The 115,343-nt window shown below is 41.3% G+C and carries 112 protein-coding genes and 5 tRNA genes (1 of these 117 running past the window's edge); 70 read left to right on the top strand and 47 right to left on the bottom strand.

All coding sequences use genetic code 11. The annotated features are described in order from the left end of the window. Positions 1-2,050, bottom strand: partial view of a transglycosylase domain-containing protein gene (locus tag WC080_04230; protein MFA7244464.1) — the 5' portion only. It extends 731 nt beyond the left edge of the window; 2,050 of the gene's 2,781 nt are visible here — the first part of the coding sequence; it begins with the start codon at positions 2,048-2,050; its stop codon lies off the left edge, out of view. Between the two features lie 254 nt (positions 2,051-2,304). On the opposite strand from WC080_04230, the gene tyrS reads away from it, so the two are divergent. Together tyrS and argS are read left to right on the top strand one after the other, a co-directional pair. Beyond that, a complete protein-coding gene (gene tyrS, locus WC080_04225; protein MFA7244463.1) occupies positions 2,305-3,474 on the top strand; it encodes a tyrosine--tRNA ligase in 1,170 nt (389 codons plus the stop codon). A gap of 134 nt (positions 3,475-3,608) precedes the next feature. Further along, positions 3,609-5,264: an arginine--tRNA ligase gene (gene argS, locus WC080_04220; GenBank protein ID MFA7244462.1), complete on the top strand. Its 1,656-nt coding sequence runs from the start codon at positions 3,609-3,611 to the stop codon at positions 5,262-5,264. A 58-nt stretch (positions 5,265-5,322) separates the two neighbouring features. Here the strand turns inward: argS and WC080_04215 are convergent, their stop codons facing one another. From WC080_04215 to WC080_04200, 4 genes are all read right to left on the bottom strand, one after another. Further along, the gene (locus WC080_04215; GenBank protein MFA7244461.1) at positions 5,323-7,494 is read right to left on the bottom strand and encodes a hypothetical protein; all 2,172 of its coding nucleotides are present in this window, start codon (positions 7,492-7,494) and stop codon (positions 5,323-5,325) included. 66 nt (positions 7,495-7,560) lie between these two features. Further along, entirely contained in the window at positions 7,561-7,920 is a 360-nt protein-coding gene (locus WC080_04210; GenBank protein ID MFA7244460.1) for an ASCH domain-containing protein, read from the bottom strand. Between the two features lie 4 nt (positions 7,921-7,924). Then, positions 7,925-8,000: transfer RNA gene (locus tag WC080_04205), tRNA-Pro, on the bottom strand. Between the two features lie 217 nt (positions 8,001-8,217). Beyond that, positions 8,218-8,865, bottom strand: coding sequence for a site-2 protease family protein (locus WC080_04200; GenBank protein ID MFA7244459.1), 648 nt, complete (start codon positions 8,863-8,865; stop codon positions 8,218-8,220). 208 nt (positions 8,866-9,073) lie between these two features. Here WC080_04200 and rpmB point away from each other — a divergent pair, with 208 nt between their 5' ends. Then, the gene (gene rpmB, locus WC080_04195) at positions 9,074-9,256 is read left to right on the top strand and encodes a 50S ribosomal protein L28 (protein ID MFA7244458.1); all 183 of its coding nucleotides are present in this window, start codon (positions 9,074-9,076) and stop codon (positions 9,254-9,256) included. Positions 9,257-9,509: 253 nt separating this feature from the next. On the opposite strand, the gene WC080_04190 is transcribed toward rpmB, so the two are convergent. Beyond that, the gene (locus WC080_04190; protein ID MFA7244457.1) at positions 9,510-9,851 is read right to left on the bottom strand and encodes a zinc-ribbon domain-containing protein; all 342 of its coding nucleotides are present in this window, start codon (positions 9,849-9,851) and stop codon (positions 9,510-9,512) included. 192 nt (positions 9,852-10,043) lie between these two features. Here WC080_04190 and WC080_04185 point away from each other — a divergent pair, with 192 nt between their 5' ends. The 38 genes from WC080_04185 to WC080_04000 all read left to right on the top strand — a co-directional run bounded on the left by WC080_04185 (position 10,044) and on the right by WC080_04000 (position 40,403). After that, positions 10,044-10,760 (top strand): hypothetical protein, encoded by a 717-nt coding sequence (locus WC080_04185; protein MFA7244456.1) that lies wholly within the window; start codon positions 10,044-10,046, stop codon positions 10,758-10,760. Position 10,761: 1 nt separating this feature from the next. Beyond that, on the top strand, positions 10,762-11,571 hold the full coding sequence (ricT, locus tag WC080_04180; GenBank protein MFA7244455.1) for a regulatory iron-sulfur-containing complex subunit RicT: 810 nt from the start codon (positions 10,762-10,764) through the stop codon (positions 11,569-11,571). 2 nt (positions 11,572-11,573) lie between these two features. Further along, positions 11,574-12,317, top strand: a complete 744-nt coding sequence (locus WC080_04175) for a tetratricopeptide repeat protein (GenBank protein ID MFA7244454.1) — start codon at positions 11,574-11,576, stop codon at positions 12,315-12,317. A 121-nt stretch (positions 12,318-12,438) separates the two neighbouring features. After that, positions 12,439-12,514: transfer RNA gene (locus WC080_04170), tRNA-Thr, on the top strand. Between the two features lie 237 nt (positions 12,515-12,751). After that, a tRNA-Tyr gene (locus WC080_04165) sits at positions 12,752-12,838 on the top strand. Between the two features lies 1 nt (position 12,839). Continuing rightward, positions 12,840-12,914: transfer RNA gene (locus WC080_04160), tRNA-Thr, on the top strand. Between the two features lie 108 nt (positions 12,915-13,022). Beyond that, positions 13,023-13,193 carry a 50S ribosomal protein L33 gene (gene rpmG / locus WC080_04155; protein MFA7244453.1) on the top strand — a complete coding sequence of 57 codons (171 nt, stop codon included), beginning with the start codon at positions 13,023-13,025 and terminating at the stop codon, positions 13,191-13,193. 84 nt (positions 13,194-13,277) lie between these two features. Continuing rightward, positions 13,278-13,351, top strand: a tRNA-Trp gene (locus tag WC080_04150). 269 nt (positions 13,352-13,620) lie between these two features. Continuing rightward, on the top strand, positions 13,621-14,259 hold the full coding sequence (locus WC080_04145; protein ID MFA7244452.1) for a hypothetical protein: 639 nt from the start codon (positions 13,621-13,623) through the stop codon (positions 14,257-14,259). A gap of 147 nt (positions 14,260-14,406) precedes the next feature. Further along, on the top strand, positions 14,407-14,943 hold the full coding sequence (locus WC080_04140) for an NUDIX hydrolase (protein ID MFA7244451.1): 537 nt from the start codon (positions 14,407-14,409) through the stop codon (positions 14,941-14,943). A gap of 205 nt (positions 14,944-15,148) precedes the next feature. Next, positions 15,149-15,823, top strand: a complete 675-nt coding sequence (locus WC080_04135; protein ID MFA7244450.1) for a hypothetical protein — start codon at positions 15,149-15,151, stop codon at positions 15,821-15,823. A gap of 217 nt (positions 15,824-16,040) precedes the next feature. Beyond that, entirely contained in the window at positions 16,041-16,658 is a 618-nt protein-coding gene (locus WC080_04130) for a non-canonical purine NTP pyrophosphatase (GenBank protein ID MFA7244449.1), read from the top strand. Between the two features lie 335 nt (positions 16,659-16,993). After that, entirely contained in the window at positions 16,994-17,548 is a 555-nt protein-coding gene (locus tag WC080_04125) for a hypothetical protein (protein MFA7244448.1), read from the top strand. Positions 17,549-17,662: 114 nt separating this feature from the next. Then, positions 17,663-18,343, top strand: a complete 681-nt coding sequence (locus tag WC080_04120; GenBank protein MFA7244447.1) for a glycosyltransferase — start codon at positions 17,663-17,665, stop codon at positions 18,341-18,343. A gap of 67 nt (positions 18,344-18,410) precedes the next feature. After that, on the top strand, positions 18,411-20,963 hold the full coding sequence (locus tag WC080_04115; protein ID MFA7244446.1) for a hypothetical protein: 2,553 nt from the start codon (positions 18,411-18,413) through the stop codon (positions 20,961-20,963). A gap of 14 nt (positions 20,964-20,977) precedes the next feature. Then, positions 20,978-22,114 (top strand): hypothetical protein, encoded by a 1,137-nt coding sequence (locus WC080_04110; protein ID MFA7244445.1) that lies wholly within the window; start codon positions 20,978-20,980, stop codon positions 22,112-22,114. Between the two features lie 103 nt (positions 22,115-22,217). After that, positions 22,218-22,985, top strand: a complete 768-nt coding sequence (locus WC080_04105; protein ID MFA7244444.1) for a PilN domain-containing protein — start codon at positions 22,218-22,220, stop codon at positions 22,983-22,985. Positions 22,986-22,998: 13 nt separating this feature from the next. Continuing rightward, positions 22,999-23,571 (top strand): type 4a pilus biogenesis protein PilO, encoded by a 573-nt coding sequence (pilO, locus tag WC080_04100; GenBank protein ID MFA7244443.1) that lies wholly within the window; start codon positions 22,999-23,001, stop codon positions 23,569-23,571. Next, complete coding sequence (locus tag WC080_04095) at positions 23,568-23,822, top strand: hypothetical protein (protein MFA7244442.1); 255 nt, start codon at positions 23,568-23,570, stop codon at positions 23,820-23,822. The genes pilO and WC080_04095 overlap by 4 nt, the downstream gene beginning before the upstream one ends. A 5-nt stretch (positions 23,823-23,827) precedes the next feature. Further along, positions 23,828-26,347 carry a type II/IV secretion system protein gene (locus WC080_04090; protein ID MFA7244441.1) on the top strand — a complete coding sequence of 840 codons (2,520 nt, stop codon included), beginning with the start codon at positions 23,828-23,830 and terminating at the stop codon, positions 26,345-26,347. A gap of 97 nt (positions 26,348-26,444) precedes the next feature. After that, positions 26,445-27,515 carry a type IV pilus twitching motility protein PilT gene (locus WC080_04085; GenBank protein MFA7244440.1) on the top strand — a complete coding sequence of 357 codons (1,071 nt, stop codon included), beginning with the start codon at positions 26,445-26,447 and terminating at the stop codon, positions 27,513-27,515. Positions 27,516-27,597: 82 nt separating this feature from the next. After that, positions 27,598-28,800 (top strand): type II secretion system F family protein, encoded by a 1,203-nt coding sequence (locus tag WC080_04080; protein ID MFA7244439.1) that lies wholly within the window; start codon positions 27,598-27,600, stop codon positions 28,798-28,800. Positions 28,801-28,870: 70 nt separating this feature from the next. Further along, positions 28,871-29,293 carry a prepilin-type N-terminal cleavage/methylation domain-containing protein gene (locus WC080_04075; GenBank protein MFA7244438.1) on the top strand — a complete coding sequence of 141 codons (423 nt, stop codon included), beginning with the start codon at positions 28,871-28,873 and terminating at the stop codon, positions 29,291-29,293. 30 nt (positions 29,294-29,323) lie between these two features. Continuing rightward, complete coding sequence (locus WC080_04070) at positions 29,324-29,836, top strand: prepilin-type N-terminal cleavage/methylation domain-containing protein (GenBank protein ID MFA7244437.1); 513 nt, start codon at positions 29,324-29,326, stop codon at positions 29,834-29,836. Positions 29,837-29,905: 69 nt separating this feature from the next. After that, positions 29,906-30,664 (top strand): prepilin peptidase, encoded by a 759-nt coding sequence (locus WC080_04065; GenBank protein MFA7244436.1) that lies wholly within the window; start codon positions 29,906-29,908, stop codon positions 30,662-30,664. 8 nt (positions 30,665-30,672) lie between these two features. Next, complete coding sequence (locus tag WC080_04060; protein MFA7244435.1) at positions 30,673-31,239, top strand: prepilin-type N-terminal cleavage/methylation domain-containing protein; 567 nt, start codon at positions 30,673-30,675, stop codon at positions 31,237-31,239. Continuing rightward, positions 31,236-31,883: a prepilin-type N-terminal cleavage/methylation domain-containing protein gene (locus WC080_04055; GenBank protein MFA7244434.1), complete on the top strand. Its 648-nt coding sequence runs from the start codon at positions 31,236-31,238 to the stop codon at positions 31,881-31,883. Before WC080_04060 ends, WC080_04055 begins: the two co-directional genes overlap by 4 nt. Positions 31,884-31,907: 24 nt before the next feature. After that, entirely contained in the window at positions 31,908-32,435 is a 528-nt protein-coding gene (locus WC080_04050; GenBank protein MFA7244433.1) for a prepilin-type N-terminal cleavage/methylation domain-containing protein, read from the top strand. Beyond that, a complete protein-coding gene (locus WC080_04045) occupies positions 32,432-33,028 on the top strand; it encodes a hypothetical protein (GenBank protein MFA7244432.1) in 597 nt (198 codons plus the stop codon). The genes WC080_04050 and WC080_04045 overlap by 4 nt, the downstream gene beginning before the upstream one ends. A gap of 3 nt (positions 33,029-33,031) precedes the next feature. After that, positions 33,032-33,760, top strand: a complete 729-nt coding sequence (locus tag WC080_04040; protein ID MFA7244431.1) for a prepilin-type N-terminal cleavage/methylation domain-containing protein — start codon at positions 33,032-33,034, stop codon at positions 33,758-33,760. Between the two features lie 72 nt (positions 33,761-33,832). Further along, positions 33,833-34,813, top strand: a complete 981-nt coding sequence (gene trpS, locus WC080_04035; protein MFA7244430.1) for a tryptophan--tRNA ligase — start codon at positions 33,833-33,835, stop codon at positions 34,811-34,813. After that, on the top strand, positions 34,813-35,250 hold the full coding sequence (locus WC080_04030) for a ribonuclease HI family protein (protein MFA7244429.1): 438 nt from the start codon (positions 34,813-34,815) through the stop codon (positions 35,248-35,250). Before trpS ends, WC080_04030 begins: the two co-directional genes overlap by 1 nt. Further along, positions 35,231-35,473 (top strand): DUF167 domain-containing protein, encoded by a 243-nt coding sequence (locus WC080_04025; GenBank protein ID MFA7244428.1) that lies wholly within the window; start codon positions 35,231-35,233, stop codon positions 35,471-35,473. Before WC080_04030 ends, WC080_04025 begins: the two co-directional genes overlap by 20 nt. A gap of 6 nt (positions 35,474-35,479) precedes the next feature. After that, positions 35,480-36,598: a rod shape-determining protein RodA gene (gene rodA, locus WC080_04020; GenBank protein ID MFA7244427.1), complete on the top strand. Its 1,119-nt coding sequence runs from the start codon at positions 35,480-35,482 to the stop codon at positions 36,596-36,598. A 92-nt stretch (positions 36,599-36,690) separates the two neighbouring features. Beyond that, positions 36,691-37,008, top strand: coding sequence for a 50S ribosomal protein L21 (gene rplU / locus WC080_04015; protein MFA7244426.1), 318 nt, complete (start codon positions 36,691-36,693; stop codon positions 37,006-37,008). Positions 37,009-37,212: 204 nt separating this feature from the next. After that, positions 37,213-37,890: a transcription termination/antitermination protein NusG gene (gene nusG, locus WC080_04010; protein ID MFA7244425.1), complete on the top strand. Its 678-nt coding sequence runs from the start codon at positions 37,213-37,215 to the stop codon at positions 37,888-37,890. A 41-nt stretch (positions 37,891-37,931) separates the two neighbouring features. Further along, the gene (gene rplK, locus WC080_04005; protein MFA7244424.1) at positions 37,932-38,360 is read left to right on the top strand and encodes a 50S ribosomal protein L11; all 429 of its coding nucleotides are present in this window, start codon (positions 37,932-37,934) and stop codon (positions 38,358-38,360) included. A gap of 228 nt (positions 38,361-38,588) precedes the next feature. Then, the gene (locus WC080_04000) at positions 38,589-40,403 is read left to right on the top strand and encodes a DEAD/DEAH box helicase (GenBank protein ID MFA7244423.1); all 1,815 of its coding nucleotides are present in this window, start codon (positions 38,589-38,591) and stop codon (positions 40,401-40,403) included. A 5-nt stretch (positions 40,404-40,408) separates the two neighbouring features. On the opposite strand, the gene WC080_03995 is transcribed toward WC080_04000, so the two are convergent. Beyond that, positions 40,409-40,759, bottom strand: coding sequence for a hypothetical protein (locus WC080_03995; protein ID MFA7244422.1), 351 nt, complete (start codon positions 40,757-40,759; stop codon positions 40,409-40,411). Between the two features lie 52 nt (positions 40,760-40,811). Between WC080_03995 and dprA the strand changes: the two genes are divergently transcribed. From dprA to pth, 15 genes are all read left to right on the top strand, one after another. After that, on the top strand, positions 40,812-41,888 hold the full coding sequence (dprA, locus tag WC080_03990) for a DNA-processing protein DprA (GenBank protein MFA7244421.1): 1,077 nt from the start codon (positions 40,812-40,814) through the stop codon (positions 41,886-41,888). A gap of 53 nt (positions 41,889-41,941) precedes the next feature. Further along, positions 41,942-44,098 carry a type I DNA topoisomerase gene (gene topA / locus WC080_03985; protein MFA7244420.1) on the top strand — a complete coding sequence of 719 codons (2,157 nt, stop codon included), beginning with the start codon at positions 41,942-41,944 and terminating at the stop codon, positions 44,096-44,098. Positions 44,099-44,171: 73 nt separating this feature from the next. Continuing rightward, positions 44,172-44,774: a recombination mediator RecR gene (recR, locus tag WC080_03980; protein MFA7244419.1), complete on the top strand. Its 603-nt coding sequence runs from the start codon at positions 44,172-44,174 to the stop codon at positions 44,772-44,774. Between the two features lie 111 nt (positions 44,775-44,885). After that, positions 44,886-45,107 (top strand): hypothetical protein, encoded by a 222-nt coding sequence (locus tag WC080_03975; protein ID MFA7244418.1) that lies wholly within the window; start codon positions 44,886-44,888, stop codon positions 45,105-45,107. Positions 45,108-45,203: 96 nt separating this feature from the next. After that, complete coding sequence (gene cysS, locus WC080_03970; protein ID MFA7244417.1) at positions 45,204-46,586, top strand: cysteine--tRNA ligase; 1,383 nt, start codon at positions 45,204-45,206, stop codon at positions 46,584-46,586. A 1-nt stretch (position 46,587) separates the two neighbouring features. Continuing rightward, positions 46,588-47,595 carry a tRNA-dihydrouridine synthase family protein gene (locus tag WC080_03965; GenBank protein MFA7244416.1) on the top strand — a complete coding sequence of 336 codons (1,008 nt, stop codon included), beginning with the start codon at positions 46,588-46,590 and terminating at the stop codon, positions 47,593-47,595. Next, a complete protein-coding gene (locus tag WC080_03960; GenBank protein MFA7244415.1) occupies positions 47,588-48,373 on the top strand; it encodes a glucose-6-phosphate isomerase family protein in 786 nt (261 codons plus the stop codon). Before WC080_03965 ends, WC080_03960 begins: the two co-directional genes overlap by 8 nt. Before the next feature lie 575 nt (positions 48,374-48,948). Then, positions 48,949-50,241, top strand: a complete 1,293-nt coding sequence (locus WC080_03955; GenBank protein MFA7244414.1) for a hypothetical protein — start codon at positions 48,949-48,951, stop codon at positions 50,239-50,241. Beyond that, complete coding sequence (locus tag WC080_03950; protein ID MFA7244413.1) at positions 50,231-50,896, top strand: hypothetical protein; 666 nt, start codon at positions 50,231-50,233, stop codon at positions 50,894-50,896. Before WC080_03955 ends, WC080_03950 begins: the two co-directional genes overlap by 11 nt. Positions 50,897-51,081: 185 nt before the next feature. After that, complete coding sequence (locus WC080_03945) at positions 51,082-52,605, top strand: DUF11 domain-containing protein (protein MFA7244412.1); 1,524 nt, start codon at positions 51,082-51,084, stop codon at positions 52,603-52,605. 54 nt (positions 52,606-52,659) lie between these two features. Continuing rightward, positions 52,660-54,681: a hypothetical protein gene (locus WC080_03940; GenBank protein MFA7244411.1), complete on the top strand. Its 2,022-nt coding sequence runs from the start codon at positions 52,660-52,662 to the stop codon at positions 54,679-54,681. A 78-nt stretch (positions 54,682-54,759) separates the two neighbouring features. Continuing rightward, on the top strand, positions 54,760-55,797 hold the full coding sequence (gene prfB, locus WC080_03935) for a peptide chain release factor 2 (protein MFA7244410.1): 1,038 nt from the start codon (positions 54,760-54,762) through the stop codon (positions 55,795-55,797). A gap of 73 nt (positions 55,798-55,870) precedes the next feature. Beyond that, entirely contained in the window at positions 55,871-56,488 is a 618-nt protein-coding gene (locus WC080_03930; GenBank protein MFA7244409.1) for a M50 family metallopeptidase, read from the top strand. Between the two features lie 46 nt (positions 56,489-56,534). Then, positions 56,535-56,840 carry a YbaB/EbfC family nucleoid-associated protein gene (locus tag WC080_03925; protein ID MFA7244408.1) on the top strand — a complete coding sequence of 102 codons (306 nt, stop codon included), beginning with the start codon at positions 56,535-56,537 and terminating at the stop codon, positions 56,838-56,840. Positions 56,841-56,853: 13 nt separating this feature from the next. Further along, the gene (gene pth / locus WC080_03920; GenBank protein ID MFA7244407.1) at positions 56,854-57,477 is read left to right on the top strand and encodes an aminoacyl-tRNA hydrolase; all 624 of its coding nucleotides are present in this window, start codon (positions 56,854-56,856) and stop codon (positions 57,475-57,477) included. A 74-nt stretch (positions 57,478-57,551) separates the two neighbouring features. Here the strand turns inward: pth and WC080_03915 are convergent, their stop codons facing one another. Then, positions 57,552-57,803 (bottom strand): hypothetical protein, encoded by a 252-nt coding sequence (locus tag WC080_03915; GenBank protein MFA7244406.1) that lies wholly within the window; start codon positions 57,801-57,803, stop codon positions 57,552-57,554. 174 nt (positions 57,804-57,977) lie between these two features. On the opposite strand from WC080_03915, the gene WC080_03910 reads away from it, so the two are divergent. The 4 genes from WC080_03910 (at position 57,978) to WC080_03895 (ending at position 61,370) form a co-directional block, all read left to right on the top strand. Next, positions 57,978-58,769: a 50S ribosomal protein L1 gene (locus WC080_03910; protein MFA7244405.1), complete on the top strand. Its 792-nt coding sequence runs from the start codon at positions 57,978-57,980 to the stop codon at positions 58,767-58,769. A 166-nt stretch (positions 58,770-58,935) separates the two neighbouring features. Beyond that, on the top strand, positions 58,936-59,457 hold the full coding sequence (rplJ, locus tag WC080_03905) for a 50S ribosomal protein L10 (GenBank protein MFA7244404.1): 522 nt from the start codon (positions 58,936-58,938) through the stop codon (positions 59,455-59,457). 231 nt (positions 59,458-59,688) lie between these two features. After that, positions 59,689-60,054, top strand: a complete 366-nt coding sequence (rplL, locus tag WC080_03900; protein MFA7244403.1) for a 50S ribosomal protein L7/L12 — start codon at positions 59,689-59,691, stop codon at positions 60,052-60,054. Positions 60,055-60,188: 134 nt separating this feature from the next. Continuing rightward, entirely contained in the window at positions 60,189-61,370 is a 1,182-nt protein-coding gene (locus WC080_03895) for a tRNA guanosine(34) transglycosylase Tgt (protein MFA7244402.1), read from the top strand. A 2-nt stretch (positions 61,371-61,372) separates the two neighbouring features. Here WC080_03895 and WC080_03890 read toward each other — a convergent pair whose 3' ends face one another. Together WC080_03890 and WC080_03885 are read right to left on the bottom strand one after the other, a co-directional pair. Beyond that, a complete protein-coding gene (locus tag WC080_03890; GenBank protein MFA7244401.1) occupies positions 61,373-61,663 on the bottom strand; it encodes a hypothetical protein in 291 nt (96 codons plus the stop codon). A 20-nt stretch (positions 61,664-61,683) separates the two neighbouring features. Next, complete coding sequence (locus WC080_03885; GenBank protein ID MFA7244400.1) at positions 61,684-63,147, bottom strand: hypothetical protein; 1,464 nt, start codon at positions 63,145-63,147, stop codon at positions 61,684-61,686. Positions 63,148-63,788: 641 nt separating this feature from the next. On the opposite strand from WC080_03885, the gene WC080_03880 reads away from it, so the two are divergent. The 8 genes from WC080_03880 (at position 63,789) to WC080_03845 (ending at position 76,842) form a co-directional block, all read left to right on the top strand. Further along, a complete protein-coding gene (locus tag WC080_03880; GenBank protein ID MFA7244399.1) occupies positions 63,789-64,631 on the top strand; it encodes a hypothetical protein in 843 nt (280 codons plus the stop codon). A 196-nt stretch (positions 64,632-64,827) separates the two neighbouring features. Beyond that, positions 64,828-67,296 carry a hypothetical protein gene (locus WC080_03875; protein ID MFA7244398.1) on the top strand — a complete coding sequence of 823 codons (2,469 nt, stop codon included), beginning with the start codon at positions 64,828-64,830 and terminating at the stop codon, positions 67,294-67,296. An 18-nt stretch (positions 67,297-67,314) separates the two neighbouring features. Beyond that, entirely contained in the window at positions 67,315-67,719 is a 405-nt protein-coding gene (locus WC080_03870) for a hypothetical protein (GenBank protein MFA7244397.1), read from the top strand. Next, complete coding sequence (locus tag WC080_03865; GenBank protein ID MFA7244396.1) at positions 67,709-69,304, top strand: hypothetical protein; 1,596 nt, start codon at positions 67,709-67,711, stop codon at positions 69,302-69,304. Before WC080_03870 ends, WC080_03865 begins: the two co-directional genes overlap by 11 nt. An 85-nt stretch (positions 69,305-69,389) precedes the next feature. Then, positions 69,390-71,933 (top strand): hypothetical protein, encoded by a 2,544-nt coding sequence (locus WC080_03860; GenBank protein MFA7244395.1) that lies wholly within the window; start codon positions 69,390-69,392, stop codon positions 71,931-71,933. Between the two features lie 125 nt (positions 71,934-72,058). Further along, a complete protein-coding gene (locus WC080_03855) occupies positions 72,059-72,601 on the top strand; it encodes a hypothetical protein (protein MFA7244394.1) in 543 nt (180 codons plus the stop codon). Positions 72,602-72,612: 11 nt separating this feature from the next. Continuing rightward, positions 72,613-73,635, top strand: a complete 1,023-nt coding sequence (locus tag WC080_03850; GenBank protein ID MFA7244393.1) for an HTH domain-containing protein — start codon at positions 72,613-72,615, stop codon at positions 73,633-73,635. A 45-nt stretch (positions 73,636-73,680) separates the two neighbouring features. Beyond that, the gene (locus tag WC080_03845) at positions 73,681-76,842 is read left to right on the top strand and encodes a DUF87 domain-containing protein (protein MFA7244392.1); all 3,162 of its coding nucleotides are present in this window, start codon (positions 73,681-73,683) and stop codon (positions 76,840-76,842) included. A 438-nt stretch (positions 76,843-77,280) separates the two neighbouring features. On the opposite strand, the gene WC080_03840 is transcribed toward WC080_03845, so the two are convergent. The 19 genes from WC080_03840 to WC080_03750 all read right to left on the bottom strand — a co-directional run bounded on the left by WC080_03840 (position 77,281) and on the right by WC080_03750 (position 93,926). Next, positions 77,281-77,640: a small basic family protein gene (locus WC080_03840; GenBank protein MFA7244391.1), complete on the bottom strand. Its 360-nt coding sequence runs from the start codon at positions 77,638-77,640 to the stop codon at positions 77,281-77,283. 145 nt (positions 77,641-77,785) lie between these two features. After that, complete coding sequence (gene secF / locus WC080_03835) at positions 77,786-78,679, bottom strand: protein translocase subunit SecF (protein MFA7244390.1); 894 nt, start codon at positions 78,677-78,679, stop codon at positions 77,786-77,788. Beyond that, the gene (secD, locus tag WC080_03830) at positions 78,672-79,967 is read right to left on the bottom strand and encodes a protein translocase subunit SecD (GenBank protein ID MFA7244389.1); all 1,296 of its coding nucleotides are present in this window, start codon (positions 79,965-79,967) and stop codon (positions 78,672-78,674) included. The genes secF and secD overlap by 8 nt, the downstream gene beginning before the upstream one ends. 52 nt (positions 79,968-80,019) lie before the next feature. After that, positions 80,020-80,652, bottom strand: a complete 633-nt coding sequence (locus WC080_03825; GenBank protein ID MFA7244388.1) for a hypothetical protein — start codon at positions 80,650-80,652, stop codon at positions 80,020-80,022. An 81-nt stretch (positions 80,653-80,733) separates the two neighbouring features. Continuing rightward, positions 80,734-81,696 carry an RluA family pseudouridine synthase gene (locus WC080_03820; GenBank protein MFA7244387.1) on the bottom strand — a complete coding sequence of 321 codons (963 nt, stop codon included), beginning with the start codon at positions 81,694-81,696 and terminating at the stop codon, positions 80,734-80,736. Then, complete coding sequence (locus tag WC080_03815) at positions 81,686-82,831, bottom strand: DNA recombination protein RmuC (GenBank protein ID MFA7244386.1); 1,146 nt, start codon at positions 82,829-82,831, stop codon at positions 81,686-81,688. The genes WC080_03820 and WC080_03815 overlap by 11 nt, the downstream gene beginning before the upstream one ends. A gap of 121 nt (positions 82,832-82,952) precedes the next feature. After that, the gene (locus tag WC080_03810) at positions 82,953-85,895 is read right to left on the bottom strand and encodes an ATP-dependent DNA helicase (GenBank protein ID MFA7244385.1); all 2,943 of its coding nucleotides are present in this window, start codon (positions 85,893-85,895) and stop codon (positions 82,953-82,955) included. 485 nt (positions 85,896-86,380) lie between these two features. Further along, on the bottom strand, positions 86,381-86,905 hold the full coding sequence (locus WC080_03805; protein MFA7244384.1) for a hypothetical protein: 525 nt from the start codon (positions 86,903-86,905) through the stop codon (positions 86,381-86,383). 273 nt (positions 86,906-87,178) lie between these two features. Beyond that, on the bottom strand, positions 87,179-87,514 hold the full coding sequence (trxA, locus tag WC080_03800) for a thioredoxin (GenBank protein ID MFA7244383.1): 336 nt from the start codon (positions 87,512-87,514) through the stop codon (positions 87,179-87,181). Positions 87,515-87,523: 9 nt separating this feature from the next. After that, complete coding sequence (gene nrdR / locus WC080_03795; protein MFA7244382.1) at positions 87,524-87,973, bottom strand: transcriptional regulator NrdR; 450 nt, start codon at positions 87,971-87,973, stop codon at positions 87,524-87,526. 191 nt (positions 87,974-88,164) lie between these two features. After that, a complete protein-coding gene (gene ftsZ / locus WC080_03790) occupies positions 88,165-89,316 on the bottom strand; it encodes a cell division protein FtsZ (GenBank protein ID MFA7244381.1) in 1,152 nt (383 codons plus the stop codon). Between the two features lie 31 nt (positions 89,317-89,347). Then, the gene (ftsA, locus tag WC080_03785) at positions 89,348-90,577 is read right to left on the bottom strand and encodes a cell division protein FtsA (protein MFA7244380.1); all 1,230 of its coding nucleotides are present in this window, start codon (positions 90,575-90,577) and stop codon (positions 89,348-89,350) included. A gap of 98 nt (positions 90,578-90,675) precedes the next feature. Continuing rightward, a complete protein-coding gene (locus WC080_03780; protein ID MFA7244379.1) occupies positions 90,676-91,050 on the bottom strand; it encodes a diacylglycerol kinase family protein in 375 nt (124 codons plus the stop codon). After that, positions 91,047-91,424, bottom strand: a complete 378-nt coding sequence (gene ybeY / locus WC080_03775; protein ID MFA7244378.1) for an rRNA maturation RNase YbeY — start codon at positions 91,422-91,424, stop codon at positions 91,047-91,049. Before ybeY ends, WC080_03780 begins: the two co-directional genes overlap by 4 nt. Further along, on the bottom strand, positions 91,421-92,341 hold the full coding sequence (locus tag WC080_03770) for an HDIG domain-containing metalloprotein (protein ID MFA7244377.1): 921 nt from the start codon (positions 92,339-92,341) through the stop codon (positions 91,421-91,423). Before WC080_03770 ends, ybeY begins: the two co-directional genes overlap by 4 nt. Then, positions 92,342-92,770, bottom strand: a complete 429-nt coding sequence (locus tag WC080_03765) for a GatB/YqeY domain-containing protein (protein ID MFA7244376.1) — start codon at positions 92,768-92,770, stop codon at positions 92,342-92,344. Between the two features lie 16 nt (positions 92,771-92,786). Then, positions 92,787-92,981 carry a 30S ribosomal protein S21 gene (rpsU, locus tag WC080_03760; protein MFA7244375.1) on the bottom strand — a complete coding sequence of 65 codons (195 nt, stop codon included), beginning with the start codon at positions 92,979-92,981 and terminating at the stop codon, positions 92,787-92,789. 128 nt (positions 92,982-93,109) lie between these two features. Further along, entirely contained in the window at positions 93,110-93,454 is a 345-nt protein-coding gene (locus WC080_03755) for a histidine triad nucleotide-binding protein (protein ID MFA7244374.1), read from the bottom strand. A gap of 37 nt (positions 93,455-93,491) precedes the next feature. Beyond that, a complete protein-coding gene (locus WC080_03750) occupies positions 93,492-93,926 on the bottom strand; it encodes a hypothetical protein (protein ID MFA7244373.1) in 435 nt (144 codons plus the stop codon). A gap of 92 nt (positions 93,927-94,018) precedes the next feature. On the opposite strand from WC080_03750, the gene WC080_03745 reads away from it, so the two are divergent. Then, positions 94,019-94,252 carry a hypothetical protein gene (locus WC080_03745; protein MFA7244372.1) on the top strand — a complete coding sequence of 78 codons (234 nt, stop codon included), beginning with the start codon at positions 94,019-94,021 and terminating at the stop codon, positions 94,250-94,252. 285 nt (positions 94,253-94,537) lie between these two features. Beyond that, positions 94,538-95,194 (top strand): lytic transglycosylase domain-containing protein, encoded by a 657-nt coding sequence (locus tag WC080_03740; protein MFA7244371.1) that lies wholly within the window; start codon positions 94,538-94,540, stop codon positions 95,192-95,194. Positions 95,195-95,248: 54 nt separating this feature from the next. On the opposite strand, the gene eno is transcribed toward WC080_03740, so the two are convergent. The 18 genes from eno to nusA form a co-directional block, all read right to left on the bottom strand. Beyond that, complete coding sequence (eno, locus tag WC080_03735) at positions 95,249-96,562, bottom strand: phosphopyruvate hydratase (GenBank protein ID MFA7244370.1); 1,314 nt, start codon at positions 96,560-96,562, stop codon at positions 95,249-95,251. A gap of 102 nt (positions 96,563-96,664) precedes the next feature. Further along, positions 96,665-97,834 (bottom strand): DUF3048 domain-containing protein, encoded by a 1,170-nt coding sequence (locus WC080_03730; GenBank protein ID MFA7244369.1) that lies wholly within the window; start codon positions 97,832-97,834, stop codon positions 96,665-96,667. Between the two features lie 115 nt (positions 97,835-97,949). After that, positions 97,950-99,197, bottom strand: coding sequence for a replication-associated recombination protein A (locus WC080_03725; GenBank protein MFA7244368.1), 1,248 nt, complete (start codon positions 99,195-99,197; stop codon positions 97,950-97,952). Positions 99,198-99,278: 81 nt separating this feature from the next. Continuing rightward, a complete protein-coding gene (locus WC080_03720) occupies positions 99,279-100,154 on the bottom strand; it encodes a polysaccharide deacetylase family protein (GenBank protein MFA7244367.1) in 876 nt (291 codons plus the stop codon). Further along, entirely contained in the window at positions 100,129-101,022 is an 894-nt protein-coding gene (locus WC080_03715; GenBank protein ID MFA7244366.1) for an FAD-dependent oxidoreductase, read from the bottom strand. The genes WC080_03720 and WC080_03715 overlap by 26 nt, the downstream gene beginning before the upstream one ends. 21 nt (positions 101,023-101,043) lie before the next feature. Then, positions 101,044-101,481 carry a PPC domain-containing DNA-binding protein gene (locus WC080_03710; GenBank protein MFA7244365.1) on the bottom strand — a complete coding sequence of 146 codons (438 nt, stop codon included), beginning with the start codon at positions 101,479-101,481 and terminating at the stop codon, positions 101,044-101,046. A gap of 45 nt (positions 101,482-101,526) precedes the next feature. Continuing rightward, complete coding sequence (locus WC080_03705; protein MFA7244364.1) at positions 101,527-101,793, bottom strand: hypothetical protein; 267 nt, start codon at positions 101,791-101,793, stop codon at positions 101,527-101,529. A gap of 137 nt (positions 101,794-101,930) precedes the next feature. Next, positions 101,931-102,788, bottom strand: coding sequence for a LytR C-terminal domain-containing protein (locus WC080_03700; GenBank protein MFA7244363.1), 858 nt, complete (start codon positions 102,786-102,788; stop codon positions 101,931-101,933). 33 nt (positions 102,789-102,821) lie between these two features. Then, on the bottom strand, positions 102,822-103,736 hold the full coding sequence (locus WC080_03695) for a DUF362 domain-containing protein (GenBank protein MFA7244362.1): 915 nt from the start codon (positions 103,734-103,736) through the stop codon (positions 102,822-102,824). Between the two features lie 6 nt (positions 103,737-103,742). Then, on the bottom strand, positions 103,743-104,303 hold the full coding sequence (locus WC080_03690; GenBank protein MFA7244361.1) for a DNA-3-methyladenine glycosylase: 561 nt from the start codon (positions 104,301-104,303) through the stop codon (positions 103,743-103,745). 169 nt (positions 104,304-104,472) lie between these two features. After that, complete coding sequence (locus WC080_03685) at positions 104,473-104,688, bottom strand: AbrB/MazE/SpoVT family DNA-binding domain-containing protein (GenBank protein MFA7244360.1); 216 nt, start codon at positions 104,686-104,688, stop codon at positions 104,473-104,475. A 349-nt stretch (positions 104,689-105,037) separates the two neighbouring features. Then, complete coding sequence (gene lexA, locus WC080_03680) at positions 105,038-105,643, bottom strand: transcriptional repressor LexA (protein ID MFA7244359.1); 606 nt, start codon at positions 105,641-105,643, stop codon at positions 105,038-105,040. A gap of 280 nt (positions 105,644-105,923) precedes the next feature. Next, positions 105,924-107,261, bottom strand: a complete 1,338-nt coding sequence (rlmD, locus tag WC080_03675) for a 23S rRNA (uracil(1939)-C(5))-methyltransferase RlmD (protein MFA7244358.1) — start codon at positions 107,259-107,261, stop codon at positions 105,924-105,926. Continuing rightward, positions 107,258-107,773 (bottom strand): RNA methyltransferase, encoded by a 516-nt coding sequence (locus WC080_03670; GenBank protein ID MFA7244357.1) that lies wholly within the window; start codon positions 107,771-107,773, stop codon positions 107,258-107,260. Before WC080_03670 ends, rlmD begins: the two co-directional genes overlap by 4 nt. Further along, the gene (hisS, locus tag WC080_03665) at positions 107,760-109,058 is read right to left on the bottom strand and encodes a histidine--tRNA ligase (GenBank protein MFA7244356.1); all 1,299 of its coding nucleotides are present in this window, start codon (positions 109,056-109,058) and stop codon (positions 107,760-107,762) included. The genes WC080_03670 and hisS overlap by 14 nt, the downstream gene beginning before the upstream one ends. Positions 109,059-109,461: 403 nt before the next feature. After that, a complete protein-coding gene (locus WC080_03660) occupies positions 109,462-111,348 on the bottom strand; it encodes a RelA/SpoT family protein (protein MFA7244355.1) in 1,887 nt (628 codons plus the stop codon). 59 nt (positions 111,349-111,407) lie between these two features. After that, on the bottom strand, positions 111,408-113,939 hold the full coding sequence (locus WC080_03655; protein ID MFA7244354.1) for an ATP-dependent Clp protease ATP-binding subunit: 2,532 nt from the start codon (positions 113,937-113,939) through the stop codon (positions 111,408-111,410). A 34-nt stretch (positions 113,940-113,973) separates the two neighbouring features. Beyond that, positions 113,974-115,140: a transcription termination factor NusA gene (gene nusA, locus WC080_03650; GenBank protein ID MFA7244353.1), complete on the bottom strand. Its 1,167-nt coding sequence runs from the start codon at positions 115,138-115,140 to the stop codon at positions 113,974-113,976. Positions 115,141-115,343: the final 203 nt, after the last annotated feature.

Here is a 115,343-nt window from a genome sequence, read left to right as displayed (position 1 = left end):
CGTCTTTTTCTGTGGGAACTTGCCATGATGCAAAAATGTCAGTAATGGTCTCGGTTGTTTGATCGGTCGGTAATTTCATTGAAAAACGATCAACAGTAACAGTTTGAATTCCTTCTGGCTTATCAAATGGCTCATCGGCTGTAACCACCTTGTCCATGTATGTATGAAAAATCGGGGCAGCGACCACAACACCATCTGCTCCGCTGCTCATCTTTGTATTATTGTTGTTACCCACCCAAACAGCAGTGGCAATGGATTTTGAAAAACCAACCGTCCATGCATCTTTGAAATCTGAAGTGGTGCCGGTTTTGGCACCGATTGTTTTTCCGGAGAATGCCAATGGAGAGCGTGTGCCGAACACTAGTGATCGCGCCTGATTATCGGAAAGTATATTGCTCATCTCATAAGCAATTTGTGGGTCAAGCGCCTGGTTTCCTTTGTCTTTTTCCTGTTTATATTCATATAGTAACTTTCCATGTGAATCGGTTACTTTTAATATACTTTTTACGTCATGATGTATGCCATTTGTAGCAAATGTTGCGAATGCTCCCGCCATCTCGACCGGCCGGATCTCCGCAGTTCCGAGGGCGAATGATAAACCATATTTATCTCGATCATTTAAGGAAGTAACCCCCATGCTTTTTGCTGTTTCAATCACATTATCAATGCCTGCGAGAGAAAGCGTTTTGACTGCTGGAATGTTAAGTGAATTATCAAGAGCTTGGCGAAGGGTCACTGGCCCGCGCGTGGATCCGTCATAATCATGGGGAACATATCCTCCGCCAAAATCTGTCGTTAAATCAAATAGCGTTCGAGCAGGAGAAAACTCTTTCGATTTAAGAGCTGTCGCGTAGACATAGGGCTTAAAGGATGATCCTGGCTGGCGTAGTGAATCAGTAACATTAACATTACCGTCAATTGAAGTATCATAATAATCCTTTGATCCTACCATTGTGAGAATTTGTCCGGTTTTGGTGTCCACAGAGACCAAAGCGCCGTTTGATCCTCCATATTTTTCAACTTTTGGCATGCCAGCTGTTATTGCGTCCTCGGCGATTTTTTGCTTGTCATAATCAAGGGTGGTGGTAATGCTTAATCCTTCATTTTGAATAGCCTGTTCACCATATTCATCAACAGCTTCTTGCAAAACATACATTGCAAAGTGAGGTGCGATCAAATTGTCTTTTCGCGGTTTGATTATCGTTCCAACGGTGGTCGTGTCTTGGGCTTTGGCGGCATCCGCTTGCTCCTTGGTGATTACCTTAGTATCAACCATTCGGTCGAGAACATAATTTTTGCGATTGATTAGAGAATTAGTATGCGTGCCATAAGGGGAATAATAAGTTGGTGCTTGGGGAATTGCGGCGATAGTGGCTGCCTGTGACAAGTCCAGATCTTTGGCCGGAATTCCATAGTACATTGCCGACGCAGCTTCGGCGCCTGCGGTTGAATTGCCATAGGGAATTTCATTTAAATACATTGTCAAAATTTCATCTTTGTTGTACATAAATTCAAGTTCGATCGACAGGATTAGTTCTTTTACTTTTCTTGAAAAAGATCGATCAGATGTTAGGAGTGCATTTTTGACATATTGTTGGGTAATGGTTGATCCTCCGCGCATTACCACTGTTTTTCCAGAAACCTTTTGCCACACTGCGGACATGATACCGCGGATCGAAAATCCGTGATTTGAATAAAAATCCGAATCCTCGACTGCGACAGTTGCTTTTTTCAAGTTATCGGAAAATTGATCACTTTTTACAATTGTTCGTTTTTCATTACCGGTTTCGTACAGCAAGGTGTTGCCGGTTCGATCGTACAATTTTGTGGATTGAGACATGGTTTGGCTTGCAATCTTCGATGGGGTGGGAAGATCTTTAGCATACCAAACAAAGAGAATGATAATAAAAACAACAAATGCGCCCAATGCGTAAAGTGCGTATTTCCCTAATGTTTTCCACGTAAACTTTTTTTTGCGATGTGGGGTTAAGAGTTTTTTGATATTGAGCGGATTTCTCAGTTTTCCAAAAAGATCATGCTTTTTTGACATTTAAACCTTTCTTCGATTACCCTTCTTCTCGAAGTTCTATGCTTTACATTATAGAATCAGATTGATATTCTGTAAACAGAATATACGAGTCAATTTTTAGTCGAAAAAATTTACATTAACTTGAAACGACACAATTATACGGAGATGAGGTTGAAGTGTCAAGAATGATGGAAAGATTCTTAACACTACTAAATTTCCAGGCACTTTTCCCCAGTCGAAATTTAGTAAGTATAGAAGCATAAAAAGAGGAAAACATGAAAAATAATTTGTGGAAATCTGGAGTTGAAGAAATTATCAGCAGTGATTCGCTTCAAAAAAGATTGAAAACAGGCAAAAAACTTCGCATTAAATACGGGGTAGATCCGACAAGGCCAGACATCCATCTGGGCCATGCGGTGGCGATGTGGAAGCTTAAAGAATTACAGGAAATGGGACACACTGTTATTTTTCTGATAGGCGACTACACTACCAAAATTGGCGATCCATCGGGCAGAAATACAACACGCCCTGTTCTCTCTGATGAAGAAATTAAGTGTAATGCCAAGACATATTTTGATCAGGTTTCAAAAATTTTGGACCTTAAAAAAACTGAAGTCAGATACAATTCTGAGTGGTTCAAAAACATGACTTTTAGTGACATACTTTCTCTTGCTGGAAAGTTTACTGTAGCCTCAATCATTGAACGTGATGATTTTTCGAAACGGATCAAAGATCGTGTAGAGGTTGGCTTACACGAGCTGCTTTATCCCCTAATGCAAGCGTATGATTCAGTCGCATTAAACGCAGATATTGAATTTGGCGGCTCAGATCAGAAGTTCAATATTTTAGCTGGAAGAGAATTGCAGAAAAAAATTGGCCAAATTCCACAAGAAATTGTTCTTTTTAAGCTCTTGGTTGGCACTGATGGTAAGAAAAAAATGAGCAAGAGCGAAGGCAATTATATTGGGATTACTGAGCCTGCGCCAATAATGTTTGGAAAAATTATGTCGATTCCTGATTCGCTGATTTTGACCTATTTTGAACTTTGTGCTTTGTATGATGAAAAAAACATAAAAAAAATTGATGACGAGTTGAAATCTGGTAAAAATCCTCGCGATATAAAAGAAAAGTTAGCGCTTGAAATTGTAAAGCTCTATCACGGAGAGGAAGAATCCAAAAAGGCTGCCGCGTCATTTTCTGCCCAATTTCGTGAGAAAAAAATGCCAGACAAAATGCCTGAAATTAAACTCACGGGCAATTATGAACTTCCGCTTTTAATCGTAGAAATCGGAGCAGCAAATTCCAATTCAGAGGCTCGCAGATTGATTCAACAAGGTGCAATCAGGGTTGACGGGGCAAAGATTTCTGATCCCAAGTCAACAATTTCAGCTTATAAGGGTATGGTTATCCAGGTCGGAAAATTAAAATATTGGCGCATAAAATAATTGGAGAATATTACACAGTCTGTTACGCATATTTACATAAATCAGTTATTGCGAGTAATGCGAGGACGAAGCAATTTCTATAATAAAGATTGTCGCGCCCCTTTGGGGTTCGCAATGATGGGAAAGATATTTTTATGATTGTTGAAAAGCTTAAATCAAAAATTTTTGAGGCTGTGGAAGCTGCGGGTTATAAAGAGCTAATTTCTTTTGATATTACTGAACCACCGCCAGCGACCAACGCTGATTATGCCAGTAATGTTGCAATGATTATTGCCAACCAGAGAAAGATAAATCCACGGGAGGTTGCACAGGAAATCGCTGATCGTATTAAACCCGATGATTTAATTTTGGATGCCTTAGTTGCTGGCCCTGGATTTATAAATATCAATTTAAGTAAAGAGTTTTATCTTTCAGAATTTAAGGCAATACTTAACAAGGGAAGTGGGTATGGCAAGAGCACAAAGGGCAGCGGCAAATCTGTAAATGTAGAATATATTTCCGCAAATCCGACTGGTCCTCTACATGTTGGGAATGCAAGATCTGGTCCTATTGGCGAAATGATTGCTAATATTTTTGAGAATTTTGGTTACAAAGTTGAGCGTGAATTTTATGTAAACGATATTGGTGGCCAAGTGAACCGCCTCGCGGAGACGATATATTATTGGTATGAAAAAGCGAATGGATTTCCTGCAGATTTTCCAGAAAAAGGGTATCCAGGTGCATATCTCGAAGAAATTTCTAAAAATATTTTTGAAGAGCGAAAAGAAAAATTAGCTAAAATGCAAAACAGGGAAGAATTTGTTGAATTTTTCAAGAAAGAGGGTTTGAAAAAAATTATTGAAATGATTCAGGCTGATATCGAGCTACTCGGCATCAAATTTGATCACTGGTTTTATCAGAGTGAAATTGAAAAAAATGGAGAATCAGACAAAATAATCGAAGAACTAAATGAAAAAGGTTTTACGGCCAAAAAAGAGGGAGCTCTTTGGTTTAAAAATCCTGCTGATCCCGATCTTTCTGACAGGGAATCGGTTTTGAAAAAGAGTGATGAAGCTGGGACATTGACATATTTTGCTGATGATATTGCCTATCACAAGGAAAAGATTGAACGGGGGAACGGGCTTGTAGTTGATGTCTGGGGGTCGAACCATCATGGACATATCCCGCGCCTTTTGGCTGCGATGGCTGCGATTGGAATTGACGAGGATAAAATAAAAGTAATTTTATACCAATATGTCAGGCTTAAAAACGGAGACGAGATTGTAAAAATGGGAAAGCGATTCGGTAATTTTGTTACTTTGCGGCAAGTGATTGAAGCTGGAGTTTCTGCTGATGCATTTAAATATTTCGTTGTTTCACAGAATTCAAATACCCCCATCGATTTTGATATTGAGCTTGCGAAAGAGCGTTCAGAAAAAAACCCAGTATTTTATATTGAATATGCACATGCCAGAACTGCCAGCATTTTAAGAAAGGCAGAGGAAGAGGGGATCGGTGATGGAGACTTTGATTTTTCCTTATTAAAAGACGAAAGTGAAATCCAACTCATAAAAGAGCTTGTAAAATATCCGGACATTCTTTCAAATATCATATCTGATTTTCAAATTCAGTTGCTCCCCCACTATGCCTATAAAATTGCAGGGCTATTTCATGAATTTTATACCAATTGCCAGGTTCTGTCCGATGATAAAAAATTAACCCTTGCCCGGCTCTCACTTGTACGTGCAGCAAGAACAATCATCGCTAATTCCCTTAGAATCTGTGACATTGAAGCACCGGAGAAAATGTGATGTAAAAAGCACCTTGCGGTGCCTTGTTAACTAAAAAATAATTTCGAATAACTAAAAACTATTGAACATTTATCTCATAAACACTATTGCCTGAGAAAACCCACATTTTTTGGATTCGTGGATTTATAAAAAACTGATCTATTGTTGCACCATCGAAGAAATATTGATTTACAAAAGTGCCTGTTTTATCAAATCGGATAATCCTGTTTTGTCCTTTGTCTAGAACATAGATGTAGTTAGTATCTGAATCAGTAAAAATACCTGCGGGTTTTTCAATCTTATCAAAAGGCGAGGGCAAAGCTTTTACTGAAAAAGAGCTGTCATATGAACCTTTAACAAATTTTGCAATGCTTGAATCAGATTTTAGGATATAAATGTTACCATCAATTGTGATATCGATTGCCCCCTTGAGGTCAATATCTTTGGTTGGGGCGTAAGAAGAGCCTTTTCCAAAAGCATTGTTGCTTTCGATATGCTTCCATATTGTGCCACTCTCTGCATCCAACAAATAAAGATTTGAAACATATGCACCGATTGCCGCCGATGTTTCCCAGGAGGCGCCTGAAGCAAGAGATGGAGAGCCAATGGTATTATTATCGATGTCCAAGGAAAGAATTTTGTCCTTATCCGTTAAAAAGAAAAGTATATTCTGGGAATCAGCAAAGGTACTAGAAATTATATTTCCCGCATCTGATGGAACAGAAGCCACTAATTTTGGTGATTGGTCTTTGGTATCTGTCGCATAAATTCGGCCAGTGTCGGTAATGGAATATATGGTTGTACCGACTAAAGCGCTATGGGCAACATTGCCATTGACTGAAAATAGGGGACTTAAATTTCTAAATCGGGTAGCAGAGATAAGCCCATCGAGTTTATCGGTAATTTCGTTTGCAAGAACGATCGCCTCGTTTTTCGTGGCTTCGCTTCCTTGGGCCTTGATTGCTAAATCAAGTGCCGATGCGAACTCATCTTTGGCATTGGGTTTGCCAAGCGAAAGATCATCTTTTGCTTGATTGAATAAATCAACAGCTTGGGTATAACTCTCGGTAATTTCTCTTTCTGTATTTAATGCCACACGGTTTGCATTATTTGCCCGAATTTTCATATAGCCGATAAGTACAAGGATGATTGCGAGACCAACGTATAAATATCGGCGGTTTTTCTTTTCAGAGATCATATAAATTGCACTCAAGACAGAACCCATAATTCTAGATAATGTTCCCTTGGGCCGTTTGGAATAAGGCCTTACTTTAACGCCCATATATTTAACTTGTTGATTGTCTCTTATTCTGCTTGAAATTTTTGCAATTCCGGCACCGGCGCTATTCTTGCCTTTTGCAAATATTTCCTTAGTTTTGGGCCCATAACTCTCCTTCCATTTTTTGTGGGCGCCTGCCGCAGCCTTTTTTGAAAAGTGAAAAAATTTAACCAATCCCTTTTTGGCTGAGTTTGCTCCAGATTTGGCGACCGGAGAAGCCTTTTTCATGAATTTTGAGAACCCGGTATCGGAAGATTGGTCTAGAAAAAACATTTCAGGCAGCTCTTTTTCTTTGTCTGTTTCTTTAAATTCGGCTTCGACACAATCTAAAATAATACAACTAGTTTTATCGATCTTGGAGCGGCGAAGGGTGCGATGTATTTCAAACATCGCCTCTTTTGCGCTAGTTTCGCATGTCAGTTTTTTGAGGCGATCAATTGAAAGTACATCAAAAAAATTAATATTGCCGATGATTACTCTGTCATTCTCTCCCATTGCTCCGGATGTTATGTTCACAAAGGTTTTCAAAGGGTGATCTTCTTCTGCGGATAAACCCTCTGTCACAGACGATATTTTTCCTTTTCGCAGGAGATAACCTAGAATGTTTCCGCAAACAGAAATGTGAAGATTACCTGCTTCCACGAGACCGACAATTGAGTTTAAGTTTCCGATCCAGTCATTGTCTCCATCTTGTGAAAGGGCGCCGAGTTTTTCATTGACCACTTTTAGGGTTTCTTCAAAATCTTCAAGTGTGTACGCATCTTTTCGAGAATACTCGTTAGCCAAAGCTTTCGTGATGACTTCTTCAACTTTCGTAGATGGATGCCAGGGGGACAGAATCTCTATCAAATAGAACATAAAAACGGAAGGTTGCCCTTCTTTAGCGATTTTTCCAACGTAAACAAACCTATCCTCAAGTTTTTCTCTTGTGGCCAAAAATGCCGGCCTAATCCAAACAGGATTCTTAGACATAAAGATTCACTTTTAAATTGTATGGCTACATTTTAGCAAATATCAGAAAAAAAAGACAAATTGATCTTAATTTAACAATTTAAATTCAAACACAATGAATTTATCATCGTCGCGTATCGGTCTGTCTAAATATTTATAATACCCATTGAATATCTGTCTCTGATGTTCTTTGTTTTGATAAGGTTCATGGCCAGGAATATCAATCGGTAGGTCTTTAAAGTCTTGATAAAATTTATCTATGATTATTGCATTTGTGATGAGCTCATTTGATTGTGAATTCGTAATTTTAACCCTATCTCCAACCTTCAGATGATCATACTTGTGGCCAAATCTATACGTTTTGATTTTTTCGCCTGACAAAATAAGGTCTACTAACTCAGGAGACATCGGGATTACATTTCTGGTTTTATTGAAATTCTCGTTCATTTTTTGGTCGGGGTAGCCGGACTCGAACCGGCGACCTCAGGACCCCCAGCCCTGCGCGCTACCAACTACGCTATACCCCGAAAATTAATAAAGTTCTGTCGATACTTATAAATTGGTTGGAATGAGTATGTGGATGATCTCACGCTTCGGCCACGGCCGAATCAAATTTTGATCTTACTCCGCGAAAGCAGAGTAATCCCGACTGATCGGGATTCCAATGTGTAAATTGTTAGCCAATTTTAAGATTCGACAGAACCAATCTGATTCTACCAGATGCTAGGGGTATTGTTAAGTTCATTATAAAAATATTGAGTATGTGCCAATCACAAGTGATGAGAGAACCCGAATAATCGGCTCCATAACAGCTGTGATGATTGAAAAGCTAGATACCCTATCAAGAATCAAAAGAAACAGAAGAATAAACGGCCCGTATTGCTGAAATTTCACTCTGCTGTAATTATCAAGAAAATATTCGACAAAATGAGAGCCATCGAGTGGAAAAATCGGCAAAATGTTAAATGCGGCCAGAATCAAATTGATTTGCACTAAAATACTTAAAAACGAGAGAACAATATTTGAGTCGATCGAGTGTCCGGCAAGAAGGGCTATGCGGATGGGGATTCCTAATATAAACGCTAGAATAATATTGGCTGCAATTCCTGCGATTGCAACCTTGAGCTCATCTGATTTGTGGTGAAAAAAAGTCGGATTGATTGGGACCGGTTTACCCCAGCCAAATCCAACAAGAAAAAGAAACAAAGTACCAAGTGGGTCCAGGTGGGCAAATGGATTTAATGTTAAGCGGCCATTCATTTGGGCAGTTGGATCGCCGTTTCTGTAGGCAATCCATGCGTGAGCGTATTCATGGACCGTAATTGCAAAAATTAGCCCGACGATGAAGGCTATAAAAGCAAAGGGGTTCTGTAGAAGATTTATGATGAGCATATTTTTAAATAACTAATAACCCCGAAGGGGCCCCGTTGGGGCTAATATCTAATAACTAATAACCAATTGAAATTTTCCTTTAGATTTTTCGTTCAAAGCTTTTAGTTATTAGTTTCATAATCTTGAAATGCTTTCAAGATTATGCTAATATCTAGTAGTTAAAATTATAGCGAACAAAATATGTTCGTTCAAGATAAGAGGATTTCAAATGGCTAAGTGTTCAATTTGCGGCAAAGGCGCTGTCTCTGGCTCCAATGTCTCACACTCACAAGTTCATACCAAAAGAAAATTCAAGCCAAACTTGCAAAAAGTCAATGGCGTGGTTCTGTGCACCTCCTGTTTGCGAACAATGGATAAACCGGAGAAATCGAAAGGTAAAAAGCAGGATTAGCAGGTTTATTTTAAGACAAGTGAGAATTTATATAAAAAAATCACCATGAAATTCAAGGTGATTTTTTTGCTATTTTTTTAAATTTGAAATTATATTTTAATATTTTTTTCAAATGAAATTGTAACACTTTATTCGCGGTCGCGGTAAAATTGTTACGTTTTGATTGATAATAAGAATGAAAAAAACGAGAAATAATTTTTTGGATTATCTCTCATTAAATATTATAAATTTAATTGTATAATTAATTTTGCTTTTATTCTGGAATTTGCTCACCAAGAGCGGTTATGGCTTCGTTGCGCTTCTCTATTTCTTTTTCAAAGCATTTTTCACACAATACATCTTCAGTTTGAGGTTCGAAAGGAACCTCGGATTTTTTCCGGCAATCTTTGCACTGAATCCAGAACATCGGTTTCTTTTCCCGAAGTTTCGCTTTGTATAACGCAGTGCATGGTTTACAGCGCTTTGGTATGTTCTGCAAGCCCTTATCAAGAAAAAATTTCTGCTCGCCAGCAGTCCAAATAAATTTATCTCCGCAATCTTTACACATCAGTGTGCGATCGGAAAGATCTGATTCTTTCACTTTTGAGCCAGACATATTCTCCTTCTGAGAAAAATCCTAAATTCTAAACTCATCATCCTGAATTATTTTCGAACATCAATGATCAATTTCCCAAAAATTTTAGAATTTGAAAATTTGAAATTCGTAATTTATGTTATCTCGATATTATCAAGATAACGATCTCTTGTCCATTGCGAAACCTGCCTTAATTTGCTAGTGTAAAAATTAATGGAAGGTGTAAATTTTATTGAAAAAATTGCTGCGGGGATCGGTAAGCCCAAAAAAGCGTCTTCCTATCTATTTTATGTTACATCGCAAGGCCAAATTGAAGATATATTGAAATATTTTTCAGATACTCTTAGGCCGGGAATTTCTGATATTCTACTTATCCGGCCAGAAGAGTCACTTGGTAAAAAAAATATTATTTCGATCAAACAGGTTAGAGAATTAATTCATTTTTTGAATCTTTCACCTGAGGGCAAGGCAAAAATTGCGGCGGTTATTTGCGCTGAAACTTTCAACAAAGAATCAGCAAATGCGTTTTTAAAAACGCTTGAAGAGCCGCCGAAAGACGCTGTAATAATATTATTTGCCTTCTTGCGAGCTTTGCTCCCGACAATCGTCTCTCGCTGCATGGTTAAAAACTTTCAAGTTTCCGGGGGCGGCAGTTCAAGCTATGATGGCGAGTTGGCCCAAAAACTGAAAGGGAATTTCAAAGATGTTTCGGATACAATTGAATTATATATCAAGGATGAAAAAATTGATGAATTGATATATACTTTAGAATACTTTGCAAGAGAGAAACTTCTGTCTTTAAAAACTGCTGATGCTGCCAGATTATTGAAAGAAACAGAGAAGGTGAAAAGTCAGATAAAAAGCAATGCTAATCCGAAATTGGCAATCGAAACATTGGTTTTAAAAAACCGCAAATTGATAAGGAAATAAAATGGCAAAATATTCGGTTAAGCTTAAAAGCGACGGGCAGTTCTATCAAGTAGATGCCGGAGCACATAAACTAAAAATTGGCGACAATATATTGGTCGAGTCTGACCAGTGCACGGAACTAGGATTTATTATTCCTTCGGAAATTAGTTTGGAAAACGAGTCCGGGGATGAGACCGGGACAAAAAAGGATAATCTGGGCGAGCTGATCTTTATACGGAAATTAAGCGATGCTGATAGAGAGAAAATTACTGCACTTTCCAAGGAAGCAAAATCATATATTGTTGAATGCCAAGACAAAATTGACAAATTCAAATTGCCAATGGTTCTTTTGGATGCTGACCTTTCGTATGACGAGAAAAAGCTTACCTTTTATTTTTCTGCACCAAGCCGAGTAGATTTTCGAATGCTAGTTTCTGATCTTGCGCATACTTTCAAAAAAATCATTCGCCTTCAGCAGGTGGGTGCCAGGGATGAAGCGAGGCATATTGGCGGAGTTGGCAGATGTGGCCAACAGCTTTGCTGTAAACGTTTTCTTAAAGGCAATTTGGAAAGTGTGACACTAGACATGGCTTACGAACAGAGTTTGGCACAAATGGGATCAAATAGAGTAACTGGAAATTGTGGTAAGCTAATGTGTTGCCTTAAATATGAACTACCAGAATACAAAAAAATAAAAGCGAAGATGCCGGCTATCGGCGATGAATTAAAAACATCAAAGGGTAAAGGGAAGGTGATTAGCCAAAATATTTTCAAAAATTGTGTTTCAGTTAAACTTGATGAGGATGGGGGAATTGTGGAGGTAAGTTGTTAGAGTTGGGCATAATAATTTGCGTTACCATAGTATTAATTCTTGTTCTTAGAAATTATTCAAAAACAGGAAATGAATCTATTTATATTGCCAAAGATAACTCGACAAAAGGAATTAATATGAATTTTTTAAAAAAAATCTTGTCAAAAAGGCGCGAGAAGGCTGAAAAAGGTATTGAAGAAGCAATTATTTCTGGCCAGCGTGATATCATCTCACCAAAAGAAATCGAGGATGCGCAAGCCACGTATTTTGTGGAAGACCCTGAGGTTGCGCAAATGCTCCATGAATCAGATGATGCCTTTAGGGCAGGCGACCTTAAATTAGCCGAAGAAAAGGCGATCGATGCGATCGGCAAAGATAAAAAATGTGACCAAGCATATGTTTTTGTGGGCAAGGTTGCATTATTAAAACAAAATTATGAAGAGGCAAAAGAAGCTGCCACAACCGCGCTTAAATGCAATGCCGATAACGGATTTGCTTACGCGATCTTGGGCGAAATTTATTATAAAGATGAAAAATATACTGATGCAATAGAAAATTTTCAAAAAGCGGTCAATTACGATCGTAATAATGCCGAATGGCAAGCTGGCCTTGGCAAGGCCTATATGGAAGTGAGGCAATTTGCGAAAGCAGCAAAAGCGCTGAAGCGTGCTGCGTCGCTTGACATTGACAATTTAGAGTATAAAAAACTTGCCATGGAGGCGGAGGAAAAGCAGAGAGCTCACTCTCAGGCGTACAGGGGAGTGTAAGGTTGCCAAAGAGAGGATTTTGCGGTATAATTTCAATGTTATTTTTGTATTTATTGTGCCGTTGTGGCTCAGCCCCAAAGGGGACCCTTAGGGTTTGGTAGATTTACCCCGGCCGATGTATGCCGATATAGCTCAGTTGGTAGAGCGCATCCATGGTAAGGATGAGGTCTCGGGTCCGATTCCCGATGTCGGCTCCATCGGTGGGGGCAACTCTCCGCCAGAGGCGGACAGGCATGGTAAGGAGTAGGTCGAGGGAATAAGTCCGCTCAACGGCTCCATTCGACCCGTCATTCCTTTCCTCGCTCATGGTAAACCATTCAATAAAGCGACATGCTCACAGTAAAACATATGAGTCGAATGACTCCGAGACCCGAGCCGAAGGAGCCAATGGCTACCCGTTGGGTCTTGTCGAGGAGCCTACAAATTAATATCTTGCTGAGATAGCGAAGCGGTCAAACGCAACAGACTGTAAATCTGTCGGCCTCCGGCCTTCGCAGGTTCGAATCCTGCTCTCAGCACCATGCCACCTTAGCTCAGTGGTAGAGCAACTGTTTTGTAAACAGTAGGTCGTCGGTCCAAATCCGACAGGTGGCTCCATTCGACTCACAACAAAGCTGTTCGCTCATGGTAAACCAGATGAGTCGAATGACTCCGAGCCTGTCGAGGAGCCTCAATAATAAAATCAATCGAAATATTCGAAAGGAAATTATGGCAAAAGATGCAAGAACAATTGTAACGCTTGAATGTGAAGTCTGCAAAGAGCGCGGCCATCACACTGAAAAAAGGCTAAAAGGCCAAGATGTGATCAAAAGGATCGAGCTTAAAAAATATTGCAAAAAGTGCAAAAAATCAACGTTACATAAAGAAACAAAGTAGTCAAAAGTCTGTAAAGTTTTTAAAGTCCATAAAGTTGTTGAATTACTTTATAGACTCTCAACTTTATGGGCTTACGACTCATTTAGGGGCTTAGTTAAACGGTATAATAGGGGTCTCCAAAACCCTAGTCAGAGGTTCGACTCCTCTAGCCCCTGCCATCCCACGTCGCCAATCAAAGATTGACTATGCGGGATGGCTTTTGGTTTTTAGAGGAGTCGAACAAAGTGGGGTCGGGAGAACATTTGGTCTCCCGATGTCGGAAGGAGCCGGAAACCGAGGGTATCCAGGGAGGCGAATAGCCGACGTGAGATCCTCCTCTAGCCCATGCCAAAAGATTGCTAGTCTGGGACTAGTGATTTTTTGTATATGGCACTCGGGAATATAACCCAATTGATAGAAGAAAATAAAAAAGTGCTAAACTAGAAGAATGAAATTGACTACAAATCAAGTGAAAGAAAGAATAATTTGCGAAAAACCACAAATAGTTGTCCTGTGTGGCAAAACCTGTACGGGCAAATCAACATTTGCCAGGGAGCTAGAAAGTCTAAACTATAAGCATATTGAATTTGATCTGATCGTTCGGGAAAGCGTGAGGAATAAATTTGGGGCAAAAGACAAAGAAGCTTTTACTGTTTATGGCGGGATTGCCCCAAAGGAATGGCAAGAATCTTTTGAAACTACAGCCAAAGGGTTTATTGATAATATGCTAGCCGTTTCAAACATCGCTTTAGATTCGGCCATTGCCGATCCTACGGTTTTGCAACGAATTCTTGGCAAGCATGCCGATGAAATCTGCCTAGTTTATTTTCATCCATTTGACAGGGGATTTTATTATCAGAGTATTTCTAAGCGATTTTCCGATGATGTTATCAATAAGAAAGTAAGTTTCCCAATTTGGGATCATATAACAGAGGTGCAATTATCGGATTATAAAGTGAATGGCATTAAGGGCAATGAGATATCGAAAAAAATTAAGCAGTACGCCGACGAAAGTATCGAAAAATCCAAAGAGCGTTTGGAGCTGTTTAAAACAGCATTTCCATCAATTATTATCACGGGGCACTAATTTACAAGTTCTAACTTCTTTCGCTGTTCTTCGCCAAAAAATATCCACTCTATGAGTGGTTATTTTTGTATAGGTAATACATTGTTAGAACAATTGGCGTGAATTTGCTAGAGTGATATTGGTAAATGATAAAAAGGAGAAAGAATAATGAGTATAAGGTGGAAAAAAATAAAAGAGGAAGAGCCGATTAAGGTTGGTTTTAGAAAAATTATCAAAAAAACTTTTCGCATGCCTGATGGAGAAGTTGAGAATTATCATATAAAGAAAGAGGGCCCTGTTGCTGCAGTGCTGGCGATTACTGAAGATAAAAAAATAATTCTAGCGAGACAATTTAGACCTGGGTGCGAGAAAATATTGCTTGAGCTACCTGGTGGAGGCATCGATAATAATGAATATCCGGTTGATGGGATAAAAAGAGAGTTACTGGAAGAAACTGGTTATACAGGAGAATTTTACCTTGTTAATAAGGCTTATAAGTGTGCTTATTCGGATACCGAACTTCATAATTTTATAGCACTAAATTGCAAACAAGTGAAAGAACCAGAAAATGAAAAAACTGAGTTTGTCGAAGTAGTATTACTAAGTTTAAATGAATTTGAGAAACACTTGCTTTCCGGAGAGCTGACAGACATGGCAACGGGTCTCGTTGGTTTAAGATATTTAAAAGAAAAGAAACTAATATAGAACATTTGCACTCAAATAAAAGTTTCTGATTTCAGTTGCTATATCCTGCCAATAAATAATCAGTTTAGTGCTGGTTATTTTTTGTTGAGTTCTATATTTATATAACTTCAATGAAGTTAATAATTGACATATTTGTAATATTGTGTTATTGTGTTTAAGCTCTGAAACACAAATCTAGACCGATATCCAGGAAGGGACGATCAAGATGCGAAAGATCGCTGTCGTGTTGTTGGTTCTGTTGGTAGGTGTGTCAGTTGTAGGCTGCTCCAAGGGGCTGACTCCCGCGGACAAGTCTTGGCTGAAAGTCAGGCTCGACACGCCCGACTACTTCTGGGAACGAAGCTTTAACCCACGGATAGGTAACTTCGAACTCTATGACTCTGCCATCAAGCGGGCCAGAGAGAAGTCTGCCAGAGATACTGGATGGGTGAAGTGGAACATTGGGCAGTTGGAGAGATACCATCTGCTCGGGCCCCATCCACTGGTCTTCAACCCGCTGGTGAGCAAAGGCCAGAAGTCTGACCTCAGTGGAAGCCTAAGCGGGGGAGGCAATTTCCTCGGAGGCTACGTCGAGGGCAGCGTCGAGGGAAAGTCTCGGCCAGGAGTCAGCTATGTCTTCTGCTGGTCGCTTCCCCAAAACCAAAGCGGGGGAGATGTGCCAACCTTCGTTAGCTCTCTTCCGATGGAGAGGGTGAAGGTCCTGACCAGCGAGCAAGGCCCCCCTGTGGTTCGCTTCAAGTACTACGTGGACAACTTGCTCTGGCTGCCGTCCTGGAACTTCGAGAATCCCGGAAGCCTGATCGACGAGAACCGGGTGCTGTACGCCACCATCACCATCTCTCACGAGCAACTGAAGCAAGGCTACCTCAGCCTTCGCTAGTGAGTCGCGCCGGAGCGTTTCCGGTGTATTATCAGACGGTCGCCTCTTCGGGGGCGGCCGTTTTGATTATGCGGCATTATAACAAGTTCTAACTTTGCATATTTACATTGCCAAAGATATCCACCTACAGATTGGATATTTTGTCATTAAAAAATGGCTGGAATTGAACTTGTGTTTCTGATACTATATTAGCCAACAATATCCTAAATAATAATTTATGAAAAAAACAATTTTAATCGCCACTGCGAATCAAGGTAAGGCAAGGGAAATTCGGGAGATTTTTAAGAACTCAAATTATGACTTGAAATTCCTTTATGATTATAAAGACAAGATTGCTGATCTTAAGGTTCAGGAAAATGCAGAAAGTTTTGAAGGAAATGCGCTAATTAAAGCAATTGTAATTGGCGACAATTTGCAAATGACTACGCTTGCTGATGATAGTGGAATTTGCATTGATGCTCTTGGTGGAGAACCGGGAATATGCTCGTCCCGTTATTCGGAAGAAGGAACAGACGAGGCAAATAACAGAAAAGTTCTGTCAAAGATGAATGAGATTCCGATGAGTATGCGGGGTTGTCATTATAACTGCAATGTTGCTATATATGATCCTTCAACCAAATTTGTTAAGACAACCGAAGGAAGGTGGGATGGTCGCATCGCACTCGAGCCAAAAGGAACAAAAAGTTTTGGATACGCACCCATATTTTTATCAAAAAATGCTAATTATAAAAAAACAAATGCTGAGTTCGACCCAAATGATTTAATAGAAATAAATCATAGGGGAAAAGCTTTTAGGTCAGCGATCAAGGAACTTGACAAGTACTTTAGTCTTTAAAGTACCGTATTGTCGTTAAAAATGTTTTACCGCTAGACAATCTCCAGTATCTTCCAATGTTTTCTGCAAAAAATAATCAGTTTAGAGCTGATTATTTTTATTAGGATAAAGTAGCTTTAAAAACAACTTCACAATGCTTATCCATTGTGTTTCGGATATACAAAGGTATGCAAGTCTGACAAAAAATTTCCAGCCAGATGGTTGGAAATTTTTTGATTGGCTTGGCTGAAGAATTTTTTGTGGCCGGTAGCATAACGGCAGAAAATAATTATCTATTATTGACAAATTGCTGAATATATGCTAGTTTGATGGCGCTGTAATACGTATGCCGCCACATGGTGTACGAACTCCTGGAACAGGTGATGAACATGCGCAAATGGATGTTGTTGGTCGGACTGGTCGCCATGTTGGTGGCGATCCTCATCTCGACTGGTTGTGGTGGTGGCGGAGGCGGAAGCGTGGACCCGGCCTTCCCGACGGCGGGTGTGAAGTGGGCCACAGACGGCTTGGGCAACATCGCTCGCCTCGACAGCGGCGATGGCATCACGTACTTGACCATGTCCCGCGACGGGACCGGCAACGGCCAGATCAAGGTCTACAACACTGCCGATGTCGAGGTCGGGTCGGTCCCTATCCGGCCTAGCCAGGAGATCCTGTCTCTGGCTCTTCGGAGTCTGGACCTGGGCCAGGGCACCCAGCCCTATCTTCTGATGCAGTACGAGGAGGGCTCCTGGTGGATGGAGGTGGTCGCCATGGACGGCAACCACATCTCGGTAGACGGCGCGGCGGCGTGCCTCGCCGCCAACTTCGCCGCGGAGGGTGACATCGTCACTACGAACAACGGGACGACCATTGCTGGCCATCTCACTCCCCCCAGCTACGCGCCGTAATGTTCCCTCCGGGGAACGGCAGATCTCCAACTCCCGCAGCCAGTCTGTGGGAGTTGCTGCGTTTATACGACAAAAACTGATTTTTATTTTATAGTTTGGTATAATTAGTCTGCGATGAAATTTGAACAAAAAATTTCACTGATTATCTGTGCATACAACGAAGCAAAAAATATTCGCAAAGTTCTCGACGTAGTCGCTCCGCTTGATTTTATTGATGAAAAAATTGTTGTGGATGATTGCTCAAAGGATAAAACATGCGAAATTGTTAAAAAATATTCAAATGTACGCCTTCTTAAAAACAAACAAAATGGCGGCAAGGGAATGGCTTTATATAATGGCATTAAACATTCGCACCATCCGCTTTTGTTGTTTTTGGATGCCGACTTGATTGGTTTAACAGAGGGGCATATTTTGGAGCTTTTGGGACCGGTGGCATTTATGAAAACGGCTGATCTTTCGCTTGGTGTATTCAATATTGATAAGCTTACAACCACAAAAATCGCCAATAGGGCATTTCCTGCAATCTCCGGCCAACGTGTGATTTGGCGGAAGAATTTGCCTCCACTTGCAAAAATTAAACATTCCAGATTCGGCGTTGATGCATTGATTACGGCGGCTGTTCCAAAGGAGCGGCGTGAGATTGTGGTTTTGCACGGTTTAACCCAGGTAATTAAGGAAGAAAAGAATGATGATATCTGGGCCGGGATAAAAAGCCGATATAAAATGTATGAGGACATCGTCAAGGCAATAATTCAAATAGAACAGGCAAAGAAGAAATTAAAAAGAGTTGTATAGTTTTTCCGTAGTGTTTATAATATCGTTGTAATCAAAATTTCATAAGATATATTTATTGCGAGGGGATATGAGAGAGATCTCGATAATTGATCGTATAAATCGCAGGCGAATTTTCACGTATGTGGCGCTTATTTTGCTTGTGATATTTTCTGGGCTTGCCATTGTGACCAATATGATGAACGGCGCGAGCAAGACGCGGGCAGCGATAGTGCAAACCGGTAATGACGTTACAATTCAAACTGGTTCGTACCTATTGAAAACTGACGGACATATTTATACATACCAATCTCCTTTTTTGCCGGCAATGAATGATGCTCAGCTCGACCAGCGATTTTTAAGCACATTCTACAATGTTGATACCGGTTTTGCAGTGGATTCAAACACAAACCTTACGGTAGGCAGTACATCTGGACTCGCAACATTGATGGCAGAGGGATCGGTAAATTTAAATAACTTGACAGTTACAAATAATGGTACATTAACCCAAGCATATGCAGATAGAACGGGGCATTTGAATCGCCCCACATATTCATCTGATTATTGGGGAGTGGTTTGGACAGGTTTCATAAAATTAACAGGTACAAATCTTATATTTCCTCAAGCGGCCGGAGGAAAACTTGATGATGCGATGGCAATCGAAGTCGGAACCGACGCTTCGTGTAGCGCACCCGCTACAACAGTTGATACTACTTACTGGCATACTATTTATAGTGACTCATTATCGGCTAGTTGGCCAATATATGGCGATAATGCTGGCAATGGATCACCAGCGAATCGATACTATGGCCTTGATGCGTGCACAAGAACCTTAATGACCGGAACTGGGTCCACTACTTATGTGCCGGTTAAAATTTATTTTGGTGAAGTCAGTGGATCATCACAACTCTGGTTGAATTATATCGAGCTCAATCCCTCGTCCCCATATGGCGTTGCTGTGGCTGCTGTAGCTATGCCTCTGAGTAATTTCTATGGCTCCAATGAAGATGGAACTGTAAATACATCTTTGGTGAGAAGAATGGATTTCGACTATTATATTTCTGCCTATACCGAAAAGACTATTCCACAATATGACCTTAATATGGGATCTGGCTTTTCTAATGCGGTTCTGGCTGGACACAAGCGTAACATGAATTTAAGGCAAGATTTAAGAATGCTCGATAGTCCTGTTGGTTCCAATGGAGGAACCGGCGAGTCTTATGGCAAATGGGATGCATACCACAACGATGATACCTTCAAATTTGAGTGGCAAGGATGGGGGCAAAACTCTACCCCAGTAGCCGATCCACTTGGTACTTGGGATGACAAAGGTGGCGCGATTCCAAGCTACAATATTTTAGGCTCGCATTATGATGGGGGAACTATTAATTGGAATGCGTTGGATCAAGCATATGCGGATAATTATAATAACAATCCAGCGGGCCTACATCTCAATGTGGCCAACACAATTTTAATACGAAGCGGTGGAAAAATTGATGCAACCGGATCTGGGTATGCGGGTGCTTGGGGTGTTGGGACTCAACCGAATTATGGTTCAACTCGCCTTAGGGGAGGTAGCGTTTCGTTTGATGGAGCGCCAGGCGGAGGTATTTCAATGAATGGTGGGTGTACCGCAATTGCTAGTGCTGGGTCGCATGCAGGAGAAGGTGGGGCCGGTGATAGTGGGTTAAATTGTGGAGGTAATACGTGGCGCAAACCGCCAGATTGGCCAAATAACACATACGGGGGACCAGCTGATAATCCAAGTAGTCTTGGTTCTGGGGGCGGATATACTGGAAGCTGGAATGGTGGTGGTGACGGTGGTGGTTTATTAGAAATAAATTCATCAGTTTTAGCCATTCAATCTTCAAGAGCAATTTTTGCTGAGGGAAGATGGACCAGTTCTATGCAGCAGCCTTATGACAATGACTCTGGTTATGCCGGAGGAGCTGGGGGAAGTATTAATATTAGGGTCTCAACTTTGAATGTGGGCGTTGGTTTGTCCGGAGTATTTTCAGCATCTGCCCAAGAGATTCCAATCACTGGCAACCGTAATTTGATTTCTGTGCCTTTGTATAACATTGATGGATCGTCTGGGGGAGGCGGGGGTTACATATTTATTCAATATACAAACTCCAATCTTGATTCAAGTGCTATTAGAACAGCTTCGAGAGTGAGTGGAGCCAGGGGCAGCAAGAATGGGGCTTGGTCAATCAATAATAGCGATGGGGATAAAGTTTATGATGGGCAAGATGGCAGATTAATAGTTGTAACAGGTGGGCCGCAATTTAATATTCGCAAAAAACTGGTTCCGATAAATAGGCAGGGGTCTGGGGCTGCTTTTAATCCCTATGCGCTGCAGCTAGGGGATGTAATTCAAGTGTCCATTGAAATTGGCGATATGACGGGCGTTGCAACGGTAGATGATGAACTTTTGCGAATTCCAAGTGATACCTACCGATACAGATGCGAGCCGTCGGATATAACAGGGAGCAGTAGCCTTGGGTTTGATGCTTATTTAAATGGCGGAACATTTGTTGCAAGCGCCGACCCAAATTCTGGAGATTTTGTAGAATGGGCGAATAATGGCCAGAACCCACTTACTTCCCCAATCACATATTATTGCCAGGTTCGAACATACTAATTAACAGAGCGATCATGACCAGATTAGTTAGAATATATTTGTTTCTATCGTTATTAGTGGTATTTGCGCTTATACCGGCAAATGCTTTTGCTGAATCATATCAGCTTCCGCAAGTTTTGGTTGGAAATTTAACAGTCACAAAAGATAGTGGCCAAGTTTATTATTCCGGAATGAACGGCAACGAAGCAGTAATTAATTTTGACCAGAATTATCTACTCGGGTTTAATCAATCGATGTTAGTCTCTCCGGGCGCGGCATATTGTTGGGATAAAATCACGACCAACCCATATTGCTATCGCCTTGATCCTGCAAATTCATCGATTCGGAATATGGTTAGTCGCACAAAAATTGGAGGTTCAACGGGGCTTGAAATTTCGACGCTTTTTTATCCAGTGTTATCTGTCCAGGGAGATATCTATAGTAGTGCAGATGTTCTGAATAATTTTCAAGTGTATGGTAAAAATTTGAATTTAAACTCAAACAGAAACGCCAGTTGGAATATCCGAAATTACACGCTAAATTCTGAGGCGCAAGCATCCTATGCTGAAAGCCAGAGATCTTCATATACAAATCGGATAAATGATCTTGCGGGAGAAGCAGAAGTGATAAATGCTCCGGCAGATTTGGCCGGGGGTCTGCGTTGGCATCTGCAGGCGGATGATTACAGCTCTTTTTACACCGGGGGAGTAGGCGGAAATAACACTGAAAAATATCCCGAAGGGAAAATATGGGTTGTAAACGGCAATGTTAACCTTGGTCAATCGATTACATATAGCGGGCGTGGAACAATCATTATTAATGGCACTTTGACTATCCAAGATGGAGTGAATATTAGTCCTGAGGATTCTCAGAATCCGTCAAATTCGCTCGGAATCATTGTTAATGGCACTGGAAATGTTCGCCTTTATAGCAACAGCAAAATAACGGCTGCGATGTTTGCCCTGGGAGCTATCAGAATTCAAAACACCACTGGTTTTACTCAAAATGTAACGATGAACGGTTCGTATGTTGCGAGAGACTTTATTGTTTTGGATTCATCAGGCCGAGGTATTAATATTGTAAATATCAGATTTGCATATGATTATAATCTTTCGGGCAATTGGCCGCCCGGATTCAGGTATTTCAATATGCCGGTTGCGTCCGAAAGATAACTTTTAGGTATTGCATTGAGATTTTATGTGATATAAAATTTGTATAGACAGAAAGTTGTGTTACAATTATCTTTGATGATATAACATTGCCCTCGGAGGGGAGATGCCGGAAGAAAAACCGGGTGTACACGATAACCAAAGTGGTAAAGAAATAGTCGAATTTGCCGACAGAAAAGAAACGGATTTTTCGTCTCTGATTGTCTGGTTATCTTTTGTTGTAGCGGTTTTATTTTTGGGTTTTATCTGGTTTTCGGACGCATCGCTTAAGACTACAATTTCCGAAAAGCAAAGCGAAAAAAAATCCGCGGATGCAACCCTAGCTTTAGTGGAAAATCAAAAAGTTATCAATGACGTTACTGGACTTAAAAATGTAATTTCAATCCTATCTCAAGTTTCCACTCAGCAGGAAAGCAAGAAAAAGGTTCTAGATAACTTGTATTTGCATTTTACGAAGGATGTTCATATTTCAACGATCGCTCTCACTTCCGATGGAACAGCTAGCCTAGATGGCGCTACCGCATCATATCGCACCGTTGCAGATTTTATGCTTGCGCTTAAATCATACGACAAAGTTTCTGATCTTCAGCTAAAGAGCGTTTCCATGTCGACGGCAGAGGATGCGCCGCCAAACGAAAAAGTAACATTTTCTGTTTCCTTCAAGCTAGATACGACAAAGGAAGTCACAACCGAGAGCAGCACATCTTCTTCTACTACTACGTCATCAAATGCTGAAACTGAAACCAGCGAATCAACACCTGCTTCAACATCAAGCAGTGTCACAACGGATAGTTCCGGGACTGATAGCAGCTCAACCTATGGTTACGGAGATAGTGTGAACACAGAAAACATAACTCCGGAAGTAGCGCCATAAAATTGGATTTATCATGAAACAAACAAACAGCAAAATGGCTTCAAATTCAATCGCAGTAATTCTTACAATTATTGTTTTCTTGATATCGTGGAAGATTATTCTTCCATCGTATTCTAACAACAAGGCTGAAGCAGAGAAATTATCGGCAGAAGTCTCGGATGCAAAAAATGAAATTGCTTCGATCGAAGAGGCAAAGAGCAGCTTATCTTCTATATCGGATACCATTAATGAGCTTTTGATCGCGGTTCCATCCGACAATGATGAGCCGAATTTAATTTCTGAAATTGAGGCAATGGCTACAAAAAATTCATTGGCTGTTCCATCCATAGACATTGCTCCTGCAATCTCCACCACAGAGGGCGAGGGGGCGGAAACTGTAACAGCAGGAAATCTATTGAATGTAAGTTTTTCAGTTTCCGGTTCTTTTGAAAACATAAGCGCATTTACCGACACGATCGAAAAAAGCATTAAATTTATGCGCATAAAGGCGCTATCAATGACTTCTCCGGAAGAAAATATCATATCGGCATCTTATACCCTGGAGGTTTATACCAGAGGAAGTGTTAGTGCGGGGGAGACACAATGAAGAAAAGAACATTCAATTTAATTTTAAGCCTAATATTTCTCACGATCGCTATCGTTGGTTTTTACATGATCTGGAAAAATAATTCAAGCATCTCGGTACAAAATACGGCATCTTATATTACTCTTGACATCTCCGGGGTTAAGGATGAAGCTGAGACGCTTGTTCAGGGTCGTGAGAACAATGCCGGAATACCGCTTCCTGACCCAACTACAAAAATGGGCAAAGCAAACCCATTTGCTAATCCGGAATAAGAGAAATGAATACAATGTCACAAACAGTTTCAAAAAACTCTTATTTTTTGAATGGATTGGATTATAATTCTATTACCCAGTCTGTTTTGGATGTGTTTGTAATGCAGGGATTACTAACCGCACCTGACGCAACCAAACTCAAGAAAAAATACCGAACCAATAGAGATGTGGAAAATTTTCTTTTGAAAAATCGTATTGTCAGTTCGGACACCATAAACAAAGCGTATAGTATTCTTTTGAAAATCCCATATGTCAGCCTAAAGAATTTTGAAATTCCACACGATGTTTTTGGTATTATACCGAAATCAGTTGCAGAAAAATTTTCTGTGATCCCATTTGGGCTTAAGGAGGGATCATTGCAGCTTGCTGTTGCCAATCCCACGGAATTGTCTCTAAATTTCAACAAGGGCCTTCAAAAAATTATCGAAGATAGGCATTTGAATTTAGATTTATATATAACCGCAAAATCAGATTTTTTGGAGGCGTTAAAACAATACGACCAAAAGGGAAAGTTTGAGGATTTATTGTCTACCGGAAGTTATCCGACGGTCTTTTTGCGAAATCAGGACATAAGGTCGGAATATCTGGGCAAGCTTCCGCTTTCATTTATTGAGCAGTATCGGGTAGTTGTTTTTTACAAAAAAACGGATAATTCATTCGCTCTGGCAGCAGAGAACCCAGATGATACTGCTTTGCACAAGGCCATCAAATCTTTGGAGAATGCTAACAAAATTAATTTTCAAATTTTTGCCACTTCTCGCGAAGATATCGACTATGCGATCGAGGCATACAAGAAAAAGCTTGAGAATAAAAAAGAAAATTCTGTCAAAGTAGAGGTGGAAGAAGAAAAAACCAAAGAAAAAGTTATTGAAAAAAAGCAATCATCTGGTGATGAAATTATTACACTTTCGAGCTTGTTTGGCTCTTTTCTTGGAAAAAAGGAGCCCGTTTCTCAGGTAACGCCAGTAATTAGAATTGACAGCGAAGAGAGTGGGGATGAAAAAGAGACAATCGTTGCCCCATTTGGGGCTCAGCCAGGCGGAGAAACAGCTGCGGTTGGCAATATTACTGCCCCGGAAGATATAAAATCACCCACAAAGACTGAATCAAAAACTGGCGATGGCGTTGAAGATAAGACTGCAGGGCAAAATGGTGAGCAGCCAAGTGATAATCCTGATCTCGAATCAAAGACTGATATCAGCGAAATTGCAACGGAAGAGCTTGAAAAAAATCCAAAAACTGATGAAAGCGTGGAAGAAAGCGAAAAAAACATCGGGGCCTATCTTAAAGGAGATATTGTTGATGTCGAGGGCCTAAAAAGCAATATCAAGAATTCTTCGGCACCCAAGATAGTTGCTGCTTTAATAAATTTCGCTTTGTTTGAGCGCGCATCTGACATTCATATTGAACCAGAACAAAAGGATCTGCGCGTCAGATATAGAATTGATGGAATTTTGAGAGATATTATCAGATTGCCGTTGTCTTTGCATCCTCCGATTACGAGCCGTGTGAAGATTTTGTCAAAACTGAAAATTGATGAAACAAGAGTTCCGCAGGATGGAAGGTTTGACGTTACATTTAAGAATCGAGAGGTGGATGTTCGAGTTTCTTCACTGCCTACGGTGCATGGCGAAAAGATTGTGATGAGAATCCTAGACAAAGATCAGGGCATTCTTTCCCTTGAAGACCTGGGGATGATCGGCCGTGGTTTTGATTTAACTATTGAGGCGATCGGAAAACCATTCGGAATTATTCTGTCCACAGGCCCCACTGGTTCTGGAAAATCCACAACTTTATACGCAATTATTAATCGAATCAGTAAACCATCGGTGAATATTGTTACCCTCGAAGATCCTGTTGAATATGAAATTAATGGAGTTAACCAGTGCCAGGTAAAACCAGGTATCGGATTTTCCTTTGCAGAAGGATTGCGCAGTGTACTGCGCCAAGACCCAAATGTGGTGATGGTTGGTGAAATTAGGGATGGGGAAACTGCTGAGATGGCAACTCACGCCGCGCTTACTGGCCACCTCGTACTTTCTACTCTTCACACGAATGATGCTTCGGGCGCTTTGCCCAGATTTACAAATATGGGAATTGAACCGTTTTTGATCACCTCTTCAATCAACATCATTATTGCACAGAGACTAGTCCGTAGAATCTGCCCAAAGTGCAAAGAGGAAATGAAAGTTCCGCAAGCGTTTATCGAAGAGGTTAAAAAAGAATTATCCGCCATATCAGCCCAAAACGAACAAGACAAAAAAAGAATTCCATCAGAATTTAAATTCTACCATGGCGTGGGATGCAGTAATTGTTCACAAGGTTATGTGGGAAGAATCGGCATATTTGAAGTTTTGCGCATGACAGATGAAATTGAGGCCCTTACTGTTGAGAAAAGGCCGGCGAACGAAATCAGAGAAGCGGCCTTAAAAGACGGGATGATTACGATGAAACAAGATGGAATACTTAAAGCACTTGAGGGTTTGACCACTATTGATGAAGTATTCCGTGCAACAAGCAGCTAATAAAGCGTTAACCTCAAAATCTTAAAAGCAGTTGACTACAATTAAGCGTATATTTATAATGGTTATAGGTGCTCTTTAGTACTATTTTGGAGGGTATATGACGGAGGGGAAATTAAGTCCGGAAATGAGCAAATATCTTGAATATGCGATATCCAAGAATGCTTCTGATATTCACATTAGCGTGGGTGTTCCGGTCACATTACGCGTAGATGGTAAATTGTTCTCGATTCCAGAAGTGCCAGCAGTCACTCAGGCAAAAGCCAAAGAGTTGATTTCGGGTATCGTATCTGAAGATGTTCTTCTTCTTTTGAAACAGAAAAAGGAGATTGATTTCTCTTTTGGTTACAAAGAAATGCGTTTTCGTGTCAATATTTACTACCAAAAGGGCTACGAAGCTGCTTCGCTTCGTTTAATTCCGAGCAAAATTAGGGGATTTGAAGAGCTGGGCATGCCGCCGATTTTAGAGAAATTTACCGAGCCAAGCCAGGGTTTTGTAATTATTACCGGACCGACTGGTTCAGGAAAATCTACCACATTGGCTGCAATGATAGACCGGATAAATTCCGAAAAACGCAATCATATCATTACGATTGAAGACCCAATTGAATATGTTTTTGAACACAAAAAATCACTCATTTCACAAAGAGAGGTCGGGCAGGATACCAATACTTTTGCTCGTGCACTGCGATCAGCCCTTCGTGAAGACCCGGATGTTGTTCTGGTGGGTGAAATGCGAGATCTGGAGACCATAGATGCGGCTCTTACGATGGCTGAGACTGGCCACTTAGTGTTTACCACACTTCATACAAATTCCGCTGCTCAAACCGCGGATCGTATTGTTTCTGTTTTTCCGCCACACCAGCAACAACAGGTAAGATCGCAATTAGCCTCAGTGCTTCTTGGGGTGGTGTCACAAAGATTGATTCCAAAAGTCAATGGTGGTCGCGTCATGGCCGCAGAGATTATGATTGCGAACTCTGCAATTCGCAGCTTGATTCGTGAAGGTAAAATTCATCAAATTCCAAATGTGATTCAGACTTCTGCGTCTGAAGGCATGATCAGCCTTGATAAAGTGTTGGCTGAATTGGTATCAAGGGGCGAAATTACGCTCGAGGATGCGCTTTCATGGTCGCTTGATCCGAAGAGCTTTAAGATGATGGTTTATTAAGCTAGTTAATAACTTAAATATAAAAACTAAAAGCCAGTTGAAATTAACTAAAAACTACGGACCAATAACAACAAACTGATATATGGCGAAATTTCTATTTAAAGCAAAAAACGACAAAGGGGCAAATGTAACCGGCTCGGTAGAAGCGGCGAATGAATTTGCGGCTGAAAAAATGCTCCTTTCAAACAAGTTGTTTCCTAGTGAAATTATCGCAGAAAGGAAACAACTAAATTTTAATAATCTGTTTGTTTCCAAAGCAACCCTAAAAGACAAAGCTGTTTTTGCCCGCCAACTCGCCACAATGATTGGTGCTGGGCTTACATTGTCAAAAGCATTGAGTATCGTCGCGAAGCAAGCGCGGAATGAACAATTAAAGGCTGCTTATTATGAAATCTTCAAGGATATCGAAGAAGGTTACGCTTTTTCAACAGCACTGGCAAAACATCCGAACGTTTTTGACCGAATCTTCGTGTCTGTTGCACGATCAGGAGAAACAACGGGTAATCTCGAGGTGGTATTATCGCAACTGGCTGATAAATATGAAAATGATAACAATTTTGTGGGCAAGATCAAAAGCGCACTTTATTATCCGATATTTATACTTGTTGCCCTGCTTGGTATTGGTGTATATATGCTTGTTGCGGTTATTCCAAAATTAGATGTAATTTTTAAGGCGAATGGTGTTACATTGCCGGTGGCCACGCGGGTTTTGATAGCCCTTTCAGGATTTTTCACAAATATGTGGTGGCTAGCTTTGATAATCTTGATCTTGTTGGTTTTGGGAATTCGTTTTTGGCTCGTTTCTGACGTGGGAGCCAGAACACTAAACATATGGCAATTGAAAATTCCCGGTATTAAAGGATTATCCGAAGGGATTTACATGAGCAGATTTTCGCGTACGCTCGAAATGCTAATTTCGTCTGGCGTGCCAATACTTGATTCATTAAAAATTGCTGGTGCCACAATGAATAATCAAATTTACGAAGAAAGTATCGCGCAGATGGCTTTAGAAGTAGAAAAAGGTGTTCCGCTTTCCGTTCCACTCTCCAAGGACGTTTCTTTTCCCGGACTTATGGGGCAGATGGTAGCTGTTGGTGAGCAGACTGGCAAACTGGATAAGGTGCTGGATAAGGTTGCAACATATTATGAATCTGAAACATCCGAAAAAATTAAGGGCATTTCCACTCTGGTTGAACCAGCCGTGCTTTTGGTTATTGGCTTTGGCGTGGCATTTCTCATTTTTGCAATCTTGGTGCCGATTTATAATATTGCGCAAATTCAGTAGTTTTAATATAAAAAACTGTCTTGTCCTAGGAGGGGTCGATCAAGACTGTAATAAGCGTTAAAGGAGGAATATGAAAAAAAGAGGTTTTACACTTATCGAGCTTTTGGTGGTTATCGCAATCATTGGCATTTTGGCGACGATCATTATTATTGCATTATCTAATGCAAGGCCGGCCGCCAAAAAAGCTGCAGCAGTTTCAAATCTTAACCAGGCCCTAAAGACGATTTCTATTTGTGTGGTAGATGGTGGAAATCTTGGTGCAGCTCACGCAAATACAACCCCCTCTGGTAATATCTGCAGCAATATCCCCGCAGGCGTATCATCAGATGCGGCAAATGTTGTTTGGCCAACATTAACAGCTGCCAGTGACGGTTACTCCTACACGGTAACCAATGCTTTAAATGGAACGACGTTAACAGCAATGGCTGTAACTCCTGCTACGGGGTATCCATCTATTACTTGTACTGTTGGCTCAACATCAAACTGCGATTAGTACAATACTAATAAATCATTAGGAGTTTTTATGAAAAAAAGAGGTTTTACATTAATTGAGCTTCTTGTAGTTATCGCCATCATTGGCATTTTGGCAGCTATGGTGCTTGTAGCGCTTAATGGTGCCAGAGCCAAGGCTCGCGATGCGAGAAGAAAAAATGATCTTCGTACGATCAAGTCCGCTCTCGCCCAATATAACACGGACAAGGATCAATTCCCGGCTGCTACCGCTGATGATACTTTTGAATCTTTGGCAGCTTCTGGAAACACGGTTACAGCCGCTCTTATTGCGGGAGGGCTTTATCTTAAGACAATGCCTGCAGATCCACAGGGAACAAATCCGTATATGTATTTATCCCACAATGGCACTGCTGGCACCCCGGCTGATTTTGCTCTAGCCGCAGAGCTTGAAAATACAGCAGATTCGGATAAAGGTGAGGCTACTCCGGGAGCCACTGAGGGCACATATCAAATAGTGAATGCAACAGCACCAACCTCAACAGTTGGGTTGCCCGCAAACTACAATTATGCGCTAACAGATTAGTTTCTACAAAGGTCCCCTTAGGGGGACCCTGTGGGTATTAATTTAAAAATTGAATAAGGAGTATTTTTAATGTATATTTATCCAATCATAGCGATTCTTGTGGGACTGGCGATTGGCAGTTTTTTGAATGTTATAATTTTCCGTATTGATGATTTGAAAAGCGTTCTTTATACTAGGTCACATTGTCCACATTGCAAAGAGGTGCTGAGATGGTATGATCTTATCCCATTTTTAAGCTATGTTATTTTGCGCGGAAAATGCAGATATTGCAAAAAAACAATATCAATCCAATATCCAATCGTTGAGGTGGGGATAGCCCTATTATTTTTAGTTTTATATTATATTTTTGGGCTGGGGTGGCAATTTGCTTTTTATGCGATTTTGTTTTCTATACTCACCGTCGTTTTTGTATATGATTTTAAAACCGAACTGATTCCGGAAGAATTTGTCTGGACAGGGCTTGTAATCGCCCTTTTGGGATCATGGTATTTTGGAAATTTTGGATTATCTAATATGCTCATTGGTTCATTAATCTGTGGAGCGATCCCGCTTATACTCGTGCTTGTATCTAGGGAAAAATGGATGGGGGCAGGCGATATCAAACTTGGTTTTCTGGTTGGTGCCATGGTTGGCTATCCGCGAGCGATGTTTCTGATTTTCGCTGCCTTTGTTCTCGGTTCAATAGTGGGTGTAATATATTTAGCTACTAAAAAGAAACAAATGAAAGATAGTTTGCCATTTGCCCCGTTTTTGATTGCCTCGGCGCTGATTGCCCTTATTTGGGGACAATATTTTATTGATTGGTATTTTGGATATTTTAGGATTTAGGAGGGGATATGGACAGAAAAAGAGGTTTCACATTAATTGAGTTATTGGTTGTTATTGCAATAATCGGAATTTTGGCAACAATAATTATCATTTCTTATAATAATGCACAAGCCAAAGCCAGAGATAATAAAAGAAAGGTCGATCTCGAGTCCATCGCCAGTGCGTTGGAAATGAGATATGCCGATAAGCATAGGTATTCCAACACAGATCATGATACCTTCGCCTCATATGTCAACGATTCTGCAGACCCTCGCTATTGGCCCAAGTTGGGCAATTGGCTTTCGGGCTATCTTAGTTCTCTACCGCAAGATCCAAAGGTTGCACTCAGCTCATACAATGGACTTGAATCGTGGAATCAAAGTGAGATTTATTCTTACGGGGTTATATTGTGGCCAAATCAGTATTGTTTGACTACCCGTCTTGAGACTTCTTCCGGAAACACCGCTTTTTACCCTGTGGGCGGGATTTGCGGGGGATATGGTCCCGCAACCACTGATCCGCCAAATTTTTCTTACAACCAACAAGATCATGACAATAACAAGGCCTATTTTATAGATAAACACACAAATAGATGAGACGGCATTTAGCAAAATCAAGGGCATTTACATTAATTGAGCTGCTTGTCGTAGTTGCAATTATTGGGATTCTTGCAACAATTATTATCATTTCATATACCAATGCCCAGGCAAAAGCGCGGGACAACAAGAGAAAGGCTGATATTCAGGCAATTGCTGCGGCAATTGAAGCATTTCATGCCGATAGAAGGGTATATCCATATGATGCAGTAAATGTTCCAGCCGGCCAAAATTGGTATCGGGTAAGAAGCTGTAATTCATTGTCAAACCCGGATGGTGGACCCAATACTAATCGCTGGTCTAGCGGTCTCAATGGGCTTCTCAACGGATATATTCCCCTTCCTATGGCGGAAGATCCTAAACAAAAAGATAATACCCAAAACCATGTAACTTGGCATGCGGATCCGAATGAATATTTTTACACCTATCTTACATCGAAATATTCTTATGTATTAGCCGCTCACCTTGAAATCGCAAATGATGGGAATGGTAGGAAATTTTTCAGCCAAACACTCCGCGATACACAAGGGCAAGCGATGGCACTGTCCGCATCTGAATCGCTCAAAGATTTTTCCAGCGCCTATACATCACCGGAATATCCAGAAATATTTTTCGTCGGTTCAAATCTTGTTAGTGCGCCATGACAATATTGTTAATTTTGGTTAAAAATGAGTTTTAAAAAAAGAGCCTTTACATTAATTGAAATATTGATAGTGATTGCGATTATTTTGTTAATGGCTGCGGCAGCTATTCCGGCATATCAAAATTTTGGGGCCAGGCAGGAAGTCGTATTAAAGGCAGACGAGGTGAAAGCGCTGCTGGATCGCGCCTATGCATATTCACAAAATCCCCAACAAAACCAAAATTGTGCCAGGATTATATTTACTCAAAACCCCGATGGAACAAGTATGAATATTCAGTACGGGCAGATCAATAGCACAAAAGAGGATTGTGATCTTGCGCCTACTTCTATAACTGACTCCAAAGACATTGTAGACTTTACTGGAATGAATGTAGTTTTCGGTACCGGATCGGATTTGGGTTTTACATACTCTTATTACCCCGGAAATTTTAAAATCAATAATAATTTACCAAGTACAAGCATTACTATAGGTTCAAACAGAACAACGCGCGAACAACGGGTCGTAGTCACCGCAGAGCCTTATTCGGCAAAAAATAATACCATTATGCAATGAAAAAAATGCTCGTCACAAAAACTAAAGGCTTTGGTTTGCTAGAAGTATTACTGGCTGGAGTTATTATTATCACCATGCTTGGTGCTCTTGTTGTGCTTGGCAAGACGGTTCTAAACAACTTGAGTTTGACTAAGCAAAGAGCTCAAGCCACATTTTTAGCACAACAGGGGATTGAAATGTTAAGGCAGATTCGCGATACCAATTACATTGACAATGACCCCTCTACAAAATGGAATTCCTTCGTATTGGAAAATATTGCTGACAATAAGCCAAAACTAAATACCGAATATGTTTTTGACTTTAAGGCCGCGAGTTCTACTCCGGCTCCCAATTATCCAAATCGTTCAAAATTAGTTGAAAAAGATGGATCCGGAATCACTGGAGAAGTACCGCTAGATGGAAACAAATTTACGCGAACCATTATTTTCAAGGCTGCAGAGGATATCGACAATGTTACAGATGGTTTAGGAAATAATATCACCGTCGATAATAACAATGCCATAATTGCAACTTGCACGATAACCTGGGGCGATAATAATAGCAAGTCTGTTTTGATTGACGAGCTTATTACTAATTCACATCCTAATTTTTAGCATATGACAAATTCACACAAAAAAGGTTTTACACTCATAGAAATACTGATTGCATCGACAATTTTTGCCATTATTATGATCATGGCAACAGCTGTTTTTTCTATGACTTCCTCATATAATGCAAAAATTAGGGAAACCAGAAATTCTCTGTCCGAGGCTAGGGGTACTATGATGAAAATTTCAGATGACGTGAGGCTTTCAAACGGCAGCGTAAAAATCACGGCGGGTACTACCGCAGATGTGCTTGTTAGGGATGTGTTTTTGGTCCAAACCGATCAGTCTGGCAGTTTTTCCACGACTTCTGGAAATATTGTTAGGCCAGGCGGAACAAACCCAGATGAGACAATCAACTACAATTCAAATAACTATTATTCTCTTGGAGTACTTAAAAAAACTGATAGTAAAATAATACTCTACAGAACGCTGGTGACTGCAAGTGGCGATCATGACCTTTATCGTCGCGAATATACGATTTCTGATGAAGTTTCTAGTAATGAATGGAAAGGCACGATAAATTTGAACACAAACCAAAATTTTAGAGAGGAAATAGTAAATAATGAAGTAAGCCTCAATGCCAGATTTTGGGGGTTTATGGCTTCGTCTGGAATTCAGCAGCCATTTGTAAGGATAGGGATCTTTGCACAATCAAAAGATTATGACAATTTACTGCCCAATTATCGTGCTCAGGCTGAAATCAAAACGAGTGTTGAGAGCCGAGACTATAACCCATAGTTTGAATTTTCATACGAACTTGTATAGTATAAAGTTAAATTCTATTTTTTTAACATTAATTTTAGGATCAAAATGAAGATCTTTTCTGGTATACAGCCAACAGGGCAAATACACATCGGAAATTATTTGGGTGCAATTAAACAATGGATTGATCTTCAAAATGATGCCGAGCAATCTATTTTTTGTATTGTTGATCTTCATGCCATAACTGTACCAAAAGACCCCGAGGAGCTTCAGAAAAATATCATATCTTTGGCTGCGCTTTATTTGGCAGCAGGAATTGATCCTAAAAAATCATCTCTATTTGTCCAGTCTCAAAGACCGGAACATTCCGAACTTGCCTGGATCTTGAATTGTTTTACAAATATTGGCGAACTTAAACGAATGACCCAATTTAAAGATAAAGGAGGCGATTCTGACTCGGTTTCTGCCGGTTTGTTCGATTACCCCGTCCTTATGGCGGCCGATATTCTTCTTTATGGGACAACCCATGTGCCTGTTGGTGATGATCAAAAACAGCATGTTGAGCTAACCCGTGACATTGCCATTCGATTCAATAGCAAATTTGGCCAAATATTTACTATACCTGAGCCACTAATTAAAAAAACATCCGCCCGAATTATGGGTCTTGATAACCCGGAAAAGAAAATGAGTAAATCATCTTCAACCCCAAACAACTATATCTCAATGTTTGACACAGCGGACATTGTCAAGCAAAAAATAATGCGCGCGGTTACCGATTCTGGATCGGAAGTTAAATCTGGAACAGAAAGGCCTGCGATCACCAATTTATTGAACATTTATCACGAGGTCACCGGAAAAGAAATTAGCTCAATCGAAGGGGAGTTTGTCGGCAAAGGGTACAAGGAATTCAAGGAATCTTTGACTGAAGTCATTATTGAATATTTGCGCCCAATACAGGAAAAATACAACAAAATAATATCAAGTGAATCTGAAATCAAGGAATTATTGAACGAAGGAGCCAATAAAGTTTGGCCTATTGCCACAGAAACCCTTGGAAGGGTGCATAAGGCTGTTGGATTGGGAATTTGATGCCGAAGATCTATATAAATACCGACGGCGGGGCAAGAGGAAATCCGGGTCCGGCAGGCATCGGAGTGGTTTTTTATGATGAAAATGAAGTTGAAATCCATTCTTATAAAGAATTTATCGGCAATACTACCAATAATCAGGCTGAATATCGTGCGATTCTCAAAGCACTTCTAATTCTCGAGAAAAGCAAGTGGCTAAAAAACAACAACAATCCTGATTCAGAAGTTGTTTGCCGGCTAGATAGCCAGCTGGTAGTTGAACAAATCAACGGAAATTACAAGGTAAAAAATGAGGGCATAAGTATTCTTTTGGATTCGTTGAATAAGATCAAGTGCAAGTTTCACATAAAATTAATTTTTACATACGTGCCACGCGAACAAAACAAGAGGGCTGATAGGCTAGTAAATGAAGCACTCGATGAAAAATGTAAAAAATAACACTAAAATAATTTCAGTTAAAGTAATTACTAATTCAAAAAAACCGAAGATTCTCGAGAATGACGGCATTTTTAAAATTTGGATCAACGAAAAACCAGTTGAAGGCAAAGCGAATAAGGCGGTGATTAGATCGATTGCTGAATATTTCAACACTAATCCGTCCGCTATAAGGATCGTTAAAGGCGAGAAAACAGCCCAAAAGTTAATTGAAATAATGATTTAGGCCAACATGTTAACAAAGCTCAAAAATTTTGATCTGGGTTTGTTTATCGGGCCAATCATTCTGTGTGCGATTGGCGTATCGGTAATTTATAGTTTAGTATATGCTGGCGGAGATGCCACCTTGGCATTTAAACAGGGTCTATGTGCTTTACTTGGTCTTGGGGCGATGTTCGTGCTTGCTTTTTCGGATTATAGAAGCTTCAAGAATGTGTGGTGGATTTTTTATTTCGTGGCGCTTTTGCTTCTTATTATTGTAGACATGATGGGTGCAACGGCAAAGGGGGCTACCAGGTGGATTGATCTTGGCTTCTTTCGGCTTCAGCCCTCTGAAGTTGCCAAGATTTCTTTGATATTCGCTCTTTCCTCCTTTTTTTATAAACGCGTGGGAAAACTCAATATAAAAGATTATTTATGGTCACTTGTTCTAATGGTTCCACCTCTACTTCTGATTTTAAAAGAGCCCGATCTTGGCACTGCGCTTGTTGTAGCATTTATTTATACAATTTTGTTGGTTATTTCAAAACCGACTGTCAAGCAGTATGCCGTAATATTTATAATTCTAGCCTTATTTTTAGGATCCTTTATTTTATCCGTAAATAATGTTGCTCCCTTCGGAAAACTACTTAAAACTTATCAGCGGAATAGGGTGATGACTTTCATTAATCCCCAGAACGATCCGTACGGGAATGGATACAATGTAAAACAAGCAGAAATTTCCATTGGCTCAGGTGGCCTTCTGGGGCAAGGATTGGGCCAAGGATCGCAAAGCCAACTTAAATTTTTACCAGAGCCACATACTGATTTTATTTTTGCTGGTACTTCAGAGGCCCTGGGTTTTTTGGGTTCAGTTTTGATAGTGGCAATATTTTTGTTTATGATAATTAGGATTTTTTCGATCGCCTCATATTCAAAAGATTATTACGGACTTTTTTTGGCATGTGGGATTGGTGCAATGTTTCTTTTTCAAACAGCAGTTAATATCGGAATGAATTTGGGCCTTTTACCAGTTACAGGAATACCTTTGCCATTTATGAGTTACGGGGGAACATCTCTAGTTATTAGTTTTAGTGCACTTGGTTTAATACAGAGTATATATCAGAAAGAAAAACAAAAATTCTTCAAATAGGGGTATGGGTGTTAATTCACTTGACTTTTATTAGGGCCTTATGATACACTTTTACCAAGTGGACCGCAGGTCTTTTTTAATTTGGAGTACCGATGTTTGCAATAATTTCTTACAAAAACAATCAGTACAAGGTGTCCGAAGGGACAACTATCAATCTACCGATGTCTGATTACGATGACAAGAACAAGAAAATCATTTTTGATTCGGTTTTGCTTGTTTCTGATGATAAAAAAACGGAAATCGGTAAACCGGAGATAAAAAATGCCAAAGTCGAAGGAGAAATTCTAGAAACTGGCAGAACGGACAAAGTTCGCATCTTGAAGTTCCGAGCAAAGAAGAGATACAAGCGAACTGCCGGGTCAAGAAGTTCGTATTTAAAGGTTCAAATTAATAAAATAGAGTCCAAATGACATTTATAAATAGGATCCCGAAATATTTTTCAGAAGTATGGAAGGAGCTTAATAAGGTTACTTGGCCTAGCCGTAAGGATGTAATTAATCATACTTTGATTGTCATTGTTTCCTCGATAGTTGCGGTGCTGATAGTTACGGCGATAGATCAGGGATTGTCAAGTTTAATTTCATATATAATTTCCTTAAAACAATAGGGGATTTATGGCAGAAGAAAAAATTGAAAAAATTGAAGAGCCTGTTTCTGTCGATAAGGTTTCGGGCGAGAGTGAAACCGAAGAGATGATTCTCAAGGAAGAAGAGCCATCACCACAAGCCGACGAAGAAAAGAAAAGCTTTCTAACCTTAAAGCAGTCTGGCGAGCGTAACTGGTATGTAATTCACACTTATTCTGGATACGAGGAACAAGTTGCTGATTCCCTTAAACAGAGAATCGAATCTCTTGGCATGGCTGATAAAATTTTTGATGTCATTGTTCCAAAAGAAAAGCAAATCGAAATCAGAAATGGTAAAAGACGAACCGTTGAAAAAAGAATTTTCCCAGGATATGTCCTTGTTGACATGATTGTAACTGATGATTCTTGGTATGTTGTTCGAAACACTCCGAATGTTACCGGATTTATTGGATTCGGCGTTCGCCCAACCCCGATGTCGAAGGATGAAATTGGCAGAATCAAGAAACGAATGGGTGTTGAAGAACCAAAGTATAAAGTCGATTTCAAAGAAGGCGAATTGGTTCGTATTACCGATGGGGCACTCAAGGGATTTGAAGGTAAGGTTGAAGAAATTAACCAAGACAAAGGTTCTGTCAAAGTGCTTGTTAATATGTTTGGTCGTGAAACACCTGTAAACTTAGACTTCTTGCAAGTTAAAAAAGTGTAATATTAACTAATAACTTAAAACTAATATCTTAGGTAAATGTTATGGCAAAAAAAGTAAAAACAATTGTAAAACTGCAATGCCCTGCCGGAAAAGCAAATCCTGCCCCCCCGGTTGGACCAGCCCTTGGCCAACATGGTGTAAACATCATGGAATTTTGCCAAGCTTTTAATGAGCAAACTCGAGAAAAAGGTGACACTATTATTCCGGTTGAAATTACGATTTACGAAGATCGAACCTTTACCTTTATTTTGAAAACCCCCCCAGCGGCAATCCTCCTTAAAAAAGCTTGTAATATTCAGAGTGGGGCTGCGAACTCGAAAAAGGACAAAGTCGCGAAAATCTCACAAGAAAAATTGAAGCAGATTGCTGAAGAAAAAATGGCTGATCTAAATGCAAATGATGTTTCTGCTGCAATGAAAGTTATTGCTGGCACTGCTAGAAGTATGGGAATCGAAGTCGAGAAGAAGTAACGAACACAGAATTTTGTAATACAGAATAGCACAAAGGAAAATCGAATAAATAAAAATCTCGTAATTGATACGAGATTTTTATTAACATGCTTAGTGCTATCTACGAGTCCGCCCAAGACCGTAGGTCTTAAGGTAGACTAGCCAAAGGAGGGGCAAAGGCTTATAATCGCAGATAGCACTAAGAAGATTATGCATATACATTATCAGATTACATAAGTTATTTCAAATATGGAAGAGATTAGTTTTGGTAAAAAATACAAATTGTATGATTTAATCATACAATTAGAAGAATCCGGTTATCAGAAAGCGGAGAAGGTTGCGGAACCGGGCGAATACAAATTGATTGGAGATCTTCTTACAATTTATCCGACCAATAGTTTAGGTGTCTGTAAAATCAGTTTTTTTGGTGATCAGGTTGAGTCGATTACATCAACGGTAAATGAAAAAACAACACAAGTTTCATCAATAATTATTGATGAAAACATTTTACGATTCCCAAATGGCACAAAAGTTAAACCGGATGATTATGTTGTACATATTGATCATGGTGTTGGAATTTTTCGGAGAATCGGCCTAAAAAAGATCGGTGAAGTTTTTAAACCATATATATTTATTGCTTATCTCAATGATGATTATCTTTATGTTCCGCTCCGTGAAATCGATCGGGTCAGCCCTTATGTCGGGGTTGGAAGGCGAAAGCCGAAATTAAATAAATTAGGAAGTATTACTTGGCAAAGAACCAAACAAAGAATATATGAAAGCGCTCTTAAGTTGGCAAAAGAACTTCTTGCCATTTATGCCAAAAGGGAGTTGATTAAAAAACCTGCGTATAACATTGACAAAATCATCGAGAAAGAGGCTTTAAAAACATTTCCATATACCGAGACGCCCGACCAGAAAAAAGCTCTCAATGACATTTATTTGGACCTTAGTTCGATGAAACCGATGGATCGACTGATCTGCGGGGATGTTGGCTATGGCAAGACCGAAGTCGCATTGCGAGCGGCTTTGCAGGCTGTTGCCAATGGTTATCAAGTCGCATATCTTTGCCCAACGACAATTCTTACTGAACAGCATTTTGCGACATTTACCAAACGCTTGGAACATACCGGCGTGAACATTGCAAAATTGAGCCGATTTCTTTCGAAGGAGGACATGGAGAATACAGTTAAATCAATTTCAAGTGGTTCTACTGATATTGCGATTGGTACGCATCGGCTCTTATCTTCTGATGTCAGGTTTAAATCTCTAGACCTTGTCATTATTGACGAGGAACAGAGATTCGGCGTTAAACAAAAAGAGAAATTCAAAAAATTATCAGAAAAATTAAATGTTTTGATCTTGTCTGCTACTCCGATTCCACGCACGCTTTATTTTTCGCTTTCCGGCATACGCGATATTTCAGAAATCAATACTCCGCCTAGAGGTCGGAAAAGCATCGAGACCAAAATTGCGAAATTTAATGATTCTGACATTGTCGAATTTGCTGATCGAGAGCTTAAGCGTGGCGGGCAAATTTATTATCTTCACAACAGGGTGGAAACAATCATTCCTACACGAGAAAAATTGCAGCGGATGTTGCCCAAAGCCAAAATCCAAATCGCTCATGGCCAGATGTCTGAAGAAGATTTGGCAAATACCATGGCAGAGTTTGCAAAAGGAGATGTCGATATTCTGGTTTGCTCGACTATTATTGAGAACGGCTTGGATTTACCGAACGTGAACACGCTAATCATTGAAGAGGCCGACAGGTTTGGTTTGTCACAACTTTACCAAATCCGAGGCCGTATTGGCCGTTCCGATCGGCAAGCTTATTCTCTTTTTACATACAAGAAAGAATTATCAGTAAATGCATTTAAAAGGCTACAATCACTCGCGGAGAACACAGAGCTCGGTTCAGGTTTCAATATTGCAATGTCCGATCTTGAAATCCGCGGTGGTGGGAATATTCTTGGTCGCGAACAACACGGCAACATGGAAGCTGTTGGATTAGTACTATATTCAAAACTTTTGAAGCAAGCAGTTTTGAAAATTGAAAGTTAATACTACTAGAGAAACCTTCGTCTTTGATATTGGTCGTATTGATCTGTCCCTGGCCAGCCAATGCTGTCATACAGCTTGCGATCTTTGTCGCTAAGTTTAGCTATTTGGTCCTCTGTAAGTGGTTTTGATTTTTCATCATCTTCCGAATATCGTGGAATTGAAATTGATTCGCCTGGTACATCCGGGGAATCAGGTTCGAGCCCGGGCAGAGGAATATCATTGGAATGATCTACTGATTGAGGTTTATCAGTTTCTGCTAACGGTTCATCGGGTTGAATATCTTTCCAATCTTTGTCTTCGGAAAAGAGATGACCCCTTGGATAATTGGGATCAAAAGGTTGTCTTGTTTCTCCCATAAATACTCCTGGATAATTAATGTCTGTTCAATTATACTTATAACATACTTAAATGTCTAAATATTTATTAGCTCTAAATTCACATCCTAAAATTGGTTCGCAGACTATTAAAAAAATGCTTGCTGCTTTTTGCGATGATGCCGAAAAACTATGGAAATCTGATGGCAGGGAGTTAAAAAAAATATATGGTGAAAAGTTTCAGGATATGTTTATGGAGGCGAAAAATCAATTTGATCCCGACGAGGAAGTAAAAAAATTGAGAAAACTTGGAATCGGTTATCTTACTTTTTTTGACAAGAGGTACCCCGATATTTTAAGAGAGATTTATGACGCACCAATAATTTTGTATATAAAAGGTGATATCAATGCTTTTAATGTTCCGGCAATTTCAATAGTGGGCAGCCGTAAATTTTCCTCATACGGCCAAAACGTTGCATACAGGCTTAGTAAAGAGTGTGCGGAAAATGGGCTTGGCATTATTTCTGGTCTTGCCTTAGGAATCGATGCCGTCGCGCATAAAGGCGCGCTCGATGCTGATGGAATTACAATTGGTGTATTGGGATGTGGTCTTGATAGAATTTATCCAGTCGCAAACCAAGGGCTGGCTTATGAAATTATTAAAAAGGGCGGGGCAATTGTCTCTGAGTATCCTCCGGGAACCGAAGCATTTAAACAAAATTTTCCAGCACGCAATCGCATAATTGCGGGGCTGTCAAAAGGAATTCTGGTGGTGGAGGCGGCGGAAATTTCGGGTGCCCTGATCACAGCTGAAGCTGGTCTTGAATATGATCGGGAGATTTTTGCAGTTCCGGGGCCGATTACATCGGAAACATCAAGAGGGTGCAATCTTTTGATTCAAAAAGGGGCTAAGTTAGTCCAGTCTATCGACGATATTTTGGGTGAACTAAATATTGAAAAAATAAAATTTGTAGATAAAATCAAAGAGATTTCTCCTGCAAATGACAAAGAGTTGTCAATTCTGGAAATTATCGGTAGCGAAGATATGCCAGCTGACTTAATTCTTGTGTCAAGCAAAATAAATGTCATCGAGCTAAATTCTCTTTTGACAATAATGGAAATGAAAGGTTTAATTGAGAATGTGGGTGGAAGATACAGGAAGAAAATCTAATAAAATAACCCCAAAGGGGTCCCCTTAGGGGCTAAAAACCAAAGGAACGTACAATGAACCTTGTGATCGTTGAGTCTCCAGCAAAAGTCAAAACAATTGGAAAATATTTGGGCAAGGATTATAAAATCCTGGCATCTTTTGGCCATGTCAGAGATTTGCCTGTAAGCGAACTTGGTGTGAATACAAAATTAAACTACGAACCCAAATATGTTATTCCTCCAAAATCTAAAAAAATTATTTCTGAAATTAAAACCTCTGAAGCAAAGGCGAAAGAAATCTATCTTGCAACCGACTTGGACCGAGAAGGCGAGGCGATTTCTTGGCATATACTAGAAGCCCTTAAAATAAAAGGCGATGACCCGAAAGTTAAAAGAATTACATTCGCAGAAATAACCAAATCGGCGATCGAGAAAGCAATCAAAAACCCTCGAAAACTTGATATGAACCTGGTGGATTCCCAGCAGGGCAGGCGAATTCTTGATCGTTTAGTCGGATACAAACTTTCTCCGCTTTTGTGGAAAAAGGTTAAATCCGGCTTGTCTGCTGGCCGCGTTCAATCGGTTGCGGTTCGACTTGTGGTAGAGCGAGAACGCGAGATCAAAAATTTCAAGCCGGAGGAATTTTGGGTTATTGCTGTTTTGCTGTCAAAAAAGGGCGATGAATTAAAATTCAAAGCAACTCTTATTGAAGATGGCGGCAAGCCAGTGAAAAAAATGGATATCAAGACGAAAAAAGAAGCCGACAACATTAAGAAAAAATTGCATGAAGCAAATTATCAAGTTTTGGATGTAACCGAAAGTGAGTCATTGCGCAATCCATCTGCACCATTTACAACCTCGACCTTGCAAATGGAAGCATCGAGAAAGCTTGGGTTTTCAGCTAAACAAACGATGGCCGTAGCCCAGAAATTGTATGAAGAAGGCCATATCACTTATATGCGAACAGATTCGACGAATTTGTCTGCAGATGCACTCTCTGCGATTAGAAGCACAATTTTAAAAGAATACGGCGAAAAATATTTGCCGGAAGGTGTCAGGGCATATCAAACCAAATCAAAACATGCACAGGAAGCGCATGAGGCGATTCGTCCGACTGATTTTGCCAAGCGTGAGGCTTCTTATGATGCCCGAGAGCAGCGCCTCTATGACCTTATTTGGAAGAGAACGGTTGCTTCGCAAATGCGGGAAGCGGTTATTAAGATAATCGAGGCAAAAATCGAAGCCAATATTTCAAGTAAGCCGGTTTTTCTGGCCCGCGGAGAAAGCATAAAATTTGACGGCTTTATTAAAGTATATACTGAGGGCAAGGATGACGAATCTGAGGAAGAAGCAATTACGATTCCGGAGCTAAAAAAGGAAGAAAATCTGGATTTTCATGAGCTTTTGGCCGATCAGAAATTTACTGAACCCCCAAAGAGGTATACGGAAGCGACATTGGTCAAGAAATTGGAAAGTTTAGGGATTGGCCGTCCGTCAACATATGCACCAACAATGTCAACGATTGTCGATCGTGGTTATGCAAGGCTTGATGAGCGAAGGTTCAAGCCTGAAGAAATTGGTGAAATTGTCAACGATCTTTTAGTAGAACATTTTCCGGAAGTAGTGGATTATAAATTTACAGCTAAAATGGAAGACGAGCTTGATGATGTTGCAGAAGGAAAAATTAAGTGGCAATTAGTAATTGACGAATTCTATAAACCATTCGAGGCCGAACTTGAAATAAAAGGTAAAGAGCTTGAAAAACAAGATTTTGTAAAAATTGAAGAGCTTAAGGAGAAATGTCCCGAATGTGGAAAAATCCTGCTTATTAGGCCTGGCAGATATGGCAAATTTGTTGCATGCAGTGGTTATCCGGAATGTAAATATTCCCGCCCATTGGAAACCAAGGCAGATAAAAAATCTGAAGTTATAACCGAAAACGGCGAGACTGAAAAATTGTCTGAGGCAGAAGGTGAAAAATGCGAAAAATGTGGTGGAAAAATGCTGTTGAAAGAGGGTAGATTTGGAAAATTTCTTGCCTGCGAAAATTATCCAAAGTGTAAAAATACCAAGACAATCATCACCCCAACCGGAATAAAATGCCCGGAATGTGGTGAGGGAGACGTAATCGAGCGCCGAACCAAAAAAGGCAGAAGATTTTGGGGATGTTCGCGTTATCCTTCATGTAAATATGCTACCTGGGATGAACCGGTAAAAGAAGCCAAAAGTTAGAACTTAAAAGTCAAAATTAAATTGAAAAATAATAAAATCCTAAATATTTATTAATTATTAATTTGTTCGTTCAATGCTTCCTAAATCAATTCAGAATCTAATAGATCAATTTTCAAAGCTACCAGGTGTTGGGCCAAAAACGGCTGCAAGGCTTACTTTTTATCTTTTGACTAAGCCCGAAACAGATATTAAATCACTTGGTGATGCTGTGCTAGGCATTTCTGATGGTATGAAAAAGTGTGAAAAATGTTTCAATTTTTCGGAAGAAAATATATGCAAAATATGCATTGATGATAAAAGAAACAAATCGGTCTTGGCTGTCGTAGAAGAACCGCTTGATGTAATTGCTCTCGAAAAGTCCGGTGGATTTAATGGCATCTATCATGTTCTTGGTGGATCCATCTCCCCGATTGATGGAATTGGCCCGGAAGAACTAAGAATTTCTGAACTTTTGAAAAGATTGGACAATGAGAAATTTGACGAAATAATTCTTGCAACTAATCCGGACCTGGAGGGAGAAGCCACCGCTGCGTATATTAAAGACAAGGTAAAAACTAAAAACAGCAGTATAGAAATTACCCGGATTGCTAGAGGTTTGCCAGTTGGCGGTGATCTTGAGTATGCCGATGAAGTTACGCTGAAGCGTTCACTGGAAGGCAGAAAAGATTACATGTAGCTGTTGATAACTCATAAATTCTGCTGCCAGAGAGGATAATTGTTGTTCATTGACATTGGAAATTCTGACATATAAAATCTGAAAAGTATAAAATTAAAACAAAGAGGGAAGATGCCAAATGAATGGGTCTGCGAAGAATGCGGACACTCTACACTAGATGATCCGGGTGAAGAGAAATGCCCCTGTGGCGGTAGTATGGTCAATATCGGCGACACTGATGATGATACCCGAAAAGAGAATGATTATCCTGGTGAAGAATTTGAGCCGATGGATCTTGCAGAAGAAGAAATACCGCTTGAAAGGATGCAAGGCGCAGCTGACGATGAATTTTAGCCTGGAAATAAAATCCCGAGAGAAATCGAGGGATTTTTTAGTTTAGTCAATTGAAAAAGGATAGCTGATCTTGTATTGTCTTATTAGGATAAAAATATGAAATTATTTAACACTCTATCACGGAAAATTGAAGAGTTTGAGCCAATTAACGATAAAAAGGTCGGGCTATATACTTGCGGGCCGACAGTTTATGATTATGCACACATTGGAAATTTGCGTACTTATATTTTTGAGGATGTTTTAAAAAGAGTTCTGTCTTTTGTCGACTATGAAGTAAATCATATAATGAATATCACTGATGTTGACGATAAAACTATAAAAAACAGCGGTGGCAAGAAGGATGAGCTTAAAAAACTCGGGCGCAAATATGAAGAATTATTTTTTTACGATCTTTCTAAACTAAATATTGAAAAGCCCGACACGGTTACTCGTGCCACCGAATATATCCCGCAAATGGTTAAGTTTATTTCGGAGCTTTTGGAAAAAGGGTTTGCCTACAAGGCCGATGATGGATCGATCTATTTTTCAATTTCAAAATTTACAGATTATGGAAAACTTTCACATCTTGACAAGGAAGGCCTAAGGGCCGGTGCCCGCGTCAAACAAGATGAGTACGATAAAGAAAACCCAGCTGATTTTGTGCTTTGGAAAGCCTGGGACAAAGCGGATGGAGAGATATTTTGGGACCCTTCGACATGGCTCGGGGCAGGAACAGAACTTGGCAAGGGGCGCCCGGGCTGGCATATTGAGTGTTCTGCTATGTCGCAAGATAGACTTGGGGATACCCTCGATATCCATGCGGGTGCCGTCGATTTAATCTTCCCCCATCACGAAAATGAGATTGCTCAATCAGAAGCCAGAACAGGAAAACCGTTTGCCAATTTCTGGGTTCACGGAGAGCATCTTTTAGTTGATGGCAAAAAGATGAGCAAGAGCCTGAACAATTTTTACAAGCTTGCCGATATTGAAGAGCGCGGTTTTGACCCATTAGATTTTCGCTATCTTTGCCTCTCTGCGCATTACCGAAGCAAGATAAATTTCACATGGGAAGCGCTGGCCGCGGCTAAAAATTCTAGGGAGCGTTTACTTAATATCATCCGCGGAATTTCCAATTTCCAATTTCCAATTTCCAATCAAATCCAAAATTCTAAATATTTAAACGGGTTCAAAGAGAAAATTGCTAATGATTTGAATATGCCGGAGGCATTGGCAGTAGTTTGGGAAATGATTCGCAATGTAAGCCTTGAGGCCGGTGAAAAATATTTAACGTTACTTGAGATGGACAAAATTCTTGGTCTTAATCTAGGGGAAAAGGCCGAGATAGATATTCCCGAAGAGGTCAAAAATCTAGTCAGAGAGAGGGAAAAAGCACGAGCGGAAAAGGACTGGGCCAAATCCGACGATTTGCGCGATGAAATTGACAAGCTTGGTTACAAAGTTGAAGATACGGCTGGCGGTAGTAAGGTAACTAAGAAATAAAATGAATAATATTTGGACTCGAAAAAATCCCCATAATCCGCTTTTGGTATTGTCTCCCATGGCCGGATATACCGACTCAGCATTTAGAATTCTGTGCAAAGGATATGGTGCCGATGTCGTGATGACAGAATTGGTTTCTGCAGATGCGATTGCCTACGGCAAGTTCAAAGTCCATAAAGTCGGTAAAGTCCATAAAGTCGAAGGCAAGAATCATTCTACAGCCGAATTACTTTCGTTCTACGACGACGAGAGGCCGATAGTAGTTCAGCTTTTTGGAAAATATCCCGAAAAATTTGCTTATGCCGCCAAATGGGTGGTGGAAAATTTGAAGCCGGACGGAATTGATATCAATATGGGCTGCCCGGCGCGCAAAGTTATCGGATCGGATCACGGCGCAGCGCTTCTTAAGAATCCTGATTTGGCTTGCGAAATCGTCCGCGCAGTTAGGGCGGAAATATCAATTCCTCTTTCGGTAAAAACTCGTCTTGGCTGGGAAAATGACAATGAAATATTGGATTTTGCTCCTAGATTAGCTGAAGCCGGAGCCGATGCAATCATAATTCACGGCCGAACCTATAAAGATGGCTTTAAGAACATAGCCAGGTGGGAAAATATTTATCAAATCAAAGATCAAATATCAAAGATCAAAAATAAGGAAGTTTCGATTATAGGCAATGGTGATATTTCAAATTACGATGAAGCCATCAAAAGGAGTGAATCAGGGGGCATTAAGCTTGATGGGGTAGCGATAGGTCGAGCCACTTTTGGCAAGCCATGGATCTTTTCTGCAGAGCTTGCAGTTAACAGCTTGAAACCCACAGCTTTAATATTGAAACATGCAAAACTTGTTTACGAAACAAAAGGGGATCATGGTATAATTGAATTTAGAAAACATCTTTTGGCTTATCTTAGAGGATTCCAAAATGCAAAAGAGATGAGAAAGCAAGCAGCTTCGATCAAATCGATTCGAGATATTGAAAAAATAATTAACATGATTAAAAATGACTAATCTTACGGACAAAATCGGCTTTTCTGCTCTGCTTGAAGAAAACGGCAGGCTGTCTTTTGGTGCCGCTGTCGACGTGGAAAAAGTCAGTGAGAGAAAATTTTCCGACCTTCGCCCAGTTGCTGCCAATCAGGACGTTCCACTCTCTGACAATTCTTCATATTTAATGTACCGAGGCGTAAAAAAAATGGCTGATGCCGAGAAAATTTCAAATTCCAATTTGAGATTTGATCTTACCGTTGTGCCGCCAGCCAAAATTGGAGATGAATATATAAAAACCATAGGGCATTATCACCCAAACAAGCAGGGTACAAATTTTCAATATCCGGAATTATATTATGTAGCGTCTGGCGTCGCAACATGTCTTGTGCAAAATTTAGAGAACGGCATTGTGACCGATGTGATTATCTGCCAAGTTGAAGAGGGAAACTCAATCGTTATACCCCCAGGATATGGACACGCCACAATCAACGCCGGAAATCGCACTCTTGTAATGGCAAACTGGGTTTGTAATGGTTTCGATTCTGATTATTCTGAATTTGAAAATAAACAGGGAGCTGCATATTATATTTTAGATAAATTTGGTGAAAAGAAAATTGTCAAAAATCCAAGATACGGAGAACTCCTGCCGGTTAAAAATCTGAAATCAGCCCCCAAAATTATTGGGCCTTATCTTGATAATCCGGCATATGATTATGTTACCGATCTGTCTCGGGTTGATTTTTTGAGAAATCCAGAGAAATATTTATCCGATCTGTCTGTAGCTAATTTGTTCGAATAATGCGAAATAGTAGAGTCAGATATTGACAAGATTCGATAATTGTGCTAAAGTAATTCTCGTGAAAGTGAGGGATGGAAAGAGATTTCCATTCCGTTTTTTATTCCAAGGGAATTGAGAAATTGTTTACATCGACTGAAGCGGAGATTTATCTCGACCGAAGTTGAGAGATTGTTTTTACGGGTCTGGCTGGGAATAAGGGGCCTTATGGGCGGCAAGCTCTATAGCTGACATTGATGGTTCCTTAAAAAATGCGAACCTGGTCTGGCTAATACCTTGATCGTTTCTCGCCTTATTCCTGGCTGGATCTGTGAAGATAATTCGAAAATCACCCGTCTCGTCCGATGGTCGAGCCGAGGTTGGAAAGGTCAAAAATAATTGAAGAACTTTTTTGGCAGAAGGCGTGATGACTTTTAAATCATTCGCCTCTTGCCAAGACTACGGTTTTGGCGGAGATTGACCTCGTTCACTGTGCCACCTGCGCAGCGAGCGAGGTGGCACTTTGATATAGATGAATACAAAATCCCCCTGCGGGGACACTAACCCCGCTAAGGGGACTCACAAGGAGGCGCATAACCATGCGCACTAGATTCGTCGTACTGCTGGTTCTGGCTGCCATTCTGGCGGTCTGTCTCGCGCCGGCTTCGGCCGACGAGACCACGATCTTCGGTGGGTTTGGTATCCCTTTGATCACGGTCAAGGGAACCACGGTCATCAGTTCGCCCACCGCAATTGTCACTTTCAGCAACAAGGAAGGTGGCACGGTGAACGGCTGGGCTCTGGGCCAGACCTTCACGGCTCCGGTCTCCGAGGACTGTTCGGAGGGGTATCCTAGGCCATACAAGATCACCGAAGAGACCTGCTGCATGTCGGTGGACCTGAGGGTATTCGGGATTGAGGACTGCCACCTGAAGGGAACCCGGGTCGAAGTTGAGGGACTGGACGGGCTGTGTGTTTCTGCGGAGGATAACCGGCTCTGGGTTGATCTCAATCGGCTCGGTCCTGGCCGCTACTTCCTCGTGTCAGAGGTTCGCCACGATCAGTCCCGAAGGGACTACAGGTTCTTCTTCATCAGGCACGCTGACCATGTCATGAGGACCGACCAGTCGGCCATAGCGTTCAACGTACAGAACGTAAACGCCGACATCGTCTCTTTCCTCAACGGGCAGTGCGGCGTGCAGTGCGAAAAGGACCTTCCCAAGGCCCTGTGGCCGGTCTACCGGTCGCGTGTCTACAGTATGTTCTCCTCTAGTATAATGCTGGCCTGCAAGCCAGCTGACTACCAGGAGATCTCGACTGCTACAGCGCGCGCTGCACAGGGGTTCGCACCTCCGTTCATGCCTCGGCAGAACGGGCCTGATCCGGCAGTTGCCGCGGCGCAAGCCGAGGCCGCAGCCGCTAAGGCCCAGGCTCAGGCAGAGCGTGAGCGGGCGGAAGCGGCGGAAGCGGTGCTACGGAAGATGCAGGAGCAGCAGCAAGCTTCTCCTGTGGATCCGCCCCCTGCTTCCGTTCAGCCTTCCACTACGACCACGCCTGTCACTACCTCGGCACCGCCGGTAAAGTCTCAGGCCGAGCGCCTCCGCGAGGCGCATACCGACTCCACCTTCGTCGTGGCGCTGGACGAGCAGTCCGGCGAGACATCGGCGACACTCTTCCTGTGGGTTCAGCAAGATGGCCGCTGGATCGCTCCCAACGCACCGTTTACGGTCGCGGCGAGAGACAAGGGAGAGTCCTGGTTCACGTGTGAGGCAGCGCGTGGCTATACGCATTTCGCGCTGTCCACATCTCCGGACACTCGCACCTGGACGTACCCGCTCGACGGGAAAGTCAAAGTGCTGATTCTCACAGGAGGTGAGATCCATGAGGGGTAAGCTGACGCTGATCCTCACCCTTCTCTTGATGGTCATGGTCGGGGCAGCGTTTGCCTCGGGCATCAACCTCTCGGAGAAGATCACGAACACGTACCCGATCGGGCGGCACTGCCCGGCGATCAACGGCCAGGAGGCCTACCGGCTCAATCAGTATGTCGACGCCGAGGTCTGGTTTGAGTCCGAAGGTCGCTTCGTTCCCGGGTACCTGATCCCCACAGAAACTGTCTACGCAGTACCTGCAGAGATGGGCTGCAAGGACGGGGTACAGGGGCGCTGGTACACGATTACCCGTATGGTGCGGTGCGGTAACCTAGCTAGGGGCCGCTTCTTCATCCCATGCACTCCGGTACCGCCAGCGTGCAAACTGGCGTGTCCTGAGCGGGTTGAGGTCAAGGTACCCTACCCGGTGGTCGTAGAGATCCCCAAGCCCTACCCGGTACCGTACGTCGTGTACGCGCCGGCTCGGGAGTGGGTCGCTCCTGCGGGGATCAGCCCCAGCCAGCCTCTCCCGGATTGCCCGGTGGGCATGGCTCGGGTGATCGAAGGCTGTACCGAGACGCTTCTCACCCTATTCGCCGGGATGGCGAACAAGGAGGAGAAGGTGCCGGGGACCTGCGGGGATCCGATCCCCGTGCCCACGCCCACACCGCCCTAGCGGGCGGTGTGGTACAACTAAACCGGTGCCCTGGCGCTATGCGCCAGGGCCACCGACCAAGCATTTAAATTTTGAATGTTTGGTAAGGTGAAAAAAGTGAAAAAACACATTGACATTAGCTCAAGAATTTAGTATGGTTTTGTGCGAGTAATAAATTGAAATTCTTAAGCCTAGTAAGGAGAAACATGTCATTCTTTCAAAAAATGAGAGAGAAATTGTTTCACGGAGTTAAGGACAAATCAAAAACAAGAATTTCAAAAACCAAAAGAACAATTGGCGTTATTTTGGCTGTTGTAAGTTTGATTTCGCTGTCTTTGGTTTCTTCAAATGCCAAAGTTGCCGAATCAAATAACACAAGCCAAACACCAAGATTTAATTTCTTACCTGGCGACCAGGAGATGCTTCGTGCATCTGTTGTTTCTTCGGGCAATGATTGGGCTGACCCGATCGATGCCAATATCGGTGATGAAGTTGCATTTTTGGTCTATTACCACAATGGAATGTTAAATTCGACAGCCCACAATGTACGTATTCGCGTTTCACTGCCGACAGGCGAGTCAAATGCGCTAAAAGAGACAAGCGCTCTGTGGTCAGATGAAACTGCCCCAATCTATGACACTATAATCAATGGCGCAGTCAAAGGCATATCGGGACAGACAATTAATCTTCCGTCAAGTGGAATAATCGAATATGTGCCCGGTTCAACTAAATTGTTTCCCGAACAAGCCACTCATGTTGGCCAACCCGGACAATCATTGCCTGATGGAATTACCAGCGCAAATGGCGTAAATATAGGAAATATAAATGGATGCTGGGAGTTTGCGGGGTTTGTAACATTTGTCGGAAAAATCAAAGGCAACACAGCTCTTTCAATTGATAAGAATGTTAAGCACTTGAATGAAAATGTCTGGCACAAAGAGATTACCGCGAATCCAGGAGAAGTAGTTGAATATAAGTTGGAAGTTGAAAATAGTGGAAATGTAACTGCGAACAATGTTTCAGTTAAAGATGTATTACCTCTTCATATGAAGTATGAAACAGGCACAACCTTTTATTTCGATGCTTCACATCCAGCCGGAGTAAAGCTGCCAGATACGATTTTTTCTACCGGGGTTAATCTGCCGAATATCGCGCCTCTCGACGCTGGGTCAATCAGGGTTATATACAAAGTGAAAGTTGATTCGACAGTTCCCGCAGGGACGCTAACCCTCGACAACTTAGCGAAGCTTTTTATGGCCGGAGTGTTTAAGGGCCAGAGCACAGCAAGAGTGATTGTTTCGACAACATCTGGATTAACAATTCAGAAAACCGTATTAAGCGGATCAACCTGGGTTGAACAAAATAATGTGAAATTGGGAGAAAAGATCACTTATAAAATCGTTGTTACTGCGACCGGAAATGCGGCTGTAACTAACGTTAAAGCTAGAGACATCTTTCCGCTTTATGTAAATTATGTCCCCGGTTCCACGACGGTTAATGGTATTTCAGTTCCAGATGGAATCACTTTCGCCGGCGGAATTAGCTTGGGTAATATGAATCCGGGCCAGAGTAAGATCATCAAGTTATCAGGGATTATTGTTGGTTGCCCGCCGATCGGAGATTACACCCTTACCAATACTGCTTTTGTAAAGGGGGATAATGTAGCGGAAATTTCCGACATTGCGCGTTCGATTCTAAGGCTTATGCCGATTCCTGCACCAACTTTTTAAGTATTTATTAGAAATAAAATAATGTGTTCGCGGAGGGCTAAAAAAGGATAAAAAATGAAATGGTTTTCACAAATTAAAAAGAAATTAAAGTATGTTTTAGGCGTAGCCGCCGCAGCGCTTTTGATTTCTCAAGTTATTTCACCTGCAATCGGAATCAATGCCGATGGCCCGAGGTTTAATTTCCTGCCGGGTGATCAGGAGCTTTTTAGGGGTTTTAATTCAACTCGTGATACACAGGATGATGATTGGCGTGATCCTGTAGACGGGCAGGCTGGTGATGTGATAGATGGTTTAATTTATTATCACAATGGCCAGGTCAATACTACCGCTGAAAATACAACCATTAAGGTATCCATGCCTGCACAGACCACCAACAAAACAGCTGTTTTGTCCGCCACAATTTCAGCTGATAGCGTAGCTGCAGTTTCTGATACGTTGACTGTTAATCTTGATCAAAATGCAACGCTTAAACTGGTTCCTGGTTCTGTTAAGTGGTTTCCAAATCAGGCAAGCAATCCTGATATAAACAATCCAACTCCGCTTCCTTTTGGGCAAGACGGATCAGAACTTCTATCTTCGTCTGGCTTGAATATCGGAGATATCAATGGTTGTTGGGAATTTGCCGGTTTTGTAATGTTCCAGTTTAAAACAACTGCAAAAGTGAATCCGGGTAATCTGCATATTGAGAAAGCGGTAAGGAACATTTCGAAGAATGAGACTAGTTTTGTCGAGCGCACATCTGTAGATCAAAACGAGTCAGTGGAATACAAAATAAATATTACCAATCCTGGAGAATCAACGCTTGAGGAAGTTACAGCTTCTGATGGCCTGCCTTCGGATTTAACCTATGTGGATAATTCCCTTACGATGACCAAAGAGGACAGCACAACCAATCTTGACGCAGCCGGATTTTTTGCTAGTGGAGTAAGTATTGGCAGCCTTAAGGTTGGCGCGGAAAATGGCGCGGTGATTAAATTTCGTGCAAAAGCGCCTTCTTACATATTGGTTGCAAAATCTGTAACGAATGTTGCCTATGCAATTTCAGGTAATATTAACGTTAACGATGAAGCCATTGTTGACTTGAAAGCCGGAGTTGTTAATATTCATCGTTCAAAGTCTGCTTATAATGATACTTTGAAAGTTGATGCGACATCTACTCCTGCCAGGCCTGGCGATGTTATTATTTATACCTTGAACACCAAAAACACCGGAACCATTGCTACTAACTTTGTGGTTTCGGATGGTATCGGCGATGTGTTAGAGGAATCAAACATTGTCAGTATAAGTAATGGGGGTATTGTCAAAGATAATCCAGAGGAAGGTAATAATTCCAAAGAAGTAATTTGGCCGGAAGTTCGAATTGATCCGGGGCAAAATGTGGTTAGGAAATTTACGGTTAAGGTGATGGACCCATTGCCTGATAACCCGCAAAATGGTTTTCATTTCGATGATAAATTATTTAACGAGTATGGAAATACAATCACGATTATAATTCTAAGACCACACAGAGAGCCTGTCTTGTCGATCAATAAAGTTGTTAGAAATATCACCAGCAATGAATTGGAATTTTCCAAATCAAATACAGCCTTTCCTGGAGACATGCTGGAATACAAAATTGATTTTGCAAACACTGGAGATGGGCCAGCTGACCAGGTGAAGATTTCCGATGTCCTTCCAGCCAATGTTGCCCTGGATACTTCGGTTCCTGCGATAATTAACTTGGATGGCACTGAACATGTAATTTCTGAAGATGTCACCAAGGGATTTATCATCAACACCTTAGCTCCTGGACAATCAGGCTATGTAAGATTCAGGGTGATCACTTCTGCAAATATTGCCGCTGGGGAACAACTGATAAATACGGGATATTTGTCTATGGGCGGAAATACTATTTCTTCGACTGCCCAAACCGTGATTTTGACCAAAGTTGTGCCAGCAAGCACCCCTCTTCCCAAGACCGGCGCTGCAGCCGGTGGGGTTTTGAGCCTTCTTGGATCTTTGTTTGCGGGAGTAAACTTGACTTATCTCAAGCAAAAAAAATTACTCACTAAGGCCTCCAGAAAAAGTGTGAATTAAATAAATAAGAAAACCAGCCCGATACAATGGGCTGGTTTTCTTATTCTCGGAAAAACAAGAATCTGGTAATATGAACTTATGGGTGCAAAAAAACGATTATTCGATTTGGAGACCTTGCTTCATATCGGAGAAAAAAAGGATAGAATTAAACAAATCGAAGAAGAAATGAGCTCTCCTTCTTTTTGGGCAGACGAGAATTTGTCAAACGAGAAAGCAAGAGAGCTTAAAGATCTTAAAGAGCTGGCCGAAAAATTTGATGAATTATCTGAATTGGCTGAAATAGCGGACGAAAACGAACTGAATTCCCTGATTCCTGAAATTGAAAAATTGGAGCTCCTTGCACTCTTTTCGGGCAAATATGATGACCACTCAGCTATACTAAATTTCTATGCCGGAGCTGGAGGAGACGATGCCCAAGATTGGACGGAAATGCTCATGCGGATGTATATTAGGTGGGCGGAGTCTAATGGGTATGATGTAAAGATCATCGATGAATCCAGAGGTGGTATTGCTGGAATAAAAAGCGCAACATTGGAAATTGATGGCTCTTATGTATACGGAAAGCTAAAAGGTGAAGGCGGTGTGCATCGGCTTGTCAGGCAATCGCCATTTAATGCCAAAGCTCTGCGACAAACTTCTTTTTCTCTCGTTGAGGTGATGCCCAAAGTTGAAAACAATAAAGAACTTGAGATAAAAGAAAGCGATCTGAAAATTGACACTTTTCGTTCCAGTGGTAAGGGTGGTCAAGGAGTAAATACTACTGATTCGGCTGTCCGAATAACTCATATTTCAACTGGAATTGTGGCTACTTGCCAAAATGAAAGATCGCAACTGCAAAACAAAGAAAATGCAATGAGCGTGCTAAAAGCGCGCCTGGCAAAGATGCTCGAGTCTCAACACAAAGAAAAAATCGAGGAGCTGCGTGGTGAAAGCATGGAACCTGAATGGGGGAGCCAAATTAGATCATATATACTCCATCCCTACAAAATGGTAAAAGATCATCGGACTGAATACGAATCAAAAGATCCTGATTCCGTCCTAGGTGGGAATTTAGATGGATTTATCGAAGCTGAATTAAAATATTTCAATAAAGATAAAAGTATTGTAGATAATTAATTTTAAGAGGGGTGAAGTGCTGCAATTTACAATCATAATATTATCGATTCTTGTGCTATCTTTTGGGATTAATATGATGTTGTCATACGCTACTGGCGGTTTTTACCGAATTTTTGTTGCTCCAGGAATAATCCTTCACGAACTTTCTCATGCTTTCTTTTGCTTGTTAACTGGTGCAAAAGTTGTCTCAATTAATTTTTTTAAATCTGATGGCGGCGAGGTTAAACATGGCCACTCCAAAATACCAATAATTGGCCCAATATTGATTTCTCTTTCTCCTTTTGTGATCGGCGCTTTGGCAATCTATTTTTTGTCAAAATTTATTGGTTTCAAAACGCTGAATGTCAGCGAGGTCACATTTAATGCTCAAAGCATCTTTCATTGGTTCATTGATTCGATGAAGTCCCTCAATTTTACCAGCATATCAACAATTGTGGCTTTTTACTTAATTTTATCTATCGCTGTCACGATGACACCATCAGTAGTGGATATGAGAAATATTCTTGTTTCAATTTTGGTGATACTATTTGTGGTTTTTATTATTTTCCGTTATACACATTTTAGGCCTTCTTTAGGGTTTCTGGCGACACCTGAGCTTATCTCGATTTTGGTTACGGTTCTTGCTCTATTGATACTTGCATTTATTTTGAGTATATTTATCTTCGCAATAAAAAATATGTTTTCTGCATAAAACATTAAAAAATCAAATTCAAACTTCTAATTTGAGAAAGGATTATATGGTAGATTTTTCCAAAGCAAAAGAATTGTACGAACTTCAGAAGAAAGCGAGAGCAATTCAGAAAGAACTTAAAAATACCGAGATTGAAGCCAAAAGCAATGATGGTTGGGTTACAGTTGTGTTCAATGGAGAACAGCATTTAACCGATATTGATATTGACGAGGAATCCTTGAAGCCGGAAAACAAGAGGGCATTGGAGAATGATTTAAAAAATGCAGTTTCACAGGCTGTTTCACGATCTCAGGCCCATGCTGCTGAAAAGATGAAGGCTATTGCGGGAAGTTTGAATATTCCTGGCCTTTAAAGTATGAGGAAGTATGAAAATTATTGTAGGCCTTGGTAACCATGGCAAAGAGTACGAAGGCACTCGCCACAATGCGGGTTTTTTTGCCATAGATGCGCTGCTTAAAGAAAAGGAGTTATGCGTTGAGAATGAAAATGAACTTCATTTTGATAAAAAGTTTAACGCTGAAATATGCCAAGTCAGCACAAAAGGCGAAAAAGTAATCTTTGTAAAGCCTAATACATTTATGAATTTATCGGGTGAGGCTGTAAATAAAATACTGCAGTTTTACAAGGCTGGGATAGGCCAGCTTATTGTTTATCATGATGATATCGATATCCCTGTTGGCCATGCCCAAATTAAATTAAAAGGCGGCAGTGCCGGACATAATGGGATTCAAAACATTATTGATACGCTTGGGTCTGACGGTTTTATTCGTGTTAGAATTGGAATTTTGCCAATTAACGGCGGGGAACAGGTTGTCGAAAAAGTTGACGGACCAATCGATACAAAGGATTTTGTTCTATCAAAATTTAGTGATCGCGAAAAAAAAATTATCGATTCAGCCATAGATATTGCGAACGAATATATTCTAAATTTTATCGGATCAAAAGAGCCGATAAAGGCAACGACCTTGAGTACTAAAATGTCTGATTAAAAAGCTTTGACGGCCCGCGGGGATGCGGGCCGTCATCGGCTATTGATCGTGTGAGGCAACACGATCACCTCCCCCTATCGGATTCGCCATCTTGGTGAGCCGGAGCGGCGGTCCCGGTCTTGCTTGATTGTGCCCATCTGCACTAAGTGGCCTAGTCGTCTGAGCAAGGCATGTTCTTCTATCCTTGACTGGGTACGATGTCGAACAGAATCCAGTATGGCCAGCACTGGATAGGGGAGACCAGCTTCAGCAGAGAGTGTTGCCAATATTGCCTCATCGAGTTGCTTGGCAGCGGCGCTTGTTTCTGCCGGCATCTGATCCAACATGTTGCCACCTCCTCTCTTTGGGAGTATCGCAAGGGGTAGGAAGAATATACAATGTTTTTTCAATACAGTCAATGAAAAAGGTTGAACATTCTTGTTTTTTTTGATATAAATTTTGTGTTAATTAATTTAGTGGGAGGCCGCCTCGGGCGGTCGCTTGACCACATAAGGAGAAAAATGGCGAAAGAAAAAGAAGAAAAAGTAAGCGAAGTCACTGAAGAAGAAATCATTGACGAAAAAAAGATTTTGAAGGCTGCAGAAGAGCGAGAGCGAGAAATCAAGAAGGAAATTGAAGAAGCCAAAGCAGAAGCTAAAGCAGAAAAAAAAGCCGAAGCGGTTATTAAAAATATCCGAAAAGCTCCTCGTCACGGCAAAAAATATCGTGAAGTTGAAACAAAGATTGAAAAAAGTGAGACATACGAAGAAATCGATGCTATTAAATTGGTTAAAGAAACGTCGACTACCAAATTTGATTCTTCAATCGAACTACATGTTCGAATAGATAAAAAAACAGAAAACATTCGCGGCACAGTGAATTTGCCGGGCGGCGCTGCAAAGCAAAAAAATGTTGCAGAAGTAACAGAAAAAAATATTGATGAATTTGTTGAAAAAGTAAAGTCTGGAAAAATCGATTTTGATCTAGTGGTTACAAGCCCGGCTATGATGCCAAAATTGGCGCAACTAGCTAAAATTCTCGGGCCGAAGGGTATGATGCCGAACCCGAAAACAGGAACCGTGACTGATGATGTCACAAAAGTTGCGGCTGAATTCAAGGGTGGAAAACTGGAATTCAAAGCTGATAAAACGAATATTGTCCATGTTTTGGTTGGCAGGGTTTCATTCAAAGATGAAGATATTCAAGCAAACATTGACGCAATTCTTTCCGCGCTTCCTAAGGGCAAAATTGTTTCGGCATATCTTGCCTCCACAATGGGTCCAAGCGTCCGATTCGCCGTTTCGAAAAAATAGTTGACGTATTTCGAGAAATTTGCTAAATTAAACAGGTAATCCGCAGACCACAAGTTCCGTCCTGTCGGGGCGAGATTAAATATCTTGTGTAGGATAACCTCAAACTTTTTAAGTTTGATATTTGTCTGCGGTTTACGCAGATATTTTTAATATCATCGGAGCAACAATGCCAAAAACACGAGAATACAAAGAAAAATTGATTGAGACTTTGACCGAGCACTTAAAGCAGTCGAAAAGTGCGGTTTTGGTCGGCTACAAAGGGCTTAAAGTAACTGAAACCGAAGAGCTTCGAAACAGGCTTCGAGAGAAAAAAGTCCATTTTCATGTGACCAAAAACACGCTTTTTAAAATTGCGCTGTCGAATACTGGAATCAAAGTTGCCCCCGAGCTTTTAGATAAGCCCTTAGCAATCGCATTTGCGACAGAAGACGAAGTTGCTCCCGCTAAAGAAATTGATCTTTTTGCCAAAGAGCATGAAGCAATTGAAGTTTTGGGTGGAATTTTGGAAAACGAATACATCGACGAGAGAGCGATTAAGCAATTGGCATCGCTTCCTTCAAAAGAAGAGTTGTATGCCAAGGTGGTTGGCTCACTCGCCGCTCCACTTTCTGGTATGGTCAATGTCCTTCTCGGCAATATCCGCGGGCTTGTAAATGTGCTTTCGCAATACAGAGAAAAAATAAGTTAAATTGGTTGTCGGTTTTTAATTATTAGTTCTTAGTTAAATTTTATAGGAGTTAACATGGCAGACGAAGAGAAAAAAGAAGAAGTTGCCGTCGAGGCAACGCAAGAAACCGAGACTACCGAAGCCCCGGCCGAGGAAGTCAAAGAGGAAGCTAAAGAAGAGGCCAAAGAAGAAGAGCCAAAAGCGGAAGAAAAAGCTGAAAAACCAGCTCCATCCGGCAAATTTAAAGATCTTATTAAAGAGATTGAGAATCTTTCCGTGCTTGAGCTTTCAGAACTTGTCAAAGAGCTTGAAGAGAGATTTGGTGTCTCTGCAGCTGCCCCAGTCGCAATGGCCGGCGCAGTAGCAGCTGGTGGTGCCGGTGCAGCAGAAGCAGCGGAAGAGAAGTCGGAATACGACGTAATTCTTGCTTCAGCCGGAGACAAGAAAATCCAAGTTATTAAGGCTGTGCGTGAAATCAAGCCCGATCTTGGTCTTAAAGAAGCCAAAGATTTAGTTGACGGCGCTCCAAAAGAGCTTGCTAAAGGCATGAAAAAAGAAGATGCTGAAGCCGCCAAGAAGAAGCTTGAAGAAGCCGGCGCAACAGTTGAATTGAAATAATTACGATATCTAGTTATAGCTAAGGTATTGTAAACAAAAACGGCCCGCTCTCTTGAGAGTTTGGGTCGTTTTTGATACAATCTTCAAGATAAATTTTGATAATATATCGTATCGTTGAATTTGATTCTAAAAGCATGAAATTTAAGTTAAAAGAAAAACTAAAGAGCGGTGTGAGAGTCGGCGAAATTGAGACGGCGCATGGCGAGATCTCGACTCCTTTTTTTATGCCTGTTGGCACGAAAGCCAGTGTAAAAGGAGTTTCACCGGAAGAGCTTAAAAGTCTTGGTGCACAGATTGTACTTGCCAATACTTACCATCTTTATTTGCGTCCGGGCGAGAAACTGATTAAGAAGCTCGGCGGAATTCACAAGTTCATGGGTTGGAATAAGCCGATCCTTACTGATTCCGGCGGATATCAGGTTTTTTCTCTGGGAGAGCGCGGAGAAGGAAGAAATTCACTCGTCAAAATAAAAGATGATGGCGTCGAATTCACCTCTTTTTTAGATGGTTCGAAACATTTTTTTACTCCAGAGAAGGTTGTCCAGATTCAGCTTGATCTCGGGGTGGATATTATGATGCCGCTCGACTGGTGTCCAAGCGGAAAGGCGAGTGCAAAGGAAGTCGAGAAGGCTTCGCTCCTTTCAATCGAATGGGCAAGACGATCGAAAAAATATTTCGATAGTCAAATGGCTAAATTGTCAAATTGTCAAATTGCTGATGAAAACAATACAACAATACAACAATACAACAATGAGCGGGCGAAGCCCGCGCTATTTGGCATTGTCCAGGGTGGGCTTGACCTTGACCTGCGCAGGCAATGTGCCAAAGAAATGATTGCCCTTGGTTTCGATGGTTATTCTGTGGGTGGATTAGCAGTTGATCATGAAACTCGCAACATGTGGAAAACTGTAAAACTAATGGGGGAGATATTGCCGGTAAATAAGCCCAGATATCTCATGGGTGTGGGAACGCCGGATGATATTATAAAAGCAACAAAGCTGGGCATGGATATGTTCGACTGTGTCTTACCAACAAGATTAGCCCGCCACGGAAGCGTCTACATCAAAGCTAATAACGAAAAACAAAAAAATAATGACTCCGGAAGCTATTCATTGGTAAATCTGATGAATTCGAAGTTCCGTACCGATCCTATGCCGATTGACAAAAATTGCGGCTGTTTGGCATGTATTGGCGGATTTTCGAGAGCATATATTTCACATCTTTTGCGTGAAAACGAAATACTGGGGCTGCGGCTTGCAACACTCCACAACCTTTGGGCATATTTAGAACTAATGCGATCTTTGAAAGAAAAATAAATTTACGAGTCTAAAATATTCTTGCGTGCCTGAGCTTTTTCGAACTCGGAGTTGTTAGCTGTATCGATTTGGTCAATTTCTTTTAAACCGGCAGAAATTTCTCGCAATTCTTCCAGATATTTTCGATTAATTTCATTGCTGATCTCCATGTAAGCAAGGGCTAGATCGGTATATACTGAGCCTCTTTCTTTGTCGCTCATGTCTTGAGAGACGAGATCGGTGATCAATTTTTTAGCTTCGTCTTTCTTGCCTTCTTTTAGCAATTTTTCAATTTCTTCAATGTTATTTGCCATAATTTTCCTTCAAAAATTAATTAAATAGCTTGATCATGGCCGGCATCAGGATTTTCTGCTGATGTTTCAGGAGTAGAAGCTTTTGTCGGGTTAATAATTTTTGGACCATCCGCGCCTGGATTTTCTGCTGAAGCAGGAGCTGTATCGCGAACCCAAACTCCATCTTCAACATGCCATCCAGCAGGTGATTCCTGTTTTTCGGCTTCCACAGACCCTGTTACAGAGGATTCGGAATCCTTCGAACCACCTTTGGTTTCTTCATCATCTTCAGGCTTAGGTTCTGTCTTTGTAACATAATTTGCTAAATCGATCCCATTTTCTGCACAAACTTTTCGTACCAGAAGCTTTTGTGGATAGCTCAAATCTTTATAAGCCTCTGTGATGGTTTGGCCGACAAATTCCTTTACTTCTTCACCGGAAGCAGAACCCATCACCTCGCGTTTGAAGAATTGGTCTAAATTTCTTCTTGCCGTATCTAGCTGACCGCGCTCAGATTTTAGTTTTCCTAGGGTGGTTTTGATCATTTCACCGAGGCGTTCTTTTAAGTATTTATCCAATTCTTTCTGAAAATCTTCGCCCAATCTTTCCTCGTCGACATAGCGGCTATCTACTGACTTGAATTGTTCGAGCTGTGATTGTGCGTCATCGAGTTTGCCCGCCTTGCTTTCTTCGGTCACCATGCCGGTGAGGCGGTCAGCAATCTTTTGCCGTATTGCGTTCATTGCTCCGGAATCTTCGGCAAACTGCCCAAGAAGCACTTCTCTTGCTTCGGCACATTGTTTGCGCCTCGCTTCCTGTGCAGATTTGAGATTGTCTATGGTGGATCCTTCGGTTTTAAATTCTTCTTCCTTAGCCGCCAAATTACGATTGCCGAAACCGGCTACCTCAACGCCGGCTTTTCTCGCTTCCTGAATTGCCCCAGCTTCGTCTTTGCTTAAAAATCTTTCCAATACACGTTTATAGGGCTTGATATCTTTGGCTGCGTCAAATGCGGCTTTTCTCTTTTCAAATGCCTCGGATCGTTGAGATAGACCTTGTTCTTCTGTTTCAATTTGCCGCTTGAGTTCTCTAAATTCGGCCATAGTCTTGGTGATAGTCTCTATTGTGCCTTTGCCGCCTTCGACTGCCAAGCTTTCCATGAACTCATTAACACATTCCAACTCCTTGTCAGTGAGATTTATTTGGGTGTCGGCAAATATTTCTTCGCGCAATACTGACTTAATTTCTTTTGAAGCAGAACCGATTGTCTGATACATTTCATAACGTTCAAGAATTTCCGAACTATCTTCACCTACATCAACTGTTTCAGTATCGCCAAATTTTTCAAGAAACGCCGTAAATTTGGGGTCATTGAGAGCCTCATCCATTTTGGTCTTATTGGCTTCTTTAATTTCTTTGTCTGTCGGCTGCAAATCTTCTTTTTCAATATTTATCGTTGGATCACTTGGTTTTCCGCCGCCGCGGAATCGGTCAAATATTCCCATATCTTCCTTTCTTTTATTCTTTCAAAATAGAGCTTTTTATAATTACATCAATATTTTATCACACTACAATTTATTTTAGAAAGTAATAAATTAAAGGTCTTGACAAAATTTATAGTATATGCTACAATAGCGTGTTCCGAGGGTGAGAGAGGGATCTTAAGCTCTTGGAAGGGAAATTACAACATTGTGCGACATCGTGCTGGATAGCTTTCTTGATTGTTTCTTCGGAAACATATCGAGACACAGGTTCCCCCTCCGCCTGTGACTGCTATCCGGCACAATGTCGCACACTTTCCTGAAATATTAGTGCGGTAGCGTGCTGTATGACATTCAAACGATTCGTCGTTTGAGCCATGGGTTCCCCCTCCACCCGTGTTGTTGTACAGCACCTTATCGCACTTTTTATTAGGCTTTAGCCTAATAATCCCGCGGAGCGTAGCGAAGTGGGATACTGAGAGCGATGGCACCTTAACAATATATACTTCTTCGAAGCAATGTGAATGCAAGATCAGCGTAATTCTGGCGTGATCATTATTCTGGCGCGAATGCTGGCAGATACATTGCTCCGAGGAAGACAAATACCTGTCCGACCTCGAGCGCTATTGCGATAGCCCTCGAGAAGGGCAGAAAGAGAGGTTGAAGTGAAAAACTTCACCACCCACAACCTGATAGCCGTTTTGTTCCTGGTCGTTTTGTCTGCTTGCGCCGTCTTGGCACAGGGGCCGATTCCGGCTCCGACCAACAACGCCGCGCAGATCGCGGCGAAGGACGCCGAGATCGCCAGCCTGCAGGGCCAGCTTGCCACCGCAAGGCAGGAGCTAGCTCAGGCCACGATCCACCGCGATGTTCCCCGTGCCCGCCGGGCGTCTGGGAACATCAGCCACCTCCAGGGGCAGCTCAACGCCCTGGGTGGCCGGGTAGATAACCTGGAGCAGCATGGGATTAACGGGCTGCCCCCTGCGGGACAGACCGCTTCCAACGCCTGGTTGCAGGATTGGGGCTACAAGACGCAGGGCCAGCTGGACAAGCGCTATGTCCTCAAGACGACGGATGCGCCGACCAAGACCGATCCTGCTTCTGCTCCCACCGCCCCGCCCACTGCCACGACACCTGCGCCGGTCCAGACTCCGCAGGCCCCGGCCGCCGCCCCCTTGGCGCCCCCTGCGGCCCAGCCGCAGATCGCGCCGCTTCCGTCCGTGCCGGTACCTGTCGCTCCTGCTACGATCATGCCGGCCGTCCAGGCCCCGGCTGCGCCGCCTATGACGGGCGCTCAGGTCAGAGGGGAGGTCTGGCGCTGGGCGGTCCTGGTCCTGGTCATCGGAGGTGTTATCGGCCTGCTGGTATGGTTGTTCTGGCCGAATATCGTTCGCATGGCTGGTAACCTGTGGGAAGAGTGGGAACAGCAGGCTCCTGCCGGGACTAACTACGAGTTCCGCGTTCGCATCGGGGGCATTCGCTTCCGAAGCACTGGTACGAGACCGTAACGTGCTACATTCCCCAGTTTGATCATACTGGGAAGAAGTACAAAATGATCGCACGCAAAAGCGGTTGCCCTCCGGGCGGCCGTTTTTTGCTTTTGTTTTGCAAATATGTTTGCTACAATAATTTTGTACAAAGAATCGGGTTTCATTCCCAATTGTTTTTGCTATAATTATTCTATGCGTGAATAAGGGAGGGAAATTGGCTACACGAGGTGAAAGGCGCACCGATGTAAACGAAGATATTGCCGAGCGAGTCGGTAGTATTATCGACCGAGACGATTGGGGATCGAGCTATGGTTTTGCGAAGCCAAGAACCCTAGTGGAGCAAGATGCTGCCAAAGAACACGCAGAGATGCTGCGCAATCCTGAGGCAGTAAGGGCGATTTTGACCGAAATGGACTCTGATGCAAATATTCTTTTGCAAGTAATCGCATCCCGGCGCGGTATTCGTGGTGCTTGGAATGGTGTATGGAACAACTGGGCAGGCAGAATGGTCGGCTCTGTTGGCGTGGGTATGGCAATACGGACAGGTGTGCGTGCCGGACTACATCTCGCAGGCCCTGCTGCAAGTGCAGTTGGTGGTGGTGCTGCCGGCGGATTTTGGGGTTGGATGCGAGGCCGAAATCAGCAGGAATCTGCAGCTACCTGGATGGCAAACCTTGATATACTTTCGAAGAGCAAAACAGATATGTCCAAGATGACTGAAGCTGATTTATACACTGCTCTTGGTATTATGAAAAATGCGATGGATGCGAGAAATGTGCGTGGAAATGCACAAGCCAAACTCGAATATATTTCAAAATATCGATTGATGAAGGAAGTTCTAAGAGATCGTAGAAACGAAAGATTGGCCGAGAATAAAGAGCTAAATCCGGTTATGTCGCGCATAGACCAAGCTTTAGCTGATGCGGGAGATGAATCTAAAGAGATAGCCAGAATGGCTTCAGAAGAGACGAGAGAAACCTATGATCAAATATTTGCATTAAAGCGCAAAGCGGAAATTATGACTGCGGTCAAGGGCGCAATGGTTGGCGCGGCGTTTGGAGGCGTAATTGGAACAGTCGTTGACTATGCTCAACACCATGGCGGCATGCATGGGGTGAACGATTGGATTTCGGAGCATATTTTGCACACCCAGTCTCACGAGCAAGTGCTCCATGACGCATTGGATGCGAAGAGAGCATCACTAACTGATGCCGCATACCAAGAAGATTTACAACACTTCCAAACGATGCAAAATAATTTTGATGTTTACAACCAAGATATGGGACAAGGCATGGTTCCGCCTGAGCATATCGATATGGTTGGACACATAAATGCAATTAAAGAATTTGGCGGGGATCGAGCTCTGTTTGGGTTTGATCAGGCCACCGGACTAGGCCCGACCTATGAGGCCACATTCAATCAATATCTTCAATCCGGCAATCTGCACGAAATGTTTAATCTTGCCGACCATTCGAATTTAGACTTGTCAGTGGCGATGCCGGATGGCGGACAATTTGGCCAGTTTCTTGTGGACAACAAGGAAACCTTTCTTTCCTTCCCGCCTGATATTCAACATTTTATTCTTTCCCATCCTTCGCTTGCCACCGATTTCTTGGATTTAGCACACAATTCTTCAGCTGATGCAGCTTCTGCTTCTCTTATGGCGAAAATTGCCGGAGGCGTAGGAGTGGCTGCTGTTGCCGGATATTTGGGTATTGATAAAGCCCAAAGGGGCAATGAAAAGGCGCAAAGAAGGCTTACAGATGAAGCAAAAGATGTCCGGCGCAAAGAAAATGCCGAGAACCGGTCGGAAAAGCAGGCAGAAAAGCGAGACAAGACTAAAGAAAATAAAGAAAATGTAAAGCAAGAACTGATCGGGGCGACAGTCATGTTTACCACATTGCCTGCCGGATATGTTATCGGTACAAGAGACCGAAGATTTGAAATTACCGATATTGATGCAAGTGGCAGGCTTGTATTTAAGATGACGGAAGCGGATAGGAAAAAATTATCTGGGCCAACGCCTGTAAATCCGCATCCGGAATTTTCACTTGATGACATACTTACTGCCGAAGGAACTATTGATAGGAATTTAGTCAATGTTGTTTCAAGAGGGAGAGGTTCGTCACCAGAAATAGAGCCAGAAGAAGAATTTGATAAAGAAGCTTATGAAAAATATCTGGGCAAGAAGTTTACCGGAAAGCTAAAGAGGCTCGGCGGTGATTATATCCTTACTGGCGTAAGCAAAGGTGCTCCGAGCAAAAAGATGATTGTCAAATCACCAAGGATCGCCGAACTTGCAATGTTGCCTTCGGGTGCAGATATTGATGTAGTTATTCTAGATGTCGATAAAGATGGCAAAGATCTAATCTGGGAAGTTGATGCATATATAAATGTGAGCGGGGATGATTACAATCTTGAGGGTAAATTCGGAATTACAGACAAAAAGAAGGATAAGTTCGTCGATAGTTTAAAATCTTTAGCTGGCGCTGGTTATGCGAGTAATTGTGTGTTGTATGCAAGCTCATTTGGAAGATTCTTGCAACTTGATAGTTTTACTGCCCCAAATTTCGAATTCAAGCCGTTTGACCCGGCTACCGGAACTTTTGGAACCCCTGTCAGTCTTGACGAGTCTTCCCTTAAGGCGATGGAATTTTCATATTTTAGCAAAGTCACATTATAATTATATATTGGAGGGAATATGGCCGATTTGGATGACAATCTACAAACAAATATGAACGATGCAAATTCGGACCAATCTAGCGGCGATAAGGCCGATGTTGCTGCCACCATTCAAATGTACAAAGAGAGATTAATGGAGGATCTTGGATTTGGCAAGAACTCCGGTATCTCAGATGTTGAAAGAGAACAGGTAGAAAAGAAGATGGAGGAGCTCGTTAACGCGAGAATTCTCAATGTAATTATGCTTTATCTGCCGGAGGGCAAAGTTGCGGAATTTTCGGAAATTGCCCAAAAAGCGGATGCGGCTGAGATTAACGATTTTGTGAAAGCAAATATTCCGGGATATGAAGATAAAATCCTAAAAGAGCTCATGGATATTAAGGACGAGCTTTTAAGAAAGGCACCTGTCAAAGATGGCAAGTAGTGACCCCGAGAAGAAGGATGGAAGTTTAATCGGCATTGCCCAGGCATTTTCAAATTCCGAACATCAAGAGCCTGATGTTGGTTTGTTTTTGCATCTCAAAGAGAGATTGGCAAGTGCTTCACCTGAGGAAAAAAGAGCCTTACTGAATGAATATATGATTGGCCCAGACGATACAACTGAAGGTACAGATGTCACGATTTCTATGGCTGAAACAGACGTGCACGCTGAGGCGAAAACTCCGATATCCGTTCCGGAGAGGGTTAGATTGCGGCTTGAAAGGATGGCGGGAAGAAAAAAAATTGATCCGGAGCCAGTTGCTTCGACGAGAATAGAACCTGAAGAAGCTAAGCCAGCCGAAGAGATTTCGCGGCCCAAATTGGAATATCTCGGTCCAGATGAATTGGAACCAGAGGTTGCAAAGCCTGCGGTTGAGCCTGAGGTCGCTCGTGAAGAATTACCCAAAGGCCCAGCCAAAGTGGAGGAAATTGTTTCAATTGGTCCAGATGGGGGAGTGCTAAGTGAGCAGGGCAGAAACGTTTCCGGAGGAATAGAGAAATTTGACCAAGACTTGCCTCCGAAAAGCGATGTTGTAAACAAGGATCTTGCTAGGCGCGATCTTAACAAAAGGGGATTGGACCATAGTAAAAATTTGGAGATCGCCGTTAAAGCAATAAAAAACTCGTTGCCCCAAGCTCCCAAAGTTTCAGCAATTGAACTTCGTGATGAAGACGAGCCTGTTTCAGGGGCCAGAAATCTTGATCCAGAACAACAAGCAAAGGATGCAGCCAGTGGGGCTGATGATTCTGCGGCAGTGGTCGTGGAAGAACTTGATGGCCTTATGGATCAGCCGTTAGCAGAAGCTCCAGCGGCCAAACCTTTGGATCCGACCTTAAAACCAAAAAAAGAGTTAGACGCGGAAACACTTGATGGGGGCAAAGAAATTAGAATATTGCGCGGAGAAAAACCGGCAGCTAGCGGTCGCATAAAGGCCAGCGCTCCAGAATTTGTAAATCCGGCAAGAGAAAAGGCCCTTAAGTTAATAAATGAGGCAAATAATACCGGTGGTAATATTACAATTGATAATGTAGAAGAAGAACCTCTGCCAAGAACAGAAGCCCCTGTTATTGAAACACAGCCCGTATTGCCAAATCAGACAGAAGCAGAAGGACATGAACAAGTGGAAAGTGGAGACATTCAGGCTAAAAAGGATGAAGTAAAATTGGTAGAGGTACCGCAAGATCATATTGTGGCCAGCGTTGAAGCGGAACCGGGGCCCCTGCCTACCCTTGAAAAAGAACCGCATGCTAAAATTATTGAGCCGACAGAAGATAAAAAGAAAGAAGGTGTCATAGGGGAGATTCAGCCGGTGGATATTTCTTCTCAGTCTAGCCGTGAAATTCCCATAGGCACACAGAAACAAGCTAGCGGGCCGAAATTGCCGTTATCTGCCCGGTTCAGAAATTGGGCGGCTGGCCTAGCTCGTTCTTCCGAAGTGTCATCAAAACAGGTTCATGATATTGAAGAAATGGCGGCGGATGCAAGACGCGAAGCATCGGAAGAAGAGCAACTGAGAAAAGCGGCATAATTTAGTTAATAATTAATAACTAAAATCTAATAACTAAAAAATTTAGGGATTAAAAAATTGGTCATTAGAAATTAGAAATTTCCGAATGTATTCAGATCCCAATTATTACGATACCGGAGGAGGGGCGCCTTGGTGGATTTGGCCTCTCGCAATAATAGCAATCATCATTGTAATCAGTTTTCTGTATAAAAAAATTCGTAATGCATTTTTGCACAGAAAACAGCTTGAATTGGTTGAAGATTGGACTATGCTTAGAGTTTCCGTGCCGAAGGAGCCACACGCCAGTGAAGATGACCAGCGCAAAAATTTTCAGGAGATGCTTTCTGTGATTGAACCTTTCTATGCCAGCATAAACTCTTTGTTTGACAAAGATTTAAAAAAATCCATTACGGGCCAAGACCACATTTCTATGGAGATAATTGCAAAAAACGGCAAAATATTTTTCTATATCGGTTGCCCTACGACAATTGCTGAGATTGTGGAGAAAAACCTGCATGCGCAATATCCTGAAGCAAATATCGATCGCGATCTTGATTACTCGATTTTTCCAGATAAGCCCCTGCCTATCGAAATTCTAACACTGATCCTTGCTCGCAGATATATTTTTCCAATTCGGACATATAAAAATCTGGAGGAAGACCCCCTGAATGCAATCACCAATTCGCTTTCCAAATTGTCCGAAGATGAGTCAGCGGGAATACAAGTCATGATCCGTCCAAACAATCAGGTTTGGCGAGTGGGTTCAGAGAAAGCGGCCTACAATATCCAACAAGGCAAAACCAGGCTTTCGTATTCTAATAATAAAACCGTAAGGGCGACAGAAACCTTCTTTAATTTTATTGGAAAAGTTGGCAACAATGCGGTAAAACCTGGTGACAAAGATGGCCAGCATGATCCAATGTATAACCCACAGAACCCGTATAAGCAGACGCCGATGCAAGAAGCGCAGGTAAAACTTTTAGGAGAAAAAGCGGCAAAGATAGGGTTTGATGTTCAAGTTAGGATTGTGGCGGTTGCAAAAACGGCCGAAGAAGCGAAGCTAAATGCAAAGAATATTGCTAGTGCGTTTTCCCAATTTAATGCACCGGACTCAAATAACATTCTTCCCAAAAAAGCTAAAAACAAGGGTAGGGAAGTGGGAAATTATATTTTTAGGATTTTCGGCGCTGGTTTGAAAATGATTTTAAACACAGAAGAGTTGGCCTCGATAATTCACATGCCAAATAGATTTGTCGAAACGCCAAATGTCGCTTGGCTTTTGGCAAAAAGACAGGCTCCGCCTTCAAATCTGCCAGACGAAGGAACGATTATTGGCAACAGCATTTATCGTGGAGAAACAAAGCCGGTCAGAATAAAAGAAGAAGATCGGCTACGCCATATATATATGATTGGTAAAACCGGCGTTGGTAAAACCGTTCTTTTTGAAAACATGATTATGCAAGACATCCGCGAAGGCCGGGGAGTGGCATATCTTGACCCGAATGGCGACGCTGCTGAATACATATTAAACCGCATCCCCAAAGAACGGGCGGAAGACGTCATCTATTTTAACCCGGCGGATATTGAACGGCCGATGGGGCTTAATATGCTTGAGTGGAAGACACCGGAGCAGAGAGATTTCTTGGTTCAGGAAACAATTCAGATGTTTTATAAATTGTTTGATCCGGGCCAAACCGGCATTGTGGGCCCGCAATTCGAACATTGGATGAGGAATGCCGCCCTTACCTTAATGGTTCAGCCAGAAGGGGGCACAATCGTTGACATTCCTAGGCTGTTTACTGATCCGGATTTTGAAAAAGAGTGCGTGAAAAATGTTACAGATCCTGTCGTTAAGGCGTTTTGGCAAAAACAAATGGCAAAAACTTCAGATTTTCACAAGTCAGAAATGTTGAACTATTTTACTTCGAAATTTGGACGATTTATGACCAATGACATGATGAGAAATATTATTGGCCAAAATAAATCAGCCTTCGACTTTCGAGAAGTTATGGATGGAAAAAAGATATTGATTTGCAATCTATCAAAGGGATTGATAGGGGAGATAAATGCTTTTCTTCTTGGAATGATAATTGTATCCAAAATTGCAATGGGAGCATTTTCGCGGCAGGACACAAATGAAAAAGACAGAACCCCGTTTTATCTTTATGTGGACGAGTTTCAAAACTTTATCACGGATGTGTTTGCAACTATCCTTTCTGAATCTAGAAAATATAAACTTTCGCTCAATATTACAAACCAGTATGTGGCGCAATTGGATGAAAAAATCAGAGATGCTGTTATGGGAAACGCCGGCACGTTGGTGGCTTTCCGGATCGGGGCCGTCGATGCTGAATTTCTTATCAAAGAGTTTGATCCATTAAAAATCGACGACATGACGACAATTGATAAATACAATTTTTATATCAAAATGCTTATTGACGGAGCGCCAACGAGGCCGTTTAACGCGGCAAGCGTTGCTCCTGATCAAAACGAAAACAAGAAATTGGGAAGTGCTATGGTTGAATTGTCCCGATTAAAGTATGGCAAACCCCGCGAAATAGTTGACCAAGAAATTCGCGATAGGTCAAAAGTAGATGTAATTGATCTTCCTGGTATTGGTGAGGGAAACATTAAGGGAGTATTGGGATAGCAGATAGCTTCTAGTAGCCAGTTTCTAGTTTGTAGAAGGCTTGATTTTATTATTGAGTTTTTCCTGAAACTAGAAACTAACAACTAGCGGCAAAAACGTTGACTCAAGTTCATTATTGTGGTAATGTGATAGCTGAGAATAGCAAAACTGAAATAAAACGAAAGGCCAATATGGTCGCCAAAAACGATCTTGAAGAAATAAGGAAATTGCTTGATTCCTGTGAGAACCAGATCAGGGCTATCAAATCGAAACTTTTCGCATCAGAAATAAACAAAAAAGCGACACTACTTGAAACAGAAGATGATGGGGAGGTAATTCAGGGAGTTTTTGATGGTGAAAAAATGATTTCTTCTGATAAAAAAACCTATCAAGTTCCGCCAAATTATGCGTCAAAATCAAAGCTCATTGAGGGAGATATTCTCAAGCTAACCATTTCTGAGGATGGCAAGTTTGTTTACAAGCAAATCGGTCCCGTTCCCAGAAAGAACTTGATTGGCACATTGGAAGAAACTGGTGACGGCGAATATCAAGTCGATGTTGAAGGAAAAAAGTACAAAGTTCTTTTAGCTTCCGTAACATATTTTAAAGCCAAAACAGGGGACAGCCTTGGAATAATTGTTCCAAAAGACCAGGAATCAGTCTGGGCTGCGGTTGATAATCTAATCTAGAAAGAAACAAGATGGAAAAAATCAGGTCGGCAAAAACTATTATTGACAAGGCGACATCAGGGCTTAAAGAAAAAGAAGCCCTGGTCATTCGTGGTCGTTTCGGAATTGATGGCAGGGGGAGAACTCTATCATCTATTGGCAGAGATTTGCACCTATCGCGAGAAAGAATCAGGCAAATTGAAAAAGAAGGGCTTAAAAAAGTTGCTAAGTATATTGCCGAAGAGAACTCTGCTCTTGCCGGTGACATTTTGGGAGAAATCAAAACACAAGGTATTATTCACAAAGAGGATATAGCGGCGAAAGTACTAGAAAGCCAGGCTCTTGCAAAAGACGAGGAAATAAACTCGTTGAACTTGATTATTAAAGTTGTTCCCGAAGTTCAAGCAATCGAAAAACATGACGAATTACATGAAAGCTGGATTTTGAATGATTTATCCAAAGATGAAGTAATTAAAATTCTTCGCGATTGGGCAAATTATTTAAAGAAACAGAAAAGCCCCCAAAAGTTAGATATATTAATTGATGCACACCCGAATCACAAAGTTCATAAAATTTCATTTTTGTCATATTTGCCGAGAATTTCAAAAAAAATTGTTGAGGACTACGAAGGATCTCTTGGTCTTTCCGAATGGCCGGAAGTCAACCCAAGAACGGTCAGGGATAAAATTTACTACGTTCTTCGCAAAAATAAAAAACCGATGCATTTTACCGATATTGCAAAGGTAATCTCAGAAGAACAATTTGATAAGAAAAAAGTAGTTCCCGCAACTGTTCACAACGAACTCATTGCCGACGCTCGTTTTGTGTTGATTGGCCGCGGCATATACGCACTAAAAGAGTGGGGATACGCCCCGGGAACGGTTAAAGATATCATAATTGCCGTTTTGAAGCAGGAAGACGGCGCTATGGATTTCTCAGATATTTACAAGGAAGTTTTGAAACAACGCCAAGTAAGAAAAAATACAGTTCTTATCAATCTGCAAAACCAAAGCGAATTTAAGAAAATTGGATCAAGTAAATATATCCTGGCATAATTCACTTTTAATTAAAGTGCAATTCATGATAAAATTGGTATCAGGATGGCAATATTTTTATATTTCTTATATTTAGTGCTAATTCTGGGGGGAGTATATACACTCTTGCAGTTTTTTAAGATTCGCCAAAATGAACGGCGCCTTTCGTGGCTTTCGTCCCAGGAATACACAATAATCAGAATTGATGTTCCTAGAAACAATGAAAAAGCACCGCTTGCTGCTGAGCAAATGTTTGCTTCGATTCATGGCATTTATTCGGAGAATGCTCTCTTTCAAAACCATATGTCTTTTGAGATTGTTGCAAAGGATAAATATATTCAGTTTTATGTATTTGTCCCGAAACACTTAAAGGAATTTGTGGAGGGACAAGTTTATGCTCAATATCCGACGGTTGAAATTCATGAAGTTTCTGATTATATTTCCGAAATTGGAGATGGCAAGGTGCATTTTGCCGGAACGGAGCTAAAAGTGACCAAGCCAGATGTTTATCCGATTAAGCTTTTCTCTGATTTTGAAGTTGACCCGATATCTGGTATTACCTCGGTAATGTCAAAATTGAACCCTGGCGAACAAGTCTGGATGCAAATTTTGATTCGTCCGGTGGGGGATGAGTGGCAGGATAGGGGAAATAAGTTAATTTCAGCTGTGCGCTCCGGCAAGAAACAGGGAGCAGGTGGTGTAATCTCTAAGATCTTTGGTATGTTCGGCAACGTTTTGAAAATGATTTTTGTTCAGGCCGTTACCCCTGGAGCGGAAATCGCGGCTCCCGGTGAAAATAAGGTAGAGCTCCCAGGAACTGTCGAAGATGCCCTTAAGTCCATCGAAATGAAAATCATGAAACTCGGATTTGCTACCAAGATTAGAATTATGTCGATTTCGCAAGATGAAGTATCGGCGAAGGTTAAAACCCAGAGCATTGCTGCGGCTTTCAAGCAGTTTAACACCACAAATCTAAATGGGTTCAAGAGCGGCGATATCGAAATCGATCACCATGAATTTTGGCAAGATTATTGTGGCAGAGTGTTTGAGGATGAGGGATATGTTTTCAATATCGGAGAACTCGCATCTCTTTATCACTTTCCCCACAAATCGGTAGAGACGCCCAATATTGTCTGGTCCGGATCAAAGAAAGGGGAGCCGCCAGCGAATTTGCCACTTTCGGAAAATACCCCTCCTGAAGATTTGACAGTAATAGGGGAGACAACTTTTCGAAATATCCATCGGCGTTTTGGTATCAAACGGGATGATCGCAGGCGACACATATATGTAATTGGTAAGTCTGGTACGGGTAAATCAGTATTTTTAGAGAATATGGCGGTTGATGATGTTCTTGAAAATAGGGGAGTAATAATCGTCGATCCACATGGTGAGTTTGCAGAAAAAGTATTAGCTTGCGTCCCCGATAATCGAGTTGAAGATGTGGTTGTGTTTGATCCGGCTGATAGAGCTTACCCGATTGCATTTAACCTTCTGGAACATGTGGAAGATGATTTTAAGGGAATGGTCGCATCCGGATTCGTCGGTATTTTCAAAAAGATCTTTGGAAATTCCTGGGGACCGAGGCTTGAACATATACTTCGCAATACTGTCCTTGCTCTTCTTGATTATCCGAACTCAACAATGCTTGATATTCCAAAAATGCTTACTGAAACAAGATTTCGCGAAAGAGTTGTTGAGGCGGTGAAGGACCCCGTTATTCGCGAGTTCTGGACTATGGAATTTGCACAATACGACAGCAAGTTCAGGACCGAGGCGGTTTCGCCGATTTTGAATAAAGTCGGCCAGTTTTTGTCAACAGCTACAATTAGAAATATCGTTGGCCAGCCTAAATCTACGCTAGATATCCGACAAATTATGGATGAAGAAAAAATAATGGTGGTCAATTTGTCTCGAGGTAAAATAGGTGAGGATAACTCTGCGCTACTGGGGGCAATGCTTATTACAAAAATTCAGCTTGCTGCAATGAGCCGCGCCGATGTCACTGTTGACAAAAGACCTGATTGCTATCTTTATGTTGATGAGTTTCAGAATTTTGCGACTGAGTCTTTCGCTGTGATCTTGTCTGAAGCTCGAAAATATCATCTTAACCTAAATATCGCCAACCAATACATTACCCAAATGCCGGAAGAGGTGAGAGACGCGGTTTTCGGCAATGCTGGTACGATTATTTCCTTTAGGGTTGGCGGGACAGACGCCGATTATCTAGTAAAAGAATTCGAACCGGTTTTTGATGCTAATGATTTGGTGAATTTGGATAAGTTCAACATATACATCAAGCTTTTAATAGATGGTGTTTCTGCTCCAGCGTTTTCTGCCAGAACTTTGCCTCCACGGATGGAACTTACTGGCAATGCCGAGAAAATTATTGATCTGTCCCATAAAAAATATTCTGCAACACGAGGGGAGGTGGAGCAGGCGATAGAAGACCGCGGAAAAAAGGAACAGGAGGAGGCAAAGAAAGAGGCCGAAGCGTTTAAAGAAGGCGGCCTTGAAGCTCTTTTGACAATGAAAAAACCAGAAGAAAAACCGATCACTGCCCCAGGTATTGAAGAATATAAACCCGCAGAAAAGGCCGAGGAAAAACCGACGGAAACAAAAGTAGCACCAAAACCCGTCTCAGCAGAGCCTGTTATTGAAAAAGAATTACCGGAGAAAGTTGTTGAGCAATCCGAACCCAAAGAGGAGGAGGCTGATTCAGCTGAGGCGAAGGAAAGCAAACCTCGCATTTTTAGATATCAAAACATTATCGGAGATAAAATCTATAAAGAGCAAACCGCCAGGGGCGGAGTGAAATGGTACATGGGTGAAGATATTGATGAAGAAAAAATGGCAGAAACAGGGGTGGAAATTACACCCGCCGGCCTCAAAATGATTGAATTGAATGAGAAGATAAAAGATTCCTTGAAAAAAGAAGATAAAAAAGAGGGGACTGGAAAAAAGAAAAAAGAAAAAAATAAGCCCCAAAATAACAAGGGTGGAAATTCTACAAAAAAGGATGTCTCCGTTGTAAATAATGTTGGCATTTTGAAAGAAGAGAATTCTGTGGTACCGGTCGGGGAGAGTACCAGCCTTGAAATTGCTCCGGAAATAAAACCAGTACCGACTAGGACCTCTGTCGTCGACGAAAAAGATGACGGGAGCTTAACCGCAAGCAAAGACAATAGTAGCGCAGATGATCTAGAAGAGGGCAAAGCTGTACAACTCTAATTCTCAGTTTGTAGTTTGTAGTCCTTAGTTCTTTGAATAGCCCAAAGTGGTAGCGCCTGAAAAATGGCGTTTTTTAATTTTTTAGGTAATGGCGGGGGAGTGCTCAAAATCGACGGATATTTTTTTATTTATTCTTGACCGAAATGTTTTCCTTCCGGAAAAAGAAAATTGAAATATAAAAGGGAAAATAGATTGCTGAATTTTTTCAAGTTTTTTTTGTAGTTTTTATGAAATATTTTTAATTATTGAAATTCGCGGTGCACTTAAACGGATTGGATTAAATTTCAATAAACGACGCATAACATACATAATGCGTCGTAATATACTTTTTAGCTTCAAATCTACCCTATTCATGCCTCAAAAAAAGCACAAAATACGATCAAAAACCCCTAGAATGCCCCAGGATGAATTAATAGATTAATGATGGTAAATTATACCTTATTCGCTCTTGTTTCGCTTGCTTGCGCGCCAATGGTCTATTGTGGTAGTTCTAATAATGCCAAGGTTTAGGAAAATGCGAATCGTAAAGGCAATAAGTATTGCCAGGTAGAGATCAAGATTGAGCTTGTCACCGAAGTATGTAATAAGGACAGCCATAGCCATATTGAAAGCAAGGCCAGTAATAAAAATAATTGTATCGTATTTTCCTTCCACCTGAGCGCGAATAGCACCGAAAACAGAATCAAGCATTCCGAGAATTGCTACAGCAGTATATCTGGCATATTCGGTCGGAATATCAATTTTGAGGAATGCTCCGAATACGAGACCAAGAATTAAACCAAGAATTATTAAGTACATTTTTCTCCGCAAATATTTTACAAAATATTTTTCCTAATATATTTCCTAATATATTTCATCGGCAGGTGCAAAAACTTACGAAAAATAAATAATAATATATTTTGCTCGATTTTCTTCACCACTCCCCTATTTTGGGATACTGAGATTAACTTTCTTGGTTAACTTTGTGCCACGAAACTGCAAGTGGGGCGGCAACGAAAATCGAGGAATATGTTCCAATGAACATTCCGATCAAGAGCGTAAGCACCAAATGGCGGACTGATTCGGCCCCAAGCAAAAATAGTGCCAGAAGGACCAGGATTGCTGTGAGTGAAGTATTGATCGACCGCGCCAGAGTTTGATTAACAGATTTCTCGGCAATTAAACCAAAAGATTCGTGTGGATTTTTAATAAAATTCTCTCGCAATCTGTCATAGATAACAATAGTGTCATGAACAGAAAAGCCCATCACTGTAAGGAGGGCAGTAATAAACAACGAGTCGACCTGCATCCATGTAAAAAAGTGTCCTATCAAAGCAAAAATTCCGACGGTAATTAAAAGGTCATGAATAATTGCCAAAACAGCGAGAACGCCGAACTTCCAGGGGCTTAGTGGCTTTGGCAATCTTCTGAAGGCGTAAGCGATGTAGAAAATGATACCCAAAGAGGCAAAAATAACTGCCAGGACCGCCTTGTTTGTTAGATCTCGGCCAATTGTTGGTCCAATAGTATCGAAGCTAGTCTCTTGAATGTCAGAAATTTTCGTTTGTAATTTAGACAAAATGTTTGATTCTGTCCCCTGCTCCATTGCTGGCGCCTTGACAGTAATTTCATTATCTCCGCTTTTTGCAATTTGTGGGGAATCAATTCCAGCAGCTTTGTATTCCTCGGCGATCAAATTTTCCGCTGACGGGTCGTTTGTTTTGAATACTGCAATCGAACCACCGGTAAAATCAATGCCGACACGCAGTTTAAAAACAAACAAAAAAATGATGGCTAAAACAATCATCAGCCCGGAAATTATATACCAAAGTTTTCTATCTCTAATAATTTTAAACATTTAGCCACCTTCTTGCGTTCGTTTGTGAAATTAAAAGCATAAATGTTCTAGTGACGGTAACAGCGGTAAACATGCTGACAATAACGCCAATTAAAAGAGTGAGCGCAAAGCCGCGAACCGAGCCGGAACCAAATACATAAAGGATAATACAAGTGATGATTGAAGAAAAGTTTGAGTCTCTGATCGAAGACCAGGCGCGGACAAAGCCGTCGCGAATCGCCAGATTGTTGTCTTTACCTGATTTTAGTTCCTCCTTCATCCTTTCAAAAATCAAAATGTTGGCATCAACAGCCATACCGACTGAAAGAATAAAACCGGCAATACCCGCAAGGCTCAATGTTACCGGAATAATTTTAAACAAGGCCATCGACAGGGTGGCATAAATTGCCAAGGCGACAATTGCCAAAAGTCCGGGAAATTTGTAATAAATTAACATAAAGAGTGTCAGAACCAAAAAACCGATTATTGCGGCAACAATGCTTTTTTTCAAGCTGCCTTCCCCTAGGGATGCACCAATGTTTTTCTGGGCGACGAGTTGAGCAGAGATTGGGAGTGAACCTTCTTTTAATCGGCTAGCAAGCTCCTGTGCTTCCTTGATGTCTTTTTGGCCGGTAATTATTGCCTGTCCGTCGGTAATTTCTACTTGGACATTTGGGGCAGAAATTATACGATTGTCTAGGACTATAGCAATTTGCTTATTTAAATTCTCTTTTGTTAGTTTGGCAAATTTTTCTTTGCCCGCACTATCAAATGTTAATGACACAACCGGCTCGGACTGAACAGAGCTTTGAGAATTTTGAAAAGTAGCATCCGTCTTAGAGGCAATAAGATTACGGCCGGTTAAATCGGTAGCTTTCCAATATCCGGGATAAGTATAGTCTTCGGAATAAGCTTGGAGTTGAAGGCCTCCTTCTTCAGCAGTTGACTGGGTCATAAACACCAATTCGTAAGTCTCGCCGATTTTTTGGACGGCTTCGTCAATATTTCTTATTCCTGGAAGTTCAATAAGAATCCGGTCGGTTCCGGTGGTCTGAATTGTGGGCTCTCCTACTCCGAGGCGGTCAATTCGATTGCGAAAGACATTTTTTAAATTCGTAAGGTCGGTAGTCTTGTTTGTAGATTGTGATAGGTCAGCCTGATAAATTAGCTCCGTGCCGCCTTGCAAATCCAAGCCAAGGAGAGCTTTAACTTTTTCACCCGAAAGTGCGCTTTTTGGAATATCAATAAAAACTGCCAGAGCAGTTAATGCGATAATAAACCCGAAGATAATCCAAAGATTTTTTCTCATCAAAAATATTTTACCTTATTGCTAAAATTGAATCAATAACTAGTTTGAAGTACTAGTTTCCTATCACTGGATAAATAGAAAGTTTACCTTCCCTTAAAATCTTAGGGAAAATATCTTCTTCGAGCATGGAAAATCCCTTTGGAATATATGAAAATATTTCGGGTTCGAGAAGATAAACCCCCTCAAAAGATTTGATGTCATTTGTGGCGATGGTTACCGATGAATTTCCGGCTTTGTGGAAATCAAGGAACATCTTGTAATCTAGCTCCATTTTATTTTTTAGGTTAATAACAATAAAATTCTTTTTTATAGCAGGCTTTAGGGGCAAAATAGCTCCACCGGTACCTTCACCTTTATCAAGATATGTTAATTTCAGACCGAAATCCTTGCCATCTTTTAGTTCGGCTTTTACTTTTTCTCCTTGATACCCAATTGCAATAATTACATCTTTGAGCCCAATTTTTTTCAATCGCAGTAATGAATCTTTTATTGCAGGCAGTGATTTTTCCGGTTTATCTCCACCGGCCAAAATAATTGCATCCGATATTGTATCAAGGCCCAAAATATCTGAGATTAGGGATTCGATTGCATGAGATCGGTTTCGAAGCCTGACGCCATCAATTCTCTTATCAATCGCTTTAAGAATATCTTCTTTTATTGAGATCGTAATTCTTTCTCGATTCATAAAAAATCCTTTCTTGATTAGATAACAAAAGGATAGCATATACCTTTTTGGCGGTCAAATAGAGTATGAAAAAATATGATATTAGCTCAATTTATCAATTACAGACTGGAAGTCGTCTGGAATTGGAGCGGAGAAGGTCCTGGCCTTAGCATCACCGGGCAATGTAATTGAAAGCTCTTTTGCATGGAGCATTTGGCGTTGAATATTTAATTCGTGTGATAAAGTAATACTACTTTTGTTTCCATAGACTGCGTCTCCCATCACGGGGTTACCCATTTCCTTCGCTTGCACCCGGATTTGGTGGGTTCGGCCAGTTTTGATATCAAATTCAATCAGAGAGATTTGTTCCTTTAGGTGCCTATAAGAATGTATCAGACAAAAATTAGATATGGCTTGTTTGCCTTTGGTCTCCCCTACATCAGCAATGAGCTTTCTGTTTTTGGGGTGTCGCCCGAGATAATTTATGAGCACTCCTTTTTCGTTTTTCGGCCAACCAAAACATAGTGCCCAGTACTTCTTTACAACATTTCTGTTTTGGATTTGCCGTGAAAGCGAATGCATTGCTTTCGTATTTTTTGCAACAATCAAAACTCCCGAAGTGTCCTTGTCTAGCCGATGAACGAGCCCTGGGCGTATCTTCGAAACTTCAGAATTCTTGTCATATACAGCCTTTTTGATCATAGGAAAATGATAAATAAGCGCATTAACCAGAGTTCCTTCTTTATTTCCGGCGGCAGGATGGACCACGAGGCCGGGCTGTTTATTTATCACGATCACGTCATCATTCTCAAATAAAATGTCGAGCTTAATATCAGCCGGTTTTAGGTCATATTCAGCACTGGATTCAATAAAATCGATTTCTATTAGATCGCTAGAAATCAGTTTGTGGCTTGGTTTAATTTGTTCACCATTGACAAATACTTTTCCCGATGTAATAAGATTCTGAAAATAAGCCCGTGAGTATTCCGGGTACTTGTCAGCAAGAAAAGCATCAGCCCTTTTGCTATGAGAATTATCAAAATTGATAAAAACTTTATTCTTCATCGGAAGCTATTTTCTTAATATCTGTATCCCCTGCCTCGATGATATTATGGCTTTTAATTTTATCGACTACGCTTGATAATTTTTTATCCCGTGTATTTGCTACTAAATCAAATTGCCTTGAGGTCGAAGATATGCGATCGCCCAGTGTATCCACGGCAGCCGAATATTTTTGATATTCGCTGTCGAATTGTTGAATTAAACCGATAATATGTTGCAGATTCTCTTGATATTGAAAATTTTGATATGCTTGCTTCACCATACGCAAAATTGCCGTAAAGCTGAATGGCCCGGCTAGCACGACCTTTTTCCTCATTGCCTCTTCCCAAACATCGTTCATCTTGTCATATATTAATGAAAATATCATTTCGTTGGGAATAAAAAGAATGACAAAATCAACTGTTTTTTCTGCGGGGTTGATGTAGTCACGCGTGCATACTTGTTTAATTTTATTTTTGACATCCTGTTTGAAATCCCGCATAAAGCGTTCTTTCTCGGTTTTGGACTGCGCCTCAACGTATTTAACAAGTGAATTATACGGAAACTTGGCATCGATATTAATTTTTGTTTTATCAGGCAATAATATCGTAAAATCCGGCCGGGTAGATTCCGTTTTTTGTGTTTCATTGCGAGTATAGCTTTGCCCAATCACAAACCCAGCCATCTTTAAGAGATCTTCGGCAACTTGTTCGCCGAAAGCTCCCCTCATCTGGTTGTTGGATAGGAGCTCCTTTAGTTTGTCGGTTGAAAGCTTCAGGTCTCCAGTAATTTCTTTATAAGACTTAAGCTCGTTCTGCAGTGCGGAAAATGATCTTAAACGTTCATCATCGCTTTTTGTAATCCGTTCTTCGTTCTTGCGGATATCTTTGCGAATTTCATCGATTAGGCTTGAAATGGCCGATTTTTTGCCCTCAAGGTCGGTTTTGATCTCATTTTTTTCAGCATTGAGCATTTCTTTTGATAATTCGATAAGCCTTTTGGAATTCATGTCGAGTGCTTCATTTGCCAGCCTGGATATTCTATCGTCAAGGCTTGAATCGTGTATAGAATTGCGTTTTCTAATCAAAACATTAGCAATAACGGTACCAATTATTGCGGCAAGAAATACGGCTATGATTATTAAGATTGTGTTGGTCATATTTCCTTCGGAATTTAATTACAAACAAAGTAATTATATCAGATAAATAATCCCGAACAAATACCAAACACATAATAGTCAAAAGTCTATGAAGTTCGTCAAGTCCATAAAGTATTTAAAGTCAAATCGCATCCGGACAGATATCCTTATAGGGGCAGTTTTTGCAGTTGTTATAATCAGGCTTGGCGTTCATGATATTCTTGCGGATTCCGTCGGCAACATCAAAAATCATGTCCTTGGTTTTTGTAAGATCCGCTTCTTTGAAGAATATTTCTCCTTTCAGCCCTGATTCGATGAAGTGAAGAGTTGTTTTTGGGATGGTTTTATATTTTTCATACCAAGCCAAGGCATAAATCATCATCTGGGTAGAATCTTTGATTCTGCGATCGGCGTCTTTCTGTGTAAGGACACTCGAGGTCTTGAAATCGCGGATTTCGGCATTATCACCTGTTCTATAAACAAGGTCATAGCGTCCATTTATTTTGACATTGTTTTCGCAAAACTCAAAAATCTTTTCAACCTCGGTCGGGATCAAATTCTCCGCTCGATCTTCATCGTAGAATTTGGAAAGCGTCTCTATCCCCTGCTTCTTACGCAGTTCTTCCTGTTCGCGAGTTATGAAGCCGACATTGCGGAATGCCTGATTATAATCTTCGAGAAGCTGTGAGAGCGTCGGGTTTTCTCCTGAAATTTTGCGGCTGAAATAATGGTCGAGTGCGGCATGAACCGCTGTGCCGTACATTAAATAGTGATTTTCCAAAAGTGGTATTTTAATAATGTGGGCATAATAAAATTTCTTTGGACAAGAGTAATAGTCGTCAATTTGCTGACGAGAAAGTTTAATAATTTCAGATTTAAATTTATTGGGTAATTTAGCGTGATTTAACTCCAACTTTTTGAATCGTTCAATTTTTTCCAACGGTTTAAGTTTGTTTTTTAATTTTCCCGAATTTGGTTCATCAAGAAGTTCGAGTGCAAATTGGGATAATTTTTTTGCTCTTTTGCCGCCATAATCCTCGCCGGCTGTGAGGTAGAGATATTCTTTAGCTCTTGTTGCAGCAACATAAAACAGCCTTCGTTCTTCTTCGAGGTGAAAATCGCCTTCCGGTAGATGTTCGTGAATAAGATCCTCGGGTATCGGTAGTGGATCGCGCTTGTTGCGAGATGGAAATCGGTCGGCAACGCAATTTACAATGAAAACCACTGGCCACTCCAATCCTTTAGCGGCATGTGCGGTTAAAATATTAACCGCATCAATATCGGGATCAATGTCAGAAGAAATGACCTCGTCTCCAACCTCAAGAATCAATTCGAGGTTTTCCAAAAATTTCAGCACTCCCCTCTCGTTTGATGAATGATTGAATTCGGAGATTCGATCAAAAAATTTGGCAATATTATGTATTTTAAGCTCGTCCTCAACGCTTGGATTTTTACTCAGCTTCTTTAGATATTTTTTTTCTGTTAAATATTCATATAAAACTTCGCCCACAGGATCATTTTTACGATTGGCAAAATTGTCAATATCGTAAATCAATTCTACTAATTTATCTCTCTCGGATTCGCCAAAATTGAGCTCAGCTGGCTTACTTATATATGATTTAATGAGTGATTTTAAATATCTGTTTCCCCTCTTTGCCAAAGTGTAAAAATCGGCAATTGAGTCATGTGAGATTCCATATAATTCACTGGTGGCAAGCTGATAAAATGCAAGATTGTCATCAGTGTAAACTAGACATTTCAGAAATGAGACGAGCATTTTGATCTCTGGCTGCTCAAACAGCCCGGATGCACCGGAAAACATGTAGGGAATCCCCGACATGTTCAGAGATTGAATAAATGGCTCTGCTTGATTATTGGCGCGAACTAAAATAGCAAAATCATTATATTTATAACCTTCTTGGGCTTTAAGATTAGTAATTTTTTTGACCAAGGTATCAGCTTCACACGAAAGTGTATCACAAAACAAAAGTTCTGGACTTACCCCGTGTGTTTTAGAAATTAAACGTTTGTTAATTTTATTCTTAACTTCCAGGCGATCTGGATTGTTGTTTTGTATGAGTTTGTATGATGAATCCAAAATTTCTTGAGTTGAACGATAATTTGTATTTAGAACTACTTGGGTGGTGTTTTTGTAAGTTTCGGCAAAGTCCAAAATGTTTGAGATTGAGGCTCCGCGAAAACGATAAATTGATTGATCGTCATCACCAACGACCGTAATATTTTTATCCTTGGATGCCAGCAGCTTTATAATCTCATTTTGAGCATGATTTGTGTCTTGATATTCATCAACGAGAATATGTCTAAATCTTGTTTGGCATTCGGCGAGAACTTTTTTATTTTCCGAGAGTAATTTGTAGCTTAAGAAAATCTGATCCCCATAATCAAGATTTCCCGCCTGAATCATGAGATCACAATATCTCTGGTAGGCATGGGCAAGTTCGAGCGTTTTTTCTGCACCTGTCGGATCATCAAACTTGTGATCCCGAAGGGACCCCTTTGGGGTTTTGATTTTTGATTCTATTTTCTGTGCCCAAGAAACATAAGTTTCAGGTGTGATCAATTCGTCTTTTAATCGTGAGAAATGTGAAAGCATCGCTGAAATGTGTGATATCGGGTTCGCAACCGGTCGGAAATAATTGAGGTCAAATGCATAAATATTCTGCCTCATAAATATCGCCTGTTCCGTACCTGAAAGTACTTTGAAGTTGGCAGGAAGGCCGAGATCGATGGCAAAATCGCGCAAAAGCCTGTCGCCAAAGGCGTGGAAGGTAGATATCCACATATCGGTATATCCATAAGGAACAAGCTGGTCCACCCTCTCTTCCATCTCGGACGCGGCTTTTTCAGTAAATGTAAGGGCTAAAATTTCCGAAGGCTTGGCAAGTTTCTGTTCGATCAGATAAGCGATTCTGCGCGTGATTACACTCGTTTTACCTGTTCCTGCTCCGGCAATAATCAAAAGCGGGCCAGATTTATGGGTGACTGCTTTTTTCTGCTCGGTATTAAGCCCGTCTAGTATATTCGATGGACCACAGGATGAATTGAAATCGATTTTTTGCTGCATAGAATAATTATAGCAAGAAAGTAATTTTTTTACCCTTGTCGTGGAGTCTCTCGTTGGTGGAATAGCAATATTTGTGAATATGCTGATGAAATTTCCTTCAAGATCTTTGGATACAGAACGTAACACTTTTGTCGCGACCGCGGAAGAATTGCTACGTTTTCAAGGTTTAGTGTTGATGTTGAAGAAATTAAACATTATTGAGGTATATGTTTGATTGGGGTATTAGGGTGCAGGTAAATCAGTTCGATATTGAATCTTATCAAAATAGACGCAAAACGAGACCGCTATGGAGGGCGGTCTCGTTGGAAATCCCTGTTAAGCCCGGGAGAGGCTTTGTGACATCAGTGTCCGCTGCGTACGAATGGTGTACGATTGCGATCACTGACATGTACTCCGGCAGTTGGCTTTTCGATGAGCGGTACGCATGCCGTATATGAACGGTCGCGCGATACGCCTGTCTACTCAGACATTCTGCTGTGAGCGACTTAGTCGTCAATCGGAATCTGGTTAACGGCCTTGACAACAGCGCGTTTTTGCCGGATTCGTGCTACTGATTGCCGACGGCTGTCGCGCCAAGGCGACTGGGCGCGACGTTGGGAAGAAGACAATTCCCTTCCTGGCTTGACTCTGTTCTGCCGTAGCAGGCCAAAAGTGATGAGCCAGAGAAAGAACGCTCCCCAACCAACTGCACTAATCCACGGGCGGAAGCCACCAAGCACGAGGCCGTAGTAGCTCGCCCTTCCTTCGACCTTGGCAGCGGTGCTGCCGCGAACGAGGAATGACCTTTCGATGTTTGTGGGGGTTTCATCGTCGACCCACCACTCCCACTTGCACGCGTTGATACCGTGCCAAGGAGTGGAGTTGACGGTCAACTCCCACTTCCCGCCCATATCATGGGGCGGAAGGATGTTGTCGAGGATCTCTCCTCGAGGTGGGATGAAGGAAAGCCCGTAGGCTACCATGAATCCCACCAACCATGCAGCCAGTATGATCTTCACATAACGCATCATGCATCTTCCTTTGCTGTGTTGTTTGCTGCGACTTCAGGCTGTGCTGCCCATCGTATTTGGAATATTTCCATTCACGATGGGAAACGCAGCTTTGAAAAATCGAAAGCCCCGCCACCTTTGCAGGTTTTGGGGCCTTCAGATATAAAGAACCTTGACGCTCACCGGTTATTTTTTATACCGGAAATTGTCAACTCTTCCAAGATAACACAATTGTGAGACTTTGTCAATAGTATTATTTTACAACAGGCATGGTTTAAGCCTGCGATAGCTGGGCTATTTTAACAAATCTTTGACTTTTTCAACCAAACCTTCTTTGGCCATTGCGCCCATCATCCTGCCTTTTTCTTCCCCGCCCACAAACACTAGAAAGCTAGGCACCGACATCACGTGATACTTGGCGGCGATCTCCGGAGCATCATCGATATCAAGCTTGGCTGTTACAAACGAATCTTCCTCTTTTGCAATCTCGTCAAGAATCGGAGCCATCATTTGGCATGGTCCACACCAAGTTGCGGAGAAGTCAACCAGGGCTGGCTTGCCGCCATTTATAATCTCCTCAAAATTGTCTTTCCCGAGATGAATCAATTCATTGCCCTTTTTTTCATCCATTTGGCTCCTTTATTTATCTAAATTTAATTTTTCAGCTTCAACTTGAAATTTATTAGCACTGGCAAATTTTTTGTATACCGACAAAAATCTCAAATACGCCACGCCATCAATTGATTTTAACTTTTTGATTACAATATTTCCGATATCTTTTGAGCCAATTTCACGTTTCCCAGCCTTCATTAATTCAAGTTCAATTTCAGAAACAATTTCATCGATTTGTGGCTCAGAGAACGGGCGTTTTTCGAGTGCAATAGTTATGCCTTTTGCAAGTTTTGTTCGGCAGTATTCTTCACGCATTCCGTTGCGTTTTACAACTTTGAGTTTTGGAAGCTCGATGCGTTCATAAGTGGTAAATCTTGCTGAGCATGAAAGGCACTCTCGCCTCCTCCTCACAAATGAGATCTCATCTCGAGAGTCAAGAACGGATGTATCTGATTTTTTACAATAAGGGCACAACATAGTTTAGCTTAAAGTTAATAGCTTATAACCAATAGCCGAATGAAATTTTACCGTTCGTTTTTAGGCCCCAAAGGGCCCCCTTAGGGATTTTTAGTTTTCAGTTATTAGTTGTAGATATAGTTTAAAAAACTATATCTAGTATGTCAATACAAAAAATAGCCGTGTTTCAGGCTACTTTTTGTATATTGTAATTATTTGAGTTTTCGCCTTATAAATGCCGGGACTTCTAGTTCGTCTTCATCGTCTTCGTCCATTCCGCGATCAACTTTAGTTTCAGGCTCCATGGCGATCTGCGGTTCTCGTTCCTCGCGTCGGATTATTTGAGAAGAAGGAATTTCTGTTGGCCTGCTTTCTTGTAAGATTGGCGTGCGTTGAATTTTGGTGTGATCAGATTCAAAACCTGTGGCAATAACGGTGATCTTAACTTCTCCTTGCATAGCTTCGTCTATGATGGCGCCGAAAATAATATTTGCATCTGCATCTGCTGCTTCGGTAATCGCTTTGGCGGCTTCGTCGATTTCGTACATGCCGAGATCAGGGCCACCGGTAATATTAAAGAGAATTCCTTTTGCCCCGTCGATTGAAAGCTCTAGAAGAGGAGAATCGATTGCTGCACGTGCTGCTTCAATTGCCCTATTATCGCCTGATCCATGACCAATACCCATAAGAGCTGAACCCGCATCGGACATAATTGCCTTTACATCAGCGAAGTCAACATTGATAATGCCGTGTAAAGTAATGAGGTCAGCAATACCCTGAACACCTTGACGCAAAACATCATCTACTACTCCAAATGCGTCAAATAATGATGTTTTTTTGTCGATGACTTGAAGAAGCCTGTCGTTGGGAATGGTAATAATCGTGTCGACTTTATCTTTCATTTCGGAAATGCCAGTTTCAGCAATTTTTTTGCGTCTCTGCCCTTCAAACGAAAAAGGTTTTGTAACGACACCGACAGTGAGCGCTCCGAGTTCTTTTGCAATATCGGCGACGAATGGGGCTGCGCCAGTGCCAGTACCACCACCCATTCCGCAAGTAACAAATACCATATCGGCGCCCTTAAGGGCCTCGTACACCTCTTCTTTGTTTTCCTCAATCGCCTTTCGCCCAACCTCGGGATCTGCGCCTGCACCCAAACCCCTTGTAGTGTCTTTACCAATTTGAATTTTAACCGGGGATTCATTAAAGGCAAGGGCCTGCGCATCCGTATTAATAGCAATAAATTCCACGCCTCTAAGCTTGGAATTGATCATACGTGTAAGAACCGATCCTCCAGATCCGCCTACGCCAATAACCTTTATTACGGCAAAGTTCTCTAGTTCAGAACTTGGTTTTTCAACCATTGCGCCTCTTTCTTACCCCATCCGTTATTAATTATGGAAGAAATTGTTTCAGAAAATCTCGGGCTCTTTTAAGAGCTCCCGACATGTTATGTGTGTCAGCAAAAACGCGCGTATGTCCGCTTCCTTGCCCCCACAGCATCAAACCTACGCTTGTAGCATATACTGGATCATCTAGCTTGTCAACAAGTCCTTTGATCTCAGGAAGTGGGGTTCCGATCTGTGCCGGCAGACGCAATGTTTCCTTCGTAAGCTCAACCAATCCTTCGATTTTCGCGCCGCCGCCTGTTAGTATTACTCCAGCTGGAAGAGTGCCGTCTCTGCCGATAACCTTGAGCTTATCTTGAACAATCTGCAATATTTCATTTAACCTTGCCTCGATGATTTCGGAGACATATCTAACAGAAGCAACTCCCTCGTCTTTTTTGTCAAAAGTCGACAGCCGGACTTCTTCTTTTTCGGCAACTTTGTCAGGAAGAGCATAGCCGTGTTTGATTTTAAGAAGTTCCGCTACATCCAAACTTGTGCGAAGACCGATAGCAACGTCATTTGTAATATGAGACGAGCCAATAGGAATTACGCCACAGGATATCAAATCACCCTCTTCGAAAACGGCATATGATGTACCGGCTGAACCGATATCGATAAGAACGACGCCAATTTCCATTTGGCGCTTCGAAAGAAGTAATTTGGAGGTTGCAAGAGGTGAAAAAACCACTTCAACCGGTGTGAGACCGGATTGTTCCACACACTTTATCGTGCTCTTAATTGCATTTGTTGAGGTGGAGATAATGTGTGCGTCGAGCTCAAGCCTGATGCCTTGCATCCCAATCGGATCTTTAACCCCGTCTCGGCCATCGATTATGTAAGTTTTTGGAATAACATGCAGGACTTCTCTATTTGGTTTATTTGGAATAGCTCGTGCAGCTTCGATCACCCTCTCGATATCCGTCTCGGTTATTTCGCCATCAGCACGCGAAACAGCTATGACTCCCTTGCTATCTTCAGACTCGATATGGGCTCCGTCTATACCGATGACCGCAGAAGTAATTGGCATTCCAGCCATGCGCTCAGCTTCTTCGAGTGATGCGGATATAGCTGAGACTGTCTCTTCGATATCGACTATTGCCCCTTTTCTCATACCCTGATTTGGCGCTTTTCCGATTCCGATAATATCGACACCATTATCTTCAAATTTTCCGACACATGTTGTAACTTTAGTGCTGCCTATATCTAGTCCGACAGATATATTTTCTCTAGCCATAAACTCCCTCTCCAAATCAATTTTATAATTGAATATACAAAACCAGCGAAATGCTATCAGTTAAAGTCTACCTCATAGCCAAATTCTGTGCAAGGCATTTAGTGAACAATATCTCTTAGGTACGGTACAAAAATAATAAAGGCAACTACTGCGGCAATAACTGAAGCAATCAATACTGCGCCGGCCATGCCGTCTTTTACTCTAGCAATAATAGGATTATGGTTTTGGTCTATTAAATCGCACAGCTTTTCAAACGATGTGTTGATGATTTCCATGGCAAAGACCATAATTACGGCGATAAATAAAATTGCCGCTTCTACTCTGGTGATGCCAAATAAATATGCGAGAATCCCAGCAACAATGGTGAGCGTCAGGTGTATCCGTGCATTTTGTTCGGTAAGAAGCAGTCTGATTACGCCCCGAAACGCATAGTGAAAACTTCGAATAAATTTTTTAAAATCAAATCTTTTCATGTAATTTTTGCCTCTATTTCATCCCACTTACTTTGATTTGTTTCGTGGTCGTATCCAGTAAGATGAAGGAAACCATGTGAAAGTAGTTCTTCTGTGGTCTCTCCCCTATCTTTACCGATTTTTTCGCAAATAACAATCGATCCAAATATCGGAATATTTCCATTGATTGAAATCTGCGGAAAAGACAATACATCAGTTTCTTTATTAATTTTTCGAAAAGTTGAATTTAACTTCCGTATTTCATCTTCTGACACGAACACAATTTCGAGTATTGCGTCGGTTGTGGCGATTCCAATTTTTTTAGAGATATCATCAATAAATTCAACAATCTCTTTATTTTCTAGGCCTCCCTTGCCAATGATTTCGACTTTCATTCTTGTTCCAGTTTTATTCTTTGGTGGTATATTGCATCTAGTGATTCAATTAAAGAATTTTTAATTTTTGCAAGGTTTGTTTCGGAGATGTTTGCTCTACCAATTTGTTTCTCAGCAAGTTTTTCTTCGATTGTAGATTCAACTATTTTTTTGATTGTTGCATGTGATAAATTTTCTGAAGCCCTGGCTGCGGCTTCGACACAATCAGCCAACATTAAGATTACCGATTCTGGCGACTGAGGAACCGGACCGGGATAGCGAAAATCAGTTCGCTTGATTTTAAGGCCCCGCTCTTTTGCTTTTTCAAAGCAGTACAAGACCCGGGTGGTGCCATGGTGTTCGGCGATGAGATCGATGATTTCTTCAGGAAGTGAATTGTCTTTTGCAACCTTAATGCCTTCTGTGACGTGAGAGATAATTCTTTTTGCGATGTTACGAATATACTCTGCATTTTCATCTTGAGGGATTTCATTGTGAGATTGGTTCTCAATAAAGGTCCCTGGGTCTTTGAGCTTGCCGATGTCATGATAATACGATGCTGTGCGTACAAGAAGCGAATTAGCGCCGATTTTTCTAGCGGCATTTTGTGCGATATTTGAGACGTTCATGGAATGGTGGTATGTGCCAGGTGCTTTTTCCGCAAGCTTCATAAGGAGAGGATTGGATAAGTTTTGAACGGTTAGCATCCGGCGCAATGTGATCATTGCGTCTTTAACCGTAGTCGAAAGTATTGAGAGGCCGTATGAAATTATCACAGAAAATACAATTGCGAGAATCGCCATCAGAAGTATTCTTACGGCCAGGGAATCAAAATAATTATTAATCGAGTTAACAATTAAAAAAGAAACAAAAAACACGCACGCAAGAAGCATGGAAAAAACAGCAAGATATTTAATTTCTATTTTTATTTTTTTCATTTACTTGAGAACTTTGCGAACAACAGCAGAGACACGATTACCGTCAGCCTTGCCTGCTACTTGAGGCATCACGGCGCCCATAATTTTACCGAAGTCGCTCTCGTTTTCGGCAACTTTTCTAACTATCGCTTCGATCTCATCATCAGAAAGCTGGGTTGGTAAATACTTGTTCAAAATGTCGATTTCTGCCTTTTCTTTCTCTGAAAGATCAGGCCTTCCTCCCTTGTCGTATTCTGCTATTGAATCATTTCTCTGCTTGATTTCACGTTGGATAATCTTAATTACATCATCATCGCTTAGGCTGGTTTTTTGGGCTATTTCCTCGTTTTTAATTGAGCTTTTAAGCATTCTTAAAACGGATGATTTAGCTTCATCTTTATCTTTATAGGCAGCGATAAAATCGGTATTTATTTGCTCGCTTAAGGCCATATTAGTCCTTGTAAAATTAATATCCGCGCTTCAGGGATTGAATATATCGTTTACGAATTGCTGATTTTCGAATTTTTCCGCGATTATCTTCTTTCTTGAAGTATCTTTTTTCTTTTGCAACAGAAAGAATACCACTTTGCTGAACTTCGCGGTTGAATCTTCGAAGCATAACATCAAATCGCTCTTCGTTCTTTCTTTTAACCTCGATCAAAAATATCACCACCTCTCAAGAAATTTCAAATCTCAAATTTCAAATCTCAAAAATATTGAATTTAACTATTTGAGAATGAGCTAGAATAAAACAAAATTACTATAACAGAAAATAGGTTGTTTTACAACCTAGGCGATCGGGCCAAGTTGCCCACCGCCCAAAATGTGCATGTGCAGATGATCAATTTCCATTCCTGAATCTGGCCCAGAATTCATGACTAGCCTATAGCCGGATCTATCAACCCCGACTATTCTGGCAATCTCGGCAGCCGCAATCATCATCTTACCCAAAAGTTCACCATGCTCCTCAGAGACCGAAAAATGCGGCCCAATGTGCATTTTGGGAATTAAGATGACATGAATTGGGGCTTTCGGCTTGACATCTTTAAAAGCAATAAAGTCTTCATCTTCAAATACAATCTCGGTTGGAATCTCTTTTTTCGCAATTTTACAAAAAATACAATCTTCGGGCATAAATTTTTCCTTAGGTTATTAGCCTCAAAGAGGCCCCTTAGGGGTTATTAGTTTTTAGATAACTGATCCAATTTTCTTTAAACCACTTCTTCTGTTTTTTGAGGGTATCTCCAAATCCACGTTTGACCATTTCTTTATCAACTATACCGCCACGATGTGGATGGGTAGTCATCTGTGGCAGCGGAGAGGAAAACCCGTGTGCATAATGGCAAAGCTCATGAGCAATAACCGCGTCTATATTGTATTCCGGAATATTTTCATCTCGAAAATGCCCATTCATAGTAATTACGCTCGAGAAATTGCCCTTCAGTTTGGCTACAAGCGATTTTGGATAGACCTTTTTTATGCTGCCGAGCCGTGTTCTTGCACATCTTCCAAAATGAATAAACACAGGGTTTTTGAAATTAACATCCGGAAAATGTTTTTTGATCATGTAATCCAATTTAGCCTCAAGCCAGTCATTGTCTCTCATATGCGCATTATAGCATACCTAACCAGTTGAATTGGTGTTGATGTGCTTACATAATGGTGCTAATGTGTGGTTGCCTGAAAGGGGGGAATATTATGCAGAGAGAAGAAACGAAAGCGAGAGAACGGGAGTCTGTTACGAGGCGAGAGATTCTTGATCGCTTCGGCGAGGAGACGACGGTGCTCTACACGAGGTGTGGCCACCGAGTAACGAGGTCGGTACGAGATCTCCTTGAAACACAGGAGGGGTTGCGCCAGCTTCAGTCGATGTTTCTGGACACGATTGTCGAGGTGCTGGAGTCGTCAGTGAAGTGCCCAGCATGTCGCTAGCTGGCAGCATTCTTATCCGAAAAATGAAGGGAAAACCGGGACCGGTCGTATTACGCGACCGGTTTTCTCTTTTGTGAGGAATTTTCTCCTGATTTTAGCTTCATTTTGGCCGATTTTACCCCTTGACAAGATTAGTAGTATATGCTAAGATATATATCGTCTCGCGAATTCGTGAGATTTTTTAATTAAAATGGTATCTGGACCAAGGCTTATTTCCACGACCCTCGCCAAGCCGAACTTCCAGTGAAACTAATGCTTCTTCGTAAGAAGAATACTAATGATCATATGAGCATATCGGCGTCTATAAATGCCACTATGTTCATAGCTGTTCTGCTTGTCGCCGTCGCCTCCTTCGGAGTTGCAAAGGCTGACAACGGAACTATCAACAAACAGGAAATCGGGATCAAACTCGATACCTCATCACACAAAATTTTGGCTATCAATGAAAACAAACCGGAAATTACTCCTGGTGAATCTATGGTACAAAGACAGGCTCGTGAGACTGCTGAAGCCGAAGCTAAGGCTAAGGCTGAAGCCACTGCCAAAGCGAGACAGACTGTCTCCCGCGGTACCAGAATCACCTATGTTGACCCTTCGGACTTCGTGTCCATATACAAAAGAGCTGAGGCTATTTACGGCGTAGACTGGAGGCTTTTAAATGCCATCCACTATGTCGAAACCGGATGCTCTGGATCGACTTTTAAGAGTAACCCTTCAGGTGCTACCGGCCCGATGCAGTTCTTGCCTTCTACTTTTCGTAGACATGGCGTAGATGGTAACGGCGATGGAATAGCTGATATCCACAATGTGGAAGACGCAATTTACTCTGCTGCTGCTTACCTTAAGGCTTGTGGTTACCCTAATGTGAAAAAGGCTTTGTGGGGATATAATCCTTCAACGTCTTATTACAACAAGGTTATGTCAATTGTGAATAGCCTGTAAATAAACAAAAAAAGAAAAAACCCCGATTACTCGGGGTTTTTTCTTTGTAGTTATTTAGAACGCAACTTCTTGCTTTGCTGATTCCAGTAAGTCCCACTCAGCATACTTTGCTTTGTCACCTAAAATAGATTCAATTTCCATCAATCTATTGTATTTAGCTGTGCGCTCGCTGCGTGCAGGTGCCCCGGATTTTATTGCACCGCAGTTTGCGGCGACCGACAAATCTGCAATAAAAGCATCTTCTGTTTCGCCTGAACGATGAGAAATAATTATTTTAAATCCAGCTTGCTTTGCCATTTCGATAGTTTCAATGGTTTCAGACAACGTGCCGATCTGATTTGGCTTAATCAATATGCCCGTTGAAGCATTATGTTCAATTCCTTTTTTAAGCAGGTCTTTGTTTGTAGCATAAAGGTCATCCCCAATGAGCTCGATCTTATCCCCTATTCTCTTGGTCAATTCTCCCCAATTATCCCAGTCATTTTCATCCAGCGCATCTTCAATGGAAATGATTGGAAATTTTTCAATCCAAGTTTCGTAAAATTCAATCATCTCCGAGCTGATCAGGGAGCGATTTTCGCGATGAAGCTGATATATATCTCCTGAATAAAATCTTGAAGCAGCCGGATCCAGTGCAATAAAGACGTCTTCTCCGGCGTGGTATCCAGCGTCTTTTATTGCCATCATCAAAAGTTCCATCGCCTGCTCATTGGAAAAAAGTGAGGGCGCAAATCCACCTTCATCTCCGACAAGCGGTTGGTAGCTTCGCTCATCCAGAATTTTACCAAGGGCATGATAAATTTCAGTGCCGGCCTGGATTGCACGTCTGAATTTTTCAAATTTAATTGGCACTATCATAAATTCTTGAAAATCTGTGGAGCCGATTGCATGTTTTCCGCCGTTCAAGATATTTAAAAATGGAATTGGTATTGTAAGATCATCAACCTTTTCATTCATCAGGGGTGCTAAATATTCGAAGAGCTCTTTCTTCTCGCTTTTTGCAATTGCTTTGGCGGAGGCAAGCGATACAGAGAGCATGGCATTTGCTCCTAATTTCGACTTATTTTTTGTGCCATCGAGTTCAATCATTTTTTTATCAATAACAGAAAGGCTGGCCGATTCAAGGCCAACAAGTGCTGGTTTTATGAGCTCATTTACGTTTGAAACTGCTTTTAGTACACCCTTACCCAGATAGCGGCTCTCATCACCATCACGAAGTTCCAAAGCTTCAAACTGCCCCGTGGAGGCTCCGGAGGCTACATACCCGGTTGCGAAGCTTCCATCGTCCAGGGTGACCTTGCATGCAACTGTTGGGTTACCTCGTGAATCCAGGATTTCTCTGCCAACTATATCTTGTATCTTTGCCATAAAACCCTCCTTAAGATTGTTTTGAGATGAGTTTTGAGAGATGAGCTTACTGGTTAGTTAACCTCATATCGCATTTCTCAAATCACATTCTTTCGCTATTTATTATTGTACACTAACGCTTAGTTCCGGGGAAATGATACTGATCCAAAATTGACCGCGGTTAAAAGTTACTTCTTTTCCTTCTGAATCATAAAAAATTTCGCGCTCAGAGGCAGAGGTTTTTTTCCATTTTCCATCGATTTCTTTGCCATCGAGAAAAATTTGCGCTTTTCCTTCCCCTATGACATCCATGATGTATCCTTGTTCGTTGATCCGGGTAACCGTTGATTTTCTGTTTACGGTCATAATAATTACATTTTTTGGGTTTATTTGCTTGCCGGTAACCCGATCTGTGTGAGGCTTTCCTGCCTGAGAGCGCAAATATGAATTAGTTGCTTTGTCATACGAGAAGGCGGCATTATAATTTGCATTGCCATAATTTATCGAAATTGTTTGTGATGCTGGCAAAGCAGTGAATTCCGCAGAATCAGGTTTGGGATCATCTTTAAAGTTAAACACCTTAAAATTATTATCTGTCGTGTATTTATTCGAGTTTGCTTGTGCCCTTAGCCCTTCCGTTGATGTAAACATTGTGTGTTCCGAAGAAACTCTTAATCCTTTTTCGCGCCAGTAAGGTTTTGAATAAGCAAACTGGTCAAGATCAAGAATATGCTCAGCCTTAATTTTGTCGAGTGCATCCATGTTGCCGCCGACATGGGCGAGAAAGGCATTGTATCCATGTGCCCAATCAACGAAATATGTTCTGGCAGATCTTACCGGCCCGGCTTTATCAACTTCATTTTCACCAAACAGGGCAAGAAATCTGGTAATGCCTCCTTCGGCAATGGCCTCATAAACAATGCTCGCCGAAGTCAATCCAGCTTGCGGTCGCGCATCCGTATGATTTTCAATGATTATGCCCAGAGGATGCAAGCTTGCGGCCTCTTGGTTTGCAACCATGATTCCATCAAGAACAGCTTGGTATGTTGGGTTTTCAACCTGGAAATCTTTATTTATTGGGTTTGTTCCATCCGTTCCCTTGCTGGTATTTTTCATGTAAAAATAATAGCCAGTAACTGCGGCAGCGATGAGAACAATTCCGGTAACTATGATAAAAATTAACCTTTTTTTAGGATTTTTGAAAAAAACTCGAATTCGAGTCAGTATCCCCTTTTTCTTTTTTGGCGGTTCAACATCGCCAACATTTCTCGAATCAAGATAGATATCATCCATAACAAAACCCCTCACAAAATATGCTAATAACTAATATGTAACAACTAAAAACGAAATAGAATACCTTTGGTTATTAGCTTTTAGTTTTAAGTTATTAGTTATATTCTACGATAAATTAGTCTTCGTGCCAATATTTTTTGTCCTTCAGATTTTTGGGAAGATGAGATTTTTTTGAATACATTTCATAACCTTTCCCAAAGCCAAAATCCTTCATCATCTTGGTCGGAGCGTTACGAATGTCAAGTGGAATCGGGTCAAGGCGCTTGTTCTTGACATCGTCAAGCGCAGATGCATAAGCGCTATCAACAGCACGAGATTTGGGGGCGTTTGCTAGATAAATGACCGCTTCTGCGATTGCAAGTGAAGCTTCAGGCATTCCTACGAATGATACGGCTCGCTCGCATGATGTGGCCAAGATCAATGCTATCGGATCAGCTACCCCGATATCTTCGGAAGCAAATCGGACCAGGCGCCGGACTATATACAAAGGATCCTCGCCCGCTTCCAGCATTCGAGCAGTGTAATGCAATGAAGAGTCAATATCGGAAGCACGAAGCGACTTATGAAGAGCAGAAATAGCGTCATAGTGGCCATCTGACCCCTTGTCATAACGGATGAATTTTTCTTGAATCGCATCGTCGGCAATTTTTTCATCGATGATAATCTCACCTCTTTTTGCGGGAGTTGTTAAAATTGCCAACTCAAGGGCATTGTACGCATCTCTAGCATCTCCCTCGCATAATTCCGCTATATGTTTGAGAGCTTCGTTGGTAATAGAAATTTTTGATTTGATATTTTCTAAATTTAATTCTTTTTTATTGATTTTATTTGTTGCATTTTTGAGCAGTGTTTTTATGTTGTCTGATGTGAGTTCACGAAGGTGAAAGACGCGAGTTCTTGATAAAAGTGGCGAGTTAACCTCAAAAGAAGGATTTTCAGTGGTTGCACCAATAAAAATAATGGTCCCGTTTTCAATATAGGGCAGAAATATATCCTGCTGGGCTTTGTTGAAGCGATGGATTTCATCAACAAAAAGAATGGTTTTTTTGCCGAAACCCGTTAGGTCCTCTTCGGCCTTTTTAATCACTAATTTTGCATCGGCAACTCCGCTGGAAACGGCGGACAATGTAAAAAAATTGGAATTAGTTTTGCGTGCGATAATCTTTGCTAAAGTTGTTTTTCCGCTTCCCGGAGGTCCCCAAAGAATTAGTGATGGAAGGCGATCAGCATCTATCGCTCGCCTTAAAAGTTTACCTTTAGCTAAGATGTGTTCCTGCCCGACATATTCACTAAAATCAATTGGGCGCAGCTTATCAGCCAACGGCGATCTGTCGCCCCGGAATAGCGTTGTTTTGTTTTCCATAGCAAACATTATAGCATAATTAGACCAAACAAAAAGCGAACAAATATTTATATATTAGTCTGTAGTCCTTAGAAAAAGTCATTATTTCAAAATATTTGAGAGGTTGGTGGATTCGGACATGCGAATGCGAGGAATTTGATAAGGATCATCTGATTGCTTCCAGACGCCAGAATGTGTCGTGGTTGCAGTCTTGAATCCGGCGGCTTTTACCGCATTCTCTACTTCATCATTATATTTTCCCGAAGGATACGAAAAATCAGAAACTGGAATGCTGTAAACGTTGGCAAGAGATTCTTTGCAATCAACAAGCTCGCTTTGAAGGCGGTCGGGGTTGACAGCTGTTAGGTCGACGTGATCAAGCGTGTGGCAACCGATCGTCATTTTATTCTCGATCATCATCGAAATATCATCGAATGAAACATGCTGATCACGCATTATAAAGGCGGAAATGACGTAAAAAATTCCAGTCAGGTTGTGCTTGAGAAGGGATGGCATCGCGGCAGTATATGCGTCTTTGTAGCCGTCATCAAATGTAATAATTACGGGTTTATTTGAGATTGCTTCTTTGTTTGCAAAAATATCAAGGGCTTTGTCGAAAGTAATTGCCTCATAGCCATGATCTTTTAGCCATGCAAGTTGTTTATCGAATGTTTCTGGGGTGACCGAGAGATTTTTTCCGAGCGAATCATTTGGATCAGTGACTTGGCGGATGTAGTGGTACATTAAAACCGGAATTTCCAGGCTTGAATTATCTATTGGTTTTGATTCGGAGTCTAGCCCAGAAATTGTATTTGGCGGCGTTATAGATGGCTCTTGGTGTTTTGTGCGGGATGGGGAAACTGTTAAAACCAAAATAGCTGCAATAACGATAAAGATAAAAGCGCAAAGATAGAATATTAATCCTCTTTTAAATTTATCATCCTGATTGGTTTTAGAAGTTCTTTTGAATGTAGTCATAAGCCGATAGTGCGGCCGTTGCTCCCTCGCCGGCAGCAATTACCAATTGTTGAAAGGGCATATTTGTTAAATCGCCAGCAGCGTAAATACCCGGAACGGATGTTTCTTGGTTGTGATTTACGATGACTTGGCCGAGTTGATCTATGTCTACAATTCCCTCAATCAAAGAGTCGTTTACAATATAACCGATTTCAATAAATACTCCGTCGACTTTGATCTCTTTGCCGTCTTTCAACACAACACCCCCAACAATTTCATTGCCTCTAATTTCTTTTAGCTCGGAGTCCATAATGGCTTCGATTTTATCACTATTTGTCACTTTTTTAATTAGATACTCATCACCACGAAACTCTGATTTGCGATGAATGATATAGACTTTCGCCGCGATTTTGGACAGAAGAACTGCGGCATCGAGCGCTGAATTTCCACCACCAATAACCGCAACGTTTTTTTCTCGGTATAAAGGTGCGTCACAAGTGGCGCAATATGATACTCCTCGCCCAAGATATTTTTCCTCGCCAGGGACCTTTAAGACACGAGGGCTCTTTCCAAAAGCCAGTAAAATTGTTTTTCCTTGATATATTCCTTTGCTTGTCACAACTGAAAAACCGCTTTTATCGCTGGATATTTTTTGTACAAGCTCCAGTTTTAGATCTGCACCAAAATTTTCTACTTGCGTTTTCATCCTGTTTGCTAATTCTACCCCGTTGATTTTTAACTCTCCGGGCCAATTTTCTATCTCCGAATTCTTAGCCATGAGACCACCTATTTCAGCTGTCAAAACCAATGTTTTTAACGCTCTTCTTGTTGCGTAAATTGCTGCGGTGAGCCCAGCTGCACTGCCACCTATTATAATAATGTCATACATTTTTATTCCTTTTGAAAAAACTTATAAATCCAATAAATTTAAGCCTATTTCTTCAGATTTTTGGCGCGATATTTTATTTTCGAATGTTGTAAGCAATATTTCGCAAGTTGCAGAAACAACTGCTCTATCCACATGCCCGGCGATTGTTTCAAAATTTTTATCAGAATATATCCCATGAATGTGTGTGATGAGTTCACCATTCATTTTAGTAATATTTCCACTCATAGAGGCAATTTCAAAGGCCCCGTCAAAAGATTTTCTAAAGTATTCTTTCTTGTTAAGTTCATAAAGAGCAAGATTTACAGATGAGATTGCTCCAATCATCATGGCGAATCCGCTTTCGATATTGTTTTCTTTACAAAAAGACTTTAAGGATTCAAGGATTTCTTCGCCTTTGTGGAGCCGAATGAGGTATTTTTTTGAAGGAATTAGTTCTAAAGTATTCATATTTTCCAACATTAAAATAATAATTTAATATTAATTATTTATCTTACGATCAATATATCAGATTAGGGAGGCTCGCATAAGTAGTCCCTTGATAATTGCCCAAAGAAAGTTGCCAATCATCCGAAGGGCGGGCCAAGTTCCGGGAAGGGCAACAACAAGCAAAGCAATGAGAAGCCAGTGCCCGTTTTTAATAATTGCGTAAATATTCCAAATAAGAAAAGCTATTAGGGCAATCGAAATTAATGCCTGATATTGTACAGGAACATTTGCGAGAAATTTGTCGTAATATCCGAAAAGCTGATCAAGTGAGTTAACAGGTTCCATTTTTATCCCTTTCTTAAATTAATGGTTTTCCTTGAACATTAGTCGATACGTAAGAAATAATTGCTATCAATGTGGATATCACAAGAATTATAATTCCAATAATTATACCAGGCAAGTTTTTATTATTACGTGCCATTTTATGTTTTTCCAACGACTATCACGATATCATAATTACCCGTTATTGTATTATCTTCAGATAACTCGATTGTCCGGTCTGAAAGAACTGTCTTTATAGCGTTAGCTACATCTGCTTTTCCGGTTTTGTAATAAACTATTGAATTAATATACGAAAATTTGAGTGCGTTTCCGGTATTGGTAACGGTATAACCCGCATTAGCTAGAGCACTGGTGACGCCTGCCGCAGAGCCCTTGATGCCATTACCATTCAAAACTGAAATAGTATATATTGATTTATCTGGTGTTTCTGCGGCGGCAGTCGAGTCGGAAGAGGCATTTGGTGTAGTATTTTCTTGTACGGTAGGTTGAGAAGTTGGTTGGCTGCTACTATTTACGGAAAAATCAGAATAAAGGTTTGAGTTATCGGTATTTGTATTCTCTTTGCTGTTGGCAATGCCGAAATATGATTTTATCGAGTCCAAATTTTGCCAAATGATAATTCCGACTAAGGCCAATACTAATATTAAAATCAGCCATTTACCAAAACTACCTTTTCTTTTTGTTTTTGGCTCTTTTATTCGGCTGTTGCGATAAAAATAATCCGACATATTTTCGTGCTCATTGTCTTCGTCATATTCACTATCTTCATCATATTCGTTGCGTTCATTTTTTTCGCGCTCCAGTTGCTCTTCGATATCTGACGCAACAAAATCATGGCCTTTGCCATGCGAAATTGATACGAGTTCACCATCTCCGATTTCAGGTTCTTTTACCTCTTCTGATTCCTCTGCTATCTTTTTTTTATTCTTTTTAGGACGAATATCGTCGGCAATCCCCATTTTTCTAACCCGCGCTTGGCGGACCCCTCCTAATGACATATACATTTTAGCATAATCTCGAATCTGAACAAATCATTGCCATTTTTTCATTTCATTAAATTTCGAATGGAGTTTAAACTTAAGGATATTCGACCTCCAATCATCACCAATAACAAAGGGCTCACTGGGCCGATTTTCTTCGTTAAGCAAGCTTAGATATCCGACATCCTTCAAATCGATTCCCATCATTGTGATACTCAAAATGTCCGCTGATAATACATCGGATGATGCAATAGCCCAGTGAGATGGCACCATTTCACCGCCATGTGCCGGCCCGTCTCCTTGCATTGCTGCGAAGCCGTCGATTACTGCAAGATTGGGCACTTTTTTTAATGCGAGGATTTTTAAGTTTTCATTCATGTATTTATATCCTTGATGGATTGATGCTTTGTTGTTTCGTTTTGTTCTAAACATGGAAACTATACCACCGGAAAAAGTATCAACAGGCCGATGAAGCGATCCAACAGCCACGTTTTTAATTGCACCAGTATATACCACCGAGTCGTGTGTCTTTGGTACACAAAGCGATATCAAGTAATCTGAATCCAAAATTGTTTTCGACATCAAAACTTGAAATTTGCGACCGTTGCGATCAAAAACTTCTACCTCCTCTGTTTCGTCAATATTTAAATCAATGGCTGCAAAACCATATTTTTCCTGTACAGAAAAATATTCATAGTTGCGAAAGGCATTCATCGTATCGCCGATTCCCGTCCCTTCGGCTACGGTAATCTGATTTTTGCAATAAGGAGCAATGAAGTCCAGGAGCGCATCTAGTGCGTCAACATGAGTAGCTGCAAGCTGAAAATCATCCACGATACAATTCGGTTTGACTACAACTTTTTTAGCGTTTTTAAGACCAGAAATTATCTCGCTTTTTATAAGTGACAAAGATCTGGAGATATTATACCTGCGATCGTTTGATTTTATAAATGCAACTTTTGCCATACAAAATTATCTTTTGCTAATAAATTTATTGTCTTTAATATAAAATCTTAAGTCCCAGTCTTTGGAATGGCCCGCATAATCAACTCCGACCCGTTTCGTCTTAATTATATCAGAATCGGAAATATCGTTTCCCCTATCTTCAATAAAAATCTTATCTGAATTTACAATGTCCAATCCCTTGTGTGAAAGATTAATTTTGAAGTATTGTGAAAATTTGCCTGGCCCAGTCGCTGCTTTATTGGACGAAGCAGAATCAATTTCCGCCGAACGAATTAGAACTCCGCTGGGTTTTCCTTTTTTCCCGGCGATGATATTTGTAAGATAATATATTCCGTAAACCAGATAAACATACAATGTCCCGCCTTGTTCATACATCAATTGATTGCGGCTGCTACTCACAAATCTAGCATGGGATGCGAGGTCATCTGGCCCACCATAAGCTTCGGTTTCCACGATTTTTCCTTCGATAATTCCTGTTTTTGTTTTATACATAAAATATTTACCCAAAAGGTTTTGAGCTACAATTTCAGCATCCCGTTCAAAAAATTTTCGATTCAACTTTTTCATTACCCTAGTTTCATGCTTTATCAGATATTCATAACCTGAATGGCTTCTTCGCCCGAGGTGGGGGCCTCGCAGCTGTAACATGCGCATGAAGTTCTATTTTAAAATAATTAAATCACAAATTGATACTAAAAAAGCGACAAACGCCGCGCCTTACATTAATTTCAAGTTTTTACCAGCGTAAACCAGCCTTATTTTTGGCCTCAGTGTTTGTTTTGATAGCCCGTTTTTTGCCCTTTGATATGTGAATTGTTCCGCCATCAGAATCAACCTCCATGTTCACAAGATCACCCTTATTCCATTTGAGTTCACGGATGACCCATTTGGGCAAAGTAACGCAAAGGCTGTAATTCGAAAATTTTATCAATTTTCTTTTTTCTGTTTGCATTTACAAATAGTATATATTGACACAAAAATACTGTCAAATAAACCAGCAAACCCGCCTTAAGTGGCGGGTTACCGGGTCGAGGCGTTGGCCCTGACTACTACTTCTTCTTGGCTGCTCTCTTCGCTTCCGCGCGGTTGGCCTTCTCCTTCTTGGCGAGTTCGCGGCCCTTCGGGCAGCTGCAGTTGCGAGTTCGACCGCCAGACCGATGCATTCCGGTATCGTGACAGATCGGACAAGCCCCGGGTTTCTTCACGGCGGTTTTCCTGAGAGAAAACGCTGACATTGCCAACACCTCCAGTTGTGTAACAACAAGCGGATATTAGCACAAAAATGTATTATTGCACAGGTCTTAAAATTTTCTGATTACTCCCCTAACCTTTCCCTGTATCGTGACGCGTTTTTTGGCAAAGCGCATCGGTCTCATAGAACTATTTGCCGGCTGAAGCCGGATCTGGTTTTTTTCGTCATAGAAGCGCTTCAGAGTGGCATTAGCATTGTCAACAAGGGCAACAACAATATCTCCATTTTTGGGAGAATTGGTTTGTTCGATGATTACATAATCGCCGTCAAGGATGCCATCTTCAATCATCGATTCCCCTCTTACGCGGAGAGCGAAAGTTTTCTTGCCCATCATGTCGCGAGGAATGTCGATAGTTTCATTGGTGCGGATGGCCTCGATCGGCTTTCCGGCGTCGATCATGCCTGAAAGCGGAATTTCAAATGATTCGATACCTGAAGCAAATGCTGGGGTCAATTGGATAGATCTAGCATCCATCGCTTCTTTTGAGAGGTAGCCCTTTTCTTCGAGGATAGCGATGTATTCGGCGACGGTGCCGGTGGAAGATAGCTCAAAGTAATAGGCAATTTCACGATAGCTAGGCGCATATCCGTTTTCATCGATGAAATTACGGATAAAATCTAATATTTCCTTTTGCCTTCTTGTTAATGGTTCCATAATTATCCCCCATCTGACGGCTGGATTTCAGAGGAGATTAAATCCAGCCGTCATTGAATGGTCCTTTTAAATTAAAATATTTATATTCGGTTTTTGTTCGGTTCATAATATAATGATACCAAACAAACACCGAACATTGTCAATAGAGCCCTGTGGATAAGTTCGGCAAATATTAAATTTCAAATGTCAAATGATAAATAAAATTTACATCCAGCATAATTATTGAATTTGATTTTTAGAATTTTTATTTGAAATTTATAATTAGGTTTTTGACATTAAGTCATCGAACGATGACACCTACGCATTCAATGTGGTGGGTTTGTGGAAACATATCGATCGGCTGCAACCGGGTAAGTTTAAGACCGACTTCTTTGAAGTACTTGATGTCGCGAGCAAACGTCGCCGGATTGCAGGAGGTATAAACAATTCGCTTAAAATTCACCTTGGAAAGTATTTTAATCAAACGCTTATCTAATCCGGCACGCGGCGGGTCGAGAATAATAATTGAGTTTTCCAATTCACAAGAAGAGGAACCTAAAAATTTTAGGGCATCATTATGCACAAATTCTACATTGTGGCGCTTGTTAATTTTGGCGTTATCGATAGCATCACGAACCGCTTCCGGAACAATTTCAACCCCGGTTACATTTTTTGCCAAAGTTGAGAGATAAATTCCTATTGTTCCTGTTCCGCAGTAGAGATCAAAAACATTATCCCCTACCTCGATATTGGCATAATTTTTAATTACATCATAAAGTGTTTTCACTCCAAGAGAATTGGTTTGAAAAAAAGATTCCGGGGAAATTTGAAAGTTGTATGTGCCAATTTTTTCGTAAATTACCGGACTACCGAATAAAAGCCGTCGTTGTAACTTTTTAAGCGATTTTCCTGGCGCAATGGTATGGTAAACCGACTTGACCCCCTTGATGCTTTTAAGCGTATTCACAATTCCACTTTTGTCCGGAAGCTCATCCGAAGAAGTTATGATCTCGACCATGAAATCTCCGATCATTTTACCCTCACGAACTTTGAGCTGCCAAAAGGCTGATTTATGTTCAACTTTTTCATTAATATATTCTTTGAGTCTCGACATAATCGTATTGCATGTTTCGGATTGCAAGAGACAGGAATCCACTTTCACGTAGCCTTGATCGTATTTGAAATGATGACGCGCAAAAGAAATTTTATTATTCTCATCAATAATGAAGAAGAATCTTATCGAGTTACGGTAAAAAAACGGATGGTTCGATCCGGAAATCATCGGTTCGGAATTAATTTGAATTCCTCTTCTTTGGATCAACTCTTTGAATAATTCATCTTTAATTTTTAGCTGATTCGGATAAGACAGATTCTGGTGTTCGCAGCCCCCGCATTGGTAGAAATATGGACATGGAGGGTCGATACGCATAGGTGACGGCTTTATCACTTCTTTTACAATGCCAAAAGCATGGTCTTTTTTTTCATCGGTCAGTTTGATTTCGACTATGTCACCAGGGACCACTTTCTTAACGAAGACAGCTTTTCCAGGGCTATTTTCATGGCCTTGAAGTTTTTTGCCGTATTTTAAGTGACCCAATCCGCATCCGGCAAAAACAATTTTTTCAATATTGATTTTCATATTAAGTGATATAGGATTATTCCGGTTGCGACCGACACGTTGAGGGAATTTGCTATTCCATACATTGGAATATCAACTACTGCGTCAGATTTGGAGAGAACATCGTCATCAACCCCAATTGTTTCGTGTCCAAGAATTATTGCTACTGGTTTTTCGAACTTGAATTTTCGATAATCTATACTTTGGTCCGTTTGCTCGAGCGCCACGATTTGAACTCCATTGTTTTTTAATTTCCGAACAATATCGATTGTCTTATCAACATGTTCCCATGGCACTTCATTAATTGTCTTAAGTGCAGTTTTTTCGATCTCTTTGCGCGGAGGTGTGGCGGTAATTCCGCAAAGATAAAGCCTCTCAACTCTCGCGGCATCGGCGGTCCGGAAGATTGCGCCGACATTATACATTGATCGAATATTGTCCAAGATTAAATACACTTCGTTCCTCTTTTGGCTTCGAAGTGCATTCAAATCTCCTTTTTGCTTGATTATATCCGGAGTTTTATATTTCTGCATTTAGTCGTTTTTTGATTTCCTCGGCAATATCCTTTGACTGCAAGGTTTCTTGGGAGGAATTTCTGAGATCACGAAGAATAATTTCATCTTTGAACGCCTCTTTTTGCCCTATAATAACGGCATATGTGGCACCGAGCTTGGAAGCTTGCCGCATTTGTGCGCGGAGGCTGTCGTTTGATGGAACAAAATAAACATTTACATCACCACCCGACAACATGTCATAAATTTTTTTAGAGACATCTTTTGCTTTCTCCCCGAGCTGGAGAATACAAACCTCGACACCTCGTTTTTTGGGCGGCTTAATTCCCTGCTCTTTCATCATTTCAACTACGCGGTCCATGCCAAAGGAATAACCAACTGCTGGAGTGGCCGATCCGCCCAGAATTTCAACCAATCCGTCATATCTTCCACCCCCGACGATTGAACCTGACCTTTCTTTGTCCTTAATCTCGGCAATTTCAAAAACGGAACGAGAATAATAATCAAGTCCTCGCACCAGTTTCGGGTCCAGATCATAACGAATCCCGAAGTAATCGAGATATTCAAGAGTGTTTTGAAAATGAGTGCTGCATTCACTACAAAGAGAATCAAGAATATTTGGCACAGACGAAAAGAGTTTCTGGCAGGACTCGACTTTGCAATCAAGAGCGCGAAGCGGATTGGATTCAGTTCGGCGTATGCAATCCTCGCAAAGTTTGCCCTTGTTATCTTTCAGAAATTTCTTGAGTTTTGCCAAATATTTGGGCCGGCATTCTGGACAGCCGATTGAATTAGCATATACGATAATGTCTTTTAGCCCGACTTTTTTTAGGATCTGCCAAGCGGACATAATCGCTAAATAATCCGATTTTGCAGAATTATCGCCAAAAATTTCGAAACCAAATTGATAAAATTCTCTATATCGGCCTTTTTGCGGGCGATCATAGCGAAACATTGGTCCCATATAGTAGAGTTTGACCGGTTGTGGCCAACTGCCCATGCCATCTTGAATATAGGCACGGACGGCACCGGCAGTGCCTTCGGGACGGAGCGCATAAGTTTCTCGGTCTTCTTTTTCTCCTCGCGATTCGAGAAGATACATGCCCTTTTGAACGATATCAGTATCGGTGCCGAGGCCGCGAGTATAAATTTCGACATTCTCAAAAGTAGGAAGATCGATTCTAAGTGAGCCAATGCTCTCCATTACATCTTCGCAGGTTTTGCGTAACAATTGCCAATAGGGTTGTTCGGCTGGTAATATGTCACGAACTCCGCGGGCAGTTTGATAAGTTTTGTTTTGCGGCATGGTGCCTACTTATTTAATTGAACTCAAGGATTAAGTTATCAGAGTGTGCTAAGTCTGTAAAGTGGCACGAGATTGATATTCTGAGCTCAGCCGAGAAATCTCCAAATCGAATGGCCATTATGTTAGGGGGCAGAGGGCTTAATTGCGGGGCAGCCCTCTAGCCCCCTAAGACCCTTACTCCTGCACGCATATATTGTATTGCTTTGCCCGTGAAGACACTCCAAAATTCACTTCGGCCCAAAGGGCCCCTTTCGGGGTTCAGTTTCGGGCTCTTCACTGGGCAAAGCCACTATTTGATAGAACTCAGCGAGAAGTCAGCGTAAAAGATCAGTGTGGTTGCAATCCGGAAAAGCAAACTATTTTAAAAGTTGGTATTAATCCAGTGGGCTGTTTGTCAGTGTTATTAGATTTCGATTACGCGTTTCTCGTCGGCTTTTTTGAGAAACTTACACGATCTTTTGTGAATTTTGATCACATGGTCTTTTCCGATATAACCAAATGCGTTTTCTGGGGATGATGGACGGCAGCAACCTGCATAAACATATTTAACACCTCTTAACGAATCTATTCCCTTAGGTAATTCTTCTCTCGGTACTTCGCAAATTTCTGTAGTTGTGAAAGATGGATAAACGGCTTTTAGGAGATTAACCTTGGAAAGCATTTTTTCTGAAAATGCGACAAATGCATCGTCTAGGTTTTTGTAGGGGAGACGAGATTTTTTAAGATTTTCAGTAAGCTTACCATCATCTAATCTTGGTAATTTAAATTCTTCAATTGCTTCATTAAACGCGCGCCTGCCAATAACGATATTAAGATCACGATTTGCTTCACGCAAATATCGGCGGATTTTCTGTTTAGCTCCGCTGGTTTTGACGCTCGAGAGCCAATCAACTGATGGCCTGGCCTTAGCGGAGGTAATAATTTCAATAATATCGCCGTTTTTAAGTTTTGAATCGAGGGGTATCATTCGCCCATTCAATTTAGCGCCAAAGCATCGATCACCAACCGTGGAGTGGATGGCATAGGCGAAATCGACCGGCGTAGAATCCACTGGAAGATTGATAATTTTACCTTTCGGCGTAAACACAAATATTTTTTCTGCGAACAAATCGTCTTTAAGGTGGGAGACAAATTGCTTTTTATCATCCATCCGATGGAGATTCTTTAATTCTCTGGCCCATTCTTTATGGCTTTGTTTAATAGCATGCTCGTTTTTGGCATTGACTAAATCTTTGTAATGCCAATGAGCGGCCATGCCGTATTCAGCAACTTCGTGCATTTGCGGCGTGCGAAACTGAATTTCAAAAGCATTGCCATTGTCGTCGTGCAATGCCGAATGGAGCGATTGGTAACCATTCGCTCTCGGTTTAGCAATATAATCATCGAATGTTCCGGGAATAGGAGTATATATTGAGTGAACAATTCCCAGTGCACGATAACAATCTTCAACAGAATTTACGATCACGCGTATGGCGTAGAGATCATAAAATCGCTCGATGTTCCAGTCATAAGAATATTTTAATTTGCGATAAGTTGAGTAGCTGTGCTTGACCCTTCCGTATATATCAATTGGTTTTAGGTTGCGTGAAGAAAACTCTCTTCTGATCTCTTTTATTTTTTGATCGATCAAATTTTCTTTGATTTTCAATTTGGAAAATTTAGTTTGATATTCTTCGTACTCATCCGGATAGGCAAATTGAAACGACAAATCTTCCAGTTCGGATTTAATTCTGCCTATTCCAATACGTTCAGCAATTTGGGCATATATATCAATAGTTTCTCTCGCATAGAACTCTCGTTTTTGCGGTGGAAGCCAGCTAAAGGTTTGCGCGTTATGGTAGCGATCAAAAAGTTTAATAATAATTACGCGAATGTCTTTTGCCATGGCTAGAAGAAGTTTTCGATAAGTATCAACCTGTCCCTCGTATATATCATCTGAATCAAAATCCAATGTTAGTTCCTTGAGTTTTATATTGGATATTTTTGTTACTCCCTCGACTAAACCGGCAATGTTTGTGCCAAATTCTTTTTTTATCTCGTCAAAGCTTGTTTTGCCATCCTCTAGTGTGTCGTGAAGAAGCGCTCCAATAATTGTCTCAAGATCGAATTTTTGTTCTGCAAGCATGAAAGCCACGCTTAAGGGGTGTGAAATATACGGCTCTCCGGTCCGCCGCTTTTGTCCGCGATGTTGCTTTTTGGCGAAAGCAATTGCACCCAAAAGAGCATTCTGGCCATTTGTTCCAAGATATTTTGCGCTATTTAGAAGTTTTTGTTCTAATTCTTTGATCATTTTTCAAAAAATTCCGGCAAGTATTTTAGCCGGAATTTTCTTTTATTTAAAAATTCAGACTAAACTCTCGATAATATGAACTTGCCGCCCAATAAATCTATCTTTACAATATCACCGGATTTGAATTCTTCAACCATCAGCGCCTCCGTAAGAGGATTTTCGATATTGTCCACAATCACTTTGCGCATGGGTCTCGCACCGAATTCCGGCTTGTATCCCAATTCGGCAATCTTGTCTTTGGCCTTTTTGCTGACTTTGATTGTGATGTTTTTTGTTTTGATGCGATCAATCAATTTATCAAGTTCAATATCAACGATTGAGCGGATTACCTCTTTTGATAAAGGTTTGAAAACTATTGTTTGATCAAGGCGGTTAATAAATTCAGGACGAAAATGCTTTTCTATAGTTTCAAGCACATTATTTTTCATTTTGCCATATTCTGAATCAAATTCTTCTTTTTCATTCGAATTTGATTCAAAGCCAATCTTTGCCTGTTTATTTAGGAGGTCTGTGCCCAAATTTGAAGTCATCACAATCAATGTGTTGCGAAAATCAACACGCCTTCCTTTGGCATCTGTAAGTTCTCCATCTTCCATTATTTGCAGGAGAATATTGAAAACTTCGGGATGGGCTTTTTCGATCTCGTCCAGCAAAATAACCGAGTAAGGCTTCCTCCTCACGGTTTCGGTCAGTTTTCCGCCTTCTTCATATCCGACATAGCCGGCAGGAGCGCCAACAAGCCTGGAAACATTATGTTTTTCCATAAATTCAGACATATCGATTTTAATAAGGGCATCTTCTTTGCCAAAAATCTCACGAGCCAAAACTTTAACCAACTCTGTTTTGCCAACCCCGGTTGGGCCGAGGAAAATGAATGAACCAATGGGTCTTTTGGGATCAGAAATACCAATCCTTGATCTTCGAATGGCGGAAGTGATTGATTTGATCGCTTCGTCTTGCCCGACTATATATTTCTTTAATCGATCGTCGAGATTCAAAAAATTCTTCTTTTCGGAAACAGAAAGATTTGTCACCGGAATTCCGGTCCAACGGGAAACAACAGCAGCAATATCATCTTGATCAATTGTCGTTTTTTTATTCTTGCGTTCAGTTTCTTCGAGCCTGGCTATTTTTGCGGCAAGCGTGATTTCACGCTGGCGCAAAAATGTTGCTTTTTCATATTGTTCACCTGAAACGGCCTCGTCTTTCTGTGTCATGATCCGGCCATACTCTTTTTTGAGTTCAGAGAGCTTGGCGGCTTCTCGTGTTATTACATTCGTTGCAGCAGCGGCTTCATCAATAAGGTCGATTGCTTTGTCTGGTAAAAACCTGTCCTGGATATATCTTTTTGAAAGAGTAACTGCTGCCTGAAGCGCATCATCAGTATATACTACATGGTGGTGATGTTCGTATTTCTCCCTTATTCCCGTAAGAATGTCCAAGGTTTCGGCTTCGCTCGGTTCGTTTACAATGACCGGCTGGAATCTGCGTTCGAAAGCCGGGTCTTTTTCGATGTGTTTTTTGTATTCATCAAAAGTAGTTGCGCCGATCAGCCTGATTTCTCCTCTTCCAAGGGCTGGCTTCAAAATATTCGCTGCATCCATTGACCCTTCAGCTGACCCCGTTCCGATAACCGTGTGAATTTCATCAATAAAGAGAATGATATCTTTTTGCTTCTTAATTTCTTCAAGGATGCCCTTGATCCGTTGTTCAAATTGGCCGCGATACATCGTGCCAGCGAGAAGCGATCCCATATCAAGAGACAGAACCTTCTTGTTTACGATTGAGGATGGCACTGCCCCATTTACAATCCTTTCGGCTAGACCCTCGACAATTGCTGTTTTTCCGGTGCCCGGCTCACCGATAAGGACGGGGTTATTCTTTTTTCTTCGTGAAAGAATTTGAACCAATCTTGCAATCTCATTGTCTCGGCCGACCACGGGGTCGAGCTCTCCTTTTTCTGCCATAGCAGTAATATCAGATGTAAACTGCTTCAAAATTGATTGTTTTTTCATGGTCATGGTGGGCGGCATCCCGGGCATCGGTCCCATGCCTCCCATCGGTCCCATTCCACCCATATCAATGCGCTCTTCGTCAACTGGAGGTTCCGGAATGTCGTCGATATTGATTCCCTCTGGAGCCCTCGATTTATCAATCTCGGAAAAAATTGATTCAATTTGCTTTTTGATATCAAGAGGATTAACTCCCATCCGCTCAATAATCAAATAAGAATTAAATTGTTTTTTGGAAATAAGGGCAATAAGCAGGTGCTCGCAATCAACAAATGAATGATGATATTTTGATGCAAATTGTACAGCAAATTGAATTGCTTCTTTTGCAGTTTTCTTCATTCCATCGGATGGCGATTCCGCTTCTGTTTTAGAGACCAGGCTTGCTATCAATTGGACGCGATCGTCATTTACCTCAAACATAGTAAGGATGTCATTGGCTAAGGTTCCTTTCAATAGAATCAAAGCCAAAAGTAAATGTTCAGTGTCCATTTTCATATTTTGCTCACGCGAAATTCGTTCGGCCATGATAAGGGCCTTCTTCAAATTTGGCGAGAATTTTTCAAATATATTTGGGTTCATTTTCCTCTCGTTTTATATGAGAGAAAAAGAATTGTTATTCGGATTGATTAGATTCTTCAACTGCTTTATCTGGTATTTCTTCCGCTTCAGAATCCTTTTTCTCTTTGTTAATTTCTTCGTTAGCCGTTTCGTTATTGCCCGCCTCTTCTTCCTCGTCGGATTTTTTAATGTCAATTCCCCATCCGGTTAATTTTGACGCCAGGCGCACATTCTGTCCGCCTTTACCGATGGCAAGTGACAGGCTGTCTTTGTCGACAGTAACTGTTGCCTTATTGTCTTTTGATGAGATAAGAATCTCTTTTGTTTTTGCCGGTGAGAGAGCGTTCATAATAAATTGTTCGACATCCTCATCCCACAAGACAATGTCAATCTTTTCTTCACCAATTTCAGCCAGAATTGCTTGGACTCGAGTACCGCGCTGGCCAACGCATGATCCGACGGGATCAATACCCTCTTCGTTGGCAATAACTGCAATTTTGGTTCGCGATCCAGCTTCACGGGCGATGCTTTTAATTTCAACCGTACCAGTAGCAATCTCGGGTACTTCAGACTCAAATAACCCTCGGATTAAGCCTTCATCGGTTCTGGACGTGACTATTTGTGGCCCACGCGTGGTTTCGGCGACTTCACGCACATAGACCTTTATCCTTTGGCCGATATAATACTTTTCATCCTTTATCTGGTCGGACGGAAACATAATTCCATTGGCCTTACCAAGAGAAACAATAACGTTTCTGCCTTCGATCTGTTGTACAGTAGCATTCATGACCGCACCTTCTTTGTCCTTGAATTCGGAGAAGAGCATATCTCGTTCGGCTTCGCGAATTCGCTGAATGATAACCTGTTTTGCAGTCTGTGCGGCGATTCTGCCAAACTCTTCTTCTTTGGGAAGTGGAATCGTCACCTCTCCGCCAATTTCAGCTTTTTTATCTAATTTTTTTGCTTCAGAAAGCGTAAGCTGTTGTTCTTTTTCCTCAACTTCTTCCTCTGTCTCCAAAATCTCGAAAACACGGAACATTTTTGCTTCACCGGTAACCGGATCCATTTTGGCGCGAATTACTTGCTTTGGTTTGCCATAATCTTTGCGGTATGCTGCAGCCAGTGCTGCCTCAACTGCCTCAATGATAGTTTCTTTTTTAAGCCCTTTTTCATTACAGATCTCGTCGATCGCTGCCATGAATGGGTTCACTTCCTGTGCCATTTTGTTTGTCTCCTTTGCCCCGAGTCCGCCGGCTGGCAGATCGAGGAGTTTTTAAATTGTTAAATTGTTATTAAGTTGTCTAATTTAATTATATCGCACTAATCCTTTGAGTTTCCTTAAAGTTATACACAAATTTCAATGATTAAGCAGGCTAAATAAAAATTGTGTTAAAAAAAAGGTGCCCATTCGGGTCACCATAATCC

Source organism: Patescibacteria group bacterium (assembly GCA_041674405.1).
Taxonomy (GTDB): Bacteria; Patescibacteriota; UBA1384; order XYA2-FULL-43-10; family XYA2-FULL-43-10; genus JBAYVT01.
This window is presented reverse-complemented; position numbering and strand designations above follow the sequence as displayed.

Coding starts and splice junctions, on each gene's coding strand:
- WC080_03765 (MFA7244376.1), bottom strand. CDS start 92,770: ATGGCCTTAAGCGAGCAAATAAATACCGATTTTATCGCTGCCTATAAA.
- WC080_04125 (MFA7244448.1), top strand. CDS start 16,994: ATGGTGTACGAACTCCTGGAACAGGTGATGAACATGCGCAAATGGATG.
- WC080_04200 (MFA7244459.1), bottom strand. CDS start 8,865: ATGCTCATCATAAATCTTCTACAGAACCCCTTTGCTTTTATAGCCTTC.
- prfB (MFA7244410.1), top strand. CDS start 54,760: ATGGGTGCAAAAAAACGATTATTCGATTTGGAGACCTTGCTTCATATC.
- WC080_04120 (MFA7244447.1), top strand. CDS start 17,663: ATGAAATTTGAACAAAAAATTTCACTGATTATCTGTGCATACAACGAA.
- WC080_03730 (MFA7244369.1), bottom strand. CDS start 97,834: ATGGATGATATCTATCTTGATTCGAGAAATGTTGGCGATGTTGAACCG.
- WC080_03815 (MFA7244386.1), bottom strand. CDS start 82,831: ATGACCAACACAATCTTAATAATCATAGCCGTATTTCTTGCCGCAATA.
- WC080_03805 (MFA7244384.1), bottom strand. CDS start 86,905: ATGATGCGTTATGTGAAGATCATACTGGCTGCATGGTTGGTGGGATTC.
- WC080_03655 (MFA7244354.1), bottom strand. CDS start 113,939: ATGAACCCAAATATATTTGAAAAATTCTCGCCAAATTTGAAGAAGGCC.
- WC080_03825 (MFA7244388.1), bottom strand. CDS start 80,652: ATGAATCGAGAAAGAATTACGATCTCAATAAAAGAAGATATTCTTAAA.
- WC080_04065 (MFA7244436.1), top strand. CDS start 29,906: ATGTATATTTATCCAATCATAGCGATTCTTGTGGGACTGGCGATTGGC.
- WC080_03725 (MFA7244368.1), bottom strand. CDS start 99,197: ATGGAAAACAAAACAACGCTATTCCGGGGCGACAGATCGCCGTTGGCT.
- topA (MFA7244420.1), top strand. CDS start 41,942: ATGAACCTTGTGATCGTTGAGTCTCCAGCAAAAGTCAAAACAATTGGA.
- WC080_04090 (MFA7244441.1), top strand. CDS start 23,828: ATGAATACAATGTCACAAACAGTTTCAAAAAACTCTTATTTTTTGAAT.
- rlmD (MFA7244358.1), bottom strand. CDS start 107,261: ATGAAAATCAATATTGAAAAAATTGTTTTTGCCGGATGCGGATTGGGT.
- WC080_03890 (MFA7244401.1), bottom strand. CDS start 61,663: ATGGCAAATAACATTGAAGAAATTGAAAAATTGCTAAAAGAAGGCAAG.
- lexA (MFA7244359.1), bottom strand. CDS start 105,643: ATGGAACCATTAACAAGAAGGCAAAAGGAAATATTAGATTTTATCCGT.
- ftsZ (MFA7244381.1), bottom strand. CDS start 89,316: ATGGTTGAAAAACCAAGTTCTGAACTAGAGAACTTTGCCGTAATAAAG.
- WC080_03715 (MFA7244366.1), bottom strand. CDS start 101,022: ATGTATGACATTATTATAATAGGTGGCAGTGCAGCTGGGCTCACCGCA.
- WC080_04185 (MFA7244456.1), top strand. CDS start 10,044: ATGGAAGGTGTAAATTTTATTGAAAAAATTGCTGCGGGGATCGGTAAG.
- WC080_04115 (MFA7244446.1), top strand. CDS start 18,411: ATGAGAGAGATCTCGATAATTGATCGTATAAATCGCAGGCGAATTTTC.
- ricT (MFA7244455.1), top strand. CDS start 10,762: ATGGCAAAATATTCGGTTAAGCTTAAAAGCGACGGGCAGTTCTATCAA.
- pth (MFA7244407.1), top strand. CDS start 56,854: ATGAAAATTATTGTAGGCCTTGGTAACCATGGCAAAGAGTACGAAGGC.
- pilO (MFA7244443.1), top strand. CDS start 22,999: ATGAAACAAACAAACAGCAAAATGGCTTCAAATTCAATCGCAGTAATT.
- WC080_03895 (MFA7244402.1), top strand. CDS start 60,189: ATGAAATTTAAGTTAAAAGAAAAACTAAAGAGCGGTGTGAGAGTCGGC.
- rplU (MFA7244426.1), top strand. CDS start 36,691: ATGTTTGCAATAATTTCTTACAAAAACAATCAGTACAAGGTGTCCGAA.
- WC080_03840 (MFA7244391.1), bottom strand. CDS start 77,640: ATGTACTTAATAATTCTTGGTTTAATTCTTGGTCTCGTATTCGGAGCA.
- WC080_03965 (MFA7244416.1), top strand. CDS start 46,588: ATGAATAATATTTGGACTCGAAAAAATCCCCATAATCCGCTTTTGGTA.
- secD (MFA7244389.1), bottom strand. CDS start 79,967: ATGAGAAAAAATCTTTGGATTATCTTCGGGTTTATTATCGCATTAACT.
- WC080_03865 (MFA7244396.1), top strand. CDS start 67,709: ATGGCAAGTAGTGACCCCGAGAAGAAGGATGGAAGTTTAATCGGCATT.
- WC080_03685 (MFA7244360.1), bottom strand. CDS start 104,688: ATGCAAACAGAAAAAAGAAAATTGATAAAATTTTCGAATTACAGCCTT.
- WC080_03845 (MFA7244392.1), top strand. CDS start 73,681: ATGGCAATATTTTTATATTTCTTATATTTAGTGCTAATTCTGGGGGGA.
- WC080_04105 (MFA7244444.1), top strand. CDS start 22,218: ATGCCGGAAGAAAAACCGGGTGTACACGATAACCAAAGTGGTAAAGAA.
- WC080_03850 (MFA7244393.1), top strand. CDS start 72,613: ATGGAAAAAATCAGGTCGGCAAAAACTATTATTGACAAGGCGACATCA.
- WC080_03670 (MFA7244357.1), bottom strand. CDS start 107,773: ATGCAGAAATATAAAACTCCGGATATAATCAAGCAAAAAGGAGATTTG.
- WC080_04095 (MFA7244442.1), top strand. CDS start 23,568: ATGAAGAAAAGAACATTCAATTTAATTTTAAGCCTAATATTTCTCACG.
- eno (MFA7244370.1), bottom strand. CDS start 96,562: ATGGCAAAGATACAAGATATAGTTGGCAGAGAAATCCTGGATTCACGA.
- rpmB (MFA7244458.1), top strand. CDS start 9,074: ATGGCTAAGTGTTCAATTTGCGGCAAAGGCGCTGTCTCTGGCTCCAAT.
- WC080_04000 (MFA7244423.1), top strand. CDS start 38,589: ATGGAAGAGATTAGTTTTGGTAAAAAATACAAATTGTATGATTTAATC.
- nusA (MFA7244353.1), bottom strand. CDS start 115,140: ATGGCACAGGAAGTGAACCCATTCATGGCAGCGATCGACGAGATCTGT.
- tyrS (MFA7244463.1), top strand. CDS start 2,305: ATGAAAAATAATTTGTGGAAATCTGGAGTTGAAGAAATTATCAGCAGT.
- dprA (MFA7244421.1), top strand. CDS start 40,812: ATGTCTAAATATTTATTAGCTCTAAATTCACATCCTAAAATTGGTTCG.
- WC080_04085 (MFA7244440.1), top strand. CDS start 26,445: ATGACGGAGGGGAAATTAAGTCCGGAAATGAGCAAATATCTTGAATAT.
- WC080_03820 (MFA7244387.1), bottom strand. CDS start 81,696: ATGAAGAATAAAGTTTTTATCAATTTTGATAATTCTCATAGCAAAAGG.
- WC080_04045 (MFA7244432.1), top strand. CDS start 32,432: ATGAAAAAAATGCTCGTCACAAAAACTAAAGGCTTTGGTTTGCTAGAA.
- WC080_03690 (MFA7244361.1), bottom strand. CDS start 104,303: ATGAAAAAGTTGAATCGAAAATTTTTTGAACGGGATGCTGAAATTGTA.
- WC080_04025 (MFA7244428.1), top strand. CDS start 35,231: ATGAAAAATGTAAAAAATAACACTAAAATAATTTCAGTTAAAGTAATT.
- ftsA (MFA7244380.1), bottom strand. CDS start 90,577: ATGGCTAGAGAAAATATATCTGTCGGACTAGATATAGGCAGCACTAAA.
- WC080_04215 (MFA7244461.1), bottom strand. CDS start 7,494: ATGTCTAAGAATCCTGTTTGGATTAGGCCGGCATTTTTGGCCACAAGA.
- rplK (MFA7244424.1), top strand. CDS start 37,932: ATGGCAAAAAAAGTAAAAACAATTGTAAAACTGCAATGCCCTGCCGGA.
- WC080_03960 (MFA7244415.1), top strand. CDS start 47,588: ATGACTAATCTTACGGACAAAATCGGCTTTTCTGCTCTGCTTGAAGAA.
- WC080_03660 (MFA7244355.1), bottom strand. CDS start 111,348: ATGATCAAAGAATTAGAACAAAAACTTCTAAATAGCGCAAAATATCTT.
- rodA (MFA7244427.1), top strand. CDS start 35,480: ATGTTAACAAAGCTCAAAAATTTTGATCTGGGTTTGTTTATCGGGCCA.
- WC080_04210 (MFA7244460.1), bottom strand. CDS start 7,920: ATGAACGAGAATTTCAATAAAACCAGAAATGTAATCCCGATGTCTCCT.
- WC080_04060 (MFA7244435.1), top strand. CDS start 30,673: ATGGACAGAAAAAGAGGTTTCACATTAATTGAGTTATTGGTTGTTATT.
- WC080_03720 (MFA7244367.1), bottom strand. CDS start 100,154: ATGACTACATTCAAAAGAACTTCTAAAACCAATCAGGATGATAAATTT.
- argS (MFA7244462.1), top strand. CDS start 3,609: ATGATTGTTGAAAAGCTTAAATCAAAAATTTTTGAGGCTGTGGAAGCT.
- trpS (MFA7244430.1), top strand. CDS start 33,833: ATGAAGATCTTTTCTGGTATACAGCCAACAGGGCAAATACACATCGGA.
- WC080_04190 (MFA7244457.1), bottom strand. CDS start 9,851: ATGTCTGGCTCAAAAGTGAAAGAATCAGATCTTTCCGATCGCACACTG.
- WC080_03910 (MFA7244405.1), top strand. CDS start 57,978: ATGGCGAAAGAAAAAGAAGAAAAAGTAAGCGAAGTCACTGAAGAAGAA.
- WC080_03740 (MFA7244371.1), top strand. CDS start 94,538: ATGAGCATATCGGCGTCTATAAATGCCACTATGTTCATAGCTGTTCTG.
- WC080_03945 (MFA7244412.1), top strand. CDS start 51,082: ATGTCATTCTTTCAAAAAATGAGAGAGAAATTGTTTCACGGAGTTAAG.
- WC080_04145 (MFA7244452.1), top strand. CDS start 13,621: ATGAAATTGACTACAAATCAAGTGAAAGAAAGAATAATTTGCGAAAAA.
- WC080_04080 (MFA7244439.1), top strand. CDS start 27,598: ATGGCGAAATTTCTATTTAAAGCAAAAAACGACAAAGGGGCAAATGTA.
- rplJ (MFA7244404.1), top strand. CDS start 58,936: ATGCCAAAAACACGAGAATACAAAGAAAAATTGATTGAGACTTTGACC.
- WC080_03975 (MFA7244418.1), top strand. CDS start 44,886: ATGCCAAATGAATGGGTCTGCGAAGAATGCGGACACTCTACACTAGAT.
- ybeY (MFA7244378.1), bottom strand. CDS start 91,424: ATGAAAGTCGAAATCATTGGCAAGGGAGGCCTAGAAAATAAAGAGATT.
- WC080_03930 (MFA7244409.1), top strand. CDS start 55,871: ATGATGTTGTCATACGCTACTGGCGGTTTTTACCGAATTTTTGTTGCT.
- recR (MFA7244419.1), top strand. CDS start 44,172: ATGCTTCCTAAATCAATTCAGAATCTAATAGATCAATTTTCAAAGCTA.
- nusG (MFA7244425.1), top strand. CDS start 37,213: ATGGCAGAAGAAAAAATTGAAAAAATTGAAGAGCCTGTTTCTGTCGAT.
- WC080_03810 (MFA7244385.1), bottom strand. CDS start 85,895: ATGCAGCAAAAAATCGATTTCAATTCATCCTGTGGTCCATCGAATATA.
- WC080_03955 (MFA7244414.1), top strand. CDS start 48,949: ATGCGCACTAGATTCGTCGTACTGCTGGTTCTGGCTGCCATTCTGGCG.
- WC080_03915 (MFA7244406.1), bottom strand. CDS start 57,803: ATGTTGGATCAGATGCCGGCAGAAACAAGCGCCGCTGCCAAGCAACTC.
- WC080_03780 (MFA7244379.1), bottom strand. CDS start 91,050: ATGAAAAGATTTGATTTTAAAAAATTTATTCGAAGTTTTCACTATGCG.
- WC080_04030 (MFA7244429.1), top strand. CDS start 34,813: ATGCCGAAGATCTATATAAATACCGACGGCGGGGCAAGAGGAAATCCG.
- cysS (MFA7244417.1), top strand. CDS start 45,204: ATGAAATTATTTAACACTCTATCACGGAAAATTGAAGAGTTTGAGCCA.
- WC080_04110 (MFA7244445.1), top strand. CDS start 20,978: ATGACCAGATTAGTTAGAATATATTTGTTTCTATCGTTATTAGTGGTA.
- WC080_03940 (MFA7244411.1), top strand. CDS start 52,660: ATGAAATGGTTTTCACAAATTAAAAAGAAATTAAAGTATGTTTTAGGC.
- secF (MFA7244390.1), bottom strand. CDS start 78,679: ATGTTTAAAATTATTAGAGATAGAAAACTTTGGTATATAATTTCCGGG.
- WC080_03860 (MFA7244395.1), top strand. CDS start 69,390: ATGTATTCAGATCCCAATTATTACGATACCGGAGGAGGGGCGCCTTGG.
- WC080_03745 (MFA7244372.1), top strand. CDS start 94,019: ATGCAGAGAGAAGAAACGAAAGCGAGAGAACGGGAGTCTGTTACGAGG.
- WC080_04075 (MFA7244438.1), top strand. CDS start 28,871: ATGAAAAAAAGAGGTTTTACACTTATCGAGCTTTTGGTGGTTATCGCA.
- WC080_03695 (MFA7244362.1), bottom strand. CDS start 103,736: ATGGCAAAAGTTGCATTTATAAAATCAAACGATCGCAGGTATAATATC.
- WC080_03950 (MFA7244413.1), top strand. CDS start 50,231: ATGAGGGGTAAGCTGACGCTGATCCTCACCCTTCTCTTGATGGTCATG.
- WC080_03770 (MFA7244377.1), bottom strand. CDS start 92,341: ATGAAAAAAATAAAAATAGAAATTAAATATCTTGCTGTTTTTTCCATG.
- WC080_03750 (MFA7244373.1), bottom strand. CDS start 93,926: ATGAGAGACAATGACTGGCTTGAGGCTAAATTGGATTACATGATCAAA.
- WC080_03885 (MFA7244400.1), bottom strand. CDS start 63,147: ATGGGAATATTTGACCGATTCCGCGGCGGCGGAAAACCAAGTGATCCA.
- WC080_04140 (MFA7244451.1), top strand. CDS start 14,407: ATGAGTATAAGGTGGAAAAAAATAAAAGAGGAAGAGCCGATTAAGGTT.
- WC080_04055 (MFA7244434.1), top strand. CDS start 31,236: ATGAGACGGCATTTAGCAAAATCAAGGGCATTTACATTAATTGAGCTG.
- WC080_04130 (MFA7244449.1), top strand. CDS start 16,041: ATGAAAAAAACAATTTTAATCGCCACTGCGAATCAAGGTAAGGCAAGG.
- hisS (MFA7244356.1), bottom strand. CDS start 109,058: ATGCCGCAAAACAAAACTTATCAAACTGCCCGCGGAGTTCGTGACATA.
- WC080_04050 (MFA7244433.1), top strand. CDS start 31,908: ATGAGTTTTAAAAAAAGAGCCTTTACATTAATTGAAATATTGATAGTG.
- WC080_03925 (MFA7244408.1), top strand. CDS start 56,535: ATGGTAGATTTTTCCAAAGCAAAAGAATTGTACGAACTTCAGAAGAAA.
- trxA (MFA7244383.1), bottom strand. CDS start 87,514: ATGGATGAAAAAAAGGGCAATGAATTGATTCATCTCGGGAAAGACAAT.
- WC080_03710 (MFA7244365.1), bottom strand. CDS start 101,481: ATGTTGGAAAATATGAATACTTTAGAACTAATTCCTTCAAAAAAATAC.
- WC080_04070 (MFA7244437.1), top strand. CDS start 29,324: ATGAAAAAAAGAGGTTTTACATTAATTGAGCTTCTTGTAGTTATCGCC.
- WC080_03870 (MFA7244397.1), top strand. CDS start 67,315: ATGGCCGATTTGGATGACAATCTACAAACAAATATGAACGATGCAAAT.
- WC080_03705 (MFA7244364.1), bottom strand. CDS start 101,793: ATGGAACCTGTTAACTCACTTGATCAGCTTTTCGGATATTACGACAAA.
- WC080_04135 (MFA7244450.1), top strand. CDS start 15,149: ATGCGAAAGATCGCTGTCGTGTTGTTGGTTCTGTTGGTAGGTGTGTCA.
- WC080_03755 (MFA7244374.1), bottom strand. CDS start 93,454: ATGCCCGAAGATTGTATTTTTTGTAAAATTGCGAAAAAAGAGATTCCA.
- nrdR (MFA7244382.1), bottom strand. CDS start 87,973: ATGTTGTGCCCTTATTGTAAAAAATCAGATACATCCGTTCTTGACTCT.
- WC080_04040 (MFA7244431.1), top strand. CDS start 33,032: ATGACAAATTCACACAAAAAAGGTTTTACACTCATAGAAATACTGATT.
- WC080_03700 (MFA7244363.1), bottom strand. CDS start 102,788: ATGTCATTAGGAGGGGTCCGCCAAGCGCGGGTTAGAAAAATGGGGATT.
- WC080_03995 (MFA7244422.1), bottom strand. CDS start 40,759: ATGGGAGAAACAAGACAACCTTTTGATCCCAATTATCCAAGGGGTCAT.